This window comes from Endozoicomonas gorgoniicola (assembly GCF_025562715.2).
Lineage (GTDB): Bacteria > Pseudomonadota > Gammaproteobacteria > Pseudomonadales > Endozoicomonadaceae > Endozoicomonas_A > Endozoicomonas_A gorgoniicola.
In genome coordinates, this window is the sequence record NZ_JAPFCC010000001.1 from 3,011,690 (window position 1) to 3,127,032 (window position 115,343).

A 115,343-nucleotide genomic window follows, 5' to 3' on the forward strand; every position below is an offset into this window, starting at 1 on the left:
AATAAGATTTTCAAGAGCTTCCCGTTCGCAATAAACGGAGTTTAACTTCTGAACAAGTTGCTCTTTTTTCCCTTGTTCAATGCTCAGTTGGGCCTCTTTCATATTTGCCATTGCTCAATCCAAAGGTATGCTCGTATGAGCAAAGGCAATGTACAAATATCATGTAGAAAGCACAAATGTTTCTTTATACATTTTTAACATTGAACAGAAGTATATAAGTTAACTTTCGAATAAATCAGGTAGCCTGAGGCCTCTAACCTCCAGCCCCCACTTCATCACGGCTTGCGGATCCGCACCGGGCGAGTCACCGAGGATGATGAAACCTGATCCGCAAGCCTTTAACGGAAACAAGCCCGAGTTTATATGTAAGCGTCAGGCCAACTACATCTACTACCCCTCTGTAAAATCCTGAACACTAATGCTTCCAAACATTCAGGAAGTTGCCATGACAACCCATCGCCCCACCGATTTCTGGAAACACCATATCCGAGCCTGGAACAAAAGCGGGCTCTCCCAGTCCGAATATGCCCGCAGGCATGAACTCCCGGTTAAAACATTCGGCTACCATAAAAGACGCTTCGATAATCAAAGGATCACTCAGTCCGCTCTCGATTAAAAGAGCCAAAGCCTTTGATTTCTGCTTCTGTCGCACAAGAGCCGCAACACCAAAAAACACCGGAAACAGGCATCACCCTTGTCAGCACCGGCTGGCTTCGTGTTGAGCTGGCTACCGGATTTGACGCAACGGCTTTAAAGCAGGTTCTCAATATTTTGGAGGTCACTGACAGGGGTTCAGAGCAATACCCGAATTTGTTTGCACACTGGGGGATTGAAATGGTGGAGGGTTTGCCTGATGGAAGCTCAGTGAGCTGAGAGGTTCATGCTGAATTTTGCGAGAAGCTGGCGGAGAAGTTCCGCTGCCTTACTCTCCATGAATTAGCCTCCGTTTTTCGTTTAATAGATTTTATCTATTGAAGACATATCCAAAGCAAATTATAAACATTGTCGCTTTACTGTTGTAATGACCTTTCTATAAAAAAACAAAAAAAATACTGCCAGTGCTGGTGTGCTCACAATGGTTTGTATCAGCGCCGTTATCAGATGGCAGCATTTATTTGAAAGGGGGACCTTATGAAGGTTTTTAAATACAGCATTCTATTTTCGACTATCTTTGCAGCCAGCACTCAGGCTGAAACGCTCACTCGGGATAATGGTGCAGCGGTGGGTGATAACCAGAATTCCTATACAGCTGGGGAGCAAGGCGCAGTTTTCCTTCAGGATGTTCAACTGATTCAAAAACTGCAACGCTTTGCCAGAGAGCGTATTCCTGAGCGTGTAGTGCATGCTCGTGGTACCGGTGTTCATGGTGAGTTTGTTGCCAGCAAAAATATTTCTGACTTAACCTTTGCTTCTGTCTTTGAAAAAGGCAAAAAAACTCCTGTATTCGTTCGATTTTCAACGGTCATTCATGGAAAGGGGTCTCCCGAAACTCTCCGTGATCCAAGAGGCTTTGCCACCAAATTTTATACGGATGACGGGAACTGGGATCTGGTAGGTAACAATTTACCTGTATTCTTTATCAGGGATGCGATTAAGTTTCCGGATATGGTTCATTCCCTGAAGCCTTCACCTGTGACTAATCAGCAGGACCCTAACCGCTTCTTTGACTTCTTCAGCCACGTGCCAGAGTCTACTCATATGTTGACCTGGGTTTATTCTGACTACGGAACTCCGGCTAATCTCAGGCAGATGGATGGGTTTGGCGTACATGCCTATAAAATGATTAATGAGGAGAATAAAGTTTCCTACGTTAAATTCCAGTGGAAGAGCCAGCAGGGCATTAACAATCTGAATGCCAGTGAAGCCGCTGAGATACAAGGCAAAGACTTTAGTCATGCGACTCGTGATATGTATACTGCTATCGAAAAAGGAAACTACCCCAAATGGGACCTGTACGTTAAGGTACTATCCCCCTCTCAGTTAAATGACTTTGACTATAATCCTCTCGACGCAACCAAGAGATGGCTGGATGTTCCGGAAACCAAAGTGGGTACTATGACGCTGAACCGGGTACCGGATAATTTCTTTCAGGAAACTGAGCAGTCAGCATTTGCACCGGCCAATCTTGTACCGGGTATAGAACCATCGGAAGATCGCCTGTTACAAGGCCGGGTTTTTTCCTACGCCGATACCCAGATGTACCGCTTGGGAGCCAACCATCAGCAACTCCCCATAAACCGTGCCAGAGTTCCTGTTACTAACTGGAATCAGGATGGTCAGGGCAACCAGGGTAATCAGACATCCGATGTTAATTACCAGCCGAGCCGTCTTGACCCAAGAACAGAAAGTTTGGAAGGGCGCTATAGTGCAATGCCTTTGAGTGGAAACTACCAACAGAAAGCCATCAGCAAGCAGCAACCCTTTGCCCAGGCTGGTGTACTGTATCGAAGCTTCAGCAAGGAAGAGCAAGATAACCTGATCAGTAATCTGGCCGGTGATCTTGGAAAGGTCAGGGACGACGAAACCAGGCACATTATGCTGAGCCACTTTTATCAGGCAGACAAAAACTATGGGACCCGGTTGGCCAAAGCTGTTGGTGGTGACCTGAGAAAAGTTAAAAATCTGGTGGCCATGTGATACCCGTTATTTAAGGCGTATTGATTGAAATGAGGCTATTTGGAACGGCTTATGTTTCTATAGCCTCTATCATTCCGGATAGAATTATGAACCGTACACTGACTCTGGTTAGTATTCTTTTTGTGTCACTGAGTACATGGGGCAGCAATAGCCAAAAAGAGGCTAATGAATTATTAGATTACTTTTTTGCCGCAGCCCGCACCAATAACACCGAAGTATTAAGCACATTTGCGGAGGCTGGTTTTCCTGTGGATGCCAGTAATCAAAAAGGATATACGGCCCTGATGGTAGCCACTTACAATGGCCAGCGTAATGCATTTGACTACCTTTTGAAAATAGGTGCCAACCCTTGCTTGCAGGACAACAAGGGTAATACTGCCCTGATGGCCGCCATATTCCGTGGTGAACTCTCTATGACTTATCGCTTAATGCAAGAAGGTTGTGACACAGCCCAGACCAATAAGGCTGGAAACGATGCCAAAGCCTTTGCAGAGGTCTTTGGGCGTAATCAGATTCTACAAAAACTGAAAGCCGACAAGGCTCAGAAGTTTTCAAAATGACTCTTGGCATCACCATGCAAACCAACTTGTGGCCGTAGCCTCAGTCTTTCTGTTTTCTGTATGGCTCTTAAGGCTCCCTGTACAACTGTATCATTACCCGTTGATGGCTGCCTGGCTATACAGCTCCAACGTCTCTCATGCCAGTTAGCAAATGTTTCTGGTGACTGCCCCAAAGCCTCCGGCTTATATAATTTCCCTTTAATCTGTGACACCCTGTTCATCCCCTGTTTTGTGGCTTTGAGCTGAATATAATGCATCATGCGCTGATAAGACTTCAGCTCAAACCGGTAGTATCGCGCCCTCTGCCCGTTACCGATTCGTACTTGTCTTGACTCTGTTTTCAGACCCAACTGGTTCAACAAAAAGCTAATATAGCGATTGGGCTGTTTCGGGCGCACTACCTTTTGATACTGCCCTGTTCCCTGAATCATGGAAGCCGGAATTAACCCCAGCCGCTTTAACGCCCATGGAAACTCTTTCTCTATTTGCATCACCCTGTCTACTACCTGCCGAGCTTCTGTTTCTGTCCACTCGTTCAGCCAACCGTTGTTATCGCGCAGAGGTTCAGTCAGATAATGAAGGTATTTCTGCTCCAGCGACTCATATTTCCTATGGCAAAGCGGTGTATCTCTGTCGTCATCATGGGCTGCAAGGCTCAGATTATTGGCAAAGGGCGTCATGCAAGCCCGACTGAACTTTCTCGCGCCAATGTCCAACCAGAAATCACAATCGTCTTCAGTGAGTTGTGTCGCATCAATACCCAGCTCCAGACCAATTCGATAACGCTGGCAGCTTAATTGTTCGATTTCTGTCTTTAAGGACTGACTGGAAAGCTGCTGATACTCCGTTTCAGACAGCCGTTTTGCCTGAACTAATTTTCGGGGCAGTTCTTCCCTGTGTTTCTGTCGTATAGCTTTTAACTCGTCGGCAACACCGCTATTGTCATCCTCCGGATTCTGGCTTTCAGACAATGGCGTTACCGTAATCTTGCGTTGCTCCAGATAATTCCACAGAGCATTGGCACCCATCTTTAACAGCCTTGCTTTACTGGCTCTTTGTCGCTCGACAAATCCCACATAGTCACTGGCATAAGCAGGTTTTGAAGCATCAAATCCCGCCATACGCTCCAGACAGTGAATCCGCTGTAAGAAGTCCTCGCAATCTCTGGAGGGCGGCATTAAATCCCCTATCACGGTAAATTCCTCTGTTTTGCGGTAACGGAACATCTGCTGCATGATGGCCGGGGCATCCAGTTTGTTGTAGCTGAAGACATAGCAATGATCCGGTTTAACGCTGGTAACAGACAAACCGCCCACAATCGCAGGAGAATACAGCACCATAGAGTATTTCGGGGCTTCTGTTTCGGGCTGTTGTAAAAATAACTTACCTTCTTGGTGTGAGCTGTTATTGGCATGAATGGACAGGCAACTCAGATTTGGGTTGCTCTGCTCAACTTGCTCCCGCAAGTCATTGACCAGCTTTTTGCTGTCGGAAGCCACGGTAATAATCTGTCCCAGCTTGATCCGATCCTGCAAGTCGGCAATAGCGGCATTTCTGGCTTTGATTCCTGTGCCAAAGCCTACCTTGATATCAATGTCTTCAAAGGGCTTGTCATACACCTCCATTCTGTCGCATAGGTGTGGGAACCATTCACGGAACTGCCAAAGGCAGTCTGACGATAAATCCGCATCCATGCACAAAACCACACCACTGTTTTCGATGGTTTTTTCGATCAAGTCCAGCAGTGTGTAAAATACTGCCTCCGGGCGGTCGATTTTACCGCTGGTAAACGCCGACAGTATCTGGGTAATCTCATCGAGCAACAGTACATCTATTTTCTTGATGGAACCGTCAGAGTTTTTATAGACCGGAGTTACCTGTAACTTGTTCAGGCTATGAACCGTCGTTGCCAATCTGTTAACCGTCGCCGCATTTTCTGGATGCAGGCTTTGATAATGATCCAGTCCAAAGCTTTCGGCTACTTCTTGTGTCAGCGCACAGTTAGCACTGACCGATAAAATCCGGGCTTCCGGATTTTGGCTCAGACCATGAACCAGCGCTCTGGCGGTTTTGGTTTTCCCGGTGCCATGCCCTGCTTTGATAAAAATTAACTGCTCTGGACTCAGATCAATGGTTCTTGGGTTGATGCTGTCTGTGATCCGGTGATATTGAGTCCCCAGAGACTGGATCAACTTTGGTGAAAACGAATCATTCTGACGAACGACGTCCAGTTGTTGCTGACGATAGCCGTACAGTTTATGGGACAGGGCTTTCAGCGTGTCAGGATGCACACAGAACCGACAGGCCATGTTGATTGCATCCATCATTTGCTGCTCAGACAGCCGGGCTGGCACCAGATGGTGGAACCGCTGAATGATTTTCAGGGCAGCACTGACGGCCTGAACTGGGCATTCAGAACAAACCGATTGCAAAGTACCTATGGCCTGCTTGAAATTCTGCTCACTGATTCTGTCTGAAAGCAGTGAATTTGTTGTGACGGTTTGCAGGTCAACCGGAACCAGTGGTGGTCGTGCAGGTTGTAATAGTTGCTGTTTAAGAGCGGCTAATCCTTCACGCTGTCGTACATCACTCCAGTCATCGCCAAACTGCTCAGGTACAAGCCATTGGTAGCCCGTTCGCTGGCAGGCAAAGATTCCTGGCAGGTCGTGGTCCAGTGCGACCACCCACTGATTTTTCAGGTGCGGCCACTGCTCTGTTAGCTGCGACACTATGGACGCGGCATTGTTCTCTCCAACAATACTTATGACGGGTTCACCTGTTGCCAGATAAACGCTGACACTATCGGCTACCCCTCCCACGATTCTTACTGTACCTAAATAGTCAGGCAGCTCTGCAATACTCATCCCCACCAGAGCAAAACCCTTTGAAGTCTGGGTATGGCGGGTGACTTTTTTGTTGTCACTTGGACTGAAACGTTCCGGACATCGTTTATGTAATACGCTCCTTGGGTATATCCGTTCATAGCCGCATAACTGTCCCTGTGTATTCATCAGTGGGTATTCGAGGCATTCTCCGTACCACTGGTCCTGGGTAATTCTCAGTCCCACCAGTTGTTGCATCAATTCCAGGCTGAGCTGTTTTTCCTGTAGGTAGCCTGTGGGGTCAGTGCATAAAATGCTGTCTTGTGGAGTGGTGAGGAAACGGGCTTGCTGAAAAGTATTGTTGGATAGCTGGGAGGCTGCGGGCATGATGCACACAGAAAACTGAAGCTGAAAATGGTTATAGTGGTGTAAAATTTGATCTTAATTAATCAGTTGCTTTTGTGTTGAAAAGCAGCTGGCTAACTGAGCAGGACAATCTAGAATAGATCATGTTAAAAACTCCAAAATTTATGTCAGAGCCATAATTCAGCTATATTTAGCAGGAGCTGAAAAGTGGCTTTGACGGCAACGATGAGTCGAAATCAGCTTAACCGCAGACAAGTGGCTCCACCCACTTGTCTGCTCTTCCTCAAGTAAATGTTTAGCACAGGCATTTTATAGCTACCTGAATTTTGTACTAGAACTTTTGTTCTGATTTCATGAGCCCCTACAAAACCAGCAGCCTCATGCCCTTGCCCGTACTAATTTACAGTGAGGAACCATACATGGATATTAATAATACTGACCGGAAGAAGATGGATAACTCCGGTGATATGCATGCCATTCTCAATCTTGATCATCAATTCTGTTATGTAAACCCAGCTTGGTATAACTGGTATGACCTTAACGCAAAACAATTTGATGCTGTCAGCAGGCATTATTCTGCAATTCCTAACAAAATCTTTGAGTGCTGTTCGGATCGGTTTGAAGTTCAGGACAATCGAACTATTGTATCCAGGCAGGCTGTTTCTACTTTTGGCGTACATTATTGTAAATATCACAAGGGCTATCGTGCGAGCATTTGTACGATCTCACCGATAATAAAAAATGATTTGGTCATTGGTTTGAATGGTCATGCAAAACTGTTATCCCGCATTTTTATAGAAAAGCAGAAAAAGATACAAGCTGAGTATAAAATAACTCTGTCCGATATGGTTATGACTATTGGATCACCAGATGGTATTGGTGATGCAATGTTTACTAGCCTGTTTCTATACCTTATAGGGTTTAATGAAAAACAGATTGCATATATTCGCAACAAAAGCATTAGAACAATATACGCACAACTCGACACTTTGAAATTCAAGTTAAATGTTGACAATAAAGAACAGCTAAAAGAGTTCGCTATTCAAAAACAATGGTATCTTTATTTGCCTAAAGATCTGACAGGAAAAGAGCTATGCATGATTATCTAGATGATTACAAAACTATTTTAAATATAATTATGACCGTTCCGTATGCAGTAATAGCTACAACAGGAAAGAATGGTAACCCCTGGAACACACCCGTCCATGTTGCCATTGATGATCAATTTAATTTTTATTGGGCATCCACCAAAAATTCTGTACATTCTCTAAACATACAGGATAATACTAACGTTTTCATTGTAGTATTTGACTCATCAGATTCGTTATATGAAGGAAAAGGACTTTATATACAAGGCATAGCAAGAGAAATTACTGACAATGACGAGCTTGAATTCTCCAAAGAGTGCATGAGAAAAACTATAAGTCCTGAAAAGTTAGTTCGCAGTTCCAAACCTTTCATATCAAAGAGAAAAATGTTTATCGCAGAGCCAACTCAACTTTGGATTAATGATGCTGTATTCACTGAAGAAGGAAGACTTGTAGAAGACTTCCGTCGCCAAATAGATATAAAAAAACTCGTCGATTATAAAAAGCAAAATCCCTAAATACATGATAATTTAAAGTCCCACTTTGACAACCTTGAGAGAATTTCTTTTGCTTTGTTAACATTTTTATCTTGGATAGAACAACTCAAAATTTCAGTTAGCTTCTTCAATTCCTGCACTTCAGAATTTTCTAACTCATCAATCACATCATCTTTTTTTAACAATTTGGTGTACAGATTCAATGCATTATTAGAAATATAAAGATAATGATAAACTTTCTCCATGGATGCTACATCCCCTACAAAATCAACCTCAGTATCAACTGCTAACATGCTTGTCAGCTTAACCACTTTTAGTCCTTTTGGTGATAAAATAAATTCGGTATAGCCATTTGTATCAATTTTTATAACTAATTTACACTGATAGATGACACCATACTCCCCTCGCCATCTAATATTAATAGATGGCGTAATTCCTGCATTATCATTAATTGGCCATAAAAATACTTTGACCCCACTCTCCTGGTATAAAAATGAAAATGAATAACTAACCCTTATAGGCAATTTATCCCCTGGGCATGCCAGAACTTTCAGCAAACCAGAAAAATACTCAACAGCTATATATTCTTTTAATTTATTCATAAACCTCTCATCCATTACACATAATTTGTTTCTTATTTCTTATCAATCCGAACAACAGATATCCCAGAAAAACCACGAAGATATTTACAAAACCTGAATAAAAGCAAATGAAATTATATTTGTCAGAAAGATATGACAAAAAAGTAAAAGCTATTAGCAACAGACTCAACAAGCATTCTTGCCAGCAGTAGTCATTAACACTTTTAAATGATGTGCCATTTATTTTGTTCAGAACATAGTAATTTATAAGAAAAATAACAATAAGCCCATTAATCACGCTCGAATAAACCTTTAAGAAATCAGTAAACAGCGAAATTAACCCACCGTATGAAATCATCTCCAACCTGTATAAAAGTTGTGGAAGAGCAACAAGAGTGGCAAAAATTGAAACAATTAACATTGCCTGACGTCTTGTTATTTTTGTTACTAAACTTTCAAGATCCAATGAAGATGTTGCAAGGCATGCAGCTACAGTAGTAGTTAAAGTAGCCATAAGAACTATGACTAATCCTAGAACTCTTGCTACCGGACTGCCCACCTCATTAATCAGGGAGACAATATCAAAGTGATATAAACCAGTAATTTTCAAAGATGCCGCACCCAGTAGAACTCCAAATGCGCCAAACAATAATTTACCTAAATAGAACCCCACAAACTGCCCTATTATATAATCACTTTTTCTTCTGCTGAACTGGCTAAAGTCTGACATAAAAAAAGTAAAGCTAAACCAGCTACCACATACAATAACACCAGCTTGTATCAAATCACTTACCTGAGCAGGCTCTGTCTGGGCAGTTTTGAGGAAGTTAAAGTCAATCGTATGGTTAGCCCAAATGATCAGCAGCACTCCAATAACGAGCAATAGCGGAGCACAGAAGCACTGGAGCTTTATCAGGGATTTTATGCCATGTCTGAAGACTATAAGATTTATTAAAATAAAGGTGAAATAGCCTACAACCTCACCCGCTCCACCAAGCTGCATCCATGAAGGAAATACTGAACATAGAATAAGGTTTATTGCCATTCCACCAAACAGACTGTGTATTCCAAACCAGCCACAACAAACCATCATCCTGACAGTTACAGGCAATATGACCCCTTTATTGCCAAATACTCTGTATAAAAGAACCACTGTATTGGTTCTATGCTCATAACCTGGCGCTGCCGTTAGAAGACTGAGTAAAAAGGCTATAAAACCACATACTGCAAGCATGGTTAGGGCCTGCAGGATCGTCAGGCCAAATTTTATGACCAGTAAAGTGCCTATGCTGTAGCCAGACACGCAGATCACTATGCCAGACCAAAGACTTGCATAGTCAAACCACTGCCACCTGTCTTCTATTCCGTCACTTAACTTCTCAGGCACCCTGCGGATTTCGAGAGGCAGCAAAGACTCTGATTCTGCGGAACCTGCTTGATGATATTTCATAGCTCTGACTCTGTTATGCCAGAAATAAACGATAGTTCTAGTACTACACGCCGTGCTTCTGACTGATCACTGTGCTAAATAACTCTGAACACTATTCACAGGGAGTTTGTAGTGAGTACAGCTAACTGGGTGGAGCCAGTTAACCTGTTTAGTCTGGACATCAAACCATTACGATTGCCGTTAAAGCCAAAACCCAGCTAAATATAGCTGAGTTCATGACTTCGGCATGAGCACACAACTGAGGTGCATCATGGCGAACAACTCTATTCCCCTTGCATGGCAACTGCTCTGTTTGGTTTTACTGTCATTTTTGCTTCTATGCAGTATCTACCGATTGTCGTGTAAATATCTCTTGTTCTGGCATCGAACGCTATTTGATGCTTTCTCACTCTTTGCTTTTTAGTCCCTGATTTACTTCATCATCTGCGAAGGTGCCCTCTCGTTTTTCTGAAATCAAACTACAGGATTGTATTTGCCTAATGCGCCTACGGCCGGTGATGAGCGGTAGCGTGCCTAAACAGGCACTCCGGGAAGATGGGAGGCAACCCGGGGTGCAGGAGCTTTTAAATGAATTCTTCCCGTCCCGTGATCGAATTTGAACTTGAGCTGCAAACCCGTCAGGCACAGAGCATGAAAAACTGGCTGACCCATAACCTGGGAGGCATGTTTTATATGCTTGAAGTGGTGTTCAGGAATAAGCCGGAGCTTGATGAGCCCGTAAGGCAGACCATCAACGAGATTGTAGAAGCCTTTGATGACCTTGATGATGATTTACTGGTCTGTATCGAAGAGCAAGACCGAAAAAAACTGCCTCATAATAACATTAACCTGAAATATTCGAACCCGAAAAATGTGTCTGTTGAATGCTCTACACCGCAGTTACTTTGCTGCCAGCAGTTGTTGAATCACTTTGATCAAGTGGTACAGGCTTTTGATAAGCAGTGGCTGTTGAAACAGATTTCCCGTCAGGAACACCAGCAGAATATTATGACATGGATGCAAAAAGTGTCCAAAGTGCTGTTTGAGTGCAATAAAAAATATCGCTCTGTCCGACATCAGGTCATGGATCAGACAGATACTATTCCGGCAGAAACCGATGAAAGTCAGGCATTATTACCTTTGGCATGATATGAACCGATTTCTGGTTTTATGGCTGATCTTGATTTCCTGTAGTTCTGTCGCCAGTTCGCTTCAGCAGGAACTGAACAAAATGCTTAACACTCTCTCATCTTCCAGTTCTCCGGCGGTTTATCAGTCCCAGAGACGCGGTGTGATTACGGGTGGCTCATTTCATGCCAGAACCTCGATCAATGAAACCAACCTGACCGGCTTTGTCCCTCCCAACTTTAGTGCAGGCTGTGGGGGTATTGATTTATACGGCGGATCGTTCTCATTTATCAATAGTGAGCAGTTCAACAAGCTGATCCGGGATATTGCCGGTAACGCTTCCGGCTATCTGTTGGGTCTGGCCATCAGTGCCATGAACGAGAAAGCCTACCAGCATATTGAAGCCCTGCAGGAAAAGATTATGCACCTGAACAGTCTCTTCTCGAATTCCTGCCAGATGGGGCAAGGCATCGTAAACAGCCTGCCCATGCCTGCGGCTATGAAGAAGTTTCAGACCGACGCATCGTTGAATATCAGTCGTGCCAATGTGGCTGATACCTTTCAGGCTTTTACCGGAACGGGCTTGGCGAACCGTGATCCGGTAAAAGCCTGGAGCCAGTCCGCCAGTGAACAGAGTAAACAGCGGATGACGGGCAATCTTGTCTGGAATGTCCTGAAAAAGTCATCCGCTATCAGCAGTCCGGATTTTCGGGAAGCGGTCATGAGTCTGACCGGAACGGTTGTCGTATCCATGAATGGTGAAGGTAATCCAATCATTTTTCCCTACGTGGGGAATCATCTGAAAGTGGAAGATCTGATTTATGGGAGCCAGAAGACGAGACTGTATCGCTGTCAGGATCGTGATCAATGTTTATCCTTGTCGTTGCAAGACAGCCAGCAGATTACCGGCCTGTCAGAGCAGCTAATCCAGTTATTGAATGCGGTGGCTGACCACTGGGATCAGAATGCAGGCAGTGCTTTATCGAGAACCTCAAACTCCGTACGACCTTTGTCGGTTTTACAAAGCCTGCCCGTTGGCACTGGCGGAATGATTCGAAACCTGACTACAGCCGATGTACAACTCGCCAGACAGTTTATAGCTCAGGCTGCACCCCATATCGCTTTTTACATCGTGCATCAGTTTATTGAAGACTTGCATCAGGTGGCGCAGGCGCTGGTCAACATGGAAGGCGACCTGAATCCTTTTTCTGAGCAGCTTCAGACAACGCTGAGAAGTTCACGGCAGCAGCTACAGCAGGAACTGCACCGGCTGGGACAACGCTATGGTCGCTGGGGTGAACTTATTCAGGATTACCGCCATATGCTGGCCGTGGCACAACAGGGACGCTATCAGGGCAGCCAGTATGAAGCGCAGAAATACCACAAGTATCGTTCCAGTTCTCAGTCAACCCACCAGTGACAGATATGGTAATAACACCGAAATAGCTACTATTTCAACTTCAAGAATCCGATCAAATCAGCCTGATAGTAGGTGGATATAGTGTAAGCATTCGGTGAACCCATCTGAAGCATGACTATTTGACCATGTTCAACTATATTTCCTGAATGCTTTCTTCAGTTCTTTCCACTACCACTGAAGCTGATATCGTGAAAACACCTTTTGCTTATGCGCGAGCAACGTTAAGCAAAATGGAGTACATAGAGCTCAAAGCGCAATCGAATCAGTGGCACAGCCAATGGCTGCGCACCCGTCAACGGGAGCGGGAGGCGCTTGCCCACACTGCACAGATTAAGGTCAAACATCAAGAAGAAATCAGTTGCATCTTCCAAGCTTGGTTCAGCTAGCCTCCTGTTGCTACGATGAAAGCTCTGCGAAGCCTTAAAGCCTGAGTGGAAGCAGCGAGACCAGCGTAAGAATTCACATGGCTGCTCATTCGGTCAAAGAAAAACTTGAGAGTCGAATGGCACATTCTTGTGTTCGGATAAGAAAATGACTTTTGAAGAATGGCTTATTGATTTAGTAAATCGTCATCATGGGCATATCACCTGGAGGTTCTCTCAAGACGAGCCGTTATCCTCTATACAAGAGTTGAAACGTTATATGCCTGGTGTTTGTACGGCACTCAGCACTTTATGGATTGTTTACCATGCTCATGAGGGCAGCCTTTCCAATCATATAAAATCTGATGCAAACTTGGATGTAACCATTTGGCATAAGGCGGGCTATCTTCAACAGTGTTTATCGACGGTTGAAAGCGTCAAAAACTTCTTGATGGGTCAAGGAATTTCTCCTGTCCTTATTAATCATAACGTTTTACAAGCAAGCTCCTCTAAGACTGTAGGAGGATGGAGTTATAAATTCGTCCAACACATCCAAAAACAACCACCTTCTGGCGCTATTTATGAAGCATTAGTTGTGTTTACCCAGTGTTATGCCGTTATTTATTTCCGAGGGAGTTCGAGTCACGCAGTTTCTGCCTGGATTGGTGATGTTGACGCCATTTTTTTTGATCCAGATGTAGGAGAGGTGTGGTTCGATAAAAAGCATAATTTCATGAGTTTTTTAGCTGAATATTATGCACACCTTTACGTTTTCTGTAATAAAATTGATGACGGTTTTGAAATTTATCCATTTTCTCGGTAGTCGCTAATATTTTTAGTTCTTTATGGTGGATCCGGGGCGAAGAGCCAATGGATAATGATGTTGCTACTATTTCAATTTCAACAATCTGGTCAAATCAGCCTGATAGTAGGCGGATATAGTAGCACTACTATTTGCTATCCCTTTAACTGTAAGGCTTTTCGGTGAGTTAGTAGCTCAGTAGGGGTTACAAATCATGGAAACGGTATACAGCATTGGGGATGCAAATTTCCTCTACACCATTCTGAATGGCCTTGTGATGATGGTCGGTAATCCCGATTTTGTCATGACCATCAAGATTGGCTTTACCATCGGGGCGTTTTATCTGGCCTTGCAAGGGTTGATCGCGGGTAAGTTTCCGGCTTTTCAGCACTTGTTACTGAGCCTGCTGATTTATTCGGCACTCTTTGGCTTGCCTGCCGGTGGTAAAAGATACAAGGGTATCGACGTGGATATTTACGACGTTTATACCGATACCAACCGCAAGGTCGATGATGTGCCTTTTGGTATTGCGCTGACCGCTTCCATGCTGTCATCACTGACATGGAAGCTGACAGAGACATTTGAACAAACCTTCCATACGACGGATGCCACACGACTAACCCGCAGTGGTTATATGTCCAGCCTGGTTCGCATGATAGAAGCCAGAAGTTTTGCGATGGAACGGTTTCACACCAACAGGCATCTTGCCCAGTCATGGCTGAACTACATTAAGGAATGCACCTTGATCGGACTGGATCAGAACCGTAAAGCCATAGAGGACGTGTTTGATAACCCCAATATACTGTCCGGCTTGGAATACCCGTCAGAAGTCTTCGGAACCCTGATTTTTAAAACCGCACAATCACAGGGGGAGAATGTCACCTGCAACCAAGCATTTCTGTGGTTACGGCAACAAACCCAGCTTTTCTTTGACCAGCAGTTACAGACAGAGTTGAGCAGTCAACGGGGTATTTCACTGGGTGAATCCCTGAGAGCATTAAGTGAACAGGCTGAATCCTCCCGCAACTTCCTGATGGCTTCAGCTTTGCTCCCCATCTATCACGATGCCACTGTAGAACGACTCCAGCAGATGCAGCAACCACAGGCGGCCATTATGACCCAACAAGCTCTGCTGCAAAGGAACTCACAATGGGCAGGTGAACAGCACCTGTTCCTGAGCAGTATGCGGGCAATGATGGCCTATATCGAGGGATTTGTTTTTGCGGTAACACCACTGATGGGATTGCTGGTTTGTGTCGGATTATTCGGTGTGCGGCTGGCGTTTAAATACCTGATGCTGCTGTTATGGATTCAGCTCTGGATGCCTGTACTTGCCATCAACAACCTTTATATTTCCATGGTCGCCAAGGGTGCAATGGCAAATATGTCTGCGCCCCTCACCAGCTTTAGCGGGATTATGGAGGCGGGACCGATATTGGAATACTGGCTGGGTGTCGGAGGCATGATGGCAGCTTCAACGCCTGCACTGGTACTGATGCTGCTTTATGGCAGTGCCATCACCGCAACCCATCTGGCAGGACGTATGCAAAGTGGTGATTTTGTTAACGAGAAGATTCCTACACCGGATGTTCTGATGCCGGGTTCTGCGATCAGTCAGCAGGCTGGCTGGAGTATTGCTCCACAGCAGGGAGCTACCCGAGGGCAGATTGATCAGGTGGTTCCAGCGTTATCTGCCAGCAGTCAGCTGTCAAACCTTGTTCAGTCCAAAGATGCCGCCCGAAAGAGTGCGGGGTTGGCTTTCAGTCAGGCGACAACCAGTGCTTTCCATCAACGCTTCGGGGAAAGTATTGATGCCAAAGAAATGCGGCAATTCAGTGATAGTCTGTCGTCCAGTCAAGGACAAGTGGCTCAGCTGGTGAATGATATGGCGAGGGATATTAAAAAAGATTTTGGGCTAAGTTCACAGCAGTCCAGAGATGTTGCCGTATCAAAGGTTATGGAAACTGGCGGGGGGCTTGGCCGCAGTATTATTGGAAACATTACAGGCCTTAAAGCCGATTATTCCAGAAATCAACAAGGTTCTAATAAGGAAATACAGCAGACTAATTTCAAGGAAGCTATGGAACATGTAAGCAAGGAAAGCTTTTCACAAAACTGGGATTCTCGGATCAATAAAGCGATGGCAATGGATGCCAGTAATAGTCACTCGGAAAGCTGGATAAAGGAGCTGGGCGTCAGTGATAGCCAGCAATATCAACAGTCTGCACAAGAATCCCTCAGTTCCGAAAAAAGTTATGAAGAAGCCAGTCAGCTTCAGCACCAATTAGGTGAAGCATTGAATACTGCTCCGGCAGTTTGGGCAAATAAGCTGGCGTCATCTGATGCGGCCATGTCCACTTTGCAAAATGTACCTTATGACTCTGATTTCAATCAATCAGTAAACAACAACATACAGCGGTTTCAGGGGCAGTTTGCTAATTCAAAAGAAGCATTGGCAGCAGCACTGGTGGCTAGCCATATTAATACACCTACCCAGCAAAATTTTGAACGGTTGGGTAAAGCTCTGGGACAAGCAGGACTATCAGAAACCAGCAAACAAACCGCAACCCCATTAGCTAATCAAGAGTTGAAAGAGAATGAGTTACCGAAAGTATCAGAGAATGTATCTGGCAGGTTAACGACTCCCAAAGCCATTGATAAACATGATGTAGAACAGCATTTTTCTGGAAGCAGGTTTCAGACAGACAGAGCGAAGTCACTGACAGGTTCATACCTAAGTGGCAGTCAATCATTATCAGGCAGGTTCGAACGGTCAGATCAAAATAAGTCTCAGGTGACAGGTTTGTTAACGCAATCCAGTTTTGGCAGGAATCCTTCTACTGAAGGAAAAGGTTTGAGCATGACATCCAGTGAAGCATTCGATAAAGCTATTGAGTATGGATTGACACAGACTCAAGCAAGCCTGTTTTCATCACTGGTTAAAGACCGCGACCCAAGTTACGAGCGAAGTACAGAACCTGAAGACCGGAGCCATCGCTCAGGGCAGGCAATCGCTGAAATCAGTCGTGGCTGGGGAGAAAGTGGAGCAACACTGGGCTTGCACGCATTTAACCATTTGACCCATGCAGCAGACCACCCCGAGCACACTCATTCAGCTTTGTCCTTGATTGGCGAAATGAACCGTGTTTATCAGCCAGAACTGAAAGCATATGATCAGTCTGTTAGTTCTCTACTCAAAGGGCAGGAACTTTATGCTCAGGAAGGCAACTACCTGGATACTTCTATGCCTCCTGAACATATTGGCTCAGGCGTTAAAGAGCAGCTGCAGGCACGGGAAAAGGAAAACAGCCAAAGGTTGTTTGGTCATGATGTAGGTCGCTTCCAAGAAAGCTCCGGCAAATTTACAAGGGCTATGAGAGAAACGAAAAATGATATCTCTAAAATCATCCAGCCAGATTAAGCAAATTCTCCCATGACAAGTTCGCGGTGCTTACGTGAGTAGTTAGGACTCATGAAATTGGATTCATAGGGTAAATGATATTCTACAGTTTTATCAGCCTCTTCTTTAAAAATGTCAATACAGAAGTCAGGATCAAATCGCCACAGCAAATAAAAACACACGACAGAGAAAATCCCCCAAAATACAGGCGAAACCAGGACACCCAAGAAATAACCCTGAACTACAACTGAATACCAAACCTGTTCCAGCACCAGACAACTTAACGCCAGTATCATAAAGCTACGACTAAACCGCTTGATACGCTGCCAGAGACTCATAACTCACCTCCCTTCAGGGATGAAAACAGATTCTACGCCACCCGATTTACCGGACAGCATCTCTGTTTTCTACACAGTGAACATAGCACAACTGAGATTAAAATCATGTTTGCCAAGCGTCCGGTTCCGACACCGGAACCTCAGCAATTTTCCGACTCATTAATGACTGCCAGAGCTTATGACCCGAACAGTCATGTGTTTTTATGCGACGACAAACACCTGTTCTTTGGATTTCTCTGCATGACCATGAGTGGATTGGACAATGGTCTGGATGACCGCCTTAATGGACTGCTCAATCAGGACTGGCCGGACGATGCCCTGATGCAGTGTGGACTGGTATTAAGCCCCGACCTGATGCAGACCATAGAGCAGCTATTGGCTCTACAGGGGCATGTGGACTCTGCTTTTGCTGCCATGCTGGACCAGAATATCCGGCAGTTACGGGCTGGGGTTCACCAGCCCATGACCAATGACCAGAAGTTGCGGCGGGGTATTTTATGGATGACCGTGAAAGTTCCGCTGCGACAACGGTCTCCCAGTGATGAAGAAATGCTCAGGGTTAAGCGGCTACGACAGACGTTTGCCGGTGGTATTGAAACCGCAGGCCTGGCTTCGGCTCCCATGAGCCAGAATGACTGGCTGCGACTGAGTATGATTCTGGTCAACCATCCTGAACAGGGACGCTGGGCGCTCAGCCAGATTGCTGCTGAACCGGAACATGCCCTGAATGAACAGGTGTTTGATCCTGATACACCGCTGGAAGTTCACCCTGATCATTTGGTTCTGGGTACAGGGCAGAAGCAACGTTTTGTCAAAGTGCTGGTTGCGAAACAGCTACCGCCTTTTGCCGCTCTGGGGTTGGCTTTTAATTACATGGGTGACAGCCAGAACGGACACCGGGGCATCAAATGCTACGCCCAGATTCATGTGTTACTGCATTTCCCGCCGGTGCGCCAGCTTCAGACTTCACTGAATAACCGGCAACGGATTGCCATCCAACAGGCATCCAGCCCGATTACCCGTTTTGAACCGCGGCTGATGGAACGCAAAAAAGATTTTGATTTGTTGTTTGGCGCATTGAACCAGGGCGATGCACCTCTGAAACTGACTTTTACGCTGGTGCTGTACTGCGACAGTCAGAAAGAAGCCGACATGTTGTCGTCCAATGCCAGCAGCTATTACCGTGAGTTGGGATTCATGCTCTATGAAGATGTGTATTTCATGCTGCCCATGTTTCTGAACACCTTACCCGGCAATGCCCAGAAAGCCACCCAGACCCTTGCCCTGCACGAGAAGACAGTGGCGACCCGTCATGCGGTGTCACTGCTGCCACTGTTTGATGATTGGTCTGGTCATCAGGAAGTATTGCTGAATCTGGTGTCCCGGCGTGGGCAGTTAATGAACCTGTCCATGTTTGAGTCCAACAGCAACTATAACGCTATTATTGCTGCGACCTCCGGGGCAGGAAAAACCGTACTGGTCAATGAAATCATCAGCAATGTCCTGATTCGTGGCGGGCAATGCTGGACACTGGATATAGGCGAAGGCTACAAAAAACTCTGCCAGCACTTTGATGGCTTGTTTCTGGACTTTGATCAGGGCAGCACCATTGGCATGAATCCTTTTGCACTGGTGCATGACTACGAGGAAGAAGGCGATATTCTGCTGGCTCTGATTATTGCGATGGTTTCACCGAGGGAACCATTAACGCCTTATCAGGAAGCCAGTTTAAGAGAGCAGATCAGGGAGCTGTGGGAGCAGGAAACCACTGGCAGTACGATTGATGGGTTACAGGAACGCTTACGGCAACACCCTGATGAGCGTATTACCGATCTTGCGGTTCAGCTTAGTGCCTTTACCTCCAAGGGTGAATACGGACGTTTTTTCTGTGACGACAATACACTGGACATTAACCAATCGTTTACTGTGCTGGAACTGCGCCATCTGGACAGCCGGAAGCACCTTCAACGAGTCGTGATTCTGGAGCTGATTTATCTAATCCAGCAGATTATGTACTTTGGTGATGTGAACCGAAGAAAACTGGTGGTGATTGACGAAGCCTGGAACTTGATGCGGGACACTCAGGGAGCCGCACTGTTTATCGAACACGGCTTCCGTCGTTTTCGTCGCTTTAACGGCTCAAACCTTATGGCAGCCCAGCGTATTGAGGATTTTTATGAAACCCCGGCAGGCAAAGCCGCGCTGGACAACAGTGCCACTCAGTTCCTGCTGAAACAGGAAGTGGCAACCATTAACGAGCTGGAAAAACAGCAACGGCTACCACTGTCACCGGAAGGCTACAAGCTATTGCGAAGTGTCCATACGGTGGAAGGTAAATATTCCGAAGCCCTTGTTCTTACCGGGCAAGGTTCTGGCATAGGAAGGCTGATTCTCAATCCTTTCAAGAAGTTACTGTATTCAAGTCATCCAGAGGATGAAGGTGCAATCAGAGCTTACCGGGCACAAGGTCTGTCGTTGAGTGATGCGATCCTTCATGTGCTTAAAGACAGAAATCAACTTTCAGCTTTTTAGTCATGCCTCTCTTTTTCTGCCTGGTGATCATCGGGTTTTGCAGCTGTACTCTATCCGTTCAGGGCAGCGTTCATATCAAATTATTTGTCTCAGCGAGCATGAAACAACCATTGCTGAATGAGTTGCTGAGCCATTCTGAAAGCGAAGTGTTGGTGGTCAGGGGTATCGACTCACGGCAGCAAAGTTTGGCGGTTGCTTTCCAGCAGTGGCATCAGCTGTTGAAAGCCAATAATTCTTCCGCTTCGGTAGAGATTGATCCGGTCGCCTTCAGGCAAGATCAGGTTGATCAAGTTCCTGCCATGTCACTGATAGTCAATGGTAAAACAGAACTCACAGCATTTGGAGTCACATCGGTTAACTGGATGGTGCGCCAATACCATGCTGGCAAGCGAGGCAATATCGGCACTTATGGAATGACTTATCCAATCAGTGAACCGGATTTATTGGAGGTATTGCGACAGCGGTTACAACAGCAAGATTGGCAGACCATCAACGCACAGGCTCAACGACGGTTACAGAGTAAAGTCTTCTCTTTTGGAGTGACATTGCCAACCAGCCGACAGGTGTCCAGTAGAGTGTTGAAACTGTCCGGTAGCTGGCGCATCCCAATGGTTGTTCTGGATATCAATGACCGTCAACAACAGCAAGCCGTGGCGTCTTGGCTGCAACAATATCCCAATGCTCTGATCCTGATTTCAAATGGCTCATTGCAGCAGCTTAAACGGCTGCCTGCGATCTGGCACAAACACCCGATGTATGTTGCAACTCCGGAATTAATTCGGCGCTTCCAGTTAAGTTCTTTGCCCGTTTTACTGGCACCTGAAAACCATAATAACTGGCGAGTCACTACCGCAGCCGTTTCGGCGTTCTCGGTGCTGGATAGCTTGTCATGGATTAGAGCCTTGATTTCCAAAGCCTCACAGCCAGCCTATGCGCTTGGCACGACTGACAACCCATCTAAAGCCCTTTGCCAGAACGTGCCAGTTCTCTCTGAAAAGCTCATCACTTCCGTTCCCTGGAAAGAGCTGTTTCCCATCCGAATCGGGTTGGCAAAGCTGGGCTCAGGTAAAGAGCCGAATCACAGAGCCAAAACCAGCACAGGGCTGTGTCTGTGCGAAGACAGTGCAGGCATGTTTCATCCAGGCGTAACTACCGGATTCTGGCGGCCTCAACGACTAATAGAACTGACCCGCAGTCCGGGCTGCCTGATGGCTCTTGGTGGCCACAAGCTCCCGATGGTTGACCAGCGTCGCTGGGGAACGTTGGGTTCTGCCAATATTCCCAAAGGGCTGACTTATATGCACGCCCACGTTTACAGCCTGTCGCTGATTGAGATGTTGAATATGTTTACTGGCATTGGTGGCTGCACCAGCGATCTAGTGGATTTTGACCTGATGAACTTGTCTGAAGTCGATCCGTCATGGAATCATCCAGAACTGGCCGCCCTACTCTCTCCGGATCTGGCTGGCTATGCCAACCCTGCAGCGATGAATGCCTGTACTGCCGACGGTCTGGCTGCTTTGAATTCACAACCAATGGACAATCTGCACTGGTGCGCCGGAAGCTGGGGTAATATCTATCCTCTGTCAGGTTTCACCAGTACTTATGGTCACTTCGCCGACAACACCAGCCTGCTCGCAACAAGAGCTTTAGCCAAGATTCACCGCATCGGACTTGCCCGAAAAACCGTAGGTGAGGATGCACAGTGCCATAGTCGTATTACCCCCTGGCTACCCAAAAGCCAGTACAAGATGAGCATGTTCTGGCCAGAACCGGAAAAACAGAAAGCCCACTGGATCGGAGCCTCTGCGGCTACATGGGGAATGCACCGGCATCCATTGGGTAAAGACGACGCCATGTATTTGATCTGGCAGTACCGGGATTGTTGTCAGACGGCAGTGAGCCAGTGAAATACTGTCGACCCAACACAGTGTATTGCCTGCTTCTCTTTTGCATAAGCACTGCCTTTGCAGAAGAAGCCGCTAAAACCTTTGAGCAACACACTCGCTCTCAGTGGCTCAACGACATCAATCATAAGACTGAAGCCGTTACCCGCAATCCGGAACCGATTATTGGCTCTGATTCAAAGATCATCATGGAACAGTCCAAAGATCAGCAACATCGTCAAAAACTGGAAGGTTATTATCAAAACGAGGATTTTGACGGCTTGCAAACCTTTGGCGAACACAGGGCAACCCAGTTGAAGACCGAACAGTCACCGGAAGGCGAAGCCTGGCGTCTGCTGAACCAATCACCCGACCGCTACTATCCCGACGCCAATGAACACCGGATTCTCGGGGCTATGGATCTGAGTGTAAATGCGCTACAGCATCCCAACACATGGTCACAACAAAAACATTGGCCCACCGATGCTCAGGGCAACCCGATTTACGACTCTAATGCAGAGATGAGTACCACTATTGCCCGCCTGCGCCAGCATTTTAAAGGCTGTGATTACCAGAAAACGCTGGTACTGAAACAGGATCGGCAGGTGCATAGCCCGGATATCAGGGAGTGTACCCGAGCATTGGTCACAGACGACAACGTAACGCTTAGCCGTAAAATAAGAATCAGCCCATTCCTTGAATACGTCTCTGGTTCAGGCTTGGCAGGTATGAACAGCTGTGAAAGCAGTTCTGCCAATGAAGGCTGCATCCAAATTCGATTAGGCAAAGACCGGGGCGCAGATAACTACTACCGCTGCGGCTGCTGTATCAAAGAAGAAACATTCACTGTCACATTGCCAAGGCCAGAAGCCCTTACCCGCGCCGTCATTCAGGAAGCCCGCTGGGATGACCGGATGCAAATCTGGATTAACGATCATAAGGTATGGCAGAGCAATGGTGACTTTCCACCGGAGAGCGGCGGTGGTTGTGAGCTGGATGAGAACTTTCACCTGAACAGTCCTATAACCTTGGACAGCTCTGTATTCAAAAGCCCGGATCATCAACTCACGGTTAAAATACGCACCTCTGTTGGAGACAGAGGTGAAGGCTACGCCCTGATAAAACTGTACTTTGATATGAACCAACTGGTGGATGAAGACCGCTGGACACCGTCTTCCGAACTGGAGCGACTACAAGCCATGAAACAGTGGCAACAGGACGGTTTATGCAATCTTCAATTCCACTGTCTTGAACAGATGACAGAGACCGAACACTCTCTTCACGGCAAAGTGATTCCGTTGCATCCGACCTTGTCACGACAACTACCCTCTGAGTGTAAAACGGTCAGAGCAGAAGCTGACTGTTTTTATTACAAAACCACAGCCACACAACAGCCTCCCGATAGCTGCGCCCAGTTCGCCAATAATCCTGACTGTGAATTTCTCGGCAATCGATGTCTGGGAGAGAAGAGTGGCACCTGCTACACCTCGGAAGACCGCTACGACTGCGGCTACACCGGTTCACTAAATCGCATCGGTATTGAGGAAAGGATTCACTGTGAAGGCCAACCTATGAAGTGCATGTTAGGAGAATGCCAGGCGGATATAACCGACGCTGATAATACGGATTTTGCCAGTGCGGTCAGCGGACTCCACGCCGCAAAACATATGGCGCACGATATGGAGTGCGACCCTTATGGTGGCGGCTGCCAGATATTCAGCGGTAAAGCCTGCACCTGCAAAAAAGGTATTTTCAATATGGTGGACTGCTGCAACCTGCCCACCAATGTCAATTTTGGAAGCTACCTGAACCTGCTTTTGATGGGGTATCTATTCGATAAGTCTGCAATCCATCTTCAATCAAACTACCCCAACCAGTTAACCGGCCAGTACCAGAAAATGCGGGAACCTTTGATGCAGGGCATTAACAAGCTCAGTCAACCCGCAAAAAATCTATGGTCAGGCGTGGGAAAGAGTTGGGACAAGCTCTCCGAAAAACTCTGGCCAACACCGGCTGAAGTCCACACGCAAACCGCTACAGCCCAACCTATTGCCGGAGAGCTGTCGCAAGAAGCGCAGTCATCTCTGTTGGGCAATATGCAGCAACAACTCATGCGAAAGATGGCCGAAGTCGTCCAAAAAGTGCTGGGAGAAGACGCCACCAACCTGTTGTTCCGAACAGCAGGCAACAACCTGGCCTCACAGGGTGGACAACTCAGTCAGCAAGCTCTTGTTATGAATCCAGCCATCACTTCGGCGATCAGTGCCGTGACCATGCTCTACACCGCCTATACCATGACCAAACTCATCATCCAGATCACGAACAAATGTGAAGATGAAGAGTTTGAGCTGGCAGCAAAGCGGGAAATGAAGACCTGTCATAAGGTCGGCAGCTACAGAAAATCCAAATTACTGGGAATAAGCAGCATGAGCTTCAACAGCTACTGCTGCTTCAACTCACCACTGTCACGCATTCTGCAGGTACAAATCAGACAACAGTTAAACATGGGCTGGGGTTCCGCCAAACATCCGGATTGTTCTGGTATCACTCCCGAGGTTTTACAAATAGTAGACTGGAACCGAATCGACCTGAGCGAGTGGCTGGCACTGCTGAAGCTGCAAAACAAATTGCCGGAACTGAATGCAGATACCCTGAAGCAGCTCAACCTGGAAACACTCACCGGCAAAGGCTCACGGCTAGATTTTGATGAACAGCGGGAGGATAGCCGGAAACGGCTGGAGGCGAGATATGAGGGTATCAGTCCAGCGCAACTGGACCAATATCAAGGCGGAAAGACCGAACACCTCCGTAGTCAGATCAGAAAAAAACAATGATCTCGTACGAATAGGCGATCAATAGGATTTTGACTGGTAATCCATTGACTGGTGAAGCATGCGGGCAATGACAATGCCGGTTTCAGATTCTCGGAAAAACACAACGTGTGCATTAACAGGGTAAGACCGGAGACCAGACCTTACCTCATCACGCTTTCGTGCCATGCCCGGCGTATCGGCAAGTGCCTGAAACGTCTCAAACAACGCTCGAATGTACGAATCGGCCTGAGCCTCACCAAACTCCTGAAGGGTATATTGATCTGTGAATATTATACGTAACACTGCCTGCAAGCATAACGGGTGTCATGTAACCTGAAGAATCCTTTTATTGTTTCAGGACTTTTTTGCAAACTCCGCATCTTGCCCCGAATAAATTTTATAAATTCATCTTTTGTCTTCAGGGCAACCTTACCCAACTTTTCTTTAAGGTAGTTCCAGGCTTGCTCATCTGGATTCAGCTCTGGTGAATAGCTCGGCAGTAGATGAAGACCTAACAGCCTTGGTTCCTGTGCTACATATTCTTGTGTGTGTTTAGCTCTATGTGCAGGATGTCCATCTGTGATTACAATCACGGGCTTATCAACGCTTCGAACCAAAGATTTAAGAAAGTTTACGAAGGCAAAACGGTTCATGCTGCCTGTGAATGTTTTGTATCTCATTATCCCTTCGGAGCTTACTACTGAAATAAGGTTCGACCTGTGTCTTGAGCCTGTAGCCTTCACGACAGGAGTGAGTCCCTTGACGCCCCACGTTCGGCCACGGTGACTCTCTGATTTAGCCGTAGATTCATCCAGAAAGAAAATAATGGCATCTTGCTCATCTGCTTGGCTGAGTATCTGCGGATAACGAACATTCAGCCACTCATCAATTTTTTTTGATCCTGCTGCCATGCTCCCCAACGAGGCTTCTGTGGACTAAATCCCATTCGCTTCAGAAGTCTGGCAACAGAGGCCGGTACATATTTAACCTGAAATGTCTGATCAATCAGCTTTGCGACTATCTGGCAAGTCCACAGAGGAGTTTGATAACCATAGTCTACGGGAGTACTGCTTCTGAGAAGCAGATGGAGCTGTTCTTGCTGCTCTGGAGATAATTTTGGCTTTGGGCCGGTCTTGCCTGTGCGCGTTTTAAGGCCATCCCATCCACCAGTTTCATAACGGTCGATCCATTCATAGACGGTCTTTCTTGACGTTCTGTATTTGCGGGCGAGGCTGGAGGGGTTCATGCCTGCATGCCAGTCTTTAATGGCGTCAAATCGTATTTGTTCCCGAACCTCATCCGAGATTTTACGTCCGTCAATATTGTTCATTACTGCCTCATCTATGAAGCAGGAGATAATACCAGACGACAGATGTTACTTATAATACGCAAAAACCAATAGTCAAATATCCCTTCCATATCCTGCTCTGCCAACGGCCTGAACAGGTACTGCTTTTGTCTGGTCATAGGTTTACCGATGCTTTTTCATCCGGGAAAGAAATTGTTCTACTTCAAGATCCACAGGAGCACCGCTACTGTCGCCCTCATCAATCATGTTTCTCAGTTGCTCCAGACTTGAAGAAGCTTTTTGTTCCCGCAAATTTCTGAGTGCTTCACGCACAACTTCACTCACTGAAGAATATGCACCGGAGTCAACCAGCTTCTGAGCGTAGCTCTGAAGCTCATCTCCAAGGCTAATAGTTTGAGTTCGAGCCATCAAAAACACCTCGTGTAAGAATATGTCTTACACAGTATAGACCCGCCTTTTGGATAAAACATCATGGAAATCCCCCGCACCATCAATGACCCTATTCAATTTTTGTTCTGGTCACTGGATGAAATCTACCCCGTTGCCGTTGGGCTGATCTGGGGCATCTGGTTTGACCGCCTGTTGCTCGGTATGTTTCTCGGTATGATGGCGATTCGACTTTATCGACGCTTTCGTGACCGTAACCCCGATGGACACCTGAGCCACCGGATGTACTGGCTGGGCTTCTATTTTTCCGGCACGAAGACACTGCCAAATCCCTATGTCCGGGTATTTTACCCCTGCCGAAAATGACCGTTTCTGAATACCTGCGTCGCTTCAAACAGTGGCGGCAGCAACTCTGCGTGGATCGACTGATAGTGTTGATGCTGGCGCTGAGTAATTCGTTGCTGTTAATGCACTGTTTAAACAGTAAACCCACTGTTGAGCTATCACTGCCATTCATGGATGCTCAGGTGGGTATCCAGTCAGGCAAAGCATCACAAGCCTATTATGAATGGTGGGGGCTGGCACTGGCCGAACTGCTGGGCAACCTGAATACTCAAAACCTGTCGTTTGTGGAGTCCCGTCTGCAAAGTCTTTTCTCACCCAACCTGTATCAGCAGGTACAAACCACACTGAACCAGCAGTTCCAGCAGTTGCGAGATGATAAAGTCAGCATGAGCTTTGAGCCGTTAAGTCTTGATTTTAATGAACAATCACAGACGGTTACTGTGGCAGGCAACAGTGTTTTGTCATCCGGAAACCAACGTCTTTCAGGACGAAAAACGTATAGCTTTCGCTTTGACATGATTCTCTATCGCCCCGTATTAACTGCTTTGCAGATCGAGTCAGACCTGAAGTAATCCCTTTACTCAAAATCATTACGAGCATTTCTTATGAACAAAGTCATCGCTGTTGTAGCCGGTTTCTATTGCTCATGGATTATGGCCGGAAGTTCGCCGGTTAAATTGCAGGTATCTCCGGGACAGCAGCAACCCGTTACCCTCAGTCGCCTGCATTTAAACCGGATAGTGACGCCTTTTGCGGCTCCGCAGATACGCACGATTGACCAGGCTGATATCCGGATTGAAGGTTCTGTGATTTATTTGTCGTCTCAACAGGAAGAACCTTTTGTCGTTTACATCACGCCCCACGATAGCGAAGCCCATGCTTTGTCTTTGCTGGTGACACCGCTGGATGTTCCACCGAAAGAAATCCAGCTCTCCCTGCCTAAACAGTGGCAGCAAAAGCTGAACCGGAACCGGGAGACAGCCAAACGCTTTGAGGAAGCCGGGAATTACCAACAAACCATCACTGAAGTGCTGTCTACTCTGGTTAAAGGACAAATTCCCGAAGGCTATGAGTTAACGAAATTCAACAAAGCGAATTATCAGCCCTGCCAGCAAGACGGTTTAAGGTTTGATTTTTCCAAAGGCCAGCAAGTTCAGGGGCATCATTTCAATGTGCTGATTGGCACGGCAAAAAACCACACAGAAAAACCAGTTACCTTCCATGAGCGAAACTGTCAGGGCAGCAATACTTCAGCCGTTGCCATGTGGCCTAAAAACACCCTGTATCCGGGGCAACGACGAGAGTTGTTTATCCTTTCCAGTACCGCAGAACCGGAATCTGCGCCACTCATACGTCCGTCACTGATGAACTACTGATGCTATCAGTACCATGAACGACCTTAGCCAATATATAACACCAAGGTTCAAACGCTATGGCATTGTGTTTGGGAGTGCGCTGGTGCTCGTTATCCTGATCTTTGCCACCAGTAAACGCCATGAAAAACCAGACAATAAAGCACCCGAAAAAGAACCAAAGACGGTGGATTTTACCGGCGTGCCTCCCAAAGAGTTAACGCTGAACCGGATCAGTGCTGACCTTGAGCGAATGCATCAGCAACAACAGGCTCTCCATACACAGCACCAAAAGGAGATGGACTCTTTAAAGGAAAGAGTACAGCAGGAAATCCAGCAATTGAGCCAATCAGAACCTGTTCAACAGCCAGCCTCTGCCGCCGAAAGTCGTGAATCTGCACCCATGCCGGATGTATTGCAATGGAATCAATACAGCCCGCCGCCACCCAACGGTTACAACGAACCGGAGAACTATCAACCGCCCCCTCAGCCTCCCAGACCGATTCGAATGCTGGGAGCCACAAGACCAGCAGCATCCGAGCCGAATATTCAATCAGGAGACCAGCCAGGATTACTCCGGTTGATGGCCGGCAGCATTTTATCAGGCCAGCTGATTACCGGACTGGATGTTCCTACCGGGCAAGGTGCACGGCGTGAACCTTATCCCGTTCTTATTCGCATCAAAGCCTCAGCTATTTTGCCGAATCGCTATCGAACCAATGTCAGGGAGTGCTTTGTACTGGCTTCAGGCTACGGCGACCTGAGCTCTGAACGGGCTTACCTTCGCAGTGAAACCCTGTCGTGCATCTTTAAACACAACCATCAAGAACAAGTTATTGAACGACCACTGGAAGGTTATTTAACCGGAGAAGATGGCAAGGCTGGACTGCGTGGCAGACTGGTTAGCAAGCAGGGACAGGTCATGGCAAAAGCGGCAATGGCGGGATTTCTCAGCGGTGTCAGTCAGGCGTTTGATATCAAGCCTGTCCCTGTGTTTTCTGTGGTACCCAATAAAAATGGTGAAATTCAGTCACCTTTCCAGTCTGGTCTAAGGGGTAGCGAAGCCCTGCAAAGTTCACTGATTAAAGGCAGCAACAAGGCACTGGAAAAGCTGGCGGATTTTTACCTGAAACTGGCTGACCAGATGGTGCCGGTGATTGAGATCAGTGCTGAGCGAAAAGTAGACCTGATTCTTACCAGAGGACTAAAGCAATGAGATGTTTTCTTGAACCACAAAGGCACGAAGGCACAAAGAAAAGCGCCATCAAGCCCTTTGTGTCTTTGTGCCTTTGTGGTTCAGCGCTGTTGTTGTCAGGCTGCTCCCTGTTTGGTGTAGGGGAGGCGAAGTATGCCTGCCCCGAACCAGGCAAAGGCGTCTGTAAGTCGGCAAGACAGATTTACAAAGACACCGATCATTCTGTGCTGGAGGAAATGACAGCAACCTCTATGCCCTCCGTTACAAGCCATGTTTCACCTGATCTTTCCATCGTTACCCCTGAGACAGTTCCCAATCGCTTACCGGCTCAGGTATTGAGAATCTGGTTGGCTCCATGGGTCGACAAACAGGGTAACTGGCACAGCGGAGGTGTTGTCATGACGGATATTTATCCAAGGGAATGGCAGTCGGCGGTTCCTGTGTATTCCCCTTCTGACAACGAATAACTGGTTTTAAAAGGAGACAGTGTATGTGCAGTTTTCTCTTTTCCTGTCACAACAAAAAACAAATTCTACAGATCAAGCGAGTCCTCAAAACCGTTTTGCGATCCTGTGGTTTTGCCTTGATTGTATTTTCACCCTTGCTCTGGGCAGAAGGTGTGACCATCACTGGCGGTAATGACTTTGCGGATATCTATGGTCGGTTAGTGGGCTGGATCAAAGGCGACCTTGGGCGTACATTGTCCATCGCATTTGTACTGATCGGTCTTGCCTATGGCATGGCTCGCCAGTCATTGATTGGCTTTGCCACAGGCGTTGGCGCTGCCGTGGGTTTGCAGGTGACGCCCACCGTTATTAATTCCATTTTTGGCTTATGACGCCTCTTTTCTCTTCTTCCATCTCTCGTCAGGACAGCCGCTATGACTTCCCTTCAGGCTTTAAGCCTTATCCATCGCTGGCTTCATCATAATTCCCCTGAAACCAAATCCGTTGATTTACCAGAAAGACCGCCGCAACAGGTCACTGAACAACAGGGTTGCTCAGGGTATCAAACCGGAACCGGAGCCATACTGCATCAACAGCAAAAGTTGTTGGATCAGCTTAATGAGCAGCTGAACCTGCCCGATGAGTTGCAGCGCCTGTTCAACCAGACCCTGGATAATCTTGTGAGCTGGGTGCATCTGCTTCCGGCGCACCCGCAACACCATTGTGAACCGGCCGGAGCCATTCGCCATGCTCTGGAAACGGCATTCTGGTCAGTGGTGGCGACAGAGCAAATTCATTTTGACCATGAGCTATACCCTGATCAGCGCAGGGTGAGGCAACCGTTATGGCGACTAATAGCAGGCGTTGCCGGATTATTGTATGACAGTGGTCGAGTGGTCAGCAGTATCACCGTTCATGATTCCGGAGTCGGGCACTGGCCATCCCTGCAAGCCGGTCTGGAACAATGGCTACAAAAGTACCGCATTACGGGTTATCAGCCCCACTGGGTACAATCCGATAACCGTCCTGATAAACATTTGTCCTCTGAATACACCTGCATCAATCTACTGTTACTGGACAAACTGACCAGCAATGAGCTGGGTTATGTCCTGAAACCGGATCACGACAAAGGGTCTTTATGGCAGACTTTTATCGGTTGCTTAACCGGACAAAACAGTCCCCAGTCAGCGGCGCAGATGGTCAGCGCCATTGAGTTAGCCCGTCTGAACAGTGTGAAACTGCATTTTATCGGTGGTGCCGCATTGGCGGCATTAGACTCGCCGGAACCCGATATTCTAAAACAGGATACTGAAGAAAATGTTGACTCAACAGAGTCTGCTGAGCCACAAAATCCAACCGTTCAAAGCAATGGGTTAGCCCAGAACTGTCTGCAACAAGTCATAAAGCAACTGAAACCGGAAAACACACGCTGGAAAAAAGACAGCCTGGTTTTGCGCTGGCCGGATGACTGTCAGGTTCCAGATCAGGATCATTTCCCCACATCAACAGAGCTGCTGGATCAGTGGAGTCAGAAAGGCTGGCTACGACAAATCGGCGAAGAAAAGACCTTCCTGAGAGGCGGTCAGCGTTATGTGTTCCTACAACCTGACATTTCTCTGCTTTGCCGGCAGTGGCTGAATACCCAACCAGAAACGGAATCGTCGCCATGTTAAGTGATCAGCCTTACCTGCAAAGCTGGCGTCCGGTCTATGAATTGTCGTCGGCTGTTTTGTGGTTCACCAGCATGAACACGGCGTTGTACCTGTCGTTTTTCAGTCCTCTGCCATTATCAGGCTTTCTGGCAACAGCTTCGGTTTGTGCCGGTATGACCGTTTTGCGGTTAGGACAGGCACTCCCTCGCTGGCAGCAACATCGGCGGTTAAAAGGTCAGTCATTGTCGTTTCTGGCATTAAACCCGCAACAATGCCTGAAGCTGCAACAGGATAACGAGCAGAAAGGGCTCTGGCTCGGCTGGGGTTTTGAGTGGCAGCGGGAACACGGACAAAAAGCCTGGGACCTGATGAAAAGTGACAACATGCCCGCCAAGCTGCAAAACTCAATGGGCGCACACTGGGTTCACGGCATGGCGGATCATGAGCAGCCCCTGTTTCAACCACTGGAGCAGGTTCAGATGCACACCATGGTCATTGGCGTTCCGGGCAGTGGCAAGACCCGGCTGTTTGACCTGCTGGTGACACAAGCGGTCTTGCGTGGGGAGCCTGTCATCATTATTGACCCCAAGGGTGATCATGATCTTGCCAGCCATACCCAGAGAAGCTGTGAATTGTCAGGACAAAGACAACGCTTTATGAAATTTCATCCGGGGTTTCCAGCGGAGTCCGTGAGAATCAACCTGCTTCAGCATTTTAACCGTTCCAGTGAACTCGCCAGCCGCATTGCCGGACTCATGCCGTCCAGTGGCAATAATGCACCGTTTCAGGCATTTGCCCAGAAAGCAGTAGACGCTGTGGTTCAGGGCTACCTGCTATGTGGTCAGCGTCCGACGCTGGTGTTGATCCGGCAGGGACTGGAATCAGGTGTCACCAAACTACTGATTCGGGCATTAACGATGGTTTGCACTCAGCATCAAGCTCAGGCAGAGAAAGCCGTGGCTCAACAAGCAAAACAACCTCAGCCAAAGAATCAGCGACAGCCGTCTTCCAAGTCAGAACAACTGGCAAAAGCCTGGATCAATTATTACCGTGATGAAATCATGCCTGAGCATCCCTGTACGGATGTAGAAGGGCTGATCTCCCTGTTTGAGCATGACCGGGCGCACTACAGCAAAATGATTGCCACACTATTACCTATTCTGGGTATGCTGACCGGCGGCGCACTGGCTGACCTGTTATCCCCCGATCCCACCAATATCAACGACCACCGCCCCTGCACCCAGACTACGGCACTGGTTGAGCAGCAAAAAGTGATGTATTTCGGGCTGGATTCCCTGAGTGACCCGATGGTGGGTAAATCCATTGGGCAGCTGTTACTGGCTGATCTGGCTGCGGTGGCCGGAGACCGTTATAACTATTCAATGCAAGAGGGAGAAAAACAGGCTAAACCGATCAACCTGTTTGTAGATGAAGCGGCAGAAGTCCTTTGCCCACAACTGTTGTCTTTGCTGAATAAAGGCCGTGGCGCAAAATTCCGCTGTTATGTGGCCACACAGACACTGGCTGACTTTGAAGCTCAGTTAGGTTCTGAAGCTGCCGCCCAGCAATTTATCGATAATTGCAACCACCTGATCTGTTTGCGAACCCAGAACCCTGAAACCCAGAAGTTTATTACCGATAAACTGCCGCCTGTTCGCTACCGCTACTTTATTCGCAACCAGGGCGTCAGCACCGATGCCAACCGCCCGATGGAATTCACCGGCAACCTGAGCGAACAACAACTGGAAGAAACCGGCGACCTCTTTCCACCTCAGCTACTGGGTGAACTGCCCAACCTCGAATACATTGCCCGGTTGGGCGGTGGTCGTTTACTGAAAGCCCGGATTCCAATTCTTACTGAACCGCAGCACTGACTTCCACACAAAACAATTTCTTTGCCATGAATAAACAACAAAAAACCACCAGTCCTTTAATGATCTGGTTTTACGGCCTTGTGCTGATTCTGCTCTGGCTGGCGGTGTCTGGTCAAACCATGACTCAGCATCTTCACCGTGAACAGAAAGGCTACTCAACCACGCTGGGAAAAGAAACCGGCGAATGGATTGTCCGTTATGGCTCACAACTGTATCGCTCAATGATTATCGAATCCGGCTTTCAGGGGTTTCTGATGAAACACACCACTCCGGATGGTCAGATGGGTAATGGCTTTGTCAGAGTGATCCTTTTTTTCAAAGGGGTAGCTAAAAACCTGCTGATTTTGACGCTGCAACTGTTTGAACGGCTGGTGCTGCTATTGGTGTGCTTACCCTTCTGGGGGCTGATTTTGCTGGCGGCAGTAGCGGATGGTTGTTTAATCCGAAAAATTCGCTACCACGATTTTCATTACACCAGCCCACTGCAAAACGTCTGGAGCCGACGGTTATGCCAGTGGATACCGGGGCTGTTCCTGTATCTGGTTATTGTGCCGCTGCCGTTTCCTGCGTGGCTAATTCCCACAATGGCTCTGCTGACTTCAGTCTGTGTCGGATGGTGGACTGCTAACTGGCAGAAAAAAGTATAAATGCGCGCCCTTCATTTATTACTCCTGTTTTCAACTACGTTGGTTGATGCTGGTGCCGATGAGCGATGGTTTGACCGACACTCTGAAGGCTGGTTTTGGTATGAGCCACTTGATGATGAGTCCACCGGTGAAGATAGTCCTCAACCAATGAAAATAACACCCCAACAATCACTTTCAGCTGCGTGGATTCGACAGAACATCGGTCAGTATCTGGACAGAGCCATTGACGAGCCGAGCAAAGAAAATGTCAGTAATTACCTCTACCTGGACCGGATGGTAAAAGAGAAAGGTGAGCAATTTGCCCGAGTAGGTAAACAGGTGATCGAAAGTGACCCCATGCTGGATGAAAACGTCCGTCGTCCCATATCGCCAGCAGCGGCAAAAATCAAAGACGATATGGCACATCAGGCGAAAGAGGAAATACTGAGGAAGGTCGCTAAAATAGCCGGACTGGTTTTTTACTATCGGGGTAACTGTAAGCTGTGCCACCTGCAAGCCCAGTCGGTTCAATTGATGAAAGAACATTATGGTTTTGAGCTGCCGACATTCACCACCCAACATGACATTTTTCTAATACCTGCTATCTATCAGATAAGCAAATATCAAGAAGCCTTGTTATGCCTCCTATTCAATACCGCTCTCAGGTCATGGATCATCTCGGTCTAGTGGCTGGAATGTGCAAAGAGCTGGGCATTGCCGACCATATCGACAGGCGCGCGCCCAAAGTATCTGACGAATGGAACATCTCCCACGGTGAGGCCGTTGTCGCGATGATTATCAATGGCCTCGGCTTTACGGGGCAGTCTCTCCACATGTTCCCTCAGTTCTTCTCCAATAAACCCCTCGATAAACTGATCAGAGAGGGGATTGAGCCCGAGCACATAAACGACAAAGTTCTTGGAAGAGCACTGGATGAACTGTTTGAACTGGGTGTCAGTAAAGTCTATTTTGAGCTGGCTATCAAGGTGGCTACGCATCTCAAATTGCCATGTGATGCACTCAACCTTGATGGCACAGGATTTCACGTCGATGGCCGTTATAACAGCGAGGAGGAAGTCAGTGACGAAGACCTCAATTGCATCAGGCTTTGCAAGGGCTACAGCCGAGATCATCGTCCTGATCTGAACCAGGCCATATTGCTCCTGCTGACCGAAAACCGGGCAGGCATTCCGATGTTTATGAAAGCAGCCAGCGGTAATGTGACGGACAAGACCAGTTTCAAACAAGTGGTTTCTGAGCATATAAAGAGCTTCAAAGCGGCACTGAATGCCCGTTACTTCATCGGTGATGCCGCATTGTATGTGGCTGAAACCGTTCAGGAACTGAGTCAGCAGGATCAGTTGTTTATCTCCAGAGTTCCTCTCAACATTGGTGCAGCCAAAGAACTGGTTCAAAGTGCGCCATTGCGCTCAATGGTTGAGGTTGAAGGGTTTGAGCATTACGAATCTGTAGAGACTCTGTCTGACTATGCAGGTGTCGTACAACGTTGGGTACTGTTTCGAAATAATCAAAGCCAGAAAACAGAACAGAAGACACTGACAAGGCGTATGCAGAAAAAGTCCCTGAAGGAATTCAAGGAACTTGAGAAATTGGGCAAGAAGCCATTCTGTTGCGAATCGGATGCCATGGAAGCTTTCAAGCTATGGCAAAAACAGTCCGTATACTGCCAGGCTGAACCTGAGATCATCGAGAGTCCCTGCTATAAAACCAAAGGCCGTCCTGCTGATGGGACAGTTCCCGACCACTATGAATATTAGGGGCTTTTACAGGTTGGCTGATGGAAAATGAGGGGTTGCAACAGAAATAGCCTTTCAGGAAAGATTGATTTGAACAGATCAAAATTTCTGAAGGATCAGACATGTGTACAACACCCTCACTACGTCCTATGTTCGCATTTCCCGGCTGGGTAATCGAGCAGATTGATATTGATTGGGAAGTCAAACAAGCTTTTGTCTATCTCCGCAGGGATGGCCGAATTCAGCACGAGAAATGCAGTCAATGTGAAACCCCTATGGGACAAATGAAGACAAAAGATCGGTGTGTCCAGGATTTACCACTGGGAGTTCTACAGGTAAATCTTCTCTTCACAGCTTTTCAGGGCCGCTGCTCACACTGCAACAATATTGAAACCGTTACTATTCCTGGTTTAACTCCCAAGGCTCAGGCAACCGATCGCCTTAAACGACACGTCAGCCATTTATGTCGCTATATGCCCTGCGACAAGGTGCCTGAATTCATTGCTATATCCGGTGGTACTGCCCGTCGTTGGGATAAAGAGATGCTGCTGAGAATGCTTTCAGCTCCAAAGCGTGACGGTATTCGCGCTCTGCTCATTGACGAAAAATCCATTGGCAAAGGCCATCAGTATCTTACCGTTGTTCTTAACGCCGACTCAGGAGAAACCCTCTTCCTTGGTGAAGGCAAGCGAAAAGAGACTCTGGATGAGTTCTTGAGCAGCCTGACTGAAGAGCAAAAAGCGAGCATCGAGTGTGTTGGCATAGACCGTGGTGGCAGCTATCAGGCTTCGGTGAAAGAGCACTTGCCCAATGCGGATATTGTATACGACAAGTTTCACATTATTGCCAATTATAATGATGTGATAGATCAGATAAGGCGCAGGGAGTGGCGTCAGGCTGAAGAAGAGAACAAGCCCTTTATCAAGGGTCAGCGGTTCAACCTGTTCATGAACCCTGAGAACCTGACTCCAAAGCGAGAAAGCAGTCTGAAAGAGCTCTTGAGCATGAACGAGGATCTCAATCAGGCTTACATCCTGAAAGACATGCTCAAACAGCTATGGACGTACACGTACAAAGCGTGTGCCGGCAAGTTTCTGGATAGATGGATAGAGTTAGCAAAAGAAACCGGAATTGCAGAACTTAAGAGGTTTGCTAAGGGCTTGGACAGGGCAAGAGAGGGCTTGCTGTCGTACTGCCATCATCGTATAACCAGCGCGAAGATTGAAGCTTTCAATGGAGTCATCAAACGGATTATCTACAAAGCTTGTGGCTACAATGATCTTGATTACCTCTATCTTAAAATCAGGCAGGAGGCTGTAAAATGATCAGCCAACCTGTAAAAGAGCCGAAAAAAGCCCATCAACCTCTGCACTATCAGCCTGCCGCTTAAATTGCCATGACCTGCTTCAATGCAAACTACAGGGCGCCTGTCGGATAATAAACGACATGAATACGATCACTACGCCAGACAGCCCGACCTTTGAATCGCTTCAGTTGGAAATTATCCAGCTGAAGGTAGTGGGGTAAACCTGATATTTTGTAGTTGTTTGCTAAAATACGGCGTATGCCGTATTTGTCATGGTGCGATATGAAAATGTGCTCCACACCAGTTCACTGCCCGAAATGTGGCGGTAATGATGTTAAAAGCTTTGGTTACAGTGTTCATAATGTTCCTCGCTACTTTTGCTGTAATGCTGAATGTGAAACCAAGTCCTTTATGCTTGAGTACCGGTATAAAGCTTATGAGCCAGGCGTTAAAGAAAAAGTCGTCGATATGGCAATTAATGGTGGCGGCATCAGGGATACAAGCAGGGTTTTGGGAATCAATAAAAAAACAGTAATAAACACATTAAAAAAAAGAGAAAGGCTTAGTTCAAGTTAATCCAAATATTCAGAAAATGGATCTTGGAACGGGTGCTGTGATTCACGTAGGCCGTGCCTGCCAAGAGGCTGAGATAGATGAACAGTGGTCGTATGTGTTTGAAAAAAGTAACCAGCGTTGGCTTTGGCATGCAGTTGATCATGCGACCAATACTGTTTTGGCTTACGTTTTTGGGAAACGAAAGGATGAGGTTTTCAAAAAACTAAAAGAGCTTCTTGAACCATTTGGTATCAAGAAATTTTATACTGATGATTGGGGAGCCTATGAACGTAATCTCGACGAAAGCAGACACATCATTGGAAAAGAAAATACTCAGAAAATTGAACGTAAAAACCTGAATTTTAGAACTTGGATTAAGCGTCTGGCCAGAAAGACAATATGCTTTTCAAAGTTAGAACAAATGCACGATATTGTTATTGGCCTGTTGATCAACAAAATCGAATTTGGCATTGACATCCATGAAATATAACAGGTTTGCCCCACTACCCAGCTGAAGACGAAACTGGCGTGGTATGAAGAACAGTTCCGGTTATATCAGCATAAGAAATTTGGTTCCTCCAGCGAACGTTTTGAAGATCAGGGACTGCTCTTTAATGAAGCGGAAGAACTGGCTGAAGAAGCCACTGAAGAAGAGCAAGAGCCTGAAACCCAAACCATTGAGGCTCACCAGCGGAAAAAGCCTGTCAGAAAAACATTATCTGAAGACCTGCCCCGTGATGTTGTAACGCTGGATGTCTCCGAAGAAGAAAAACAATGCGACTGCTGTGGCAAAGAGCTTCAGGCGTTTGGTCACGAAAGCAGCTGCAAGCTGGATATTGTTCCGGCCCAGGTTAAAGTCATTGAATTTCAGCGGTTAAAGTATCGCTGTGAGTGCGAGTCTGGCGTCAAGACCGCGCCGATGCCGAAACTGCCTATCCCCAAGAGTATTGCCACCCCCGGCCTGCTGGCCTGGATTATCACCAGTAAATACTGTGACGCCCTGCCACTGTACCGTCAGGAGTTTATCCTCAAGCGCATGGGCGTAGAAATCCGTCGTGCGTCCATGGCTGAATGGATGATCAGGGTGTCGGTTTTACTTCAGCCACTGTACGACACTTTACAGAAGATGCTGGTTAAGCAGCCATGCATCCAGGCGGATGAAACACCACTACAGGTATTGAACGAACCTGATCGTACACCGCAAAACAAGTCCTACATGTGGCTGTATCGTACGACAGGGCAGCTGGGTTCTCCCGTTGTGTTGTACAACTACCAGTCAGGCAGGGATCACGGACGGCCACAAGCGTTTTTGTCCGGTTTTAGCGGCTATTTACAGTGTGACGGCTTGCCTGCCTATAAAACCCTGAGCAGCAAGCAGCCAGAGATTGAGCTGGTTGGCTGCCTTGCGCACACCCGCAGAAAATTCAAGGAAGCTCTGGACGCTATCCCCAAAAAGAAGGGTGGGCCGCAAACTAAAATCAGCAAACCGGCCCAGGTGCTGAACATGATCCAGACGCTCTACGCCATAGAGAGAAGGATCAAAGACAAATCTGTTGAAGAACGCTTCCAGATCCGGCAATCGGAAAGCCGACCGGTTATGGATAAGCTGAAAAAATGGCTGGACAGGCAGCAACCGAAAATAGCCCCGAAAAACAAGCTGGGCAAAGCCATTACTTATGCGCAAAATCAGTGGCCTTATCTGATGCGCTACCTCGATAGCGGGCTACTGGATATCGACAACAATGCCGCAGAGCGAGCGATAAAACCCTTTGTGATCGGTCGCAAAAACTGGCTCTTCGCCCAATGCGTAGATGGAGCCAAAGCCAGCGCAGTGTTGTACAGCCTGATCGAAACGGCCAAAGCCAACGGTCTGGAGCCTTATGCATGGTTCCGCTACGTACTGTCTAAATTACCTCAGCTATCCAAAGGCAGCAGTGTCGAACACCTGTTGCCTATGAAGCTCACACAGGATGATTTAAAAATAGCGGATTGGTGGAAATAGGGGTAGATGGAGTTCCCCAACCGCTTACAAAGAAACGGGTAACGCCAGTATTAACTTGGTACCTTCTCAGCAAATGCTGATAGTGGGCTCATGTTAACTTGATGGTTTTGGGATCGGTTCCACGGTTGAGCTTCAAAGTAAGCGCCAAATAAACCAGCGTACTGGCTAGCCTTGCTGAACTCTCTTATTCTTGATTGGCCTTAACTGCCCAGGGCAGCAGACACTCTAATTTCTCAAGAGTATCAGCATAAGGCAGCTCTTTTAAAATACGGTTCAGGTACGCATAAGGCTCCAAACCATTGGCTTTGGCGCTTTCGACCAGGCTGTAAAACAGGGCACTTGCTTTCGCACCGTTTGGCGTGTCTGCAAATAGCCAGTTTCGGCGGCCAACGGCGAATGGTCGTATAACATTTTCTGCTGCGGCATTACTGATGCTCAGCTCACCACTTTCACAGTATGTGACCAGTTTTGGCCACTGGTTCAGAGCGTAGCTCATCGCCAGATGGGTCAAACTCCGGCACCAGCCGGGTGATGTTTTTCTCCAGCCATTGGTGTAGGTCATCCAGAAGAGGTTTACTCTTCTCTTGTCGTATAGCCAGTTTCTTAACTGCAGACAGCTTTTCAATCTCCGCTTCAATGGCGTAGAGCTTACGGATTTTGCCCAGAGCAACATCCGCTTTGCTAACCCTGGCGTTTTTCACCTTCTTGCCCGGTTTGGCTTCACCTTTTTTGGCGTCGGTGAATTTGCTGCGAACGTGGTCGAAGCAGCCTGCCTGTGTGATGCCTTCCTGTTTGCATACTGCATTGTAGCTGGCATAGCCGTCCGTTTGCAGGTAAAGTCTTCTCCAATATGAAATGAGCCTAAAGGAGCCCCGTATTTCTAACATGAAATGAGCCTCACGCTTCTGGTTCTATCGTCCATTATTACAGGATGAAAATAATCATGAACACAAGGCTCATTAAGACCCTTCAACACGTACGCGAACTAATCGCTCAAGCGCCATTACTGGAACCCGAGTGGGAGTCAAAAGATGAGTGCTATCAATGGGTTGAAGGCGTTTTGAAGCACTTCCGATATCAATCGCTTACCCGGTCAGACAAAGGGCTCATCAAGCAGTATCTAACGCTCGCCACAGGCTACTCAAGAGCTCAAATCACCCGCCTTATCAGCGCCTGCCTCTCACAAGGCCGTTTGAAGCGAAAACAACGTACAAGCAACGGTTTTACCAGTCAGTACACCAAAGCCGATATAAGCCTCCTCGCTGCTACAGATCAGCTTCACAATGGCCTGAATGGTGCGGCTATCAAAAAGCTCTGTGAAAGGGCCTACGAGCAAGGAGATCAAAAGTTTGTACGGCTGAAGGACATATCTGTCTCGCATATATACAACCTGAGGCAGTCAAAAACATACCGTAACATCAGGACACCTAAAGACGTTACCAGACCGACAAACAGGGCGATCGGAATACGACGCAAGCCCAGACCGGAAGGTCAGCCAGGATTCATTCGCATTGATACCGTGCATCAGGGGGACAAGGACAAAGTGAAGGGCGTATACCATATCAATGCGGTCGATGAGGTTACTCAGTATCAAGTCGTTTGCTCTGTTGAGAAGATCAGTGAGACGTTTCTCATTCCGGTTCTGGAAGAGCTGCTGGCTACTTTTCCCTTCAAATTAAGGGGTTTTCACTCAGACAACGGTTCAGAATACATCAATGGTCGTGTAGCAAAATTACTTGACAAACTACGTATAAATTTTACGAAATCAAGATCAAGAAAAACAAACGACAATGCACTTATAGAAAGCAAGAACGGTGCAGTTATCAGAAAAATGCTCGGATATGCTCATATTCCTCAAAAATATGCGACAGAGATAAACTAATTCAATAGAAACTACCTTACTCCATATCTAAACTTTCATCGCCCATGCTTCTTTGCTGAAACAGAAGTGGATAAGAAGGGCAAAGAAAGGAAAAAATACCGCTACGAAAATATGATGACTCCCTATGAAAAATTCAGAAGCATTTCAAATTGCAAGGAGTACCTGAAAAAGGGAATCACCCTTGAAGAACTTGAGGCAAGAGCTACCAGCATGAGCGATAATGAAGCAGCAGAGCAGCTACAGGCTGCCAGAGAATCACTGTTTCAATCAATTTTTGAACGAAAGGCCTGAAAGCACTGGCTTGGCACCTCTTTCAGGCTCATTTTAGGATTGGAAAATACTGGTAACCACTGAACCCTTCAAACAGGCGCAGGGGGATCTCCTTGCTTCTTGAAGGATCGTACTCAAACAGTACCGATGGCTGACTGGGTGGCCCGCCCAGGCTGACCCACATGTATTTGTCCGAGTTAATGGACTTGCTGCTCTCCTTGATGACCTGGATCCGGGTCTCGTCAGCATTGATGACAGCCCCCTCTTTCTGGTGATCCCTCATCAGGTTGATCAGTGGCTGTAGCTTTGTAGACAGACGGATCAGTGAGTTAGCCATGGTCGTACGTGTCACGGAGCCACCGTATCGCTTGAGCATGTTCTCCTGACGGTACAGTGGCAAGGCATCGCAGTACTTGGAGACAATGACCCAGGCCAGAGTGCTGACAGACAGCGATGATTTGGGCAGTGGGTGCTTTGGCAGAGTGGCTGCCTTAATCACCCGTTTTTCTTGACCATACTCGTCTGTTTCCGGATAGACGGCTTTTTCCTGCAGGATTTCTTTGACCTGAACTTTCGCTGGAACAATGTCCAGCTCTTCCCGCACTTTGACAAAGAACGTGTCAATGGCCCCGGCTTTTTCCTCTTCACTGAGTTCAGACCGCTCCTGGACTCTGGGCAGTGAAGGCGAGAAGGGTTGGCGCCCTTTACGGTGTTTGCGGGAGTTCGAATCGGGCTCAGGTTGCTCCGGCTCATCCTCATCCGGCTGTATCGCACAATCGACTAATTCAGCCTCGTTGAAGATCTCCCCCTGACTGCCGGACTTTTCCGAACTACGCCCGTAAAGCCGTGCCCGCTCCAGGCGCAGGTACTCTTCCAGGAGCGTGATTCGCTTTTTCTGCTCTTCAATGACCTGGGATTTCTTCTGAATAATGTCGTCTTTTTCAAGAAGGGCGCTGTCCTTCGTATGGATGGCCTCAAGCAAGGCCTCCATATCACGGGCAATTTCAGCCTTGGAAAAAGGCGAATCCAAAGCGGATTCCGGCTGAGGAAAGACAGCATTGGTCATTGATTTCATGACCGGTATTTTACCATAACCGCCTGAAGAATAAGACTAAAAACAACTCTCATAATGCCTTTTTTTATGGGGTTTCATGGCCTTGAGATTGTAACCGTCGAGCAGCCAGTTAAGTTGCTGCCCGGTTAATGTCACCAGCTCATCATCAGGTTCAGGCCAGTGGAACTTGTCATCTGACAAACTCTTGTAATAAAGCACAAAGCCATTGTCTTCCCAGAACAGGCACTTGATTTTATTACGCTGACGATTGGTGAAGGCGTAAAGATAACCGTCGAAAGGGTTATGCCCGAGTTCCTGCTCAACTAACACGGCCAGACCGCGAAATGACTTTCGAAAATCGATGGGCTCCCGATAAAGAAACACTTTTGGCAGTGTGATGGCGGGGCGCATGACTGGCTGGTTCATAGCATTTCCCCGACCAACTGTTTAACAAGCGACAAATTGCCTTCATTAATACCGGACACAGTCACACCATTAGGAAGAACGACTGTCAGCTGGCTACTTGCACTGGGCTCAACGGGTTCCTGAGCTGGTGTCACTGGTACAAAGGCAGAGTGTTGTGCAGGCTTGGTAGCAGATACTGTTTCCAGTTTTCGTTTCCAGTACCCGAACTTTGAGACAGAAATATCATTTTGTTGGCACCAGGCGCTCTGGCTCAGACCCGATTGCTGCCAGGACTGGACTCGCACCAGCCATTCGGTGTCAGTTATGCCGGTTTTTGTCATCGTGACCTCCACTATCTTGGGAGGTTGATGATTTCAGGATTGGTCTTAAAGTGTAAGGACGTGGGTTTTATTGGCGTTTACGAATGAACTTGAGTATTTTTGCCCAACATTTTTTTCTCTGAACTGGCCAATGGCACAGAATCAAAAGGTTGAGAAGCAGAATAAACCAGAGATTTTATGCCCCAGAGACAGACTCTGGTGTTTGCGCTGGCGTTGCACGATGGAAAAAACACTGAACCCGCTTGCCGACCACAAGCTCAGGAGGTGATGCGAATGGAATGAGCCAAAAACTCTTGATTCGATGGTCGGCATTGCACGCTGGAAAGTGTACCGCCCTCTCTCGCCAGCTTGTACTGAACCTGACTTGCTGAGTTTTTCTGCTTTGCTGAAAGCAGCTCAGAACCAAAAAACTTGACGACAAGAACACAGTAACGGATGAAAACCATTCACTGAACTCTGGCTACAGCTAACGCCTGGTTCAGCCGCGTGCCGAAGGCACGTCGGGTGAGCGAAGCGAACGAACTGCAACCATTTGTTAGGTTGCGATGGGTAAAATTTAGAAGTTTTTCAGTTCAGAGCTGGATAGGACACTAGCTTTAAGTAAATCTGGGTGTGCACGAAAGTATTTGTCTTGACCTTGTTTTAAATCTTGATCAATGTCTGTTAAAACCTTGAATGTTTTTCTGTCAAAGTTATTTCCATTAAAAATTATTGCAACAAAGCGGTTACTAGCCAAGCCATTAAAAACCAAAAGATCAAATACGACAGAACCACTATAATTAAAAGACTTGAGTTTAGAACTCAAGTCTTTTAGGTGTTGCATAGGATGATAATCGACAAGAGCAGTGACTACTGCAACTTGTGAATTGTCAACCTTGCGCACCTGAATCATTATGTATTTTTCAACCTGTATATATTGTTAATTAAGTTATAGCAATCTTTGCTTAGTTTTATTGCTTTATCTAGTGTATCTATTTTTCTACTTGCTTCAGCAAAGTCTTCCATATGGAACAATGTATGGCGAAGTTTTCTAAAAAATTCATATGTTTTCTCTAACGCAAGTACCATATCGGCTGAATCAACAATTTCTTTGAAATTGCTTTTTAGCGTTACTGTATCGCAGTTAACAGAGAAGAATGCTCCAAAGCCAAATTTTTCTTCTCCAGGGTGCATCCCATAAACGCCCAATTCTGTCCTTAATACTCCCTCTAATGCTCTAAGATCAGGAAATAACAGCATAGAATACTCTGGAAGATCAGGGGATGCAAGTTTTACACAGCAACCTGATACAAGCAAATCTTTAATGATTTGAGGTAAATTTTCAAATGAATCAGGAAGTTGCCCCTTTAGATAATCTTTTGCTAATTCGGATCTTATGATCTGTGCTGTATTCTCTTCTGTACGGCTCAGAACTGTTTGCAATCCGGCTAAATCAAGAAGTTCAGATAGCAAGTAAATTAAACGTCTATAAGAAAATAATGGCTTACCTTGAATGGATAGTAGCTTTGTGGTCTTGAAGTGAGTGACTGTTAGCGTATCTTGGTGTTGAACACTTGTAATTTTGTAAATTTTCCTAATGTTATTATCTTGTTCAATGGCAATTTCAAACTCACTTTTACTACCATCAAGAGAGCAGCAACCAATTTCCTCGATAATAGGTTCAATGTTATCTGAATGAATACCTTTTAGCGTATAGTTGACACTAAGGAATTCATTTGGATCAATTGTGTCTAACAAAAACTGTGCTAGTTTTGCTCCAAGCTCTTGGTTCTTTCCCAGCTTATGATTTACAGTTGTTGTACCATCTTTATTTAAGTGTAAATCAACAATCGCGTCATAAACTCCTATGCGGCCAATCGTTATTCTTTTTTTCTTATTATTGTCTAATGATTCATTTGATCTCAAGTTTAAAGACTGAGAATTAACAAAATCTTCGACATAAACGTCAATGGATTCTCTTTTTAAATTTAAACTCTTGTAGTTGCTCATTGGCATTACTCCCCAAAAAAACCTATTAATTCTACCATATTTTGTAGAGTAATGTGCGGTAATGTGATAGCAACCTAACGCCTTTATCAGCCGCCGCTGGAAGCGGTCGGATGGATAAATTTGTTATGTTCACGATTGCACGGAGCTAGAATGTTAACTACACGACCACAGGCAATAAGTCTGGAACTGGAAGATTTGCCAGACACCCATACTCGGACAGAGAAATATATAGATCATCTGGAAAAGCAAAACGGCAATCTAACTAGTGCCTGTCAGAAAACCCCTGAAAAACCTCTTCTGATTCTGGCGGGCAGGAATTGATAGTGATCAGATTTCACTGCCAACACAGTGCAAGAGCAGTTTTTATACTATGCTGCTCAAAATTTAATCAAAATCACCTATTTCCGAGCATAGTAAACCCTCACGCATGGCATGATCAAAAGCAAAGGAGCGGGTATCTGGCTCGAAGGTTACTGACGATCTCTGGTCAGAAGAATTTTACCCAGCCGCTTCAAATTACCGGCAACAACCGCCAGTGCAACGTAGCGCTTAAAACCCTCAATGCCTTTATCCGGGCATTTGTCGAGACCGTTCGCCTCCAGTGCATTGATATCAGATTCAACGGCTGAGTGTTTTCTTTTTGCCCGAATAAATTCCGGGTGAGATTCCCGCTTTTTGTCAATGGCTGACAGCCTGCCTTTTTTGGGCAAAACTGCACGTTCCAGCAGCACTTCGAGCTTTTCAAGATTACCCGGACTCCAGAAACCTTTGTCGTAGCTCACCTGGCTTAATGCTGAAAACCGTTTTTTGGCACCCTCTGCCATAGGCACTGTAACCTGGTCGTCTGTCTGCTTTTGCATGACCTGGTGATGCAGGGTAAAACCAAACTGATCCTGCAACACGCAAACCCGTAATCCCAACTCCACCGGGGTTCCGGCTTTCCCCTTGCTGATCCACTCGGTGTGAGGTTCAAAAATTGAGAACACCTTCTCATTATGAGGAATCTGCTCGTACTCAATAACCCGCCGGTAAATCAGGTCTATCTGATGGTGGCTATGGGCAATGTGGTATTTAAGGTTCTCCAGCCTTGGCTCATCCGGTTGTTGTTTGGTCAGCAAAGACAAGGTCAATTCAGCTTTGCGGATAATTGAGGTGCTGTACTTGATGTACTCAAGATGAGCCATTTCAACTTCGTGCTGCCGCAAGCGCTGTTTCAATTCACAGGTAGCGCTGGAATGCTTCAGGTTTCGTGCTTTGTTATAACGCTTGCGGTGCTGATCCTTCAGGTATTCACGCTGACGCCAGCCCGGCAGTCGATACTGGTCAGATAGAGCTGACGCAAACTCGATACTCTTACGACAAGCGTCGCTCAATAAGCCGATATCCGTAGGAAAGTGGACATCGGTTTTAACTACGAACGAATCGGCACGGCCATGTAGCGGTTCATCTTTTTTTTTACGAGCTGATGACCTGCTGCCACTATAATCTGGTTTACCTGATCCAGTATTTCCGGCGTGAAGCAGCTGATATTATCCTGCAGTGTCTGAGTATGGTAAGAGTGCGTGCAGTAAGGGCCGTGACCCAGCATTTTCCTGAGAGTGCCATGCTCATTAGCCAGTTCTTTCAGGCGGTCGTAGTCGCAGTTAGTGACCAGGCGAAGTGTGCCAAACACCAGTATTTTCCAGAACTCCATACCAGGACGGCCATTGTTTTTGTCTGTGGAAGTCATGGTGTCGAGTACTTGAAAAACCTGATTACGCAGCTCAAGGTTTGTCCATATGTGCTGCAAAGCTTTCAGCAGACGGGGGATGTCGTCTCTTGACTTAGCGTCAAAGGTGATGGCAGAGATATCAACCTCGCCCAACTGCATTTGTGGGTTGATGGTTTGGCGCATAAATGTGAAAACAGCCTGTTTTGTAAAATCTTCGAGAACTATATGGGGCTGCAGGCTGCTGTTTTCAAGTGTTTGAGGGTTTTCGGACAGGCACTAACTATGTTGGTTAAAGTGCTTGCAAGAGCATTAAAGAAGGCTGATCTAGAGTCTAAAAAATGGCAAGAAGCTATGGAATTTCTGAGTAAAAATGGACTTGATAACCCACTACGCTGAGTGAACATAACGCCTGGTTCAGCCGCGTGCCGAAGGCACGTCGGGTGAGCAAAGCGAACGAACTGCAACCATTTGTTAGGCTTCTGGGCTCAATTGAAGCCACATACTTGACCATTGATATCTATGATAACTGTTTTATGACCAGAGTCAGTGTTTAGCATTAATATATATTCAACATCATCATCTTTATAAAAGCAGATTATAGAATAAATCTGTCGAACATTTATATCAGAAGGTCTGACATGTGCTGTATCCCAATAATTAGCAAGGTTTGGGTTTCGAACAAATAGCCCAGGTAAATAATGAATTACAACTCTTCCAATGCCTTGATAGAACCAAGCTCTAACACCATCAACAGTTATGAAGTCATTAGATCCATAGCTTGATATAGAAAAAGCAGTAAAAAATATGAACACACGCATTAAGAAATTCACAATAATAGCTTCACGTAAGTACTTCGGTAATCTTCATTACCACCAAGTGTAAGCACTTCTACAGCATATTTTTTGGAATTTTAGTTTTCATGGAGTACGGTCATACGATCGTACGGTTAAGTGCTAAAAAATCTACCTTGACTGAAATCTCCATGGTCATCAAATTACATTACGATAGTTCAGTGTTTCTGTAGATGCCTTATACCAAGCTCTGCAGAAATCGCTACTCACGCAAAGTTAGCTTACGAATAATGGTAATGCAATCGGTAATTGAAAACATCGGTTGGACTACTTAGTTGAGGTCTGAAGTAGAAGCCTAACGCCTTTATCAACGGTGTGCCGTAGGCGCATCCGTTGGATGAAATTGTTATGCGCCGGTAGGCACAGAGGTTAAGAGTATGAAAACAAAACGACAGGAAATTTCTTTTGATGATCACTACAAGGGTGATGATTATTCATACTGGGGCAGAGCCTTATTAAAGATCGCTGAATATTTTGGCGAGTATGTAAATCTAAAAATGGGTTGGCATGAACCCTTTGAAGAAGGTAAAACTCCGTTTGAAGCGTTTCTGGAAGAATACCCTGAACATTCTGAAGGCGCATAACGCCTGGTTCAGCCGCGTGCCGAAGGCACGTCGGGTGAGCGAAGCGAACGAACTGCAACCATTTGTTAGGTGTAACTGCTCAAAATTGACTGGCAAATCAACCTCTACAGGTCAAAGAAAGTTATCCTGATCTTTCGTATATTTCACCGTATGCACCTGCCTGACTCACTATTCTCCAGTACAGACAATGAACAGTTGCGTTCATTCGTCAAAAACCTTCTCGACACGGTCGAGAAGCAATCTGTGCAAATTGAAAGGCAGCGCGTTCAGATCGAACAGCTGGTCGAAGAGAACGAACAGCTTCGAGCAGAAATTCGCCACCTGAAGAAGCACAAGGGCAAGCCTAAAATCAGGCCTAATGTCTCGGACAAGGGCGATGATCAGGAAGACAGCTCTTCTGCGGAAGACACTGATCAGGCTGCCGGGAAAAGTGACACTGATCGTCCGCCGAAAAGTAAACGACCACGATCACAAGAAGCCGGTGAAACCGCTGCACCACCAATGACTGTTGACCGAGAGGAAATCTGTTCAATCGCTGCTCCCGGTGAGAACTGGCGCTTCAAGTGCTATATCGACTTTTTCCATACTGAGCTGGACTTGCGTTTTGTCACTACTCGCTACAGGCGTGAGTATTACACAACTCCGGAAGGCGGGGTGTCAGCCCCGCTACCTGATCATGTGAAAGACCGTTTTGGCGACAACCTGAAAGCCCATCTGCTGGATTTTTATCATTCATGCAGTACGACACAGCCACTACTGCTATCTTGGCTGCACGACCATGGATGCTCAATATCAGAAGGTTCCCTGAGCAACATCCTGACGAAAGGCCATGATATTTTCCACCAGGAAAAAGAAGAATTGCTGGAAGCAGGGCTGACTTGCTCTGATTATCTCCAGGCCGACGACACAGGTGCTCGCCACCAAGGAAAAAACGGCTACTGCCTGTTTATCGGCAACCCTTATTTTTCCTACTTCCATAGCAGCGACAGTAAGAGCAGGATTAATTTCCTGGGCTGTCTGCAAGGGCAGCAGCGGCTTTATCTTCTCAACGACGTTGCCATTGACTACATGGAGAATCAGGTTGATGTGTCGAAGAAGTGGATCACTGCGCTATCCGAATGCGGCGAGAAGCGTTTCTCAACAGAAGAAGAGTGGGAGAGCTTCCTTAACAGCATTGGTTGTGCTGCCCCGCAACAAAGGCGCTGGGCGACAGAGGGTGTTTTAAAGGCCGCATTGATGCTCAATCATCGCCTTGAGAACCTGATTATCCATAGCGATGGAGCCCGGCAGTTTGATACAGCCTTTCAGCATTCGCTGTGTTGGTACCATGCGGGAAGAAACATGGACAAGCTGATACCGGCCAATGACCTGGAACGAGCCGCCCGTGACACCGTGCAGGATCAGTACTGGTGCCTCTACGACGACATTGAGGCCTACCAGAAAAAACCAACGGACAAGGAGAAACAGAAGCTCTACCAGGAGTTTGATCGTTGGGTAACACAGCGGGTTGACTACCCTGCCTTGCAGGCTGAGTTGGGCAAACTGATGGTTGTCAGGGAAGAGCTGTTATTGGTTCTTGAGTATCCGTGGCTGCCACTGCACAACAACCTGAGCGAGAGGCAGATCAGAGAGTATGTGAAACGGCGAAAGGTTAGCGGTGGTACCCGGAGTAAACTTGGGAGGAAATGCCGCGACACCTTTGCCAGTTTGAAAAAGACCTGTAAACAACACGGGGTGTCCTTTGCCAACTATCTCAGGGACAGGCTGACTGGAACCAATCTGATTCCGCAGCTGGGGCATCTCATCCTGAAGGCATCAGGCTATCAGGAAACGGTTCTTGCCAATGGAATATGAGCAGTTACTGTTAGGTGCCCTCGCAACTCCATTGTTGTTTATTGGCACCCAACTTGAAACAACTCCTCTTGCCGTTTGCTGCGGACTCACCGCTATAAACTGCTGAGTAAGGCAGAGGAGTTGAATTTAAACTCTGAGACAAAAAAGTATAGAGCTTTTTGAAGCTCAACCGTGGAACCGATCCCAAAACCATCAAGTTAACATGAGCCCACTATCAGCATTTGCTGAGAAGGTACCAAGTTAATACTGGCGTTACCCGTTTCTTTAAATGAGAACCAAAACTTACTCGCCAGAAACGCTGAAGTTTCACCAAGCCTGAGGGAAATTCATTCGTCCCAAGCTGCCCCGAAACCAAAAGGCTGAAAGTTTGAAATAACTCAACCGTGGAACGGAACCAAAGCTGAAGGTTGATCTGAAATTTCTGCCAGAAAGACCAAGCCAAAAAACTCTCAACACAAACAGAAGTTGCATATTGGCTCTGTGTAAAACTCGCAGCGCAGACAGAACCTTAAGATATAAACCTTTGTTTGACCTCAGGCACCTAACGCCTGCTTCAGCCGCGCGCCAACGGCGCGTCGGGTGGAGGGGCAACGCCCCGGAACGAACTGGAAGCATTTGTTATAACACGTCCAGATTTTTGTGATGATTTATTTATTCAGACCTCTCAATTCATGATGAGCTGGCTCTATTATGCACATTCTTTTTCTCCAAGGTATTGAGTGAATCGCAACAAATAGCCATCAGGGTCTTGAATTAAAAACTCTTTCTGACCAGATAAAATGGAACCTACTTCATACCAAGACTCTTCAAGATCACGATAAAAGTTAAATTCTTGTTTAATTAGATGATCATATACAGGCTGAATATCTGTTAGCCCGAATATTTCATAAATGAGCAACAAGTTCCGGAAAAAACATCCCATTCTGATTTTTTCGGAGGTCTGTTGCTCTACTGTCCATGAAAAAGGTATTACAACCCGAACTCACCATTAATTCGGATGTTTTTTGATCAGCACCTGCTTTTTCAGGACAACAGAATTCCCCAACACTCTTTCTGTTGGTCGCTATTTTATTCTGATTGAGTTTATGAAGCTGACTATCCCGGTCGAGGCAGCGGCATTGAATAAAAGACTTCGGTTATATGCTGCAAAAGCCCTTTTATTGGACAGCTGCGGGGCAAGTGAAGTTTGATTCGGTCTTTATACTCAACCACTTTAACCGCGACCTTACAAAGTTTTGTGATCACGGTTGATGGCTGTGCCTTTTCCAGCTCCGTACCTTTCAGTGCCTTGGTTCTCAGCTCATAGTGAAGAACATAAGCAGCGCAGGCGTAAAACATTCTCAGGTGATTTGCCAGAAAGCCCTGATCTGACAAGCGATCACCGGACAAATCACTTTTCAGATGCTTAATGAAGTTCTCATCCTGCCCTCTGGGACAATAAAGGTCTTCATATATTTCCTCGGGGGAAGCCTCCATCATCGAAGTCACAATAAAGCGGGGATTGTCGCCTTTCTGGTTGACCTCTGCCTTATAGATTATCCGGGTGTCCAGCCCTTTCCAGCTTTTTGCCTGATAGTCCGTTTCTCCGTAGAGCCTGAGTCGCTCAGGCTCTGGCATGTTGTTCAGTTTTGCCAGCCCGGTTTTAACGTCGAGAGCTTTCCGCGCTTCATCCAGTAACTCTTTGGCTTTAGGTCGCAAGGCCGTCTTGTGTCCTGCGCCTTTTCCCAGCACGTAGTCGGAGTGAGGGTCATCCTGAACAACCTGCATTAACTCTGGTTGGGCAAAGTGGCTATCCCCACGAACCAGTAAATGGGTTTTCGGCCATCTTGTACGGATCAGCTTAATGAGGCGCTGGAGAATAGCTGCATTCTCTCGGCCTGTGGGTGTTTTTCCAGGACGCAGGATCGAAGTGATCAGCTTGCCGCTGAGCCCCTCAAAGATCATTAAGGGCAAGTAACAGTAGTCTTGATATTTGGCGTTGAACAGGTTCATCTGCTGGCCGCCATGGGTGATAGCAGGCGTATGATCCAGGTCGATAATGATGGCTAATGGCGGGTATTCATAACTGCTGATGAAGTGATCAGCCAGTGCTTTGGTCATATTATAAATATCCCGTTTGGTCATGGACTGACCAAGCCTTGTATACGTTGGAGCGGAAGCCAGATGGTTATCATCGTCCAGTGGGTTTCTTCCATTGGCAAGCTCAAAGATTGGGTCTTTACGCAGATGGTTGCTGTCGTTTGCATCTTCATAACCACAGGCCATTTGCAGAACTCTTTGGGCAATGAGTTCTTGCAGGGTGTGGTCGATGTAGGATTGATGACGTTTATCGTCAATGCCGTCAGTCAGCCTGGATATGATACCGCTGTGAAGCATTGTTTCACGTAGCATCAGGGCGCCAAAATCAGAGGATAATTCTCCGCCATTGGAGTCTGCCCGGATAGTTTTTCCGTTGGAGGGGTGAAAACGAAGCTGTTCTTGTGTAAATTTGTTCATGGCAAGTTCCGGTTTGCTTCTTCCGAAGCATTTTTTTGGTCGACCCAATTATATCAAGTGATTGGGCGGAACTTGCCTCTTTTTATGAAATATCCGGGTTAGTTCTATTTGGAAATTTATTCCACGGCCTAGCGGATATACAAGCTCACCTGTATTCCAACCATTTTGATGAATTTCCTCAATCATTATTTGAACTTTCTCTATCTCAAGGTAAGCAAATTTAGGTTTATCTCTTTTATTCCTAACAGAAAAACCAAGAAGTTGAGTATAGAACTCGAAAGAAGTTTCAAAGGTAAGCGGTTGGGGAACTCCATCTACCCCTATTTCCACCAATCCGCTATTTTTAAATCATCCTGTGTGAGCTTCATAGGCAACAGGTGTTCGACACTGCTGCCTTTGGATAGCTGAGGTAATTTAGACAGTACGTAGCGGAACCATGCATAAGGCTCCAGACCGTTGGCTTTGGCCGTTTCGATCAGGCTGTACAACACTGCGCTGGCTTTGGCTCCATCTACGCATTGGGCGAAGAGCCAGTTTTTGCGACCGATCACAAAGGGTTTTATCGCTCGCTCTGCGGCATTGTTGTCAATGTCCAGCAGTCCGCTATCGAGGTAGCGCATCAGATAAGGCCACTGATTTTGCGCATAAGTAATGGCTTTGCCCAGCTTGTTTTTCGGGGCTATTTTCGGTTGCTGCCTGTCCAGCCATTTTTTCAGCTTATCCATAACCGGTCGGCTTTCCGATTGCCGGATCTGGAAGCGTTCTTCAACAGATTTGTCTTTGATCCTTCGCTCTATGGCGTAGAGCGTCTGGATCATGTTCAGCACCTGGGCCGGTTTGCTGATTTTAGTTTGCGGCCCACCCTTCTTTTTGGGGATGGCGTCCAGAGCTTCCTTGAATTTTCTGCGGGCGTGCGCCAGGCAGCCAACCAGTTTAATCTCCGGCTGCTTGCTGCTCAGGGTTTTATAGGCAGGTAAGCCGTCACACTGTAAATAGCCGCTAAAACCTGACAAAAACGCTTGTGGCCGTCCGTGATCCCGACCTGACTGGTAGTTGTACAACACAACGGGAGAGCCCAGCTGTCCTGTCGTACGATACAGCCACATGTAGGACTTGTTTTGCGGTGTACGATCAGGTTCGTTCAATACCTGTAGTGGTGTTTCATCCGCCTGGATGCATGGCTGCTTAACCAGCATCTTCTGTAAAGTGTCGTACAGTGGCTGAAGTAAAACCGACACCCTGATCATCCATTCAGCCATGGACGCACGACGGATTTCTACGCCCATGCGCTTGAGGATAAACTCCTGACGGTACAGTGGCAGGGCGTCACAGTATTTACTGGTGATAATCCAGGCCAGCAGGCCGGGGGTGGCAATACTCTTGGGGATAGGCAGTTTCGGCATCGGCGCGGTCTTGACGCCAGACTCGCACTCACAGCGATACTTTAACCGCTGAAATTCAATGACTTTAACCTGGGCCGGAACAATATCCAGCTTGCAGCTGCTTTCGTGACCAAACGCCTGAAGCTCTTTGCCACAGCAGTCGCATTGTTTTTCTTCTTCGGAGACATCCAGCGTTACAACATCACGGGGCAGGTCTTCAGATAATGTTTTTCTGACAGGCTTTTTCCGCTGGTGAGCCTCAATGGTTTGGGTTTCAGGCTCTTGCTCTTCTTCAGTGGCTTCTTCAGCCAGTTCTTCCGCTTCATTAAAGAGCAGTCCCTGATCTTCAAAACGTTCGCTGGAGGAACCAAATTTCTTATGCTGATATAACCGGAACTGTTCTTCATACCACGCCAGTTTCGTCTTCAGCTGGATAATTTCCAACTGAAGCGATTCAAAGGTCGGGCTGTCTGGCGTAGTGATCGTATTCATGTCGTTTATTATCCGACAGGCGCCCTGTAGTTTGCATTGAAGCAGGTCATGGCAATTTAAGCGGCAGGCTGATAGTGCAGAGGTTGATGGGCTTTTTTCTGCTCTACCGGCAACCCGTCCAGAAGCCAGTTCAGTTCTCGGCGTGTTAATGCGATGGCCTGATCCGGAGCACCCTGGCGAGGCCAGTTAAAACAGCCCTTTTCCAGGCGGCGATAGTAGAGCCAGAAGCCGTTGGTTTGCCAGTGCAGAATCTTGAGCTTATTGCGTCCCCGGTTGCAAAAGACAAACAGGCTTTCAGAAAACGGGTCCAGTTCCAGTACTTCACTGACGATGAGGGACAGGCCGTCAATGGACTTGCGCATATCCGTCACCCCGGGCACCAGATAAACGCTGAGAGATGAGGATGCACCAATCATGCGACCTCCAGAAGGTTGAGAACCTGCTTTAATGCACTTGGGTCAAACCCGGCGACCAGCTCAATCCGAAAGCCTCCGGGGCTGATAAGGGAGATACCTGTTTCAGTTGTTTCTGCGGGTGTCTGTTTTTTGCTGACTGGTTCTTCTGCAATAGAAACAGGAATCAGGGGTTGTGAATCCTGAACTGGCTCAATGACAGCCTGGTTGAAGTGACGTCGCTTGTGATAGCCGAACGTTTTGACCGAAAGCTGATGCTTCCGGGCGTATTCCGTCTGGGACAGGCCGCTTTTATTCCAGGCGTGGATGTGGTTTTTCCAGAAATCGTTGGTGCGATAGGTTGTCATGACTGCTTCCTACAGTTTGGAAGCATTAGTGTTCAGGATTTTAAAGCAGTCTGGTAGATGGAGTTAGCCTGACGCTTACTTTCAAAGCAAGTTACTGAAAGCTCAGGAACCATTACATTCCAATACTCACTCATGCAAATTCCATATTAGTTTTGGTTGATGTAGAAGTGTTATAACGCCTGGTTCAGCCGCGTGCCGAAGGCACGTCGGGTGAGCGAAGCGAACGAACTGCAACCATTTTTTAGCTGTAGCATTTAAAGAATGAACTTGAGCATTTTTGCCCAACATTTTTTTCTCTGAACTGGCCAACCCCCTGTGTCAGCATAGTTGTCGCCTCTTCTGATTTATCTTCAAAAGACAGGGGGCGGTCAGTGAGCATTCAATGACTCGTTATTCAGAAGAGTTCAGGGCATCCGTCGTGCAAAAGATGATGCCTCCCAATAATGTACCTGTTGCCCAGTTAGCCCGTGAGACTGGCATCACTGAGGCAACCCTGTACACTTGGCGGAAAAAGACAAGAGCGCAAGGAGTGCCTGTGCCTGGTGATGGTTTGAACCCTGAACAGTGGCGTTCAGAAGATAAGTTCGCTGTCGTGCTTGAGACAGCGGTGTTGAATGAAGCAGAACTATCTGAGTACTGTCGTAAAAAAGGCCTGTTTCCAGAGCAGGTTGCCCAGTGGAAGCAAGTCTGCCTAACAGCCAATGCTGAGGCAGCTGAGCAGCGCAAACAATTGGCAGAAGAGCGCAAGCAGGATAAGAAAAAAATCAATGTTCTGGAACGTGAGCTGAACCGCAAAGACAAGGCCCTGGCTGAAACGGCTGCTTTGCTGGTACTGGCAAAAAAGGCCCGCGCGATCTGGGGGGAACGCGAGGACGACTGATTAGCCACCCAGATCGCAAGGAAGCTGTAAAACTCATTGATCAGGCCAGAGCCGCAGGGGCAAGGCAATCTGCGGCCTGCAAAATACTTGGACTTTCTGAGCGCACTTACCAACGCTGGAAGCAGGAGAAGACCGTGAAGGTTGACCAGAGAAAAAATGCTGACAGACCCGCACCGGCTAACAAGCTGACTGAGGCTGAATGCCAGGCCATTCTGAAGGTCTGTAATGAGCCTCGATTCCAGAGTCTGCCACCCAGCCAGATCGTGACGACATTACTGGATGAGGGGTATTATATCGCCTCTGTATCCTCCTATTACCGTGTATTAAAGGCTGCAAACCAGCAGCATCGGCGTGGCAGGGCAAGCGCTTCCGGAGGCCGTAAACCATCGTCGTATGTGGCTACAAAGCCAAATCAGGTGTGGACCTGGGACATAACTTATCTGCGCTCAAATATCAGAGGTGAATACTACTACCTGTACATGGTCGAAGATATTTTCAGTCGTATGATTGTGGCCTGGGAGATTCATGAGGCTGAATCTGCCGACTACGCTGCCGGGATGATCAGCAAGGCCTGCCTCAGGCATGGCATTAGCCTGCAGGATCAACCTCTGGTTCTGCACTCGGACAATGGCAGTCCGATGAAAGGGGCTAATATGCTGTCTACCGTGCAGCGTCTGGGGGTCGTGCCCTCATTCAGCAGGCCAAGGGTTAGCAATGACAATCCGTTCTCAGAGTCAACATTCAGAACGATGAAGTACCGCCCTGATTACCCGTCAAAGCCTTTTGCAAGCTTGGTCGAAGCAAGGAAGTGGACTTCGGGTTTTGTTGCCTGGTACAACACAGAACACAAGCACAGCAGCCTGAAATTTGTTACACCAGCCCAAAGGCATCATGGGCAAGCTGAAGAGCTTCTGGAGCAACGTAAAAAGCTGATGGAGCAAGCAAAAATGAAGACCCCTGAAAGATGGGGGCAAAGAGCAATCCGAGACTGGTCACTGCCAAATGAGGTCTGGTTGAATCCTGATCGACCTGAGGCGGGTAATGAGACCAGTATCAAGGAAGTGGCGTGAGGTGGAGGCGACATCTTTGTTGACAAACACCGCCAATGGCACAGAATCAAAAGGTTGAGAAGCAGCATAAACCAGAGATTTTATGCCCCAGAGACAGACTCTGGTGTTTGCGCTGGCGTTGCACGAGGGAAAAAAACACTGAACCCGCTTGCCGACCACAAGCTCAGGAGGTGATGCGAATGGAATGAGCCAAAAACTCTTGATTCGATGGTCGGCATTGCACGCTGGAAAGTGCACCGCCCTCTCTCGCCAGCTTGTACTGAACCTGACTTGCTGAGTTTTTCTGCTTTGCTGAAAGCAGCTCAGAACCAAAAACTTGACGACAAGAACACAGTAACGGATGAAAACCATTCACTGAACTCTGGCTACAGCTAACGCCTGGTTCAGCCGCGTGCCGAAGGCACGTCGGGTGAGCGAAGCGAACGAACTGCAACCATTTGTATGGATAATGATTAACGAAACAGGGTAATGTGAGACCCAAGCTTTAGCAGCAACTAAAGCCTTCTTATACAGCAGTTCGATGGAACTTTGGCTCCTCAGTTGAGAGACCGGTAACAAGTAAGAACGCTGCATAAGACTCCAAGCATCAAGTTCGGATAGTCAGAGGGGCCTCGAGCCCGAATTAGCAAGGCAGAACCAGCTTATGATGAATAACAAAAATAATCAAAATCCAGTTACCGTGGGAGTCGATACAGGCAAGTCTCAACTGGACATATACATACGTCCTCTGGACATCTATTTCTCCGTCAGCAATGATGAAAAAGGTGTTCAGGAAGCCATCAAACAAATCAAAAAACATAAACCTGAACGGATTGCAATCGAAGCAACAGGTAGGCTTGAACACCTTTTCATTATGAGCTGTTCAAAAGCGAAGCTCCCCTTCGTTGTTGCCAACCCTGCCCACATTAAAAAATTTGCGGGTGCCATTGGACGGTTGGCAAAAACAGACAAACTGGATGCACAGCTCATCGCTCATTATGGTGAAGCGATAAAGCCAGCACTATCTGAACTGAAGCCCGAGGCTCTGCAGCAGATGAGCGATTTGCTAGCTCGTAGAAGGCAGCTAATCGAGATGCAGACGATGGAGAAGAATCGTCGGCAGATCATGCCCAAAAAAGTCAGCCGCCTCATAACTCCAGTGTTAACGGTACTGGGAAAGCAGATTGAGAAAGTAGATCAAATGCTGCTGAAACTGATTGCAGTCTGTCCTGAATACCAGTCGAAATTCGACATCATCCACAGTGTTCCTGGCATTGGGAAAGTAGTTACATTCAGCCTACTCAGTGACATGCCAGAACTAGGTTATTTGACGAACAAACAAGCTGCAGCACTGATCGGAGTAGCACCGATAAACAGAGAGAGTGGAGCCTATCAGGGGCAACGCAAAATCAAAGGTGGCCGCCACAAAATTCGTACCGTTATGTTCATGGCTATGATGTCTGCAATCCAGTGTAACCCTGTTTTTAAGTCGACCTATGAACGACTACTGAGTACAGGAAAAGCAAAGAAAACAGCTCTCATCGCCTGTGTGAGAAAGATGATTGTTATCGTGAATTCTATGGTCAGGGATGGGGCTCAGTGGAACCCCAATATTGCTGGATAAAATGTAGTTGACACCATAGTCACTTGTTATGCGTTCTCTCTCGTTTTAGATTCGCCTTTTATATGTTCGATAACTTCTTTTCTAAATTCTGCATGCCCATGCTGGGCTCGTGGATGAGCTATTCGGAAGCACTTTTTGTTTGCAGCGTTAAACTCCCAGATTTTTTTAGGATTGACCCTGATTGTTTCATAGCCATTGAAATGACGATTAAACAGCTCTTTGATTATAGGATCAATTCCTCTATAACCAGTAGCGAATATAATGTAATCTGGTTCAAAAAAACGAATTTGAGATGCTAATAACTCTAATGAAATACCTGTTATTATCTTAAGCTCTTCTTCTGGTCTTTCTAAGGGAGATTTTTTGTTATAATCCCATGCGAATAAATTGGCATAGATCATTCCTTCTGGTGATAAATCTAGCTCTTTAGAAACTTTATTATAGTAATGTTGAAACTTACTACTATGCCTTTTTTTGATTGTGCCATCAGGGCTATTTTTCAAATGCCAACTATACCTAAAGAAAGACTCTTCAATAATTTCATCAATTAATCCGTCATTGTTCTTATCAATTATTCTTCTTAATTTATTTTTATTATTATTTGTATTCCAACCTGCTGTTTCTCTACCAATAATCATTACTTTTGGGCTAGATTTCTCATATGCTTTGAAATGAAATGGTAAGAATACACCTGAATATTTAGTGCCTGTCCGAAAACCCTCAAGCCCTTGAAAAACACAGCCTGAGGCCAAATATAATACTCGAAGATTTTCCCAGACAGGCTGTTTTCGAGTTTATGCGTCAAACCATTAATCCACAAATGCAGTTGGGCGAGGTTGATATCTCCGCCATCACATTCAACCCCAAGTCCAGAGATGATATTCCCCGGCTTTTGCGGGGCTTGCAGCACATATGGGTTACACCTGATCTGAGAGAGCAGGTCTTTCAAGTTCTTGAAAGTATGATTCCTGCCAGCAGTAATAATGGTCGTCCCGGTATGGATCTCTGGAACATACTGGTGTTTGGCACCCTGCGGCTGGTCACTAACTGTGATTATGACCGTCTTCAGGAGCTGGCCAATGAACACGGCACGCTACGGAAAATGCTTGGGCACGGTCCTTACTGCACGCACTCTTATCATATCCAGACATTGCAGGATAATATCAGCCTGTTCACGCCCGAAATACTGGACCAGGTAAACCAGATTGTCGTGGCAGCAGGCCATCAACTGGTTAAAAAAAAGATGAGCCGCTATATGGCCGTGCCGATTCGTTTGTAGTCAAGACCGATGTTCATTTTCCCACAGACATCAGCCTGTTAAACGATGCCTGTCGTAAGGCTATTGAGTTTGCGTCCACCCTGGCTGGCCAGTACCAGTTACCAGCGTGGCGTCAGCGGGAATACCTGAAAAAACAGCATCGAAAGCGCTATCACAAGGTGCGGAATCTGAAACATTCCGTTGCTGCCTGCGAGTTTAAACAGCGGTCACGTCAGCACGATATTGAAACGGCACACCTTGAATACATTAAGTACAGTCTCGACATTATCCGCAAGGCAGAAAGCACAGCTGCCCTGGTAGAAAAAAGCGCCCCCGATGAGTCTGCGCTGGAGAATCTCAAATACTACATTGCCCACAGTCGTCACCAGATTAATCTGATTTATCGTCGGGTGATCGAGCATCAGCAGATTCCTCACAGCGACAAGGTGTTCTCGATTTTTGAACCCCACACAGAATGGATCAGCAAGGGTAAAGCCGGAGTTCCTGTAGAGTTGGGGTTGCGGGTATGCGTACTGCAAGACCAGTTTGGCTTCACGCTGAATCACCATGTGATGCAAAAGCAGACAGACGATCAGGTTGCAGTGCCTATCGCAAAAGGAGCAAAACAACGCTTTCCCATGCTGAGCCAGGTCAGTTATGACAAAGGGTTCTGGAGCCCCGCCAACCTTGAGGAACTTGATGGCTTTCTGGAACGAACCATTCTGCCGAAGAAAGGCAGGCTTTCCGCAGAAGACAAAAAACGAGAGCACCACCTTGAGTTTACCCGGGCAAAAAGAAAGCATTCCGCCGTAGAGTCTGACATTAATGCTCTGGAAGCCAATGGCCTCGATAAATGTCCGGACAAGGGCATTGATGCCTTCAAGCGCTATGTTGCCCTTGCGGTTGTGGGTGGCAACCTGAAGCGCTTGGGCAGGATTTTACAAGAACGGGATTTTTAGCCCTACTGACAGCAGTCTTTTGCCGTCCGAAATTTGATCATGGGTGCATGAGGGTTCTGCACGTTCGTAAAATGGCAGTTTTGGCTATTTTGCAAGCACTTTGATCAAGAAGTGCCCTATAAGCGAGACTCTGATAATGCTTGCGGAGCAGTTCTACTGTTTGATGAATGTCAGTGACTCAATTTTCATAGGTTTTCTGACAGGCACTATTTATCACCAATAAATCCATACTTATCATTGTCAATCTTGCTCAAAATTCTACGATAGCTTTCTTTTAGTTCTTCAATATCCATATCAGTTTCACTTTTTAGATTGTTTTTTGGTATGAACGCATAACGCCTGCTTCAGCCGCGCCGCCGACGGCGGCGTCGGGTGGAGGGGCACAGCCCCGGAACGAACTGGAAGCATTTGTTATGCCCCGTGTAGGGATTAGCGCAGTTCTTGGAAAACTTCTGGGCATTGTTCGGCAATGCGTAATAAAGCTTTCGCAGGCCCTTGCGGTGTTCTTCGACCTTGCTCCCAATCCTGTATGGTTCGGATACTAACACCCATGAAACCAGCAAAAGCTGACTGTGATAATTGCAACTTTTGCCTTATCTCTTTGGTGGGTGAAGGGTCTGAAAGAATCGAGGTTTTCAGTTTACCTTCACCGGATTTAAATGCCTTAATTTCTTCGATGCCATCAAGAATTTCTTGACCGATATCACGTTCACTCATTTTCGATAGCCTCCGCAATTTTTTTGAGAATATGCCCAGGAATGGAGGCTCGTTCAGATTTACTGTACATTGTGAGCATCCATATTTCATGGTCACTCTTTTTCCAGTAATAAATTACTCGAACTCCACCACTTTTTCCTTTGCCTTCTGGTGCCCAACGCACCTTTCTAACGCCACCGCTACCACGGACAATATCACCAGAATCAGGTTTTTCCTGAAGGTGCCATTGCAACATTCTGTATTCATCGTCAGACAAATACTCTGAGAGTAGCTTGGTGAATTTGGTTGTTTCGATGAAAATCATAGATTGAAAATATACGGCAATGCCGTATTTGTCAAATCCTGATTTTCCTCATTTTTCTGTGAGTTGAGATTAGGGGCATAACGCCGTTTTCAGGGGTGCGACCATCGGGAGCATCCCTTGGAAAACATTGTTATACGGCGATAGGTTTCAACTGGAGAATAATGATGGAAATGGGACAGATATTTGAAAATGGTTTGCGTTACTTACTTCTTTTTAATCCAGTCAGGGTTCACGAACTGGATAAAAAGAAGATTGAAATTAATGTATATGACTACGATGGAAGGATTGAGGCAAAAGCATTCCATAAAACAGTGATGGCACTGAAATCGCGTGAACCGTTAAGCGTATTGGTAGCCAAGTCATACGGAACAGATTGGGGAAGGATTATCCAAAAAATCACAACAGAAAACTCAAAAAATTTCGACCCTGAAACCCTGAGTTATCATTATCACGTAGCTGCTTATGATCTTTATCTGACTGGGAAATAGCCGTATAACGCCTGGTTCAGCCGCGTGCCGAAGGCACGTCGGGTGAGCGAAGCGAAGGAACTGCAACCATTTGTTAGCTGTTCCTTCCAAACTGTGAACTTGCGTATTTTTGCCCAATATTATCGACTCTGAACTCAACCAGCGACTCTGAACCAAAATGCTACAAATTTCACAGACCTTGAGCTTATTTGCCCCAGAGACAAACCCTGTTGCCTATTCTGGCGTTGCACGAAGTAAAGAAACTCTGAACCTGCTTGCCGACCACTAACTCAGGAGGTGGTGCGAATGGAATGAGCCAAAAACTCTTGATTCGATGGTCGGCATTGCACGCTGGAAAAAGCAATAAGCCTGATCGCCAGATTGCACAGAACCAAAGAAGTCTTTTGCTGATGAACGCTACCACCTACCAGCAAAGATAAAACTTACAGTACATTCCTTTGCGCCTTTAGGGCTGACATGGATGAAAAATATACGACAGTTCCCAATCGCTAACTTTGTACGCAGAGAATACTGGTTTCAGGTGTTGATTTCGAGGGTTATATGAAATAAAAACAGCCTCTTGCTGTTGAGTAAGGAAAGCCACTGAAGTTTAGGAACAGCTAACGCCTTTATCAACGGTGTGCCGAAGGCACATCCGTTGGATAAAATTGGTACGCCCGGCATGGGCATGAACTTATGGGGTGAAAGTCCCCTGTGGGTAAACCAGCATCGGATCTGGAGCCGAATAAGCCCACCGATGATAACCACTAGCTTAAGGCAAGTGCAATCTCACGAGGGGTTGTGCGGAGGCAGTCTGACTGCAAAAGTGCGAGCCGACGGACAGAAATCGTATACAAGGCCGAGTCTCGTGGGCGAGTGAGCCAAGGATCACAAAGCCCTCTGGTTTGAGAGATACGGTAAATGCGGCGGTTGTGTACTGAAAGTTCATGCTCTTATCCGGGGAGGTCTGTTCAACATGCGATTGGTCAATCCCAGTTCTCAGCCACTGGTTACAACAGGCTCGGCGGACAGGGTTCATCACCCTGTTCGAGCAAACCCGATGACCACCAATAGCGCCTGCAGAAGTAATTCTGTGTGGTGATTGAACAGAAGTCAGCAGACGTCATAGTAGTTGTTCGACAGAAGTCGTTAATCCGATTGGAAGTCGTCAACGAAGGACTGAACACCGACGAAAAGAGGAGACTGATTCCCTCAACACAGTGCAGCCGTCCGGCGACTCACTGGAGTTGGCGAAAGAATCTTTAACCAGCTTTGAACCACGATCTACTGAGTTGCGCACTGGAACCTGCCAATTTGCTGAAAGCATGGAAACAAGTCAGAAGTAACAAAGGGGCTCCCGGAATAGATGGGATCACCATTAAAGCCTATCCTGACTTTGCCCGTCAGCACTGGCCTTCAGCGCGCCAAGCCTTACTCAATGGGACTTACAGACCATCTCCCGTCCTTCGGGCTGTTATAGAAAAGCCCGATGGTGGAGAACGGTTGCTGGGCATCCCGACAGTCATGGATCGAGTGATACAACAGGCCATTGTGCAGGTATTATCACCCATCTTTGATCCTGACTTCTCTCCCAGCAGCTTCGGTTACAGACCGGGAAGGTCTGCACAAGACGCTGTACAACAGGTTAATCGATACATTAAGCAGGGGCTGCATCAGGCGGTTGATGTTGATCTGAGTAAATTCTTTGATACGGTCAGCCATGATGTTCTTATGTCGAGAGTCTCTCGAAAGATTCACGACAAGCGTCTGTTGAAGCTGATTGGCCGCTACCTTCGTGCTGGCGTCATGGTTGATGGGCAATGCTACCCAACCCGGGTAGGTATGCCACAAGGCGGTCCACTTTCACCGCTGCTGTCGAATGTCCTTCTCGATGACCTGGACAAGGAACTGGAGTACCGGGGGCATTGCTTCGCACGCTACTGCGATGACTTTGTGATCCTCGTTGGCAGCCAGCGAGCCGGGGAGCGAGTGATGGAAAGCATCACACGTTACCTTGAGCGCAAGCTGAAACTGAGGATAAACCCGACAAAGAGCAAGGTGGTGAAAGCTACCGAAGCTGAGTTCCTGAGTTTTACCTTCACAGGGAAGCGAATCCGCTGGTCGGAGAAGAGTCTGAACCGCTTCAGGCGAAAAATCCTGAAACTCACCAGCCGAAGCTGGGGAGTATCGATGGAATATCGCTTGAAGAAGCTGGCCGAATATATCCGGGGCTGGATGGGTTATTTCAGGATAACCGAATATTACAGTCCTATACCGCGACTGGATCAATGGATACGTCGGCGGATTCGCTGTTGTTTTATCAAACAATGGCGAAAGCCGAAAACCCGTTACAGAAATTTGATCAGGTTAGGTGTTGATCACATCAAGGCCGCCTCGATTGCAGCCAGTAGCAAAGGGTATTACCGGCTAAGCAAAACCTATGCGGCACAGTTAGCATTAAACGACAGTTTTCTCAGTAAACTCGGGCTTGTTTCCCTGAAAGACTTGTGGATCAGGTTTCACCACCCTCGGTGAATCGCCCGGTGCGGACCCGCACGCCGGTGTGATGTGGGGGCTGGAGGTTAGAGACCTCCGGCTACCCGATTTATGCGACGACCGACATAAGGAATGAATTTATGGGCGACATGGCAGAAGATTTCAAGCTCCTAAAGAAACTTAACAAAGAGCGCAAACAACGAAACCTTGAGAATGCCAGCAAAGAAGGTTGGCATTTGCACACTGAGTATCACTGGTCAAGAACACTGAATGGAAAACGCCTGGACTACTGGCCTTCCAGAAATAAATTTATGTATGAAGGCAAAGTAATGGTCGGTGACGTGGAAGGGTTTATCAGAAACCGAGAAGGCGCATAACGCCTGGTTCAGCCGCGTGCCGAAGGCACGTCGGGTGAGCGAAGCGAACGAACTACAACCATTTGTTATGCGGATTTGCTTTACTCGGATTCTGTTGCTGGGCAAGAACTTTGCCACCGTTGCGAAACCTGTTGAGATTTTCTCGGAACCTGCCAACAGCACTGAAACAGAAAATTCATTACTGGCGTTGCACGAACACAGATCTTGCTTGCCAGCCGGGCACAGACTAACGCCAACAAGGCGCACAGAAACCATGTGCTGCCATGCCAAGCGGTAAGCACTCGGAAGCTGCGGCCAGCTTGTTTGAGCTTTGCCAAACATTCTGAACTCCGGGCTGGCGTGCCTCCCTGCCGCTACCGGGCACGAAACCATCTTGGCAGCGGGGAAGAGAACTGAACTTTCTGCTGGCATTGCACGACACTGATTATTGGTTGGCACAGAGTCAATTCGCCAGCTTGGGAAAGGCTCGCAAACCCAAATTCTCAACAAATCTGAAGTTTACGACAGAAATCATATGTTGAGTTTATCCGCATAACGCCTGGTTCAGCCGCGTGCCGAAGGCACGTCGGGTGAGCGAAGCGAACGAACTGCAACTGCAACCATTTGTTAGGTGCTTTGCACGCCTCTGATTAGAAGAATTGCTATTGATAGCATTACTATCCCAATAATAAATTCTAGGATTTTCCATGCAAATGGATTACTGAAAATTGGAGCAAGAACTTTTGCTCCATAACCTAAAATAAAAAAGAAAATGAATGATGCTGTAATAGCACCTAGGCCAAAAACAAACTCATATGGCTGATACTGACTTGATATAGAACCTAAAAGAATAACTGTGTCAAGATATACATGAGGGTTTAACCATGTAAATGCTAGACATATAATTACTGTTTTAGATAGTGATTTATTTGATGAACCTTCTGGTTTTAAATAGTGATTTTCACTCAATGCTGATTTAAAACTGATGAGAGAATAAATAAACAAAAAGGATGCCCCGCCATAGCGAGCAATAATTTCTATTGATGGAATCTCTTTAACAATCACTCCAAACCCGGTAACACCTAATGCAATTAAAATGGCATCAGAAATAGAACAGATTAAACACACGAAAAATAAATAATGATTTTTTATACCTTGTTTAAGGACAAAAGCATTTTGAGAGCCTATTGCGAGAATTAAAGATAATCCAAGTGAAAAACCAGAAAAGAAAGTAAGCATTAATTTTTCTTCTTGTTATTAAAATGACGATTTCGTTTAAGCACCTAACGCCTGGTTAAGCCGCGTGCCGAAGGCACGTCGGGTGGAGGGCGAAGCCCGGAACGAACTTGAACCATTTGTATGGATAATGATTAACGAAACAGGGTAATGTGAGACCCAAGCTTTAGCAGCAACTAAAGCCTTCTTATACAGCAGTTCGATGGAACTTTGGCTCCTCAGTTGAGAGACCGGTAACAAGTAAGAACGCTGCATAAGACTCCAAGCATCAAGTTCGGATAGTCAGAGGGGCCTCGAGCCCGAATTAGCAAGGCAGAACCAGCTTATGATGAATAACAAAAATAATCAAAATCCAGTTACTGTGGGAGTCGATACAGGCAAGTCTCAACTGGACATATACATACGCCCTCTGGACATCTATTTCTCCGTCAGCAATGATGAAAAAGGTGTTCAGGAAGCCATCAAACAAATCAAAAAACATAAACCTGAACGGATTGTAATCGAAGCAACAGGTAGGCTTGAACACCTTTTCATTATGAGCTGTTCAAAAGCGAAGCTCCCTCTTCGTTGTTGCCAACCCTGCCCACATTAAAAAATTTGCGGGTGCCATTGGACGGTTGGCAAAAACAGACAAACTGGATGCACAGCTCATCGCTCATTATGGTGAAGCGATAAAGCCAGCACTATCTGAACTGAAGCCCGAGGCTCTGCAGCAGATGAGCGATTTGCTAGCTCGTAGAAGGCAGCTGATCGAGATGCAGACGATGGAGAAGAATCGTCGGCAGATCATGCCCAAAAAAGTCAGCCGCCTCATAACTCCAGTGTTAACGGTACTGGGAAAGCAGATTGAAAAAGTAGATCAAATGCTGCTGAAACTGATTGCAGACTGTCCTGAATACCAGTCGAAATTCGACATCATCCACAGTGTTCCTGGCATTGGGAAAGTAGTTACATTCAGCCTACTCAGTGACATGCCAGAGCTAGGTTATTTGACGAACAAACAAGCTGCAGCACTGATCGGAGTAGCACCGATAAACAGAGAGAGTGGAGCCTATCAGGGGCAACGCAAAATCAAAGGTGGCCGCCACAAAATTCGTACCGTTATGTTTATGGCTATGATGTCTGCAATCCAGTGTAACCCTGTTTTTAAGTCGACCTATGAACGACTACTGAGTACAGGAAAAGCAAAGAAAACAGCTCTCATCGCCTGTGTGAGAAAGATGATTGTTATCGTGAATTCTATGGTCAGGGATGGGGCTCAATGGAACCCCAATATTGCTGGATAAAATGTAGTTGACACCATAGTCACTTGTTATGTTGCAGCTTGTGGCACAAAGCTGATTTTTACCTTGTAACCAATCGCCTTTGCATAATCTTCGATTGTGGAAAGCTTGGGAGATGTTCTTGAATTAACATTCTCTAAGCGAGAAATATTACTTTTCTGAGTATGCAAAATCTCCGCTAACTCTTCTTGGGTTAAACCTGCTTCCTTGCGGAGAGCTATAAGCTGCTTACGCAACTCGTAGGCGAGTTCCAGTTCCTCATATTCAGCTCTTACTTCTGGGTCTTTAAGAGCTTTTTTCTTGAAATCAGAAAATGTTGGTCTTGTCATTTTTTGACCTCCTTCATTCGCTTTCTGGCAAGCTCCAGCTCTTTTTTGGGCGTTTTCTGAGTCTTTTTGATGAAGGAGTTAAGAACAATAACTTCTTGTCCCTTAACATGACAGAACAGAGAACGACCAATACCTTCTTTGCCTTTTGCTCTAATCTCGAAGAGACCATCACCCATTGGAGCTGTATATGGCTTGCCGAGAGCAGGACCAAATTCTTCAATCATTTCAGCTATATGGATGAAGTTAGCCAAGATTCCCGTAGGAAACCCCAGAGTCTCTTCCTCTACTTTCTTGCTGTAAAACGTGATACGCCACTTCATACAGAAAGGTTATCATATTTGATAACTCTTGCAAGAAATAGTTCCCTGAGATTTATGAGGGATTGGCTGCTGCAACATAACGCCTGGTTAAGCCGCGTGCCGAAGGCACGTCGGGCGGAGGGGCGAAGCCCCGGAGCAAACTTGAACCATTGTATGGATAATGATTAACGAAACAGGGTAATGTGAGACCCAAGCTTTAGCAGCAACTAAAGCCTTCTTATACAGCAGTTCGATGGAACTTTGGCTCCTCAGTTGAGAGGCCGGTAACAAGTAAGAACGCTGCATAAGACTCCAAGCATCAAGTTCGGATAGTCAGAGGAGCCTCGAGCCCGAATTAGCAAGGCAGAACCAGCTTATGATGAATAACAAAAATAATCAAAATCCAGTTACCGTGGGAGTCGATACAGGCAAGTCTCAACTGGACATATACATACGTCCTCTGGACATCTATTTCTCCGTCAGCAATGATGAAAAAGGTGTTCAGGAAGCCATCAAACAAATCAAAAAACATAAACCTGAACGGATTGTAATCGAAGCAACAGGTAGGCTTGAACACCTTTTCATTATGAGCTGTTCAAAAGCGAAGCTCCCCTTCGTTGTTGCCAACCCTGCCCACATTAAAAAATTTGCGGGTGCCATTGGACGGTTGGCAAAAACAGACAAACTGGATGCACAGCTCATCGCTCATTATGGTGAAGCGATAAAGCCAGCACTATCTGAACTGAAGCCTGAGGCTCTGCAGCAGATGAGTGATTTGCTTGCTCGTAGAAGGCAGCTAATCGAGATGCAGACGATGGAGAAGAATCGTCGGCAGGTCATGCCCAAAAAAGTCAGCCGCCTCATAACTCCAGTGTTAACGGTACTGGGAAAGCAGATTGAGAAAGTAGATCAAATGCTGCTGAAACTGATTGCAGTCTGTCCTGAATACCAGTCGAAATTCGACATCATCCACAGTGTTCCTGGCATTGGGAAAGTAGTTACATTCAGCCTACTCAGTGACATGCCAGAACTAGGTTATTTGACGAACAAACAAGCTGCAGCACTGATCGGAGTAGCACCGATAAACAGAGAGAGTGGAGCCTATCAGGGGCAACGCAAAATCAAAGGTGGCCGCCACAAAATTCGTACCGTTATGTTCATGGCTATGATGTCTGCAATCCAGTGTAACCCTGTTTTTAAGTCGACCTATGAACGACTACTGAGTACAGGAAAAGCAAAGAAAACAGCTCTCATCGCCTGTGTGAGAAAGATGATTGTTATCGTGAATTCTATGGTCAGGGATGGGGCTCAGTGGAACCCCAATATTGCTGGATAAAATGTAGTTGACACCATAGTCACTTGTTAGGTGCCCTTGCAACTCCATTGTTGTTTATTGGCACCCAACTTGAAACAACTCCTCTTGCCGTTTGCTGCGGACTCACCGCTATAAACTGCTGAGTAAGGCAGAGGAGTTGAATTTAAACTCTGAGACAAAAAAGTATAGAGCTTTTTGAAGCTCAACCGTGGAACCGATCCCAAAACCATCAAGTTAACATGAGCCCACTATCAGCATTTGCTGAGAAGGTACCAAGTTAATACTGCCGTAACCCGTTTCTTTAAATGAGAACCAAAACTTACTCGCCAGAAACACTGAAGTTTCACCAAGCCTGAGGGAGATTCATTCGTCCCAAGGTGCCCCGAAACCAAAAGGCTGAAAGTTTGAAATAACTGTAAGCGGTTGGGGAACTCCATCTACCCCTATTTCCACCAATCCGCTATTTTTAAATCATCCTGTGTGAGCTTCATAGGCAACAGGTGTTCGACACTGCTGCCTTTGGATAGCTGAGGTAATTTAGACAGTACGTAGCGGAACCATGCATAAGGCTCCAGACCGTTGGCTTTGGCCGTTTCGATCAGGCTGTACAACACTGCGCTGGCTTTGGCTCCATCTACGCATTGGGCGAAGAGCCAGTTTTTGCGACCGATCACAAAGGGTTTTATCGCTCGCTCTGCGGCATTGTTGTCAATGTCCAGCAGTCCGCTATCAAGATAGCGCATCAGATAAGGCCACTGATTTTGCGCATAAGTAATGGCTTTGCCCAGCTTGTTTTTCGGGGCTATTTTCGGTTGCTGCCTGTCCAGCCATTTTTTCAGCTTATCCATAACCGGTCGGCTTTCCGATTGCCGGATCTGGAACCGTTCTTCAACGGATTTGTCTTTGATCCTTCGCTCTATGGCGTAGAGCGTCTGGATCATGTTCAGCACCTGGGCCGGTTTGCTGATTTTAGTTTGTGGCCCACCCTTCTTTTTGGGGATGGCGTCCAGGGCTTCCTTGAATTTTCTGCGGGCGTGCGCCAGGCAGCCAACCAACTCAATCTCTGGCTGCTTGCTACTCAGGGTTTTATAGGCAGGCAAGCCGTCACACTGTAAATAGCCGCTAAAACCCGACAAAAATGCCTGTGGTCGTCCGTGATCCCGACCTGACTGGTAGTTGTACAACACAACGGGAGAGCCCAGCTGTCCTGTCGTACGATACAGCCACATGTAGGACTTGTTTTGCGGTGTACGATCAGGTTCGTTCAATACCTGTAGTGGTGTTTCATCCGTCTGGATGCATGGCTGCTTAACCAGCATCTTCTGTAAAGTGTCGTACAGTGGCTGAAGTAAAACCGACACCCTGATCATCCATTCAGCCATTGACGCACGACGGATCTCTACGCCCATGCGCTTGAGGATAAATTCCTGACGGTACAGTGGCAGGGCGTCGCAGTATTTGCTGGTGATAATCCAGGCCAGCAAGCCGGGGGTGGCAATACTCTTGGGAATAGGCAGCTTCGGCATCGGCGCTGTCTTAACGCCAGACTCGCACTCGCAGCGATACTTTAACCGCTGAAATTCAATGACTTTAACCTGGGCCGGAACAATATCCAGTTTGCAGCTGCTTTCGTGACCAAACGCCTGAAGCTCTTTGCCGCAGCAGTCGCATTGTTTTTCTTCTTCGGAGACATCCAGTGTTACAACATCACGGGGCAGGTCTTCAGATAATGTTTTTCTGACAGGCTTTTTCCGCTGGTGAGCTTCAATGGTCTGGGTTTCAGGCTCTTGCTCTTCTTCAGTGGCCTCTTCAGCCAGTTCTTCCGCTTCATTAAAGAGCTGTCCCTGATCTTCAAAACGCTCACTGGAAGAGCCAAATTTCTTATGCTGATATAACCGGAACTGTTCTTCATACCACGCCAGTTTCGTCTTCAGCTGGATAATTTCCAACTGAAGCGATTCAAAGGTCGGGCTGTCTGGCGTAGTGATCGTATTCATGCCGTTTATTATCCGACAAGCGCCCTGTAGTTTGCATTGAAGCAGGTCATGGTAATTTAAGCGGCAGGCTGGTAGTGCAGAGGTTGATGGGCTTTTTTCTGCTCTACCGGCAACCCGTCCAGAAGCCAGTTTAATTCACGGCGGGTTAATGCGATGGCCTGATCCGGAGCACCCTGACGAGGCCAGTTAAAACAGCCCTTTTCCAGGCGGCGATAGTAGAGCCAGAAGCCGTTGGTTTGCCAGTGCAGAATCTTGAGCTTATTGCGCCCCCGGTTGCAGAAGACAAACAGGCTTTCGGAAAATGGATCCAGTTCCAGCACTTCACTGACGATGAGGGACAGGCCGTCAATGGACTTGCGCATATCCGTCACGCCGGGTACCAGGTAAACGCTGAGAGATGAGGATGCACCAATCATGCGACCTCCAGAAGGTTGAGAACCTGCTTTAAAGCACCCGGGTCAAACCCGGCGGCCAGCTCAACCCGGAAGCCCCCGGGGCTGATAAGGGAGATACCTGTTTCGGTTGTTTCTGCGGGTGTCTGTTTTTTGCTGACTGGTTCTTCTGCAATAGAAACAGGAATCAGGGGTTGTGAATCCTGAACTGGCTCAATGACAGCCTGGTTGAAGTGACGTCGCTTGTGATAGCCGAACGTTTTGACCGAAAGCTGATGCTTCCGGGCGTATTCCGTCTGGGACAGGCCGCTTTTATTCCAGGCGTGGATGTGGTTTTTCCAGAAATCGTTGGTGCGATAGGTTGTCATGACTGCTTCCTACAGTTTGGAAGCATTAGTGTTCAGGATTTTAAAGCAGTCTGGTAGATGGAGTTAGCCTGACGCTTACGTGATTATGATCCAGTCCAAGAAAGACAGTCGAAACAGTTATTTCATCATTAATTTTCGTGACTTTTACTGTTCGGTCATGCGTCCCAAGCCATTCAGCCCACTGAACTACGGCCTCAGTGTCGTCTTCTTTGATCATTACGGGTTCTTTGTTGACCAGTATGTATTTCATCTTTATTCCTTAGTTTTGTGCCTTGCACATAAATCGGGTAGCCGGAGGTCTCTAACCTCCAGCCCCCACATCACACCGGCGTGCGGGTCCGCACCGGGCGATTCACCGAGGGTGGTGAAACCTGATCCACAAGTCTTTCAGGGAAACAAGCCCGAGTTTACTGAGAAAACTGTCGTTTAATGCTAACTGTGCCGCATAGGTTTTGCTTAGCCGGTAATACCCTTTGCTACTGGCTGCAATCGAGGCGGCCTTGATGTGATCAACACCTAACCTGATCAAATTTCTGTAACGGGTTTTCGGCTTTCGCCATTGTTTGATAAAACAACAGCGAATCCGCCGACGTATCCATTGATCCAGTCGCGGTATAGGACTGTAATATTCGGTTATCCTGAAATAACCCATCCAGCCCCGGATATATTCGGCCAGCTTCTTCAAGCGATATTCCATCGATACTCCCCAGCTTCGGCTGGTGAGTTTCAGGATTTTTCGCCTGAAGCGGTTCAGACTCTTCTCCGACCAGCGGATTCGCTTCCCTGTGAAGGTAAAACTCAGGAACTCAGCTTCGGTAGCTTTCACCACCTTGCTCTTTGTCGGGTTTATCCTCAGTTTCAGCTTGCGCTCAAGGTAACGTGTGATGCTTTCCATCACTCGCTCCCCGGCTCGCTGGCTGCCAACGAGGATCACAAAGTCATCGCAGTAGCGTGCGAAGCAATGCCCCCGGTACTCCAGTTCCTTGTCCAGGTCATCGAGAAGGACATTCGACAGCAGCGGTGAAAGTGGACCGCCTTGTGGCATACCTACCCGGGTTGGGTAGCATTGCCCATCAACCATGACGCCAGCACGAAGGTAGCGGCCAATCAGCTTCAACAGACGCTTGTCGTGAATCTTTCGAGAGACTCTCGACATAAGAACATCATGGCTGACCGTATCAAAGAATTTACTCAGATCAACATCAACCGCCTGATGCAGCCCCTGCTTAATGTATCGATTAACCTGTTGTACAGCGTCTTGTGCAGACCTTCCCGGTCTGTAACCGAAGCTGCTGGGAGAGAAGTCAGGATCAAAGATGGGTGATAATACCTGCACAATGGCCTGTTGTATCACTCGATCCATGACTGTCGGGATGCCCAGCAACCGTTCTCCACCATCGGGCTTTTCTATAACAGCCCGAAGGACGGGAGATGGTCTGTAAGTCCCATTGAGTAAGGCTTGGCGCGCTGAAGGCCAGTGCTGACGGGCAAAGTCAGGATAGGCTTTAATGGTGATCCCATCTATTCCGGGAGCCCCTTTGTTACTTCTGACTTGTTTCCATGCTTTCAGCAAATTGGCAGGTTCCAGTGCGCAACTCAGTAGATCGTGGTTCAAAGCTGGTTAAAGATTCTTTCGCCAACTCCAGTGAGTCGCCGGACGGCTGCACTGTGTTGAGGGAATCAGTCTCCTCTTTTCGTCGGTGTTCAGTCCTTCGTTGACGACTTCCAATCGGATTAACGACTTCTGTCGAACAACTACTATGACGTCTGCTGACTTCTGTTCAATCACCACACAGAATTACTTCTGCAGGCGCTATTGGTGGTCATCGGGTTTGCTCGAACAGGGTGATGAACCCTGTCCGCCGAGCCTGTTGTAACCAGTGGCTGAGAACTGGGATTGACCAATCGCATGTTGAACAGACCTCCCCGGATAAGAGCATGAACTTTCAGTACACAACCGCCGCATTTACCGTATCTCTCAAACCAGAGGGCTTTGTGATCCTTGGCTCACTCGCCCACGAGACTCGGCCTTGTATACGATTTCTGTCCGTCGGCTCGCACTTTTGCAGTCAGACTGCCTCCGCACAACCCCTCGTGAGATTGCACTTGCCTTAAGCTAGGAGCCTGTCGGACTTAGAGCAAAAATCTGGCATAATTGCCAATAATCACTTTTCAAGCAAGCAACCTCTGACAAATGAAGAGATGGACTTTCAGACCCGTTGACCGCAGTATTCCAGACATGTTTCCCGCCAGTGTCGATGATTATTTGCCGGAACGTCATCTCGCCCGTTTTGTTGTAGAGGTCGTCGAGCAGCTCGATCTTGATCCGTTCATCAAGTCCTACAGCGGTAGAGGTTCCAAAGCCTGGCATCCATCGCTCATGCTCTCGCTGTTATTTTATGGCTATGCGACAGGTGTCTTTTCCAGCCGAAAGCTGGAGAAGGCTACTCACGACTCTATTGCTTTCCGCTATATCTGTGCCAATGAACACCCAGATCATGACAGTATTAATGCTTTCCGGAAGCGGTTTCGCAAGGAAATCAGCAACCTGTTTACCCAGATTCTAATGATCGCTAAAGAAGCCCAGTGGTTAAAAATGGGAACCATCAGTCTGGATGGCACCAAAATGAAAGCGAATGCCAGCAAACACAAAGCCCTCAGCTACGAGTATGCCTGCAAGCTGGAAAAACAGCTCAAGTCTGAGGTGGATGAGCTCCTGAAAATGGCAGAGAAAGCCGATGCAGAAGAGCAGCCTGAAGAGCTTTCTATTCCAGAGGAGCTCAAGCGTAGGGAAGATCGCCTTGCTGTTATTGCCGAAGCAAAAGCAGAAATAGAGCGTCGCGCTGAGGAGCGATACCAATACGAGCTGGAAGAATATGAGGAAAAAGTGGCTCGCAGGGAAGCGATCAGGGAGTCTGGAAAAAAGCCGAGGGGTAGAGAACCCAAAGCCCCAGAGGCAGACCCAAGAGACAAAGACCAGGTCAATCTGACAGATCGTGATTCCCGCATCATGCCAACATCAGGCGGCAGTTATGAACAAGCTTATAATGCGCAGGCTGCAGTTGATGTTGAAAGCGGACTGATCGTAGAAAAACACATTACTCAGGCAACAAACGACAAACAGCAGGTAGAGCCAGCCCTTGAAGAACTGGCAACTCGTGAAGACGAACTTGGCAAGCCCGAAGCGATCCTGGCAGACACAGGCTACTTCAGTGAGAGTAATGTGTCAGCTGTGGATAACTATGGCGCAACTGCGTATATCGCAGAGAAGCGTGATGCCCACAATAAACCTTTGATGGAGCGCTTTAAACCTGATGATCCTATGCCGGAAGGCGACGATGTAACAGCATTAGACCTGATGCGTTGGCGGCTGCAGACAAAAGAAGGTCGGGCTGTTTATGCCTTGCGGAAAAGTACGATTGAACCAACCTTTGGAATACAGAAAGAAGTGATGGGGTATCGCCAATTTCTGGTTCGAGGCTTTGCAGAGGTGTCTGCTGAATGGGATCTGCTCTGCACAGGCTTCAATCTGAAGAAAATGTTTGCCATGGCGATGGCGGACATTGAAAATTGGTTATTTATGATTCAACTTCTGGCTGCATACAGAGCTTTTTGGGCGATGTTTTACTATTTACGGGTAAGAGTGGCGGTTGTGAGAACAGCTTGCACAGTAGCTTAAACAGGCAGCAGGGTTATGATGCCGCCTTCTTTTCTGGACTTGTTACAAGTCCGACAGGCTCCTAGGAGCCTGACCGAGAATAGCTTAGGCAGTCCTCCTAAAGGTTTCGCAAAATTCAAAATGAGCAAAAAACAACCACTTTTTGAGGTTGATTTGCTCATTTTTGCCAATTTACAGCTTTTCTTTACCTTTATGCCGCTTTTTCAACCTTTTTTAAATCCTCAAGACGGAGTGACCCCGTTAAAGCTTTCTTCACAATTTTTTTGAAATTATGCACTGTGCATACCAGTGAAAACTCTGCTTCCACTTTCTCTTTCCCGCGCAGACTGAAACTCCTGAATCCAGAGTTTTTTATCTGACCAAACGGCGGTTCCGCTATTACTTTGCGACGTTCGTATACCGCTTTCGCTTCGCTTGTTTCCATTTTTTTATTCATGGCTTGTCGTGCAGTTTCAAACTTGTCTGTGCGAATTACCTTGCCTGCACTTTTCTTGGAGCCACTGCATCTGGAGCGGTAAGCGCACTCTCGGCATACTTCCTTGTTTGCCCGGTAGCCTTTCCTCTTAGCTTTACTGGCTGGATTGGTAACCAATTTTTCCCCAGCCGGACAGATGAAGACGTCAGCTTCAATATTGTATGTAAAATCCGCTTTGACAAATTTTCGATCAGTATTTTCAAGGTTCGTGACAGCCGGTTTTTCTTCCTTATCAGTAGCGATATAACCGTCTATTCCGTGTTTATCCAAGGTGTGCAGATTTGGCCCTGAAAAATAGCCGTTGTCCATACTCCATTTATCCACAGCTGCGCCATCGGTAGATTCTGACAAAGCCTGAAGAGCAGGTTCTACTTCCTGTACGTCGTTGGCGCGCTGGCTGATGTGTTGGCCAACAATGATCTGGTGATCCGCATCTACATTAATTTGGGCATTGTAGCTGTATTCGCAGTACCCTTTCTTGCTCATCACCCGGGCATCATGGTCTGCAAAGCTAATCTGTTTCTTGTCGTCTATTGGCTCGTCCGGATTGAGGGCTTTCTCACGCTCTTCCAGTGCTTTTTTGGCAGCCTTAATTTTCTTCAGCCGTTCTTCTTTAAACTGGAGGTCTTCAGGAATACTGTAGCCATTGGTTTCTTTGTAGGCGTCGTCTTCTTCCTGATCGCACTGGCTGGCTTTTTTGATCAGTTCATCAACCTCAGCGCTGAGTTCTGCCTCTTTGGCTTTAAGCCGGCCGTAGCTCATGGCCTTATGCTTTGAACTGTTGGCTTTGAATTTCGAACCATCCAGGCTGATATGCCCAAGCGATGCCAGTTTCAGCTCCATCGCCAGCTTGACGGACTGTTTGAAACAGTCATGAAAAAACGACAGGTTGTTTTTGCGGAAGTCCCCCAGGACCCGAAAGTTTGGGCAATTCATCTGAGAGATGTACATGAATGCCAAGTCCTGCCGACACCGTTTTTCTATTTCACGGGAGCTGAATACACCATGACTGTAGGCGTAGATCAGGATACCTACGATCAGCTTGGGTGGGTAGGCATGCTGTCCAAGGTGATGGTACTGCTTTTCAACTTCCGAGGTATCAATGTTCTGGAAGATGGTCTCATAGATGTAGCAGTCATGATCTTTGGGAAGAAGATCAAAGATGTTGGTTGGAAACAGCAGGTGCTGGTCGAACTCAACAGGGCTATCCTTGAATTTTGGTGGTGGCGACATCAGGCTTCATCAGGGCTGCGTTTTGAACGCTATTATATCAGATAAATCCTATTCTCGGTCAGGCTCCTAGTGGTTATCATCGGTGGGCTTATTCGGCTCCAGATCCGATGCTGGTTTACCCACAGGGGACTTTCACCCCATAAGTTCATGCCCATGCCGGGCGTACCAATGTTTTCCAAAGGACGTGCCTACGGCACGCCTCTGAAAACGGCGTTATGTGCTCAACAAATTAATGAGCAAAAACATCTATGTACGGGACAAAAAATTATAAACTCTTGATTTATCGGGTCTGGAGGGTATGAGCTGACCTTTCCATCAGGTAACCTATCCGGTCTCTCAACTCCGTAAAGTTTACCGTTGTCGTACATGGAAGAAGTCAGCTCATTAGCCGAGAAGCTTAAGGCTCATTTACCCCTGCATCAAGCCCGAATCAACTTCATCTCACAATTTGTTCTATCTTTGATACGCGCCCGTTCTACTAATCTCTACCGAGTAGCCGAAGAGTTCCAGTCTGAAGCCGATGCCGAATCCAGTTATCGACGCATCAAACGGTTCTTTGCTGGTTACGAATACAGCTATGAGCAGTTGGGGGAATTTATCCTGAGCTGCCTCGATATGGATCGCTATACGCTATGCATGGACAGAACCAATTGGAAGCATGGCTCTAAGGATGTGAACTATCTGGTGGTCTCTATTTCCTGGCAAGGAAACTCTATACCCATTGTCTGGGAGTGTCTGGACAAACGTGGTGGCAACTCCAATACAGATGAACGCATTGCCTTGATAGAGCGGGTTTTGAAGATTATTCCGGCGGAAAAAATTGACAACCTTCTGGCTGATCGTGAGTTCATAGGTCATGACTGGTTTGAGTGGTTGCGACAGAAGAAAATATTGTGTCGCCTCCGTATAAAAGGTGATGTCGCAGTAGAGCATGACAATCGCAAAACCACAGCGGGGAAGCTTTGCCGTAGTGTGAAGTTTAATCAAACCGTCACTTGGCATACCAGAAAAAAAGTGGCGGGAGTACCGCTTTACATTGCTGCGCACCGCACCTTGAAAGGGTTGCTCATAGTTGTGGCTACTGAAAAGCCGGACGGCATGATCGAGGACTATTACAAACGCTGGGATATAGAAACGCTGTTTGGTTGTTTGAAAAGTCGTGGGTTCGATATGGAGTCTACACATATGACGAAGCACGACCGCATGGACAAACTTATGGGACTCCTCGCCATTGCGTTCGCGTGGTGTCTGCTTGTGGGGCACTGGCATTACGGTGAGGCTAATCAGCTCCCACTGAATAAACATAACAGACCAGCAAAAAGTCTGTTCAGACTGGGGCTTGACATGCTCAGACGAGTACTTAAAAACAAATGCGCAAAAAATGATCAGATTGCATTTCAGGAGCTGTTAAATGTTTTGTCCCGTACATAGCAAAAACATATCGCAGAAACTTAAAAAAGACATTGTCCATGGAATTGATTTTCATACTTTTCATCTTGTCTCCATTCGGCTACTGGTTCTATATACATTTCAAGTTCTGGAAGGTATTTAAGGAAAGTGAGCCAGATGCTTACAAGCAACACAATGCCATTTCCTTGCTAAAATATTCGAACCTCTTTCAGTGGATCGATTACGCTTTAAATAAGAAATATGTTGAGTCAAATAATCAAGATCTAATAAAGGCAGGAGATGAACTTTGCCAGGCGTACGAATATAAAGCTAAGTTCATTGGTTATGGCCTCCTTGTTTTTTCTTTGCTAGCTTTAGCTTCTTTGATATTTAAATATAACTAAATGCAAATACACATAACAAGCTTTGTTATCCGAGGCTGCCATAAAAAATCGGAGAAATTCTTCACAAAACTGGTCTACAAACAATAAGCAACCGCACATAAATCGGGTAGCCGGAGGTCTCTAACCTCCAGCCCCCACATCACACCGGCGTGCGGGTCCGCACCGGGCGATTCACCGAGGGTGGTGAAACCTGATCCACAAGTCTTTCAGGGAAACAAGCCCGAGTTTACTGAGAAAACTGTCGTTTAATGCTAACTGTGCCGCATAGGTTTTGCTTAGCCGGTAATACCCTTTGCTACTGGCTGCAATCGAGGCGGCCTTGATGTGATCAACACCTAACCTGATCAAATTTCTGTAACGGGTTTTCGGCTTTCGCCATTGTTTGATAAAACAACAGCGAATCCGCCGACGTATCCATTGATCCAGTCGCGGTATAGGACTGTAATATTCGGTTATCCTGAAATAACCCATCCAGCCCCGGATATATTCGGCCAGCTTCTTCAAGCGATATTCCATCGATACTCCCCAGCTTCGGCTGGTGAGTTTCAGGATTTTTCGCCTGAAGCGGTTCAGACTCTTCTCCGACCAGCGGATTCGCTTCCCTGTGAAGGTAAAACTCAGGAACTCAGCTTCGGTAGCTTTCACCACCTTGCTCTTTGTCGGGTTTATCCTCAGTTTCAGCTTGCGCTCAAGGTAACGTGTGATGCTTTCCATCACTCGCTCCCCGGCTCGCTGGCTGCCAACGAGGATCACAAAGTCATCGCAGTAGCGTGCGAAGCAATGCCCCCGGTACTCCAGTTCCTTGTCCAGGTCATCGAGAAGGACATTCGACAGCAGCGGTGAAAGTGGACCGCCTTGTGGCATACCTACCCGGGTTGGGTAGCATTGCCCATCAACCATGACGCCAGCACGAAGGTAGCGGCCAATCAGCTTCAACAGACGCTTGTCGTGAATCTTTCGAGAGACTCTCGACATAAGAACATCATGGCTGACCGTATCAAAGAATTTACTCAGATCAACATCAACCGCCTGATGCAGCCCCTGCTTAATGTATCGATTAACCTGTTGTACAGCGTCTTGTGCAGACCTTCCCGGTCTGTAACCGAAGCTGCTGGGAGAGAAGTCAGGATCAAAGATGGGTGATAATACCTGCACAATGGCCTGTTGTATCACTCGATCCATGACTGTCGGGATGCCCAGCAACCGTTCTCCACCATCGGGCTTTTCTATAACAGCCCGAAGGACGGGAGATGGTCTGTAAGTCCCATTGAGTAAGGCTTGGCGCGCTGAAGGCCAGTGCTGACGGGCAAAGTCAGGATAGGCTTTAATGGTGATCCCATCTATTCCGGGAGCCCCTTTGTTACTTCTGACTTGTTTCCATGCTTTCAGCAAATTGGCAGGTTCCAGTGCGCAACTCAGTAGATCGTGGTTCAAAGCTGGTTAAAGATTCTTTCGCCAACTCCAGTGAGTCGCCGGACGGCTGCACTGTGTTGAGGGAATCAGTCTCCTCTTTTCGTCGGTGTTCAGTCCTTCGTTGACGACTTCCAATCGGATTAACGACTTCTGTCGAACAACTACTATGACGTCTGCTGACTTCTGTTCAATCACCACACAGAATTACTTCTGCAGGCGCTATTGGTGGTCATCGGGTTTGCTCGAACAGGGTGATGAACCCTGTCCGCCGAGCCTGTTGTAACCAGTGGCTGAGAACTGGGATTGACCAATCGCATGTTGAACAGACCTCCCCGGATAAGAGCATGAACTTTCAGTACACAACCGCCGCATTTACCGTATCTCTCAAACCAGAGGGCTTTGTGATCCTTGGCTCACTCGCCCACGAGACTCGGCCTTGTATACGATTTCTGTCCGTCGGCTCGCACTTTTGCAGTCAGACTGCCTCCGCACAACCCCTCGTGAGATTGCACTTGCCTTAAGCTAGTGGTTATCATCGGTGGGCTTATTCGGCTCCAGATCCGATGCTGGTTTACCCACAGGGGACTTTCACCCCATAAGTTCATGCCCATGCCGGGCGTACCAAATGGTTGCAGTTCGTTCGCTTCGCTCACCCGACGTGCCTTCGGCACGCGGCTGAACCAGGCGTTAGCTGAACCGTCTCAACCGAGAGTTCTCAGCTCTGCAAATGCAAGCCAAACTTCAATGTATGTGATGTAGGCTATTGCTGAACCGTAAATAAGCGTCATTTGAGTTATAAAGTTAGCTGTATACTTATGACTCGGAAATAAATATGTTATTGCATTTCCTGCTGCGCTAAATGACATTGCCAAAATGCTTTGCCGTAAAGAGTTTTCTGAAAGGATCTGTATAAAGTTATTTTTTTGATCTTTAGTTCCAAACATCTGAATACTAATTGATCCTGTTACTAAAGTATCAGCTGCTGCATATATTGATGAATATATTATCGGGTTCATTTTAAACCCATAATAGTTTAAATAAGAAAATAGCAACCCTGACACCATAGCTCTTGAAATACTGGAAGTAGTTGTTAGCATCACATCCGCATAGCCTTGGGTTGGGCATTGGAGGAAATTGCTTGTAACTCTTCTTGCTATTGCATCTATAGCTCCTACGATTGCTCCCATTTTAAGAGAAGCTATTACAGAAGATTGGATGTTCACAAATTTTAAATTCTGAGCTGCAACTTGACCTGCCATTGCTGAAGCTATTCTGTTATTGACCATGTTTGGAATATTGGTGTAGGCCGCTAAGCAAGCTCCATATTTAATGAGCAATACCAAACAAATACTCGATAATTTCATAGAGGGTCCTATTTTTTGACTCACTTCGATATCCTCAGAAAAATTCTGCTCAGAGAATAGACTATCTGTGTAAAAAAAAGAGGATGAGTGATCTCGAATGACAGCTCGGTAGTCGTGCTCCAATAATTAGTTCAGCTAAATCGGGTAGCCGGAGGTCTCTAACCTCCAGCCCCCACATCACACCGGCGTGCGGGTCCGCACCGGGCGATTCACCGAGGATGGTGAAACCTGATCCACAAATCTTTCAGGGAAACAAGCCCGAGTTTACTGAGAGAACTGTCGTTTAATGCTAACTGTGCCGCATAGGTTTTGCTTAGCCGGTAATACCCTTTGCTACTGGCTGCAATCGAGGCGGCCTTGATGTGATCAACACCTAACCTGATTAAATTTCTGTAACGGGTTTTCGGCTTTCGCCACTGCTTGATAAAACAACAGCGAATCCGCCGACGTATCCATTGATCCAGTCGCGGTATGGGACTGTAATATTCGGTTATCCTGAAATAACCCATCCAGCCCCGGATATATTCGGTCAGCTTCTTCAAGCGATATTCCATCGATACTCCCCAGCTTCGGCCAGTGAGTTTCAGGATTTTCCGCCTGAAACGGTTCAGACTCTTCTCCGACCAGCGGATTCGCTTCCCTGTGAAGGTAAAACTCAGGAACTCAGCTTCGGTAGCTTTCACCACCTTGCTCTTTGTCGGGTTTATCCTCAGTTTCAGCTTGCGCTCAAGGTAACTTGTGATGCTTTCCATCACTCGCTCCCCAGCTCGCTGGCTGCCAACAAGGATCACAAAGTCATCGCAGTAGCGTGCGAAGCAATGCCCCCGGTACTCCAGCTCCTTGTCCAGGTCATCGAGAAGGACATTCGACAGCAGCGGTGAAAGTGGACCGCCTTGTGGCATACCTACCCGGGTTGGGTAGCATTGCCCATCAATCATGACGCCAGCACGAAGGTAGCGGCCAATCAGCTTCAACAGACGCTTGTCGTGAATCTTTCGAGAGACTCTCGACATAAGAACATCGTGGCTGACTGTGTCAAAGAATTTACTCAGATCAACATCAACCGCCTGATGCAGCCCCTGCTTAATGTATCGATTAACCTGCTGTACAGCATCTTGTGCAGACCTTCCCGGTCTGTAACCAAAGCTGCTGGGAGAGAAGTCAGGGTCAAAGATGGGTGATAATACCTGCACAATGGCCTGTTGTATCACTCGATCCATGACTGTCGGGATGCCCAGCAACCGTTCTCCACCATCGGGCTTTTCTATAACAGCCCGGAGGACGGGAGATGGTCTGTAAGTCCCATTGAGTAAGGCTTGGCGCGCTGAAGGCCAGCGCTGACGGGCAAAGTCAGGATAGGCTTCAATGGTGATCCCATCTATTCCGGGAGTTCCTTTGTTACTTCTGACTTGTTTCCATGCTTTCAGCAAATTGGCAGGTTCCAGTGCGCAACTCAGTAGATCGTGGTTCAAAGCTGGTTAAAGATTCTTTCGCCAACTCCAGTGAGTCGCCGGACGGCTGCACTGTGTTGAGGGAATCAGTCTCCTCTTTTCGTCGGTGTTCAGTCCTTCGTTGACGACTTCCAATCGGATTAACGACTTCTGTCGAACAACTACTATGACGTCTGCTGACTTCTGTTCAATCACCACACAGAATTACTTCTGCAGGCGCTATTGGTGGTCATCGGGTTTGCTCGAACAGGGTGATGAACCCTGTCCGCCGAGCCTGTTGTAACCAGTGGCTGAGAACTGGGATTGACCAATCGCATGTTGAACAGACCTCCCCGGATAAGAGCATGAACTTTCAGTACACAACCGCCGCATTTACCGTATCTCTCAAACCAGAGGGCTTTGTGATCCTTGGCTCACTCGCCCACGAGACTCGGCCTTGTATACGATTTCTGTCCGTCGGCTCGCACTTTTGCAGTCAGACTGCCTCCGCACAACCCCTCGTGAGATTGCACTTGCCTTAAGCTAGTGGTTATCATCGGTGGGCTTATTCGGCTCCAGATCCGATGCTGGTTTACCCACAGGGGACTTTCACCCCATAAGTTCATGCCCATGCCGGGCGTACCAATTTTATCCAACGGATGCGCCTCCGGCACACCGTTGATAAAGGCGTTATGTGGCTGTACAAATCACATGCAAGGAGTCGTACATTGCATAAATATCACGAATGCAAATTTCTGCCCAAAAAAGGCATTACAATTGTCTATAGTGATGAATTTCTTGGCGATGATAAGCATGTCTGGAATATGATAATAGAGCGGTCAGCAGAAGAGGCAGACCTTGAAGAAAATCATTATCTTGAAGAGGTAGGTGACACAATTTGGCAAACAGTGCTAGAAATATACTGTTGCCCCTATTGTGGTGAGCCCTTATCAAGTTCTAAGAAGCAAGTTGAAGCAGCTGATATAGTCCACTATGACAACTGGCATAGCTGGTATGGCAGCAAATTATGAAAGCACCTAAAAAACCTCTTTCTAAGAAGCTGAAAAAAATACGCCGAGATAGAAAAATCGAGCAAAGGAAAAAATACAAATTTATTTTCATAAATGGAAAGCAAGTAAAGGTTAAAAGAGACCCTGAAATCGATGGGATGCCAGTAGATGACTTCATTAGAGAAAATGCTGACCTTATATGGTTGCATCAAAATGGGTTGTGGCACTTTATTGAAACAGAAGATGAAATCAAAGTAGATTGCGAAAAATATGATAAAGACAACCCAGAAATACCATTTTAGATACTCTCCATACATTGAGAACGCCACATAAATCGGGTAGCCGGAGGTCTCTAACCTCCAGCCCCCACATCACACCGGCGTGCGGGTCCGCACCGGGCGATTCACCGAGGGTGGTGAAACCTGATCCACAAGTCTTTCAGGGAAACAAGCCCGAGTTTACTGAGAAAACTGTCGTTTAATGCTAACTGTGCCGCATAGGTTTTGCTTAGCCGGTAATACCCTTTGCTACTGGCTGCAATCGAGGCGGCCTTGATGTGATCAACACCTAACCTGATCAAATTTCTGTAACGGGTTTTCGGCTTTCGCCATTGTTTGATAAAACAACAGCGAATCCGCCGACGTATCCATTGATCCAGTCGCGGTATAGGACTGTAATATTCGGTTATCCTGAAATAACCCATCCAGCCCCGGATATATTCGGCCAGCTTCTTCAAGCGATATTCCATCGATACTCCCCAGCTTCGGCTGGTGAGTTTCAGGATTTTTTCGCCTGAAGCGGTTCAGACTCTTCTCCGACCAGCGGATTCGCTTCCCTGTGAAGGTAAAACTCAGGAACTCAGCTTCGGTAGCTTTCACCACCTTGCTCTTTGTCGGGTTTATCCTCAGTTTCAGCTTGCGCTCAAGGTAACGTGTGATGCTTTCCATCACTCGCTCCCCGGCTCGCTGGCTGCCAACGAGGATCACAAAGTCATCGCAGTAGCGTGCGAAGCAATGCCCCCGGTACTCCAGTTCCTTGTCCAGGTCATCGAGAAGGACATTCGACAGCAGCGGTGAAAGTGGACCGCCTTGTGGCATACCTACCCGGGTTGGGTAGCATTGCCCATCAACCATGACGCCAGCACGAAGGTAGCGGCCAATCAGCTTCAACAGACGCTTGTCGTGAATCTTTCGAGAGACTCTCGACATAAGAACATCATGGCTGACCGTATCAAAGAATTTACTCAGATCAACATCAACCGCCTGATGCAGCCCCTGCTTAATGTATCGATTAACCTGTTGTACAGCGTCTTGTGCAGACCTTCCCGGTCTGTAACCGAAGCTGCTGGGAGAGAAGTCAGGATCAAAGATGGGTGATAATACCTGCACAATGGCCTGTTGTATCACTCGATCCATGACTGTCGGGATGCCCAGCAACCGTTCTCCACCATCGGGCTTTTCTATAACAGCCCGAAGGACGGGAGATGGTCTGTAAGTCCCATTGAGTAAGGCTTGGCGCGCTGAAGGCCAGTGCTGACGGGCAAAGTCAGGATAGGCTTTAATGGTGATCCCATCTATTCCGGGAGCCCCTTTGTTACTTCTGACTTGTTTCCATGCTTTCAGCAAATTGGCAGGTTCCAGTGCGCAACTCAGTAGATCGTGGTTCAAAGCTGGTTAAAGATTCTTTCGCCAACTCCAGTGAGTCGCCGGACGGCTGCACTGTGTTGAGGGAATCAGTCTCCTCTTTTCGTCGGTGTTCAGTCCTTCGTTGACGACTTCCAATCGGATTAACGACTTCTGTCGAACAACTACTATGACGTCTGCTGACTTCTGTTCAATCACCACACAGAATTACTTCTGCAGGCGCTATTGGTGGTCATCGGGTTTGCTCGAACAGGGTGATGAACCCTGTCCGCCGAGCCTGTTGTAACCAGTGGCTGAGAACTGGGATTGACCAATCGCATGTTGAACAGACCTCCCCGGATAAGAGCATGAACTTTCAGTACACAACCGCCGCATTTACCGTATCTCTCAAACCAGAGGGCTTTGTGATCCTTGGCTCACTCGCCCACGAGACTCGGCCTTGTATACGATTTCTGTCCGTCGGCTCGCACTTTTGCAGTCAGACTGCCTCCGCACAACCCCTCGTGAGATTGCACTTGCCTTAAGCTAGTGGTTATCATCGGTGGGCTTATTCGGCTCCAGATCCGATGCTGGTTTACCCACAGGGGACTTTCACCCCATAAGTTCATGCCCATGCCGGGCGTACCAAATGGTTGCAGTTCGTTCGCTTCGCTCACCCGACGTGCCTTCGGCACGCGGCTGAACCAGGCGTTAGGTGCCTAAGTTCAAACAAAGATTCATATCTTAAGGTTCTGTCTGCGCTGAGAGTTTTACTCAGAGCCAATATGCAACTTCTGTTTGTGTTGAGAGTTTTTTGGCTTGGTCTTTCTGGCAGAAATTTCAGATCAACCTTCAGCTTTGGTTCCGTTCCACGGTTGAGTTATTTCAAACTTTCAGCCTTTTGGTTTCGGGGCACCTTGGGACGAATGAATCTCCCTCAGGGTTGGTGAAACTTCAGTGTTTCTGACGAGTAAGTTTTGGTTCTTATTTAAAGAAACGGGTAACGCCAGTATTAACTTGGTACCTTCTCAGCAAATGCTGATAGTGGGCTCATGTTAACTTGATGGTTTTGGGATCGGTTCCACGGTGAGCTTCAAAAATCTCTATACTTTTTTGTCTCAGAGTTTAAATTCAACTCCTCTGCCTTACTCAGCAGTTTATAGCGGTGAGTCCGCAGCAAACGGCAAGAGGAGTTGTTTCAAGTTGGGTGCCAATAAACAACAATGGAGTTGCGAGGGCATCTAAATCGGGTAGCCGGAGGTCTCTAACCTCCAGCCCCCACATCACACCGGCGTGCGGGTCCGCACCGGGCGATTCACCGAGGGTGGTGAAACCTGATCCACAAGTCTTTCAGGGAAACAAGCCCGAGTTTACTGAGAAAACTGTCGTTTAATGCTAACTGTGCCGCATAGGTTTTGCTTAGCCGGTAATACCCTTTGCTACTGGCTGCAATCGAGGCGGCCTTGATGTGATCAACACCTAACCTGATCAAATTTCTGTAACGGGTTTTCGGCTTTCGCCATTGTTTGATAAAACAACAGCGAATCCGCCGACGTATCCATTGATCCAGTCGCGGTATAGGACTGTAATATTCGGTTATCCTGAAATAACCCATCCAGCCCCGGATATATTCGGCCAGCTTCTTCAAGCGATATTCCATCGATACTCCCCAGCTTCGGCTGGTGAGTTTCAGGATTTTTCGCCTGAAGCGGTTCAGACTCTTCTCCGACCAGCGGATTCGCTTCCCTGTGAAGGTAAAACTCAGGAACTCAGCTTCGGTAGCTTTCACCACCTTGCTCTTTGTCGGGTTTATCCTCAGTTTCAGCTTGCGCTCAAGGTAACGTGTGATGCTTTCCATCACTCGCTCCCCGGCTCGCTGGCTGCCAACGAGGATCACAAAGTCATCGCAGTAGCGTGCGAAGCAATGCCCCCGGTACTCCAGTTCCTTGTCCAGGTCATCGAGAAGGACATTCGACAGCAGCGGTGAAAGTGGACCGCCTTGTGGCATACCTACCCGGGTTGGGTAGCATTGCCCATCAACCATGACGCCAGCACGAAGGTAGCGGCCAATCAGCTTCAACAGACGCTTGTCGTGAATCTTTCGAGAGACTCTCGACATAAGAACATCATGGCTGACCGTATCAAAGAATTTACTCAGATCAACATCAACCGCCTGATGCAGCCCCTGCTTAATGTATCGATTAACCTGTTGTACAGCGTCTTGTGCAGACCTTCCCGGTCTGTAACCGAAGCTGCTGGGAGAGAAGTCAGGATCAAAGATGGGTGATAATACCTGCACAATGGCCTGTTGTATCACTCGATCCATGACTGTCGGGATGCCCAGCAACCGTTCTCCACCATCGGGCTTTTCTATAACAGCCCGAAGGACGGGAGATGGTCTGTAAGTCCCATTGAGTAAGGCTTGGCGCGCTGAAGGCCAGTGCTGACGGGCAAAGTCAGGATAGGCTTTAATGGTGATCCCATCTATTCCGGGAGCCCCTTTGTTACTTCTGACTTGTTTCCATGCTTTCAGCAAATTGGCAGGTTCCAGTGCGCAACTCAGTAGATCGTGGTTCAAAGCTGGTTAAAGATTCTTTCGCCAACTCCAGTGAGTCGCCGGACGGCTGCACTGTGTTGAGGGAATCAGTCTCCTCTTTTCGTCGGTGTTCAGTCCTTCGTTGACGACTTCCAATCGGATTAACGACTTCTGTCGAACAACTACTATGACGTCTGCTGACTTCTGTTCAATCACCACACAGAATTACTTCTGCAGGCGCTATTGGTGGTCATCGGGTTTGCTCGAACAGGGTGATGAACCCTGTCCGCCGAGCCTGTTGTAACCAGTGGCTGAGAACTGGGATTGACCAATCGCATGTTGAACAGACCTCCCCGGATAAGAGCATGAACTTTCAGTACACAACCGCCGCATTTACCGTATCTCTCAAACCAGAGGGCTTTGTGATCCTTGGCTCACTCGCCCACGAGACTCGGCCTTGTATACGATTTCTGTCCGTCGGCTCGCACTTTTGCAGTCAGACTGCCTCCGCACAACCCCTCGTGAGATTGCACTTGCCTTAAGCTAGTGGTTATCATCGGTGGGCTTATTCGGCTCCAGATCCGATGCTGGTTTACCCACAGGGGACTTTCACCCCATAAGTTCATGCCCATGCCGGGCGTACCAAATGGTTGCAGTTCGTTCGCTTCGCTCACCCGACGTGCCTTCGGCACGCGGCTGAACCAGGCGTTACATTTGCTCAAATGTAACGCCAATAAAACCCACGTCCTTACACTTTAAGACCAATCCTGAAATCATCAACCTCCCAAGATAGTGGAGGTCACGATGACAAAAACCGGCATAACTGACACCGAATGGCTGGTGCGAGTCCAGTCCTGGCAGCAATCGGGTCTGAGCCAGAGCGCCTGGTGCCAACAAAATGATATTTCTGTCTCAAAGTTCGGGTACTGGAAACGAAAACTGGAAACAGTATCTGCTACCAAGCCTGCACAACACTCTGCCTTTGTACCAGTGACACCAGCTCAGGAACCCGTTGAGCCCAGTGCAAGTAGCCAGCTGACAGTCGTTCTTCCTAATGGTGTGACTGTGTCCGGTATTAATGAAGGCAATTTGTCGCTTGTTAAACAGTTGGTCGGGGAAATGCTATGAACCAGCCAGTCATGCGCCCCGCCATCACACTTCCAAAAGTGTTTCTTTATCGGGAGCCCATCGATTTTCGAAAGTCATTTCGCGGTCTGGCCGTGTTAGTTGAGCAGGAACTCGGGCATAACCCTTTCGACGGTTATCTTTACGCCTTCACCAATCGTCAGCGTAATAAAATCAAGTGCCTGTTCTGGGAAGACAATGGCTTTGTGCTTTATTACAAGAGTTTGTCAGATGACAAGTTCCACTGGCCTGAACCTGATGATGAGCTGGTGACATTAACCGGGCAGCAACTTAACTGGCTGCTCGACGGTTACAATCTCAAGGCCATGAAACCCCATAAAAAAAGGCATTATGAGAGTTGTTTTTAGTCTTATTCTTCAGGCGGTTATGGTAAAATACCGGTCATGAAATCAATGACCAATGCTGTCTTTCCTCAGCCGGAATCCGCTTTGGATTCGCCTTTTTCCAAGGCTGAAATTGCCCGTGATATGGAGGCCTTGCTTGAGGCCATCCATACGAAGGACAGCGCCCTTCTTGAAAAAGACGACATTATTCAGAAGAAATCCCAGGTCATTGAAGAGCAGAAAAAGCGAATCACGCTCCTGGAAGAGTACCTGCGCCTGGAGCGGGCACGGCTTTACGGGCGTAGTTCGGAAAAGTCCGGCAGTCAGGGGGAGATCTTCAACGAGGCTGAATTAGTCGATTGTGCGACACAGCCGGATGAGGATGAGCCGGAGCAACCTGAGCCCGATTCGAACTCCCGCAAACACCGTAAAGGGCGCCAACCCTTCTCGCCTTCACTGCCCAGAGTCCAGGAGCGGTCTGAACTCAGTGAAGAGGAAAAAGCCGGGGCCATTGACACGTTCTTTGTCAAAGTGCGGGAAGAGCTGGACATTGTTCCAGCGAAAGTTCAGGTCAAAGAAATCCTGCAGGAAAAAGCCGTCTAACCGGAAACAGACGAGCATGGTCAAGAAAAACGGGTGATTAAGGCAGCCACTCTGCCAAAGCACCCACTGCCCAAATCATCGCTGTCTGTCAGCACTCTGGCCTGGGTCATTGTCTCCAAGTACTGCGATGCCTTGCCACTGTACCGTCAGGAGAACATGCTCAAGCGATACGGTGGCTCCGTGACACGTACGACCATGGCTAACTCACTGATCCGTCTGTCTACAAAGCTACAGCCACTGATCAACCTGATGAGGGATCACCAGAAAGAGGGGTCTGTCATCAATGCTGACGAGACCCGGATCCAGGTCATCAAGGAGAGCAGCAAGTCCATTAACTCGGACAAATACATGTGGGTCAGCCTGGGCGGGCCACCCGGTCAGCCATCGGTACTGTTTGAGTACGATCCTTCAAGAAGCAAGGAGATCCCCCTGCGCCTGTTTGAAGGGTTCAGTGGTTACCTGCAAACGGACGGCTATGCCAGCTACAATGCAGTATGCAAACAGGAAGGCATCACACAGGCAGGCTGCTTCGACCACGTTCGCCGCAAATTCACCGACGCCAAAAAAGGTGAAGCCAAACCGGGCAAGAAGGTGAAAAACGCCAGGGTTAGCAAAGCGGATGTTGCTCTGGGCAAAATCCGTAAGCTCTACGCCATTGAAGCGGAGATTGAAAAGCTGTCTGCAGTTAAGAAACTGGCTATACGACAAGAGAAGAGTAAACCTCTTCTGGATGACCTACACCAATGGCTGGAGAAAAACATCACCCGGCTGGTACCGGACAGTTTGACCCATCTGGCGATGAGCTACGCTCTGAACCAGTGGCCAAAACTGGTCACATACTGTGAAAGTGGTGAGCTGAGCATCAGTAATGCCGCAGCAGAAAATGTTATACGACCATTCGCCGTTGGCCGCCGAAACTGGCTATTTGCAGACACGCCAAACGGTGCGAAAGCAAGTGCCCTGTTTTACAGCCTGGTCGAAAGCGCCAAAGCCAATGGTTTGGAGCCTTATGCGTACCTGAACCGTATTTTAAAAGAGCTGCCTTATGCTGATACTCTTGAGAAATTAGAGTGTCTGCTGCCCTGGGCAGTTAAGGCCAATCAAGAATAAGAGAGTTCAGCAAGGCTAGCCAGTACGCTGGTTTATTTGGCGCTTACGCTCAAATAATCATCCGTCATTTATCCGTACAGCTTGCGTATGGGAACTCTCAGGTCTAAACTCTGTCTATACGGAAGATATCCGTACAAATGGAGGGTGAAATATGGCTACTGCACGCTTAGACCTGAGACTTGATGAGGAAATCAAGGCTAAAGCAGAAAAGGCTTCAGCCCTGCTGGGACTGAAGAGTTTGACCGAATATGTTGTAAGGCTCATGGATGAAAACTCTACACAGGTCATTTCTGAGTATGAAAGCATTACAGTAGAAAATGATGTCTTTGATCGCTTTACAGAAGCCTGCGAAAAGGCAAAAGTTCCAAACAAGGCTTTGTTAGATGCCCTAGCATTTACCGAGGAGAAAGGTGTCAAGTGAGCTGGTCAAAGGAGTTTGTGGAACTCGATAAAGGTATCCACGATAGAGCATCATTTGACTGTGGTGAAGCTGAACTTAATTTGTTCATCCAGACACAAGCAGCAAAACATATGCAGGCAGGTATCAGTCGTACAATGGTTCTGCCTGCATCAAGCCCTTTACCAAATCAAAAAATACCAGTTTGTGCATTTTATAGCATTGTGCCAAGTTCCATCTGCCGAGACACTTTGCCCAAAGCTTTAGCCAAGAAATTACCCCGTTATCCTATCCCTGTATTTCTGATCGCTCAGCTTGCTGTACATCGAGAATTCCACGGAGAGGGGCTTGGGAAAATTTGCTTAATAAATGCCTTGAAGTATTTGTGGGAAATCAACTCCCATATGCGTGCATACGCGATAATCGTTGACTGCCTAACGGACTCAGCAGAACGATTCTATGCAAAATATGGTTTTGAAGTATTGTGTGAACATAATGGTAGAGTTCGCATGTTTCTTCCTATGAAAACAGTAGCCCAGCTGTTTGGTCCGTAGCCAACCGCAAATGTAAATCGGGTAGCCGGAGGTCTCTAACCTCCAGCCCCCACATCACACCGGCGTGCGGGTCCGCACCGGGCGATTCACCGAGGGTGGTGAAACCTGATCCACAAGTCTTTCAGGGAAACAAGCCCGAGTTTACTGAGAAAACTGTCGTTTAATGCTAACCCGGATATTTCATAAAAAGAGGCAAGTTCCGCCCAATCACTTGATATAATTGGGTCGACCAAAAAAATGCTTCGGAAGAAGCAAACCGGAACTTGCCATGAACAAATTTACACAAGAACAGCTTCGTTTTCACCCCTCCAACGGAAAAACTATCCGGGCAGACTTCAATGGCGGAGAATTATCCTCTGATTTTGGCGCCCTGATGCTACGTGAAACAATGCTTCACAGCGGTATCATATCCAGGCTGACTGACGGCATTGACGATAAACGTCATCAATCCTACATCGACCACACCCTGCAAGAACTCATTGCCCAAAGAGTTTTGCAAATGGCCTGTGGTTATGAAGATGCAAACGACAGCAACCATCTGCGTAAAGACCCAATCTTTAAGCTTGCCAATGGAAGAAACCCACTGGACGATGATAACCATCTGGCTTCCGCTCCAACGTATACAAGGCTTGGTCGGTCCATGACCAAACGGGATATTTATAATATGACCAAAGCACTGGCTGATCACTTCATCAGCAGTTATGAATACCCGCCATTAGCCATCATTATCGACCTGGATCATACGCCTGCTATCACCCATGGCGGCCAGCAGATGAACCTGTTCAACGCCAAATATCAAGACTACTGTTACTTGCCCTTAATGATCTTTGAGGGGCTCAGCGGCAAGCTGATCACTTCGATCCTGCGTCCTGGAAAAACACCCACAGGCCGAGAGAATGCAGCTATTCTCCAGCGCCTCATTAAGCTGATCCGTACAAGATGGCCGAAAACCCATTTACTGGTTCGTGGGGATAGCCACTTTGCCCAACCAGAGTTAATGCAGGTTGTTCAGGATGACCCTCACTCCGACTACGTGCTGGGAAAAGGCGCAGGACACAAGACGGCCTTGCGACCTAAAGCCAAAGAGTTGCTGGATGAAGCGCGGAAAGCTCTCGACGTTAAAACCGGGCTGGCAAAACTGAACAACATGCCAGAGCCTGAGCGACTCAGGCTCTACGGAGAAACGGACTATCAGGCAAAAAGCTGGAAAGGGCTGGACACCCGGATAATCTATAAGGCAGAGGTCAACCAGAAAGGCGACAATCCCCGCTTTATTGTGACTTCGATGATGGAGGCTTCCCCCGAGGAAATATATGAAGACCTTTATTGTCCCAGAGGGCAGGATGAGAACTTCATTAAGCATCTGAAAAGTGATTTGTCCGGTGATCGCTTGTCAGATCAAGGCTTTCTGGCAAATCACCTGAGAATGTTTTACGCCTGCGCTGCTTATGTTCTTCACTATGAGCTGAGAACCAAGGCACTGAAAGGTACGGAGCTGGAAAAGGCACAGCCATCAACCGTGATCACAAAACTTTGTAAGGTCGCGGTTAAAGTGGTTGAGTATAAAGACCGAATCAAACTTCACTTGCCCCGCAGCTGTCCAATAAAAGGGCTTTTGCAGCATATAACCGAAGTCTTTTATTCAATGCCGCTGCCTCGACCGGGATAGTCAGCTTCATAAACTCAATCAGAATAAAATAGCGACCAACAGAAAGAGTGTTGGGGAATTCTGTTGTCCTGAAAAAGCAGGTGCTGATCAAAAAACATCCGAATTAATGGTGAGTTCGGGTTGTAATACCTTTTTCATGGACAGTAGAGCAACAGACCTCCGAAAAAATCAGAATGGGATGTTTTTTCCGGAACTTGTTGCTCATTTATGAAATATTCGGGCTAACTGTGCCGCATAGGTTTTGCTTAGCCGGTAATACCCTTTGCTACTGGCTGCAATCGAGGCGGCCTTGATGTGATCAACACCTAACCTGATCAAATTTCTGTAACGGGTTTTCGGCTTTCGCCATTGTTTGATAAAACAACAGCGAATCCGCCGACGTATCCATTGATCCAGTCGCGGTATAGGACTGTAATATTCGGTTATCCTGAAATAACCCATCCAGCCCCGGATATATTCGGCCAGCTTCTTCAAGCGATATTCCATCGATACTCCCCAGCTTCGGCTGGTGAGTTTCAGGATTTTTCGCCTGAAGCGGTTCAGACTCTTCTCCGACCAGCGGATTCGCTTCCCTGTGAAGGTAAAACTCAGGAACTCAGCTTCGGTAGCTTTCACCACCTTGCTCTTTGTCGGGTTTATCCTCAGTTTCAGCTTGCGCTCAAGGTAACGTGTGATGCTTTCCATCACTCGCTCCCCGGCTCGCTGGCTGCCAACGAGGATCACAAAGTCATCGCAGTAGCGTGCGAAGCAATGCCCCCGGTACTCCAGTTCCTTGTCCAGGTCATCGAGAAGGACATTCGACAGCAGCGGTGAAAGTGGACCGCCTTGTGGCATACCTACCCGGGTTGGGTAGCATTGCCCATCAACCATGACGCCAGCACGAAGGTAGCGGCCAATCAGCTTCAACAGACGCTTGTCGTGAATCTTTCGAGAGACTCTCGACATAAGAACATCATGGCTGACCGTATCAAAGAATTTACTCAGATCAACATCAACCGCCTGATGCAGCCCCTGCTTAATGTATCGATTAACCTGTTGTACAGCGTCTTGTGCAGACCTTCCCGGTCTGTAACCGAAGCTGCTGGGAGAGAAGTCAGGATCAAAGATGGGTGATAATACCTGCACAATGGCCTGTTGTATCACTCGATCCATGACTGTCGGGATGCCCAGCAACCGTTCTCCACCATCGGGCTTTTCTATAACAGCCCGAAGGACGGGAGATGGTCTGTAAGTCCCATTGAGTAAGGCTTGGCGCGCTGAAGGCCAGTGCTGACGGGCAAAGTCAGGATAGGCTTTAATGGTGATCCCATCTATTCCGGGAGCCCCTTTGTTACTTCTGACTTGTTTCCATGCTTTCAGCAAATTGGCAGGTTCCAGTGCGCAACTCAGTAGATCGTGGTTCAAAGCTGGTTAAAGATTCTTTCGCCAACTCCAGTGAGTCGCCGGACGGCTGCACTGTGTTGAGGGAATCAGTCTCCTCTTTTCGTCGGTGTTCAGTCCTTCGTTGACGACTTCCAATCGGATTAACGACTTCTGTCGAACAACTACTATGACGTCTGCTGACTTCTGTTCAATCACCACACAGAATTACTTCTGCAGGCGCTATTGGTGGTCATCGGGTTTGCTCGAACAGGGTGATGAACCCTGTCCGCCGAGCCTGTTGTAACCAGTGGCTGAGAACTGGGATTGACCAATCGCATGTTGAACAGACCTCCCCGGATAAGAGCATGAACTTTCAGTACACAACCGCCGCATTTACCGTATCTCTCAAACCAGAGGGCTTTGTGATCCTTGGCTCACTCGCCCACGAGACTCGGCCTTGTATACGATTTCTGTCCGTCGGCTCGCACTTTTGCAGTCAGACTGCCTCCGCACAACCCCTCGTGAGATTGCACTTGCCTTAAGCTAGTGGTTATCATCGGTGGGCTTATTCGGCTCCAGATCCGATGCTGGTTTACCCACAGGGGACTTTCACCCCATAAGTTCATGCCCATGCCGGGCGTACCAAATGGTTCCAGTTCGTTCGCTACGCTCACCCGACCGCCTTCGGCGGCGGCTGAACCAGGCGTTAGGCTTCTATGAAACAAATCACTTAAAAAGTAAAATAATGAAACCAGTGGAAATTGGAAAAGCATATGATCAAATTACTCACTTATGGGAAAGTGAAAAGTTCAATAGGTCTAATGGGATAGAACAGCATAAAAAAGCAATTTCTTTTGCTCCAAATACTGGAAAAGCATTGGATATAGCTTGTGGATGTACAGGTAGATTTATTGATCTGCTAATTGATAGTGGTTTTACTCCTGAAGGTGTAGATATATCAAGCAAAAAGGTCTTGCTTGCTAAAAAAACACATCCTGACATTCAGTTTTATAATAAAGATATCTGCTCTTGGTCTATACCGAAAAAGTATAGTTTCATTACAGCATGGGATAGTATTTGGCATATACCATTGGAAGAACAGAAAAATGTTCTTACAAAAATTGTCAACAGTTTAAATAAAGGGGGGATTTTCATTTTCTCTTTTGGTGGTACAGATGAGCCTGGAGATCACACAGACAGTTTTATGGGGCCAGAGGTTTACTATTCTTCTTTAGGTACTAATGGTTTCTTATCATTGCTCATTGAACTCGGTTGTATTTGCAAACATCTTGAGTTTGATCAGCACCCAGAATTCCACACATATATGATCGTGCAAAAAGCCTAAATCGGGTAGCCGGAGGTCTCTAACCTCCAGCCCCCACATCACACCGGCGTGCGGGTCCGCACCGGGCGATTCACCGAGGGTGGTGAAACCTGATCCACAAGTCTTTCAGGGAAACAAGCCCGAGTTTACTGAGAAAACTGTCGTTTAATGCTAACTGTGCCGCATAGGTTTTGCTTAGCCGGTAATACCCTTTGCTACTGGCTGCAATCGAGGCGGCCTTGATGTGATCAACACCTAACCTGATCAAATTTCTGTAACGGGTTTTCGGCTTTCGCCATTGTTTGATAAAACAACAGCGAATCCGCCGACGTATCCATTGATCCAGTCGCGGTATAGGACTGTAATATTCGGTTATCCTGAAATAACCCATCCAGCCCCGGATATATTCGGCCAGCTTCTTCAAGCGATATTCCATCGATACTCCCCAGCTTCGGCTGGTGAGTTTCAGGATTTTTTCGCCTGAAGCGGTTCAGACTCTTCTCCGACCAGCGGATTCGCTTCCCTGTGAAGGTAAAACTCAGGAACTCAGCTTCGGTAGCTTTCACCACCTTGCTCTTTGTCGGGTTTATCCTCAGTTTCAGCTTGCGCTCAAGGTAACGTGTGATGCTTTCCATCACTCGCTCCCCGGCTCGCTGGCTGCCAACGAGGATCACAAAGTCATCGCAGTAGCGTGCGAAGCAATGCCCCCGGTACTCCAGTTCCTTGTCCAGGTCATCGAGAAGGACATTCGACAGCAGCGGTGAAAGTGGACCGCCTTGTGGCATACCTACCCGGGTTGGGTAGCATTGCCCATCAACCATGACGCCAGCACGAAGGTAGCGGCCAATCAGCTTCAACAGACGCTTGTCGTGAATCTTTCGAGAGACTCTCGACATAAGAACATCATGGCTGACCGTATCAAAGAATTTACTCAGATCAACATCAACCGCCTGATGCAGCCCCTGCTTAATGTATCGATTAACCTGTTGTACAGCGTCTTGTGCAGACCTTCCCGGTCTGTAACCGAAGCTGCTGGGAGAGAAGTCAGGATCAAAGATGGGTGATAATACCTGCACAATGGCCTGTTGTATCACTCGATCCATGACTGTCGGGATGCCCAGCAACCGTTCTCCACCATCGGGCTTTTCTATAACAGCCCGAAGGACGGGAGATGGTCTGTAAGTCCCATTGAGTAAGGCTTGGCGCGCTGAAGGCCAGTGCTGACGGGCAAAGTCAGGATAGGCTTTAATGGTGATCCCATCTATTCCGGGAGCCCCTTTGTTACTTCTGACTTGTTTCCATGCTTTCAGCAAATTGGCAGGTTCCAGTGCGCAACTCAGTAGATCGTGGTTCAAAGCTGGTTAAAGATTCTTTCGCCAACTCCAGTGAGTCGCCGGACGGCTGCACTGTGTTGAGGGAATCAGTCTCCTCTTTTCGTCGGTGTTCAGTCCTTCGTTGACGACTTCCAATCGGATTAACGACTTCTGTCGAACAACTACTATGACGTCTGCTGACTTCTGTTCAATCACCACACAGAATTACTTCTGCAGGCGCTATTGGTGGTCATCGGGTTTGCTCGAACAGGGTGATGAACCCTGTCCGCCGAGCCTGTTGTAACCAGTGGCTGAGAACTGGGATTGACCAATCGCATGTTGAACAGACCTCCCCGGATAAGAGCATGAACTTTCAGTACACAACCGCCGCATTTACCGTATCTCTCAAACCAGAGGGCTTTGTGATCCTTGGCTCACTCGCCCACGAGACTCGGCCTTGTATACGATTTCTGTCCGTCGGCTCGCACTTTTGCAGTCAGACTGCCTCCGCACAACCCCTCGTGAGATTGCACTTGCCTTAAGCTAGTGGTTATCATCGGTGGGCTTATTCGGCTCCAGATCCGATGCTGGTTTACCCACAGGGGACTTTCACCCCATAAGTTCATGCCCATGCCGGGCGTACCAAATGGTTGCAGTTCGTTCGCTTCGCTCACCCGACGTGCCTTCGGCACGCGGCTGAACCAGGCGTTAGCTGTTCCTAAACTTCAGTGTCTTTTCTTCCTTTACAGCAAAAGGCTGTTGTCATTTCACATATCCCTCGAAATCAAAGCCTGAAACCAGTATTCTCTGGGTGCAAATCTAGCGATTGGAAACTGTCGTATATTTTTCATCCATACCAGCTCTACCTATGTACGGGACAAAACATTTAACAGCTCCTGAAATGCAATCTGATCATTTTTTGCGCATTTGTTTTTAAGTACTCGTCTGAGCATGTCAAGCCCCAGTCTGAACAGACTTTTTGCTGGTCTGTTATGTTTATTCAGTGGGAGCTGATTAGCCTCACCGTAATGCCAGTGCCCCACAAGCAGACACCACGCGAACGCAATGGCGAGGAGTCCCATAAGTTTGTCCATGCGGTCGTGCTTCGTCATATGTGTAGACTCCATATCGAACCCACGACTTTTCAAACAACCAAACAGCGTTTCTATATCCCAGCGTTTGTAATAGTCCTCGATCATGCCGTCCGGCTTTTCAGTAGCCACAACTATGAGCAACCCTTTCAAGGTGCGGTGCGCAGCAATGTAAAGCGGTACTCCCGCCACTTTTTTTCTGGTATGCCAAGTGACGGTTTGATTAAACTTCACACTACGGCAAAGCTTCCCCGCTGTGGTTTTGCGATTGTCATGCTCTACTGCGACATCACCTTTTATACGGAGGCGACACAATATTTTCTTCTGTCGCAACCACTCAAACCAGTCATGACCTATGAACTCACGATCAGCCAGAAGGTTGTCAATTTTTTCCGCCGGAATAATCTTCAAAACCCGCTCTATCAAGGCAATGCGTTCATCTGTATTGGAGTTGCCACCACGTTTGTCCAGACACTCCCAGACAATGGGTATAGAGTTTCCTTGCCAGGAAATAGAGACCACCAGATAGTTCACATCCTTAGAGCCATGCTTCCAATTGGTTCTGTCCATGCATAGCGTATAGCGATCCATATCGAGGCAGCTCAGGATAAATTCCCCCAACTGCTCATAGCTGTATTCGTAACCAGCAAAGAACCGTTTGATGCGTCGATAACTGGATTCGGCATCGGCTTCAGACTGGAACTCTTCGGCTACTCGGTAGAGATTAGTAGAACGGGCGCGTATCAAAGATAGAACAAATTGTGAGATGAAGTTGATTCGGGCTTGATGCAGGGGTAAATGAGCCTTAAGCTTCTCGGCTAATGAGCTGACTTCTTCCATGTACGACAACGGTAAACTTTACGGAGTTGAGAGACCGGATAGGTTACCTGATGGAAAGGTCAGCTCATACCCTCCAGACCCGATAAATCAAGAGTTTATAATTTTTTGTCCCGTACATAGCCAGGCGTTATAACCCTTAAGCTAACTTTTAAATATAATGTTAATTATTGTTTATACTTTTTAGATAAGTTGAATTTGCGGGTAAAAGTATGAATAATAAAAAATTAATCGAATGGTTTGATAAAGCTTTACATGTTTATGATGGAAGGTGGATTAGTCTAGCTAAGACGAAAGTAAATGCATGGAAATATTTAGGTAACAAGGATCAACAAGAAAAAGATTTCAATAACATACTAAATTTAGTAACTGCTCATATTCCATTGGCAAGAACCGTTTCCTGATAGCCTGATGCCTTCAGGATGAGATGCCCCAGCTGCGGAATCAGATTGGTTCCAGTCAGCCTGTCCCTGAGATAGTTGGCAAAGGACACCCCGTGTTGTTTACAGGTCTTTTTCAAACTGGCAAAGGTGTCGCGGCATTTCCTCCCAAGTTTACTCCGGGTACCACCGCTAACCTTTCGCCGTTTCACATACTCTCTGATCTGCCTCTCGCTCAGGTTGTTGTGCAGTGGCAGCCACGGATACTCAAGAACCAATAACAGCTCTTCCCTGACAACCATCAGTTTGCCCAACTCAGCCTGCAAGGCAGGGTAGTCAACCCGCTGTGTTACCCAACGATCAAACTCCTGGTAGAGCTTCTGTTTCTCCTTGTCCGTTGGTTTTTTCTGGTAGGCCTCAATGTCGTCGTAGAGGCACCAGTACTGATCCTGCACGGTGTCACGGGCGGCTCGTTCCAGGTCATTGGCCGGTATCAGCTTGTCCATGTTTCTTCCCGCATGGTACCAACACAGCGAATGCTGAAAGGCTGTATCAAACTGCCGGGCTCCATCGCTATGGATAATCAGGTTCTCAAGGCGATGATTGAGCATCAATGCGGCCTTTAAAACACCCTCTGTCGCCCAGCGCCTTTGTTGCGGGGCAGCACAACCAATGCTGTTAAGGAAGCTCTCCCACTCTTCTTCTGTTGAGAAACGCTTCTCGCCGCATTCGGATAGCGCAGTGATCCACTTCTTCGACACATCAACCTGATTCTCCATGTAGTCAATGGCAACGTCGTTGAGAAGATAAAGCCGCTGCTGCCCTTGCAGACAGCCCAGGAAATTAATCCTGCTCTTACTGTCGCTGCTATGGAAGTAGGAAAAATAAGGGTTGCCGATAAACAGGCAGTAGCCGTTTTTTCCTTGGTGGCGAGCACCTGTGTCGTCGGCCTGGAGATAATCAGAGCAAGTCAGCCCTGCTTCCAGCAATTCTTCTTTTTCCTGGTGGAAAATATCATGGCCTTTCGTCAGGATGTTGCTCAGGGAACCTTCTGATATTGAGCATCCATGGTCGTGCAGCCAAGATAGCAGTAGTGGCTGTGTCGTACTGCATGAATGATAAAAATCCAGCAGATGGGCTTTCAGGTTGTCGCCAAAACGGTCTTTCACATGATCAGGTAGCGGGGCTGACACCCCGCCTTCCGGAGTTGTGTAATACTCACGCCTGTAGCGAGTAGTGACAAAACGCAAGTCCAGCTCAGTATGGAAAAAGTCGATATAGCACTTGAAGCGCCAGTTCTCACCGGGAGCAGCGATTGAACAGATTTCCTCTCGGTCAACAGTCATTGGTGGTGCAGCGGTTTCACCGGCTTCTTGTGATCGTGGTCGTTTACTTTTCGGCGGACGATCAGTGTCACTTTTCCCGGCAGCCTGATCAGTGTCTTCCGCAGAAGAGCTGTCTTCCTGATCATCGCCCTTGTCCGAGACATTAGGCCTGATTTTAGGCTTGCCCTTGTGCTTCTTCAGGTGGCGAATTTCTGCTCGAAGCTGTTCGTTCTCTTCGACCAGCTGTTCGATCTGAACGCGCTGCCTTTCAATTTGCACAGATTGCTTCTCGACCGTGTCGAGAAGGTTTTTGACGAATGAACGCAACTGTTCATTGTCTGTACTGGAGAATAGTGAGTCAGGCAGGTGCATACGGTGAAATATACGAAAGATCAGGATAACTTTCTTTGACCTGTAGAGGTTGATTTGCCAGTCAATTTTGAGCAGTTACTAAATTTATGCGATCAAATAATTTCAAATTTTGAAGATTCTTCTTTCCTGAATTCAAGTCATAAGTGCATAACCCATGACTTTTCTTGCATCTATTCCAGTTGACTCTTTAAATGCCTCATAAGGAGTCTTGTAGCCCAGGCACTTTCTTGGCCTGTTGTTCAGCTTATCCACTGCAATGATGACATCTTTTTCTGTCACGCCATTAAGCTCCATCGACTTGGGGAAATACTGCCTTAGCAAACCATTAGCATTCTCATTCTGGCCTCTTTCCCAAGAATGGTAGGGGGCAGCAAAGTAGCTGTCACATTTTAAAGCTTTGGCAATTGATTCATGCTGAACAAACTCCTTTCCATTGTCGTATGTTATTGTCTTTACAAACCTTTTCAGAGGCTTGAGTACGTCAATTATTCCCTGTTTAACCGCTTTTGCCTTCTTGCCTGGTAGAGGGACAGCAAGGCGAAGCTTGGTTTTTCGTTCATCTAATGTAGCGATGGCTCCTTTATGATTTTTACCTATTACAGTATCAGCTTCCCAGTCACCAACTCGCTCTCTGTTGTTGACCACTTCGGGGCGTTCTTCAATGCCAACCCGATTTGGTATACCGGTTCGGTTATGAGCTGAACCGTATCGCTTTCGATAAGTTTTTTTCTGGTGCCTCAAGTGCTTATAGAGCGAGCCTCCGCGCCGTTTATCATCCGCTACAAATTGATAAATCGTCTCATGATGCAGCTTGATTACACCGTCCTTTTCAAGCCTTCCAGCCACTTGTTCAGGACTCCAATCTGAACGGATATCGTTTGAAATACGTTGTTTAATGTCGTCTGTCAGCTTAATAGCTTTTGGCTTATCTTTGTGCCGCTGCCGAGCTGTGCGATTAGCCTGTTGGTGCCTGTACCCTCTTTGCCCTTTATTGCGGTTTACTTCTCGCGACACGGTAGGCTGTGAACGGCCAAGCTTTTTAGCAATTTTGTTTTGTGAAGTCCCATTTTTGAGTTCAGTTTCGATATAATATCTCTCTTCAGAGCTCAGGTGTGTATAGGCCATCCTTGGCTTCCTCTGTATGGTTTGGTTGCTTTACAGAATACCCCTGAGTTCTGATTCACTTCAAAGGTTCTGAAACAATCCTCTGGTTACAGAGGTTATGCACTTATGATACGAATTCAGGTTTTATAATCTGTTCTATTTTTTATAAATCTGACATACACACCGAATCGGTGCTTGAATATCTTTCTGATCATGATGAACTATTAGAGGAAATCGTTTCTTATGATTGGGAAAGCCAAGAAAAAAGAATTGATAAAATAATTAAAGATGCATATTTCTATGTCAAATATAAAAGATCTCTAGCATTCTCAAAAAAAATGGTTGAAGTGGCGTATTGTTCATTGTCTGTACTGGAGAATAGTGAGTCAGGCAGGTGCATACGGTGAAATATACGAAAGATCAGGATAACTTTCTTTGACCTGTAGAGGTTGATTTGCCAGTCAATTTTGAGCAGTTACCCTGAAAGATAATCTGCATCTCTTCCCGCAACAGCCGCATCTGCTTTTTGTCCAGACTACGGATATCTTTCCCTTCAAACAGAATATCCCCTTCGGTGGCCTCAAGCAGGCGCAGGATTACCCGGCCGGTAGTGGACTTGCCACAGCCGGACTCACCAACAATCCCCAGGGTTTTGCCTTTTTCAATGGAAAATGACACGCCATCAACGGCATGCAGTTTGCCTTTTGGCGTATTAAAGTGCTTTTTCAGTCCTCTGACTTCAAGCATGACTTCAGACTTATTTTCAGACACTTTCTCAGACACTTTCTCAGAAACCTTCTCAGACACTTTCTCAGACACTTTCTCAGACATGATGCTTCCCTTACCCCGCCTGTTCCAACACTGGCTGACACAGATGACAACTGACAAAGTGTTCACCCCCGGTACTCGCAATAACCGGCTTCGGTGGAACTTTGCCACAAAGTGCTGTCGCATCCGGACAGCGCGGATGGAACTTGCAGCCTTCTGGCAGATGGGTTGGGTCAGGCATCAGCCCTTTAATGGGTATAAGGCGGTCGGTGTTTTTATTCAGGTCGGGTATAGAGCCGAACAACCCTTTGGTATAAGGGTGTTGCGTGTTCTTATAGACATCACGAATGGGGCCGCTCTCAACAATCTCACCGGCGTACATAATAGCCACTTTATCGCATACCTGGGCAACCACACCAAGGTCATGGGTAATCATTACCATGGCTGTGTTGTATTTCTGCTTCAGTGCTTTCATAAGATCCAGAACCTGCGCCTGAATCGTTACGTCCAGTGCCGTTGTCGGCTCATCAGCAATCAACAGGTCGGGATTACACGCCAGAGCAATGGCAATAACCACTCGCTGTTTCATACCACCGGAAAACTGATGGGGAAATTCACTGTAACGTCCGGCAGGGATACCCACCATTTCCAGCATCTCTTTTGCCTTGTCAACGGACCGGGCTTTATCAACATCCTGATGAATCAACACCACTTCCGCAATCTGATCCCCCACACTCATAACAGGGTTCAGGGAGGTCATGGGGTCCTGAAAAATCATGGAAATATTATTACCACGGATCGTTCGCATCTGTTCTTCAGGCACGTCCAGCAGGTTCTGCCCATCGTAAACGACTTTGCCACTGGTTATGCGCCCTGGCGGGTTAGGCACCAGTCTCATCAACCCAAGTGCCGTTGTGGTTTTTCCCGCGCCGGTTTCACCGATAAGACCCAGAGTTTCACCTTTGCGCAGGGTCAGGTTCAGGCCACTGACCGCATGAGTGACTTCACCATCCACTTCATAGACGATGCTCAGGTTTTCAACTGACAGCAAAGGCTGTTCATTATTTATTGCAGACATACTTCATTCTTGTCCTTGTCACTCTTGACAGAATTAATGCTTCAACCGGGGGTCCAGCGCATCACGCAGACCATCACCCAACAGGTTCAATGCCAGAATCGTAATCATAATGGCCAGCCCCGGGAACGTCGTCACATGCCAGGCATGACGCAGATACTGACGACCACCGGCCAGCATTGACCCCCACTCAGGATCGGGTGGCTGAATACCCAGCCCGATAAAACTCAGGCCTGCGGTTGACAGAATGGCGATAGCAACACCCAGCGCCCCCTGCACAATGACCGGAGCCAGAGAGTTAGGAATGATATGACGGAAAATAATGCGCATATCACTGGCACCAATGGCGTGAGCCGCCTCAATAAACTCCTGATCACGGATCGACAATACCGAGGCCCGGACCACACGGGCAAAGGTCGGAATATTGGAAACAGCTATCGCCAGCATCAGGTTCATCAGGTTAGCACCAAGGGCAGAGACAATCGCAATAGCCAGCAGGATGCTTGGCACCGCCAGAAAAACATCCATGACGCGCATGATAATGTCGTCCAGCCTGCCACCGTAATAGCCGGCGACAGCGCCCAGCGCACCGCCAGCAATGATGGAGATACCGGTAGTGGGGCAAACCTGTTATATTTCATGGATGTCAATGCCAAATTCGATTTTGTTGATCAACAGGCCAATAACAATATCGTGCATTTGTTCTAACTTTGAAAAGCATATTGTCTTTCTGGCCAGACGCTTAATCCAAGTTCTAAAATTCAGGTTTTTACGTTCAACTTTCTGAGTATTTTCTTTTCCGATGATGTGTCTGCTTTCGTCGAGATTACGTTCATAGGCTCCCCAATCATCAGTATAAAATTTCTTGATACCAAATGGTTCAAGAAGCTCTTTTAGTTTTTTGAAAACCTCATCCTTTCGTTTCCCAAAAACGTAAGCCAAAACAGTATTGGTCGCATGATCAACTGCATGCCAAAGCCAACGCTGGTTACTTTTTTCAAACACATACGACCACTGTTCATCTATCTCGGCCTCTTGGCAGGCGCGGCCTACGTGAATCACAGCACCCGTTCCAAGATCCATTTTCTGAATATTTGGATTAACTTGAACTAAGCCTTTCTCTTTTTTTTAATGTGTTTATTACTGTTTTTTTATTGATTCCCAAAACCCTGCTTGTATCCCTGATGCCGCCACCATTAATTGCCATATCGACGACTTTTTCTTTAACGCCTGGCTCATAAGCTTTGTACCGGTACTCAAGCATAAAGGACTTGGTTTCACATTCAGCATTACAGCAAAAGTAGCGAGGAACATTATGAGCACTGTAGCCAAAGCTTTTAACGTCATTACCGCCACATTTAGGGCAGTGAACTGGTGTGGAGCACATTTTCATATCGCTCTATGATAAATACGGCATACGCCGTATTTTAGCAAACAACTACAAAATATCAGGTTTGCCCCACTACCGAGATACCTACTGACAAAACACCCACCAGCAGGGAAACCCTTGCCCCATGAATTAAACGGGCAAAAATATCCCGGCCAAATTCATCGGTTCCTAACCAGTACTGAAAACTGGGACCTTGCAGCCGGTCACCCAGATTCTGGGCAACCACCATGGTTTCATAGTCAGCGATAAATCCGGCAAACACCGCCGCAAAAACGACAATGGTCAGGATATACAATCCAAGCATCGCCATTTTGTTACGCTTCAGACGTTGCCAGACTTCAAGCCATGGACTCCGCTTTTTCGGAGCAGCTCTCGGTTCCACCTTCGCTGACTCTGCACAGTCTTCCAAAGTCATCTCCTTAGACATAATCAGTTCTCCCTGTTACCTCATGCGTATTGAGACTTGATGCGTGGATCAACGTATCCATACAGAACATCAACGAACAGATTGACCAGCGTAAAGGCCACCGCCAGGAACATCACAGCGCCCATTACCATTGGCGTGTCTTTCTGTCGAATCGCATCCACCATCATCCGGCCAACACCCGGCCAGGAGAAAACGGTTTCGGTCAGTACCGCACCACCGATCAGATAACCAAACTGCAGGCCAATAACGGTAATCACCGGAATCAACGCATTTTTCAGTGCATGTTTATTAATCACTACATTTTCTGCCACGCCTTTTGCCCGGGCGGTGCGAATATAGTCCTGACGAATCACTTCCAGCATGGACGAACGGGTCATACGGGTAATGATGGCGGCAGAGCCGGTTCCCAGAGTCAAAGCCGGCAGGATCAATGAACTCCAGTCGGAGTAACCTCCGGACGGCAGCCAGCCCAGATTGACAGAGAACACCAGTATCAACATCAGACCGAGCCAGAAGTTGGGCATCGACACGCCCAGTAGTGCCATCAGCATAGAGCTGCTATCAATAAACGAGTACTGTCGTGTCGCCGAGAGAATCCCGACAGGAATGCCGATCAACACAGCGATCAACGTGCCAAGAACGGCCAGCACCAGGGTATTGGGAAAGCGCAGGAATATTTCATTAAATACGTCACGACCTGATGCGTAGGAGCGTCCAAGGTCGCCGATAATAGCGTTGCCCACATAACGGGCATAACGCAAAACAAAGGGGTCATCCAGCCCCATCTCCTCCCGGAGAGATTCCACAGCGTGCTTTGGCGCATTTTCGCCCAGAATAAGCTGTGCCGGATCGCCCGGAGTAAACGACATGATGGCATAGACCAACAGGGAAACACCGAGCAGTACCGGTATCAGCTGAAACAATCTTTTTAGAATAAAATTATGCATGAGTCACCAAACAGCCACGGTTTAAACGTCATTGGTTACTTAAATGATACGGGTATTGAGTTATTGCCAGCTCTGGGGCAATGGTTCCGACAGGCGTTATGCCTGCCGGAGGTCAGGACAGATCAGCCTTCAAAATGAACGCCGCGGAGTTTGTGATGGCCAGCAGGTGCCAGTTCAAAACCCTTCACGTTTTTCTGTATTCCGGCATTCTGGAATTTACTGAAAAGGGAGATGGTTGGCAGTTCTTCCTGCAGGATAACCTGAATGTCGCTATACAGCTTTTTGCGCTCATCCATATCACTTGAAACTCTTGCCGCCTCAAGCAGGGCGTCGACTTCAGGGTTGCTGTAGAAAGAACGGTTGCCCGCACTGCCGTGGGTATGGGAATCAAACAGGGCATACAGGCCATAATCCGCATCACCGGTCACGGTGCCCCAGCCCAGAATAAAGCTGTCATGCTCGCCCCGGGCGGTGCCGTCCAGAAACGCACCCCACTCCAGAACTTCGATGGACATACGGATGCCTATCTCACGTAACTGCGCCTGAATCACCTGGGCGATCTGCACCCGAACCGGGTTATCACTGACCCAGATGGAGGTACTGAAACCGTCTTCGTAGCCTGCTTCTTTCAGCAGCTGGCGAGCCTTTGCATAGTCCTGCTCATAATGCCTGGCCTTCTTACTGTGACCAAAAACACGATCACTGATCGGCGAGTTTGTCGGCACAGCAGAACCCATCATTACCGCGTCAATGATGTCCGCAGTATTAATGGCATAGGCGACAGCCTGACGTACCTTAACATTGTCGTACGGAGCCTTGTTAACGTTTAAGCCGAGATAGGTCATTGACAGATCTCTGTCCTCAACCAGAGACAGTTTTTTATGTTCGCTGACAGTGGCTTTATCAATGGGCTCAATATCGTAAGAAATATCGACCTCGCCGGTTTCCAGTGCAATGGCGCGGTTTGTACCCTCAGCGATGTTGCGGAAGACAGCGTTAGCAATGTCCTGCTTGCCACCGTAGTAATCATCAAAGGCTTTCAGAGTCACACTGTCGCCTACAGCCCAGCTGACAAACTCATAAGGACCGGTGCCTACCGGATGCTGTCCGTAGCTATCACCCGCTTCAGTGACGGCCTTTTCATTGACAATGGACGCAGCGCTGTGGCTCAGGTGATACAACAGTGGGCCGAATGGCGCTTTGGTTTTTACTGTAACGCTGTAGTCATCCACTACCGCTACGGAATCAATCGCATCAACGATGTGCGCCACCATTGGCGATGCCAGCATGCGATCAAAAGTAAATTTCACATCCGAAGCTTTCAGCTCCTCGCCGTTGTGAAATTTTACGCCTTTTCGCAGATGAAACAGTACAGTCCTGTCGTCAACCTGTTCCCAGGTTTCCGCCAGTCCCGGCACGATATTCATGTCAGCGTCGGTTTCAACCAGCTGGCTGTAAATTTGAATCATCACCCTTGAGGAAGGCTGATCGTTGGTGGTGTGTGGGTCCAGCGTTTTGGCGTCGGCTCCCTGAGCCACGACAACCGTATCCTTCACTCCTGCGGTATCCTGGGGGCTACTGCAGGCAGCCAACAGCATTGCCGCGCACGAGGCAATAGCTACCCTGAGCTTTCTCTTCATTGTTATTCCTTTTGTTCCACTTCCTGAATTCAGGCTTTTTGATTCTCCTGAATTCGTATCATAAGTGCATAACCTCTGTAACCAGAGGATTGTTTCAGAACCTTTGAAGTGAATCAGAACTCAGGGGTATTCTGTAAAGCAACCAAACCATACAGAGGAAGCCAAGGATGGCCTATACACACCTGAGCTCTGAAGAGAGATATTATATCGAAACTGAACTCAAAAATGGGACTTCACAAAACAAAATTGCTAAAAAGCTTGGCCGTTCACAGCCTACCGTGTCGCGAGAAGTAAACCGCAATAAAGGGCAAAGAGGGTACAGGCACCAACAGGCTAATCGCACAGCTCGGCAGCGGCACAAAGATAAGCCAAAAGCTATTAAGCTGACAGACGACATTAAACAACGTATTTCAAACGATATCCGTTCAGATTGGAGTCCTGAACAAGTGGCTGGAAGGCTTGAAAAGGACGGTGTAATCAAGCTGCATCATGAGACGATTTATCAATTTGTAGCGGATGATAAACGGCGCGGAGGCTCGCTCTATAAGCACTTGAGGCACCAGAAAAAAACTTATCGAAAGCGATACGGTTCAGCTCATAACCGAACCGGTATACCAAATCGGGTTGGCATTGAAGAACGCCCCGAAGTGGTCAACAACAGAGAGCGAGTTGGTGACTGGGAAGCTGATACTGTAATAGGTAAAAATCATAAAGGAGCCATCGCTACATTAGATGAACGAAAAACCAAGCTTCGCCTTGCTGTCCCTCTACCAGGCAAGAAGGCAAAAGCGGTTAAACAGGGAATAATTGACGTACTCAAGCCTCTGAAAAGGTTTGTAAAGACAATAACATACGACAATGGAAAGGAGTTTGTTCAGCATGAATCAATTGCCAAAGCTTTAAAATGTGACAGCTACTTTGCTGCCCCCTACCATTCTTGGGAAAGAGGCCAGAATGAGAATGCTAATGGTTTGCTAAGGCAGTATTTCCCCAAGTCGATGGAGCTTAATGGCGTGACAGAAAAAGATGTCATCATTGCAGTGGATAAGCTGAACAACAGGCCAAGAAAGTGCCTGGGCTACAAGACTCCTTATGAGGCATTTAAAGAGTCAACTGGAATAGATGCAAGAAAAGTCATGGGTTATGCACTTATGACTTGAATTCAGGTCTTTAAATGGTCGGGATTTTCGGCGCAACAGGCAAAGCGATATGCGCTTTTATAAATTACCTTGCGGCAAAACGAAAAGACAATACGGAACCTACTGTCTTTTATGGTTTTTTTGACCTGAATCAAGCTTGAACGAAAAGTTTTGCGGTAGTGAATGGGTTAATCAGGTTTAGTGCTTTTAGGGATGTACAAGACCGGGTAGTCATTAGCAAATGGCGGGGACTGATAAAAGTCCCTTAAACTGATGGCATCAAAATTGTCTGCCAGATATTCCCTCAACAAATTCCTTGCTGTCATGCTGCATCTTTCGTTCCAGGGTTCTCCGATGAACAGGATGGGACCTCGGTTATTCCATGCAATGACAGCCGCCCAAAAAGAGAAAGAAAAGCGTTCACAATCCCGATAAAGCCTGGATTCATCGGATGGGCTGTTGATTTGATTTAGCAAGCCCTCCCCTATCCTGTCGGTATCAACCCCCAGGTTCAAACTGACAAAGTCCCAGCTGCACTGCGTTTCGACGTAGTCAGGAGCAGGCCAGCTTAAAACCAGAAAGTTAGCCTGACTATCATCAGTCCTGACTGCCTGTGAGGCCGTTGCCCTGGTAACAGTGTGGTACCGCAGAGGCTCCCCGGTTCTCTCTGTAACTTCCCGATAGCTGCTGAAAGCATCCGTTGCAGTCATTGGAATCTGGTAATGCTGATTTAAAAAGTGAGACAGGGAACCACTTCCTGCACCGACTTCAAGACCCACGGGATTGCCACCGGTAAGCTCCCTGAGGTGATGGACCGCCGGATCAAGCCATCGGCTTGATGGCGTGTAAAATAACCCATGTTCATCTCTCAGCGGATGACTGAAGCCCAGCACCCCTATAAAAATTGACTGCAAATTAACAATTAGCTCCTCATAAGATCCCATGCTTGAGTTTATGATAAAAGATAAATATCCCTGATAATAACCTTCAGGGGTTCCAGATAGTTTTGACTGTTCGGAGCGCGCCATTCGCAGAGTTCTGCCTAGCGATCGCTTTTTGCTTATCCGGGTGAAATTTGCACTATCCCGGAAGTCCGACAGACTCAGGATAACTGACCTCTGTGGGGGCTGCGTGTCGGGTAGCTGACCTGAACTCAGTATTGAGAAATAATCACTGCCTTGTGTCGCAGCATCTCCCTCACTCCATTGAATAAGGGCTAAAACCATTCTCAAGCGGATTCGGGCAGATTCGTTAAGATCGGATAGTTGAGCATTTACCTCTTCTGGCAGGGCAGGTAGGCAATTATCAGTAAAATCCGGAGAATAAATCAGTGCTTTAAAAAAACGATCATATGATTCGGGCGATAATTGTAAAAAGCTCTTAAGCCGCTCCATTCGCTCCTCGTTTGAGGAGAGGTTTATCAGATAAATAATCAGAATGTCTTCCAGATAGTTTGCTTCCAGACCTTGAAGGTGAAGCTGTAGCCCGTCTTCAGAATTTTCAAGCTTTAATAGAAGGGCACTGAAGTGCTGTCTGAAAAATTCAATCTCAATCGACCTTGTCTGCTCAAGCAGAAATGCTCTATAGCTATCTGAGCCGTCGGCTGTTGCGCCAGCCCCTTCAGACACCTCCCCGGATGTGCTGGGTTGGTCATTAGTCCACACAGGATATACGGCAAAGCTATCCACCCTTTGAGGCAGCGGGTACGAAAGCAGGTTTTGTTTTTTATCCTTGCTTTCGGGGAGTGTGACTAAATCGATAAGGTCTTCATAGTCGCCCGGCAATATATCAGATCGAAAGAATAAATTATGAAGGTCAGGTGTTGCGCTAACCGGCTGCGGCAGAAAGATTGCCGTACAGGTGCAGATAAAGCAGCAGACAGTGGTCAGTATTCGCTTTTGCCTGAACGTGTTTTTCATTATCAATTCTTCTGTAATTACCAAAAAAACTGCATTGAACACACGGAAACCACCAAAATATGTAACTACGTATTCAGACCGAAAGGGTGAAGTCCTAAGGTGACAAAGTAACCATGCCGCTGAAGGTTAGATGAAAAATTCAGGTTTTGCCTCATGTACCGTTTTTTTTATTATTTACCTGACGGGTAAGCAAATGTTGTCGTTCATGTACTGAAATGAACGACAACATTCGTATTCTTGTATACAGTCTTCAAAGAAACAGTTCTTCAATACTGTCCTGAATAACGGTGATTTCCTTCACATCAGCAGGCGCAACAAAAATGGTGTCATCACCGGCCACACACCCCAGAATACCTTCGGCACGGCTGATGGAGTCCAACAACCGGGCCACCATTTGCGCCGCCCCCGGACTGGTTTTGATAACAATCAGAGTACCATTACTGACCACTTCCTCGACCAGGTCGCGAACAGAAATATTGGCATCCAGCTTGCCCATTTCCGGTGGCAGACAGTACACGAGATCGTTACGGGCATTGCGAGCCCTGACAGCTCCGTGACGGCTCAGCATCCTTGATACTTTTGACTGGCTGATATTATCAAAGCCCTGTTCCTGAAGTACACTGACAATCTGGCTCTGGGAACCACAGCTCTCGTCTTTCAGTAACTGTCGAAAAGCTTTTACAAGGTCTTCCTGTTTTTTACTGGGCATATTATTCCTGAATAACTATTCCTAAAAACTATTTCTAAAAACTATTTCTAAAAACTATTCCACAATCTTTTCCAAAAACTGCTTCTATATAAAAAACCGAAGCAATTGAATAATTATTCAAATGAGGCTTGATTTCAAGCACCGTAGTATAAGAGAATCTACCAACACTCATAATCAAAGAAACCTAAAGGCAATGGGCATTGAAGTACAAAGCCTCAGTAAATCATTCGGTTCTTCTGAAGTTCTGAAAGAGATCAGCTTTTCCATTCCCAAAGGAGAGACAACGATTCTCCTGGGTGCCAGTGGAGCAGGGAAAAGCACTTTGCTACGAATGCTGAATCTGCTGGAAACCCCGGACACCGGTTCTATGGAAATTGCCGGTATGTCGTTTCAGTTCCACGGCAGGGCCGATCAACAACTGAAGTTACAGGCGTGCAGCCTGAGAAAAAAAGTCGGCATGGTATTCCAGCAATATAACCTCTGGCCACACATGACTGTACTGCAGAACCTGATAGAAGCCCCTGTTGTCCAGGGTGTTCCAAAAGAGCAGGCAGTTAAACAGGCTCATGAACTGCTGCAGCGTATGGGGCTGCGGGACAAGGCTGAAGCCTGGCCTTCATCTCTGTCCGGAGGTCAGCAGCAGCGGGTTGCTATCGCCCGGGCTTTGATGCTGTCACCGGAGATCCTGCTGTTTGATGAACCCACAGCAGCCCTTGACCCGGCCATCACTAACCAGGTGGTGGATATCATAAAAGAATTAAGCGACTCCGGCATAACAATTGTTGTTGTAACCCACGAGGTTGAATTTGCCAAAAAAGTCGCCAGCCGTGTGATCTATCTGGAAGACGGACACATTGTTGAAGACGGTCCTGCCAGTCACTTCTCCCAACCGGAAACTGCTGCATTCAAGGCATTTCTGGAACATTAAGTCAGAAGCCTGACCGGCTTCAGGATGAGTTATACCGATAACACGAGTTATACCAAAAACAGGGGTATC

110 protein-coding genes and 9 pseudogenes (1 of these 119 cut by a window edge) are annotated in these 115,343 nt (G+C 47.3%); 60 read left to right on the top strand and 59 right to left on the bottom strand.

The annotated features are described in order from the left end of the window. Positions 1–111: the start of a ferritin family protein gene (locus NX722_RS13870; RefSeq protein WP_262568507.1), read on the bottom strand. 408 nt of this gene lie to the left of the window's left edge; the window shows 111 of its 519 coding nt (coding positions 1–111); the start codon lies at positions 109–111; the stop codon falls past the left edge of the window. A 334-nt stretch (positions 112–445) separates the two neighbouring features. Between NX722_RS13870 and tnpA (NX722_RS13875) the strand changes: the two genes are divergently transcribed. The 4 genes from tnpA (NX722_RS13875) to NX722_RS13890 all read left to right on the top strand — a co-directional run bounded on the left by tnpA (NX722_RS13875) (position 446) and on the right by NX722_RS13890 (position 3,197). Further along, positions 446–616: an IS66 family insertion sequence element accessory protein TnpA gene (gene tnpA / locus NX722_RS13875; RefSeq protein WP_262567727.1), complete on the top strand. Its 171-nt coding sequence runs from the start codon at positions 446–448 to the stop codon at positions 614–616. A gap of 14 nt (positions 617–630) precedes the next feature. Continuing rightward, positions 631–873 (top strand): hypothetical protein, encoded by a 243-nt coding sequence (locus tag NX722_RS13880; protein WP_262567728.1) that lies wholly within the window; start codon positions 631–633, stop codon positions 871–873. A 258-nt stretch (positions 874–1,131) separates the two neighbouring features. Then, positions 1,132–2,637: a catalase gene (locus tag NX722_RS13885; RefSeq protein ID WP_262567729.1), complete on the top strand. Its 1,506-nt coding sequence runs from the start codon at positions 1,132–1,134 to the stop codon at positions 2,635–2,637. An 86-nt stretch (positions 2,638–2,723) separates the two neighbouring features. After that, the gene (locus NX722_RS13890) at positions 2,724–3,197 is read left to right on the top strand and encodes an ankyrin repeat domain-containing protein (protein WP_262567730.1); all 474 of its coding nucleotides are present in this window, start codon (positions 2,724–2,726) and stop codon (positions 3,195–3,197) included. Here NX722_RS13890 and NX722_RS13895 read toward each other — a convergent pair. Continuing rightward, complete coding sequence (locus tag NX722_RS13895; protein WP_262568508.1) at positions 3,179–6,406, bottom strand: AAA family ATPase; 3,228 nt, start codon at positions 6,404–6,406, stop codon at positions 3,179–3,181. The genes NX722_RS13890 and NX722_RS13895 overlap by 19 nt on opposite strands. Before the next feature lie 398 nt (positions 6,407–6,804). Here NX722_RS13895 and NX722_RS13900 point away from each other — a divergent pair, with 398 nt between their 5' ends. Next, positions 6,805–7,494, top strand: coding sequence for a helix-turn-helix transcriptional regulator (locus tag NX722_RS13900; protein ID WP_262568509.1), 690 nt, complete (start codon positions 6,805–6,807; stop codon positions 7,492–7,494). After that, positions 7,479–7,991: a pyridoxamine 5'-phosphate oxidase family protein gene (locus NX722_RS13905; protein ID WP_262568510.1), complete on the top strand. Its 513-nt coding sequence runs from the start codon at positions 7,479–7,481 to the stop codon at positions 7,989–7,991. Before NX722_RS13900 ends, NX722_RS13905 begins: the two co-directional genes overlap by 16 nt. Here NX722_RS13905 and NX722_RS13910 read toward each other — a convergent pair. Continuing rightward, on the bottom strand, positions 7,988–8,572 hold the full coding sequence (locus NX722_RS13910; RefSeq protein WP_262568511.1) for a hypothetical protein: 585 nt from the start codon (positions 8,570–8,572) through the stop codon (positions 7,988–7,990). The genes NX722_RS13905 and NX722_RS13910 overlap by 4 nt on opposite strands. A gap of 7 nt (positions 8,573–8,579) precedes the next feature. Further along, the gene (locus NX722_RS13915; protein ID WP_262568512.1) at positions 8,580–10,001 is read right to left on the bottom strand and encodes a cytosine permease; all 1,422 of its coding nucleotides are present in this window, start codon (positions 9,999–10,001) and stop codon (positions 8,580–8,582) included. 567 nt (positions 10,002–10,568) lie between these two features. Here NX722_RS13915 and NX722_RS13920 point away from each other — a divergent pair. The 5 genes from NX722_RS13920 to NX722_RS13940 all read left to right on the top strand — a co-directional run bounded on the left by NX722_RS13920 (position 10,569) and on the right by NX722_RS13940 (position 17,113). Further along, positions 10,569–11,129: a hypothetical protein gene (locus tag NX722_RS13920; protein WP_262568513.1), complete on the top strand. Its 561-nt coding sequence runs from the start codon at positions 10,569–10,571 to the stop codon at positions 11,127–11,129. A gap of 82 nt (positions 11,130–11,211) precedes the next feature. Next, positions 11,212–12,528 carry a conjugal transfer protein TraH gene (locus NX722_RS13925; protein WP_262568514.1) on the top strand — a complete coding sequence of 439 codons (1,317 nt, stop codon included), beginning with the start codon at positions 11,212–11,214 and terminating at the stop codon, positions 12,526–12,528. Positions 12,529–12,716: 188 nt separating this feature from the next. Continuing rightward, positions 12,717–12,914: a hypothetical protein gene (locus NX722_RS13930; protein ID WP_262568515.1), complete on the top strand. Its 198-nt coding sequence runs from the start codon at positions 12,717–12,719 to the stop codon at positions 12,912–12,914. A gap of 145 nt (positions 12,915–13,059) precedes the next feature. After that, positions 13,060–13,713 (top strand): YopT-type cysteine protease domain-containing protein, encoded by a 654-nt coding sequence (locus NX722_RS13935; protein WP_262568516.1) that lies wholly within the window; start codon positions 13,060–13,062, stop codon positions 13,711–13,713. A gap of 193 nt (positions 13,714–13,906) precedes the next feature. Next, positions 13,907–17,113: a conjugal transfer protein TraG N-terminal domain-containing protein gene (locus NX722_RS13940; protein WP_262568517.1), complete on the top strand. Its 3,207-nt coding sequence runs from the start codon at positions 13,907–13,909 to the stop codon at positions 17,111–17,113. On the opposite strand, the gene NX722_RS13945 is transcribed toward NX722_RS13940, so the two are convergent. Beyond that, positions 17,110–17,430, bottom strand: coding sequence for a hypothetical protein (locus tag NX722_RS13945; RefSeq protein WP_262568518.1), 321 nt, complete (start codon positions 17,428–17,430; stop codon positions 17,110–17,112). The two genes, NX722_RS13940 and NX722_RS13945, sit on opposite strands and share 4 nt — an antisense overlap. A 105-nt stretch (positions 17,431–17,535) precedes the next feature. Between NX722_RS13945 and traC the strand changes: the two genes are divergently transcribed. The 3 genes from traC to traN are packed head-to-tail and all read left to right on the top strand — an operon-like array spanning position 17,536 to position 24,682. Further along, a complete protein-coding gene (gene traC, locus NX722_RS13950; protein ID WP_262568519.1) occupies positions 17,536–19,962 on the top strand; it encodes a type IV secretion system protein TraC in 2,427 nt (808 codons plus the stop codon). A 2-nt stretch (positions 19,963–19,964) separates the two neighbouring features. Next, a complete protein-coding gene (locus NX722_RS13955; protein WP_262568520.1) occupies positions 19,965–21,872 on the top strand; it encodes a TrbC family F-type conjugative pilus assembly protein in 1,908 nt (635 codons plus the stop codon). After that, positions 21,869–24,682, top strand: a complete 2,814-nt coding sequence (gene traN / locus NX722_RS13960; RefSeq protein ID WP_262568521.1) for a conjugal transfer protein TraN — start codon at positions 21,869–21,871, stop codon at positions 24,680–24,682. The genes NX722_RS13955 and traN overlap by 4 nt, the downstream gene beginning before the upstream one ends. An 18-nt stretch (positions 24,683–24,700) precedes the next feature. On the opposite strand, the gene NX722_RS13965 is transcribed toward traN, so the two are convergent. The 4 genes from NX722_RS13965 to NX722_RS13980 all read right to left on the bottom strand — a co-directional run bounded on the left by NX722_RS13965 (position 24,701) and on the right by NX722_RS13980 (position 26,378). Next, positions 24,701–24,964 carry a type II toxin-antitoxin system RelE/ParE family toxin gene (locus NX722_RS13965; protein WP_262568522.1) on the bottom strand — a complete coding sequence of 88 codons (264 nt, stop codon included), beginning with the start codon at positions 24,962–24,964 and terminating at the stop codon, positions 24,701–24,703. Further along, positions 24,952–25,572 carry an IS630 family transposase gene (locus NX722_RS13970; RefSeq protein WP_262568523.1) on the bottom strand — a complete coding sequence of 207 codons (621 nt, stop codon included), beginning with the start codon at positions 25,570–25,572 and terminating at the stop codon, positions 24,952–24,954. Before NX722_RS13970 ends, NX722_RS13965 begins: the two co-directional genes overlap by 13 nt. Beyond that, entirely contained in the window at positions 25,536–25,991 is a 456-nt protein-coding gene (locus tag NX722_RS13975; RefSeq protein ID WP_262568524.1) for a winged helix-turn-helix domain-containing protein, read from the bottom strand. Before NX722_RS13975 ends, NX722_RS13970 begins: the two co-directional genes overlap by 37 nt. 141 nt (positions 25,992–26,132) lie before the next feature. Next, entirely contained in the window at positions 26,133–26,378 is a 246-nt protein-coding gene (locus tag NX722_RS13980; protein ID WP_262567744.1) for a type II toxin-antitoxin system ParD family antitoxin, read from the bottom strand. 63 nt (positions 26,379–26,441) lie between these two features. Between NX722_RS13980 and traL the strand changes: the two genes are divergently transcribed. From traL to NX722_RS29095, 17 genes and pseudogenes are all read left to right on the top strand, one after another. Next, positions 26,442–26,723, top strand: a complete 282-nt coding sequence (traL, locus tag NX722_RS13985; protein ID WP_262567745.1) for a type IV conjugative transfer system protein TraL — start codon at positions 26,442–26,444, stop codon at positions 26,721–26,723. Then, a complete protein-coding gene (locus tag NX722_RS13990) occupies positions 26,720–27,274 on the top strand; it encodes a type IV conjugative transfer system protein TraE (RefSeq protein WP_262567746.1) in 555 nt (184 codons plus the stop codon). The genes traL and NX722_RS13990 overlap by 4 nt, the downstream gene beginning before the upstream one ends. 33 nt (positions 27,275–27,307) lie before the next feature. Further along, positions 27,308–28,078 (top strand): type-F conjugative transfer system secretin TraK, encoded by a 771-nt coding sequence (locus tag NX722_RS13995; protein ID WP_262567747.1) that lies wholly within the window; start codon positions 27,308–27,310, stop codon positions 28,076–28,078. Positions 28,079–28,091: 13 nt separating this feature from the next. Then, positions 28,092–29,270: a TrbI/VirB10 family protein gene (locus tag NX722_RS14000; RefSeq protein ID WP_262568525.1), complete on the top strand. Its 1,179-nt coding sequence runs from the start codon at positions 28,092–28,094 to the stop codon at positions 29,268–29,270. Then, positions 29,267–29,716 carry a TraV family lipoprotein gene (locus NX722_RS14005; RefSeq protein WP_262568526.1) on the top strand — a complete coding sequence of 150 codons (450 nt, stop codon included), beginning with the start codon at positions 29,267–29,269 and terminating at the stop codon, positions 29,714–29,716. The genes NX722_RS14000 and NX722_RS14005 overlap by 4 nt, the downstream gene beginning before the upstream one ends. A 23-nt stretch (positions 29,717–29,739) precedes the next feature. After that, a complete protein-coding gene (gene traA, locus NX722_RS14010) occupies positions 29,740–30,087 on the top strand; it encodes a TraA family conjugative transfer protein (RefSeq protein ID WP_262568527.1) in 348 nt (115 codons plus the stop codon). Positions 30,088–30,129: 42 nt separating this feature from the next. Next, entirely contained in the window at positions 30,130–31,368 is a 1,239-nt protein-coding gene (locus tag NX722_RS14015) for a TraI domain-containing protein (RefSeq protein WP_262568528.1), read from the top strand. Then, on the top strand, positions 31,362–33,221 hold the full coding sequence (traD, locus tag NX722_RS14020; RefSeq protein WP_262568529.1) for a conjugative transfer system coupling protein TraD: 1,860 nt from the start codon (positions 31,362–31,364) through the stop codon (positions 33,219–33,221). Before NX722_RS14015 ends, traD begins: the two co-directional genes overlap by 7 nt. Before the next feature lie 26 nt (positions 33,222–33,247). Beyond that, entirely contained in the window at positions 33,248–33,868 is a 621-nt protein-coding gene (locus NX722_RS14025; RefSeq protein WP_262567753.1) for a DUF4400 domain-containing protein, read from the top strand. Beyond that, positions 33,869–34,534 (top strand): conjugal transfer protein TraF, encoded by a 666-nt coding sequence (gene traF / locus NX722_RS14030; protein ID WP_262568530.1) that lies wholly within the window; start codon positions 33,869–33,871, stop codon positions 34,532–34,534. It abuts the gene before it with no gap. After that, positions 34,486–35,622, top strand: a pseudogene (locus NX722_RS14035) (IS1634 family transposase); the annotation flags it as partial. The gene traF and the pseudogene NX722_RS14035, both read left to right, overlap by 49 nt. Before the next feature lie 104 nt (positions 35,623–35,726). Then, positions 35,727–36,929 (top strand): ISL3 family transposase, encoded by a 1,203-nt coding sequence (locus NX722_RS14040; protein WP_262563783.1) that lies wholly within the window; start codon positions 35,727–35,729, stop codon positions 36,927–36,929. 263 nt (positions 36,930–37,192) lie between these two features. Beyond that, positions 37,193–37,486: an IS1-like element transposase gene (locus NX722_RS14045; protein ID WP_262566541.1), complete on the top strand. Its 294-nt coding sequence runs from the start codon at positions 37,193–37,195 to the stop codon at positions 37,484–37,486. 16 nt (positions 37,487–37,502) lie between these two features. Continuing rightward, entirely contained in the window at positions 37,503–37,955 is a 453-nt protein-coding gene (locus NX722_RS14050; RefSeq protein ID WP_262566540.1) for an IS1 family transposase, read from the top strand. A gap of 33 nt (positions 37,956–37,988) precedes the next feature. After that, positions 37,989–38,198 (top strand): annotated as a pseudogene (locus NX722_RS29090) (transposase domain-containing protein); the annotation flags it as partial. Positions 38,199–38,213: 15 nt separating this feature from the next. Continuing rightward, positions 38,214–39,351 (top strand): annotated as a pseudogene (gene tnpC, locus NX722_RS14055) (IS66 family transposase); the annotation flags it as partial. Beyond that, complete coding sequence (locus NX722_RS29095; RefSeq protein ID WP_456077478.1) at positions 39,336–39,467, top strand: hypothetical protein; 132 nt, start codon at positions 39,336–39,338, stop codon at positions 39,465–39,467. The pseudogene tnpC (NX722_RS14055) and the gene NX722_RS29095, both read left to right, overlap by 16 nt. A 184-nt stretch (positions 39,468–39,651) precedes the next feature. Here NX722_RS29095 and NX722_RS14060 read toward each other — a convergent pair whose 3' ends face one another. Together NX722_RS14060 and NX722_RS14065 are read right to left on the bottom strand one after the other, a co-directional pair. Further along, positions 39,652–39,963: an IS66 family transposase gene (locus NX722_RS14060; RefSeq protein ID WP_262568531.1), complete on the bottom strand. Its 312-nt coding sequence runs from the start codon at positions 39,961–39,963 to the stop codon at positions 39,652–39,654. Beyond that, positions 39,917–40,354 carry an IS66 family transposase gene (locus NX722_RS14065; protein WP_262568532.1) on the bottom strand — a complete coding sequence of 146 codons (438 nt, stop codon included), beginning with the start codon at positions 40,352–40,354 and terminating at the stop codon, positions 39,917–39,919. The genes NX722_RS14060 and NX722_RS14065 overlap by 47 nt, the downstream gene beginning before the upstream one ends. Before the next feature lie 56 nt (positions 40,355–40,410). On the opposite strand from NX722_RS14065, the gene NX722_RS14070 reads away from it, so the two are divergent. After that, positions 40,411–41,349 (top strand): integrase catalytic domain-containing protein, encoded by a 939-nt coding sequence (locus NX722_RS14070; RefSeq protein ID WP_262568533.1) that lies wholly within the window; start codon positions 40,411–40,413, stop codon positions 41,347–41,349. A 66-nt stretch (positions 41,350–41,415) separates the two neighbouring features. Further along, complete coding sequence (locus NX722_RS14075; protein WP_262568534.1) at positions 41,416–41,640, top strand: hypothetical protein; 225 nt, start codon at positions 41,416–41,418, stop codon at positions 41,638–41,640. Between the two features lie 28 nt (positions 41,641–41,668). Here the strand turns inward: NX722_RS14075 and NX722_RS14080 are convergent, their stop codons facing one another. The 5 genes from NX722_RS14080 to NX722_RS14100 all read right to left on the bottom strand — a co-directional run bounded on the left by NX722_RS14080 (position 41,669) and on the right by NX722_RS14100 (position 45,408). Then, entirely contained in the window at positions 41,669–42,694 is a 1,026-nt protein-coding gene (locus NX722_RS14080) for an IS66 family transposase (RefSeq protein ID WP_262568535.1), read from the bottom strand. 36 nt (positions 42,695–42,730) lie between these two features. After that, on the bottom strand, positions 42,731–43,099 hold the full coding sequence (gene tnpB / locus NX722_RS14085; protein ID WP_262568536.1) for an IS66 family insertion sequence element accessory protein TnpB: 369 nt from the start codon (positions 43,097–43,099) through the stop codon (positions 42,731–42,733). Then, on the bottom strand, positions 43,096–43,419 hold the full coding sequence (tnpA, locus tag NX722_RS14090; RefSeq protein ID WP_262568537.1) for an IS66 family insertion sequence element accessory protein TnpA: 324 nt from the start codon (positions 43,417–43,419) through the stop codon (positions 43,096–43,098). Before tnpA (NX722_RS14090) ends, tnpB (NX722_RS14085) begins: the two co-directional genes overlap by 4 nt. Before the next feature lie 556 nt (positions 43,420–43,975). Further along, entirely contained in the window at positions 43,976–44,311 is a 336-nt protein-coding gene (locus NX722_RS14095; protein ID WP_262568538.1) for a type II toxin-antitoxin system RnlB family antitoxin, read from the bottom strand. After that, complete coding sequence (locus NX722_RS14100) at positions 44,311–45,408, bottom strand: type II toxin-antitoxin system RnlA family toxin (RefSeq protein ID WP_262568539.1); 1,098 nt, start codon at positions 45,406–45,408, stop codon at positions 44,311–44,313. The genes NX722_RS14095 and NX722_RS14100 overlap by 1 nt, the downstream gene beginning before the upstream one ends. Positions 45,409–45,558: 150 nt before the next feature. On the opposite strand from NX722_RS14100, the gene NX722_RS14105 reads away from it, so the two are divergent. After that, positions 45,559–45,729, top strand: coding sequence for a hypothetical protein (locus tag NX722_RS14105; RefSeq protein WP_262568540.1), 171 nt, complete (start codon positions 45,559–45,561; stop codon positions 45,727–45,729). Between the two features lie 149 nt (positions 45,730–45,878). On the opposite strand, the gene NX722_RS14110 is transcribed toward NX722_RS14105, so the two are convergent. Further along, positions 45,879–47,302, bottom strand: a protein-coding gene (locus tag NX722_RS14110; protein ID WP_262567467.1) for an ISNCY family transposase whose coding sequence is annotated in 2 segments (ribosomal slippage) — positions 45,879–46,858 and positions 46,858–47,302 — 1,425 coding nt in all. Because the reading frame shifts where the segments join, the coding sequence is not laid out codon by codon here. Positions 47,303–47,604: 302 nt separating this feature from the next. Further along, a complete protein-coding gene (locus tag NX722_RS14115) occupies positions 47,605–47,937 on the bottom strand; it encodes a hypothetical protein (protein WP_262568541.1) in 333 nt (110 codons plus the stop codon). A gap of 410 nt (positions 47,938–48,347) precedes the next feature. Between NX722_RS14115 and NX722_RS14120 the strand changes: the two genes are divergently transcribed. Together NX722_RS14120 and NX722_RS14125 are read left to right on the top strand one after the other, a co-directional pair. Continuing rightward, positions 48,348–48,554: a hypothetical protein gene (locus tag NX722_RS14120; protein ID WP_262568542.1), complete on the top strand. Its 207-nt coding sequence runs from the start codon at positions 48,348–48,350 to the stop codon at positions 48,552–48,554. Between the two features lie 150 nt (positions 48,555–48,704). Further along, the gene (locus NX722_RS14125) at positions 48,705–50,408 is read left to right on the top strand and encodes an IS66 family transposase (protein WP_262563696.1); all 1,704 of its coding nucleotides are present in this window, start codon (positions 48,705–48,707) and stop codon (positions 50,406–50,408) included. Positions 50,409–51,096: 688 nt separating this feature from the next. Here NX722_RS14125 and NX722_RS14130 read toward each other — a convergent pair. The 5 genes from NX722_RS14130 to tnpA (NX722_RS14150) form a co-directional block, all read right to left on the bottom strand. Continuing rightward, positions 51,097–51,306 carry a VOC family protein gene (locus tag NX722_RS14130; RefSeq protein ID WP_262568543.1) on the bottom strand — a complete coding sequence of 70 codons (210 nt, stop codon included), beginning with the start codon at positions 51,304–51,306 and terminating at the stop codon, positions 51,097–51,099. A gap of 197 nt (positions 51,307–51,503) precedes the next feature. After that, positions 51,504–52,904: an IS1380 family transposase gene (locus NX722_RS14135; protein ID WP_262568544.1), complete on the bottom strand. Its 1,401-nt coding sequence runs from the start codon at positions 52,902–52,904 to the stop codon at positions 51,504–51,506. Between the two features lie 320 nt (positions 52,905–53,224). Further along, the gene (gene tnpC, locus NX722_RS14140; protein ID WP_262566696.1) at positions 53,225–54,778 is read right to left on the bottom strand and encodes an IS66 family transposase; all 1,554 of its coding nucleotides are present in this window, start codon (positions 54,776–54,778) and stop codon (positions 53,225–53,227) included. A gap of 56 nt (positions 54,779–54,834) precedes the next feature. Then, positions 54,835–55,194 (bottom strand): IS66 family insertion sequence element accessory protein TnpB, encoded by a 360-nt coding sequence (gene tnpB / locus NX722_RS14145; protein ID WP_262568545.1) that lies wholly within the window; start codon positions 55,192–55,194, stop codon positions 54,835–54,837. After that, positions 55,191–55,538: an IS66 family insertion sequence element accessory protein TnpA gene (gene tnpA, locus NX722_RS14150; RefSeq protein WP_262568546.1), complete on the bottom strand. Its 348-nt coding sequence runs from the start codon at positions 55,536–55,538 to the stop codon at positions 55,191–55,193. Before tnpA (NX722_RS14150) ends, tnpB (NX722_RS14145) begins: the two co-directional genes overlap by 4 nt. A 382-nt stretch (positions 55,539–55,920) precedes the next feature. Here tnpA (NX722_RS14150) and NX722_RS14155 point away from each other — a divergent pair. After that, positions 55,921–57,488, top strand: a protein-coding gene (locus NX722_RS14155; RefSeq protein ID WP_262568548.1) for an IS3 family transposase whose coding sequence is annotated in 2 segments (ribosomal slippage) — positions 55,921–56,383 and positions 56,383–57,488 — 1,569 coding nt in all. Because the reading frame shifts where the segments join, the coding sequence is not laid out codon by codon here. Positions 57,489–58,134: 646 nt separating this feature from the next. Beyond that, positions 58,135–59,091 carry an IS110 family RNA-guided transposase gene (locus NX722_RS14160; RefSeq protein ID WP_262568671.1) on the top strand — a complete coding sequence of 319 codons (957 nt, stop codon included), beginning with the start codon at positions 58,135–58,137 and terminating at the stop codon, positions 59,089–59,091. A gap of 26 nt (positions 59,092–59,117) precedes the next feature. Here the strand turns inward: NX722_RS14160 and NX722_RS14165 are convergent, their stop codons facing one another. Then, a complete protein-coding gene (locus NX722_RS14165; RefSeq protein ID WP_262568549.1) occupies positions 59,118–59,843 on the bottom strand; it encodes a hypothetical protein in 726 nt (241 codons plus the stop codon). 44 nt (positions 59,844–59,887) lie between these two features. On the opposite strand from NX722_RS14165, the gene NX722_RS14170 reads away from it, so the two are divergent. Next, a protein-coding gene (locus tag NX722_RS14170) for an ISNCY family transposase (RefSeq protein WP_262563791.1) occupies positions 59,888–61,308 on the top strand; the annotation gives its coding sequence in 2 pieces (ribosomal slippage) (positions 59,888–60,332 and positions 60,332–61,308; 1,422 coding nt in all). A gap of 429 nt (positions 61,309–61,737) precedes the next feature. On the opposite strand, the gene NX722_RS14175 is transcribed toward NX722_RS14170, so the two are convergent. Together NX722_RS14175 and NX722_RS14180 are read right to left on the bottom strand one after the other, a co-directional pair. Continuing rightward, complete coding sequence (locus tag NX722_RS14175; RefSeq protein ID WP_262568551.1) at positions 61,738–62,025, bottom strand: helix-turn-helix domain-containing protein; 288 nt, start codon at positions 62,023–62,025, stop codon at positions 61,738–61,740. Then, positions 62,018–62,329, bottom strand: coding sequence for a type II toxin-antitoxin system RelE/ParE family toxin (locus NX722_RS14180; RefSeq protein ID WP_262568552.1), 312 nt, complete (start codon positions 62,327–62,329; stop codon positions 62,018–62,020). Before NX722_RS14180 ends, NX722_RS14175 begins: the two co-directional genes overlap by 8 nt. Positions 62,330–62,490: 161 nt before the next feature. Between NX722_RS14180 and NX722_RS14185 the strand changes: the two genes are divergently transcribed. The 4 genes from NX722_RS14185 to NX722_RS14200 all read left to right on the top strand — a co-directional run bounded on the left by NX722_RS14185 (position 62,491) and on the right by NX722_RS14200 (position 65,669). After that, the gene (locus tag NX722_RS14185; RefSeq protein WP_262568553.1) at positions 62,491–62,817 is read left to right on the top strand and encodes a hypothetical protein; all 327 of its coding nucleotides are present in this window, start codon (positions 62,491–62,493) and stop codon (positions 62,815–62,817) included. A 290-nt stretch (positions 62,818–63,107) separates the two neighbouring features. Then, on the top strand, positions 63,108–63,236 hold the full coding sequence (locus NX722_RS14190) for a hypothetical protein (protein ID WP_262568554.1): 129 nt from the start codon (positions 63,108–63,110) through the stop codon (positions 63,234–63,236). Positions 63,237–64,068: 832 nt separating this feature from the next. Beyond that, positions 64,069–65,331: a group II intron reverse transcriptase/maturase gene (ltrA, locus tag NX722_RS14195; protein WP_262565434.1), complete on the top strand. Its 1,263-nt coding sequence runs from the start codon at positions 64,069–64,071 to the stop codon at positions 65,329–65,331. A 101-nt stretch (positions 65,332–65,432) separates the two neighbouring features. Then, positions 65,433–65,669 carry a hypothetical protein gene (locus tag NX722_RS14200; RefSeq protein ID WP_262568555.1) on the top strand — a complete coding sequence of 79 codons (237 nt, stop codon included), beginning with the start codon at positions 65,433–65,435 and terminating at the stop codon, positions 65,667–65,669. Positions 65,670–66,275: 606 nt separating this feature from the next. Here NX722_RS14200 and NX722_RS14205 read toward each other — a convergent pair. Beyond that, positions 66,276–66,887 carry a LysE/ArgO family amino acid transporter gene (locus tag NX722_RS14205; RefSeq protein ID WP_262568556.1) on the bottom strand — a complete coding sequence of 204 codons (612 nt, stop codon included), beginning with the start codon at positions 66,885–66,887 and terminating at the stop codon, positions 66,276–66,278. A 325-nt stretch (positions 66,888–67,212) separates the two neighbouring features. On the opposite strand from NX722_RS14205, the pseudogene NX722_RS14210 reads away from it, so the two are divergent. Next, a pseudogene (locus tag NX722_RS14210) lies at positions 67,213–68,170 on the top strand (IS110 family RNA-guided transposase). Positions 68,171–68,196: 26 nt separating this feature from the next. Here NX722_RS14210 and NX722_RS14215 read toward each other — a convergent pair. Together NX722_RS14215 and NX722_RS14220 are read right to left on the bottom strand one after the other, a co-directional pair. Beyond that, positions 68,197–68,496, bottom strand: a complete 300-nt coding sequence (locus tag NX722_RS14215; protein ID WP_262568557.1) for a helix-turn-helix domain-containing protein — start codon at positions 68,494–68,496, stop codon at positions 68,197–68,199. Beyond that, positions 68,493–68,816 carry a type II toxin-antitoxin system RelE/ParE family toxin gene (locus tag NX722_RS14220; protein ID WP_262568558.1) on the bottom strand — a complete coding sequence of 108 codons (324 nt, stop codon included), beginning with the start codon at positions 68,814–68,816 and terminating at the stop codon, positions 68,493–68,495. Before NX722_RS14220 ends, NX722_RS14215 begins: the two co-directional genes overlap by 4 nt. 358 nt (positions 68,817–69,174) lie before the next feature. Here NX722_RS14220 and NX722_RS14225 point away from each other — a divergent pair, with 358 nt between their 5' ends. Beyond that, complete coding sequence (locus NX722_RS14225; RefSeq protein WP_262568672.1) at positions 69,175–70,131, top strand: IS110 family RNA-guided transposase; 957 nt, start codon at positions 69,175–69,177, stop codon at positions 70,129–70,131. Positions 70,132–70,553: 422 nt separating this feature from the next. Here NX722_RS14225 and tnpC (NX722_RS14230) read toward each other — a convergent pair whose 3' ends face one another. From tnpC (NX722_RS14230) to ltrA (NX722_RS14250), 5 genes are all read right to left on the bottom strand, one after another. After that, the gene (tnpC, locus tag NX722_RS14230; protein WP_262568559.1) at positions 70,554–72,107 is read right to left on the bottom strand and encodes an IS66 family transposase; all 1,554 of its coding nucleotides are present in this window, start codon (positions 72,105–72,107) and stop codon (positions 70,554–70,556) included. A gap of 56 nt (positions 72,108–72,163) precedes the next feature. Next, positions 72,164–72,523, bottom strand: a complete 360-nt coding sequence (tnpB, locus tag NX722_RS14235; protein WP_262568545.1) for an IS66 family insertion sequence element accessory protein TnpB — start codon at positions 72,521–72,523, stop codon at positions 72,164–72,166. Next, positions 72,520–72,867, bottom strand: a complete 348-nt coding sequence (gene tnpA, locus NX722_RS14240) for an IS66 family insertion sequence element accessory protein TnpA (RefSeq protein ID WP_262566697.1) — start codon at positions 72,865–72,867, stop codon at positions 72,520–72,522. The genes tnpB (NX722_RS14235) and tnpA (NX722_RS14240) overlap by 4 nt, the downstream gene beginning before the upstream one ends. Before the next feature lie 40 nt (positions 72,868–72,907). Then, positions 72,908–73,117, bottom strand: coding sequence for a hypothetical protein (locus tag NX722_RS14245; RefSeq protein WP_262568560.1), 210 nt, complete (start codon positions 73,115–73,117; stop codon positions 72,908–72,910). Between the two features lie 102 nt (positions 73,118–73,219). Continuing rightward, positions 73,220–74,482 (bottom strand): group II intron reverse transcriptase/maturase, encoded by a 1,263-nt coding sequence (gene ltrA, locus NX722_RS14250; protein ID WP_262565434.1) that lies wholly within the window; start codon positions 74,480–74,482, stop codon positions 73,220–73,222. 579 nt (positions 74,483–75,061) lie between these two features. On the opposite strand from ltrA (NX722_RS14250), the pseudogene NX722_RS14255 reads away from it, so the two are divergent. Beyond that, positions 75,062–76,408: pseudogene (locus NX722_RS14255) on the top strand (IS1182 family transposase); the annotation flags it as partial. 328 nt (positions 76,409–76,736) lie between these two features. On the opposite strand, the gene NX722_RS14260 reads toward NX722_RS14255, so the two are convergent. Further along, positions 76,737–78,254, bottom strand: coding sequence for an IS1182 family transposase (locus NX722_RS14260; RefSeq protein WP_262563606.1), 1,518 nt, complete (start codon positions 78,252–78,254; stop codon positions 76,737–76,739). Between the two features lie 366 nt (positions 78,255–78,620). Between NX722_RS14260 and NX722_RS14265 the strand changes: the two genes are divergently transcribed. Then, positions 78,621–79,685, top strand: a complete 1,065-nt coding sequence (locus tag NX722_RS14265; protein WP_262566701.1) for an IS4 family transposase — start codon at positions 78,621–78,623, stop codon at positions 79,683–79,685. A gap of 533 nt (positions 79,686–80,218) precedes the next feature. Here the strand turns inward: NX722_RS14265 and ltrA (NX722_RS14270) are convergent. From ltrA (NX722_RS14270) to ltrA (NX722_RS14280), 3 genes are all read right to left on the bottom strand, one after another. Then, positions 80,219–81,481, bottom strand: coding sequence for a group II intron reverse transcriptase/maturase (gene ltrA / locus NX722_RS14270; protein ID WP_262565434.1), 1,263 nt, complete (start codon positions 81,479–81,481; stop codon positions 80,219–80,221). Positions 81,482–82,161: 680 nt separating this feature from the next. Continuing rightward, a complete protein-coding gene (locus NX722_RS14275) occupies positions 82,162–82,848 on the bottom strand; it encodes a hypothetical protein (RefSeq protein ID WP_262568562.1) in 687 nt (228 codons plus the stop codon). Between the two features lie 185 nt (positions 82,849–83,033). After that, a complete protein-coding gene (gene ltrA, locus NX722_RS14280; protein WP_262564722.1) occupies positions 83,034–84,296 on the bottom strand; it encodes a group II intron reverse transcriptase/maturase in 1,263 nt (420 codons plus the stop codon). 686 nt (positions 84,297–84,982) lie between these two features. Between ltrA (NX722_RS14280) and NX722_RS14285 the strand changes: the two genes are divergently transcribed. Beyond that, a complete protein-coding gene (locus tag NX722_RS14285; protein WP_262568563.1) occupies positions 84,983–85,285 on the top strand; it encodes a hypothetical protein in 303 nt (100 codons plus the stop codon). Beyond that, positions 85,282–85,566 (top strand): hypothetical protein, encoded by a 285-nt coding sequence (locus NX722_RS14290; protein ID WP_262568564.1) that lies wholly within the window; start codon positions 85,282–85,284, stop codon positions 85,564–85,566. Before NX722_RS14285 ends, NX722_RS14290 begins: the two co-directional genes overlap by 4 nt. Before the next feature lie 101 nt (positions 85,567–85,667). On the opposite strand, the gene NX722_RS14295 is transcribed toward NX722_RS14290, so the two are convergent. The 4 genes and pseudogenes from NX722_RS14295 to ltrA (NX722_RS14310) form a co-directional block, all read right to left on the bottom strand. Next, positions 85,668–85,844 (bottom strand): hypothetical protein, encoded by a 177-nt coding sequence (locus tag NX722_RS14295; RefSeq protein ID WP_262568759.1) that lies wholly within the window; start codon positions 85,842–85,844, stop codon positions 85,668–85,670. Between the two features lie 51 nt (positions 85,845–85,895). Then, positions 85,896–86,012: pseudogene (locus tag NX722_RS14300) on the bottom strand (group II intron maturase-specific domain-containing protein); the annotation flags it as partial. Between the two features lie 61 nt (positions 86,013–86,073). Beyond that, positions 86,074–86,931: pseudogene (ltrA, locus tag NX722_RS14305) on the bottom strand (group II intron reverse transcriptase/maturase); the annotation flags it as partial. Positions 86,932–88,201: 1,270 nt separating this feature from the next. After that, a complete protein-coding gene (gene ltrA, locus NX722_RS14310; protein WP_262565434.1) occupies positions 88,202–89,464 on the bottom strand; it encodes a group II intron reverse transcriptase/maturase in 1,263 nt (420 codons plus the stop codon). A gap of 762 nt (positions 89,465–90,226) precedes the next feature. On the opposite strand from ltrA (NX722_RS14310), the gene tnpA (NX722_RS14315) reads away from it, so the two are divergent. From tnpA (NX722_RS14315) to NX722_RS14345, 7 genes are all read left to right on the top strand, one after another. Beyond that, positions 90,227–90,550, top strand: a complete 324-nt coding sequence (tnpA, locus tag NX722_RS14315; RefSeq protein WP_262568537.1) for an IS66 family insertion sequence element accessory protein TnpA — start codon at positions 90,227–90,229, stop codon at positions 90,548–90,550. After that, complete coding sequence (tnpB, locus tag NX722_RS14320) at positions 90,547–90,915, top strand: IS66 family insertion sequence element accessory protein TnpB (RefSeq protein WP_262568536.1); 369 nt, start codon at positions 90,547–90,549, stop codon at positions 90,913–90,915. The genes tnpA (NX722_RS14315) and tnpB (NX722_RS14320) overlap by 4 nt, the downstream gene beginning before the upstream one ends. A 36-nt stretch (positions 90,916–90,951) precedes the next feature. After that, the gene (locus NX722_RS14325; protein ID WP_262568565.1) at positions 90,952–91,494 is read left to right on the top strand and encodes an IS66 family transposase; all 543 of its coding nucleotides are present in this window, start codon (positions 90,952–90,954) and stop codon (positions 91,492–91,494) included. A gap of 33 nt (positions 91,495–91,527) precedes the next feature. Continuing rightward, positions 91,528–92,604: an IS66 family transposase gene (tnpC, locus tag NX722_RS14330; protein WP_262568566.1), complete on the top strand. Its 1,077-nt coding sequence runs from the start codon at positions 91,528–91,530 to the stop codon at positions 92,602–92,604. 151 nt (positions 92,605–92,755) lie between these two features. Continuing rightward, positions 92,756–93,025: a type II toxin-antitoxin system TacA family antitoxin gene (locus NX722_RS14335; protein ID WP_262568567.1), complete on the top strand. Its 270-nt coding sequence runs from the start codon at positions 92,756–92,758 to the stop codon at positions 93,023–93,025. Continuing rightward, positions 93,022–93,555 carry a GNAT family N-acetyltransferase gene (locus NX722_RS14340; RefSeq protein ID WP_262568568.1) on the top strand — a complete coding sequence of 178 codons (534 nt, stop codon included), beginning with the start codon at positions 93,022–93,024 and terminating at the stop codon, positions 93,553–93,555. Before NX722_RS14335 ends, NX722_RS14340 begins: the two co-directional genes overlap by 4 nt. A gap of 268 nt (positions 93,556–93,823) precedes the next feature. After that, a complete protein-coding gene (locus NX722_RS14345) occupies positions 93,824–95,224 on the top strand; it encodes an IS1380 family transposase (RefSeq protein WP_262568569.1) in 1,401 nt (466 codons plus the stop codon). A gap of 201 nt (positions 95,225–95,425) precedes the next feature. Here NX722_RS14345 and ltrA (NX722_RS14350) read toward each other — a convergent pair whose 3' ends face one another. Then, positions 95,426–96,628: a group II intron reverse transcriptase/maturase gene (gene ltrA / locus NX722_RS14350; RefSeq protein WP_262568570.1), complete on the bottom strand. Its 1,203-nt coding sequence runs from the start codon at positions 96,626–96,628 to the stop codon at positions 95,426–95,428. Between the two features lie 604 nt (positions 96,629–97,232). Between ltrA (NX722_RS14350) and NX722_RS14355 the strand changes: the two genes are divergently transcribed. Beyond that, positions 97,233–97,931 (top strand): class I SAM-dependent DNA methyltransferase, encoded by a 699-nt coding sequence (locus tag NX722_RS14355; protein WP_322740930.1) that lies wholly within the window; start codon positions 97,233–97,235, stop codon positions 97,929–97,931. Between the two features lie 70 nt (positions 97,932–98,001). On the opposite strand, the gene NX722_RS14360 is transcribed toward NX722_RS14355, so the two are convergent. The 4 genes and pseudogenes from NX722_RS14360 to NX722_RS14375 form a co-directional block, all read right to left on the bottom strand. Continuing rightward, complete coding sequence (locus tag NX722_RS14360) at positions 98,002–98,178, bottom strand: hypothetical protein (RefSeq protein ID WP_262568759.1); 177 nt, start codon at positions 98,176–98,178, stop codon at positions 98,002–98,004. 51 nt (positions 98,179–98,229) lie between these two features. After that, positions 98,230–98,346: pseudogene (locus tag NX722_RS14365) on the bottom strand (group II intron maturase-specific domain-containing protein); the annotation flags it as partial. A gap of 61 nt (positions 98,347–98,407) precedes the next feature. After that, positions 98,408–99,265: pseudogene (ltrA, locus tag NX722_RS14370) on the bottom strand (group II intron reverse transcriptase/maturase); the annotation flags it as partial. A gap of 824 nt (positions 99,266–100,089) precedes the next feature. Then, positions 100,090–101,154, bottom strand: a complete 1,065-nt coding sequence (locus NX722_RS14375; protein ID WP_262566701.1) for an IS4 family transposase — start codon at positions 101,152–101,154, stop codon at positions 100,090–100,092. A 209-nt stretch (positions 101,155–101,363) separates the two neighbouring features. Here NX722_RS14375 and NX722_RS14380 point away from each other — a divergent pair, with 209 nt between their 5' ends. Beyond that, positions 101,364–101,555 (top strand): hypothetical protein, encoded by a 192-nt coding sequence (locus NX722_RS14380; RefSeq protein ID WP_262568571.1) that lies wholly within the window; start codon positions 101,364–101,366, stop codon positions 101,553–101,555. Here NX722_RS14380 and NX722_RS14385 read toward each other — a convergent pair. From NX722_RS14385 to NX722_RS14430, 10 genes are all read right to left on the bottom strand, one after another. Beyond that, positions 101,525–103,228 (bottom strand): IS66 family transposase, encoded by a 1,704-nt coding sequence (locus tag NX722_RS14385; protein ID WP_262563696.1) that lies wholly within the window; start codon positions 103,226–103,228, stop codon positions 101,525–101,527. The genes NX722_RS14380 and NX722_RS14385 overlap by 31 nt on opposite strands. A 132-nt stretch (positions 103,229–103,360) precedes the next feature. Next, positions 103,361–104,353, bottom strand: a complete 993-nt coding sequence (locus NX722_RS14390) for an IS30 family transposase (protein ID WP_262563592.1) — start codon at positions 104,351–104,353, stop codon at positions 103,361–103,363. 399 nt (positions 104,354–104,752) lie between these two features. Continuing rightward, on the bottom strand, positions 104,753–105,163 hold the full coding sequence (locus NX722_RS28695) for an ATP-binding cassette domain-containing protein (protein ID WP_322740931.1): 411 nt from the start codon (positions 105,161–105,163) through the stop codon (positions 104,753–104,755). 10 nt (positions 105,164–105,173) lie between these two features. Next, positions 105,174–106,178, bottom strand: coding sequence for an ABC transporter ATP-binding protein (locus tag NX722_RS14400; protein ID WP_262568572.1), 1,005 nt, complete (start codon positions 106,176–106,178; stop codon positions 105,174–105,176). Between the two features lie 33 nt (positions 106,179–106,211). Beyond that, complete coding sequence (locus NX722_RS14405; RefSeq protein WP_407647995.1) at positions 106,212–106,712, bottom strand: ABC transporter permease; 501 nt, start codon at positions 106,710–106,712, stop codon at positions 106,212–106,214. 93 nt (positions 106,713–106,805) lie between these two features. Next, positions 106,806–107,258 carry an IS1 family transposase gene (locus tag NX722_RS14410; protein WP_262568573.1) on the bottom strand — a complete coding sequence of 151 codons (453 nt, stop codon included), beginning with the start codon at positions 107,256–107,258 and terminating at the stop codon, positions 106,806–106,808. 16 nt (positions 107,259–107,274) lie between these two features. Beyond that, positions 107,275–107,562 (bottom strand): IS1-like element transposase, encoded by a 288-nt coding sequence (locus NX722_RS14415; RefSeq protein WP_265442340.1) that lies wholly within the window; start codon positions 107,560–107,562, stop codon positions 107,275–107,277. 61 nt (positions 107,563–107,623) lie between these two features. Continuing rightward, positions 107,624–107,992 carry an ABC transporter permease gene (locus NX722_RS14420; protein ID WP_262568574.1) on the bottom strand — a complete coding sequence of 123 codons (369 nt, stop codon included), beginning with the start codon at positions 107,990–107,992 and terminating at the stop codon, positions 107,624–107,626. Positions 107,993–108,012: 20 nt separating this feature from the next. Then, the gene (gene nikB, locus NX722_RS14425) at positions 108,013–108,939 is read right to left on the bottom strand and encodes a nickel ABC transporter permease (RefSeq protein ID WP_262568575.1); all 927 of its coding nucleotides are present in this window, start codon (positions 108,937–108,939) and stop codon (positions 108,013–108,015) included. A 122-nt stretch (positions 108,940–109,061) separates the two neighbouring features. Beyond that, a complete protein-coding gene (locus NX722_RS14430; protein ID WP_262568576.1) occupies positions 109,062–110,579 on the bottom strand; it encodes a glutathione ABC transporter substrate-binding protein in 1,518 nt (505 codons plus the stop codon). A gap of 167 nt (positions 110,580–110,746) precedes the next feature. Between NX722_RS14430 and NX722_RS14435 the strand changes: the two genes are divergently transcribed. Then, positions 110,747–111,739, top strand: coding sequence for an IS30 family transposase (locus NX722_RS14435; protein WP_262563592.1), 993 nt, complete (start codon positions 110,747–110,749; stop codon positions 111,737–111,739). 167 nt (positions 111,740–111,906) lie between these two features. Here NX722_RS14435 and NX722_RS14440 read toward each other — a convergent pair whose 3' ends face one another. Next, positions 111,907–113,637 carry a hypothetical protein gene (locus tag NX722_RS14440; protein ID WP_262568577.1) on the bottom strand — a complete coding sequence of 577 codons (1,731 nt, stop codon included), beginning with the start codon at positions 113,635–113,637 and terminating at the stop codon, positions 111,907–111,909. A gap of 250 nt (positions 113,638–113,887) precedes the next feature. Beyond that, positions 113,888–114,346: a transcriptional regulator ArgR gene (argR, locus tag NX722_RS14445; RefSeq protein WP_262568578.1), complete on the bottom strand. Its 459-nt coding sequence runs from the start codon at positions 114,344–114,346 to the stop codon at positions 113,888–113,890. Between the two features lie 193 nt (positions 114,347–114,539). On the opposite strand from argR, the gene NX722_RS14450 reads away from it, so the two are divergent. Then, positions 114,540–115,274: an ATP-binding cassette domain-containing protein gene (locus NX722_RS14450; RefSeq protein WP_262568579.1), complete on the top strand. Its 735-nt coding sequence runs from the start codon at positions 114,540–114,542 to the stop codon at positions 115,272–115,274. Positions 115,275–115,343 lie beyond the last annotated feature (69 nt).

What these genes read in the sequence shown, in the direction of transcription:
- NX722_RS14260 (WP_262563606.1), bottom strand. Translation starts at nt 78,254, where the DNA reads ATGTCGCCACCACCAAAATTCAAGGATAGCCCTGTTGAGTTCGACCAG.
- NX722_RS14005 (WP_262568526.1), top strand. Translation starts at nt 29,267, where the DNA reads ATGAGATGTTTTCTTGAACCACAAAGGCACGAAGGCACAAAGAAAAGC.
- NX722_RS13895 (WP_262568508.1), bottom strand. Translation starts at nt 6,406, where the DNA reads ATGCCCGCAGCCTCCCAGCTATCCAACAATACTTTTCAGCAAGCCCGT.
- tnpA (WP_262568537.1), top strand. Translation starts at nt 90,227, where the DNA reads ATGACAAAAACCGGCATAACTGACACCGAATGGCTGGTGCGAGTCCAG.
- NX722_RS14070 (WP_262568533.1), top strand. Translation starts at nt 40,411, where the DNA reads ATGAACACAAGGCTCATTAAGACCCTTCAACACGTACGCGAACTAATC.
- NX722_RS14125 (WP_262563696.1), top strand. Translation starts at nt 48,705, where the DNA reads ATGCACCTGCCTGACTCACTATTCTCCAGTACAGACAATGAACAGTTG.
- NX722_RS14430 (WP_262568576.1), bottom strand. Translation starts at nt 110,579, where the DNA reads ATGAAGAGAAAGCTCAGGGTAGCTATTGCCTCGTGCGCGGCAATGCTG.
- NX722_RS14335 (WP_262568567.1), top strand. Translation starts at nt 92,756, where the DNA reads ATGGCTACTGCACGCTTAGACCTGAGACTTGATGAGGAAATCAAGGCT.
- nikB (WP_262568575.1), bottom strand. Translation starts at nt 108,939, where the DNA reads ATGCATAATTTTATTCTAAAAAGATTGTTTCAGCTGATACCGGTACTG.
- traF (WP_262568530.1), top strand. Translation starts at nt 33,869, where the DNA reads ATGCGCGCCCTTCATTTATTACTCCTGTTTTCAACTACGTTGGTTGAT.
- NX722_RS14095 (WP_262568538.1), bottom strand. Translation starts at nt 44,311, where the DNA reads ATGATTCAGGTGCGCAAGGTTGACAATTCACAAGTTGCAGTAGTCACT.
- NX722_RS14420 (WP_262568574.1), bottom strand. Translation starts at nt 107,992, where the DNA reads ATGTCTAAGGAGATGACTTTGGAAGACTGTGCAGAGTCAGCGAAGGTG.
- traL (WP_262567745.1), top strand. Translation starts at nt 26,442, where the DNA reads ATGGAAATCCCCCGCACCATCAATGACCCTATTCAATTTTTGTTCTGG.
- NX722_RS13915 (WP_262568512.1), bottom strand. Translation starts at nt 10,001, where the DNA reads ATGAAATATCATCAAGCAGGTTCCGCAGAATCAGAGTCTTTGCTGCCT.
- NX722_RS14040 (WP_262563783.1), top strand. Translation starts at nt 35,727, where the DNA reads ATGTGTACAACACCCTCACTACGTCCTATGTTCGCATTTCCCGGCTGG.
- NX722_RS14440 (WP_262568577.1), bottom strand. Translation starts at nt 113,637, where the DNA reads ATGAAAAACACGTTCAGGCAAAAGCGAATACTGACCACTGTCTGCTGC.
- NX722_RS13885 (WP_262567729.1), top strand. Translation starts at nt 1,132, where the DNA reads ATGAAGGTTTTTAAATACAGCATTCTATTTTCGACTATCTTTGCAGCC.
- NX722_RS13910 (WP_262568511.1), bottom strand. Translation starts at nt 8,572, where the DNA reads ATGAATAAATTAAAAGAATATATAGCTGTTGAGTATTTTTCTGGTTTG.
- tnpA (WP_262567727.1), top strand. Translation starts at nt 446, where the DNA reads ATGACAACCCATCGCCCCACCGATTTCTGGAAACACCATATCCGAGCC.
- NX722_RS14290 (WP_262568564.1), top strand. Translation starts at nt 85,282, where the DNA reads ATGAAAGCACCTAAAAAACCTCTTTCTAAGAAGCTGAAAAAAATACGC.
- NX722_RS14355 (WP_322740930.1), top strand. Translation starts at nt 97,233, where the DNA reads ATGGTTCCAGTTCGTTCGCTACGCTCACCCGACCGCCTTCGGCGGCGG.
- NX722_RS14120 (WP_262568542.1), top strand. Translation starts at nt 48,348, where the DNA reads ATGAAAACAAAACGACAGGAAATTTCTTTTGATGATCACTACAAGGGT.
- NX722_RS14175 (WP_262568551.1), bottom strand. Translation starts at nt 62,025, where the DNA reads ATGAGTGAACGTGATATCGGTCAAGAAATTCTTGATGGCATCGAAGAA.
- tnpC (WP_262568559.1), bottom strand. Translation starts at nt 72,107, where the DNA reads ATGAATACGATCACTACGCCAGACAGCCCGACCTTTGAATCGCTTCAG.
- traC (WP_262568519.1), top strand. Translation starts at nt 17,536, where the DNA reads ATGTTTGCCAAGCGTCCGGTTCCGACACCGGAACCTCAGCAATTTTCC.
- NX722_RS14215 (WP_262568557.1), bottom strand. Translation starts at nt 68,496, where the DNA reads ATGACAAGACCAACATTTTCTGATTTCAAGAAAAAAGCTCTTAAAGAC.
- NX722_RS14410 (WP_262568573.1), bottom strand. Translation starts at nt 107,258, where the DNA reads ATGGATCTTGGAACGGGTGCTGTGATTCACGTAGGCCGCGCCTGCCAA.
- NX722_RS14060 (WP_262568531.1), bottom strand. Translation starts at nt 39,963, where the DNA reads ATGAGCTACGCTCTGAACCAGTGGCCAAAACTGGTCACATACTGTGAA.
- NX722_RS14080 (WP_262568535.1), bottom strand. Translation starts at nt 42,694, where the DNA reads ATGAAATCAATGACCAATGCTGTCTTTCCTCAGCCGGAATCCGCTTTG.
- NX722_RS14015 (WP_262568528.1), top strand. Translation starts at nt 30,130, where the DNA reads ATGACTTCCCTTCAGGCTTTAAGCCTTATCCATCGCTGGCTTCATCAT.
- NX722_RS14190 (WP_262568554.1), top strand. Translation starts at nt 63,108, where the DNA reads ATGAGCCAAAAACTCTTGATTCGATGGTCGGCATTGCACGCTGGAAAA.
- NX722_RS13935 (WP_262568516.1), top strand. Translation starts at nt 13,060, where the DNA reads ATGACTTTTGAAGAATGGCTTATTGATTTAGTAAATCGTCATCATGGG.
- tnpA (WP_262568546.1), bottom strand. Translation starts at nt 55,538, where the DNA reads ATGACAACCTATCGCACCAACGATTTCTGGAAAAACCACATCCACGCC.
- NX722_RS13945 (WP_262568518.1), bottom strand. Translation starts at nt 17,430, where the DNA reads ATGAGTCTCTGGCAGCGTATCAAGCGGTTTAGTCGTAGCTTTATGATA.
- NX722_RS13905 (WP_262568510.1), top strand. Translation starts at nt 7,479, where the DNA reads ATGCATGATTATCTAGATGATTACAAAACTATTTTAAATATAATTATG.
- NX722_RS14385 (WP_262563696.1), bottom strand. Translation starts at nt 103,228, where the DNA reads ATGCACCTGCCTGACTCACTATTCTCCAGTACAGACAATGAACAGTTG.
- tnpB (WP_262568545.1), bottom strand. Translation starts at nt 55,194, where the DNA reads ATGATTGGTGCATCCTCATCTCTCAGCGTTTATCTGGTGCCCGGGGTG.
- tnpA (WP_262566697.1), bottom strand. Translation starts at nt 72,867, where the DNA reads ATGACAACCTATCGCACCAACGATTTCTGGAAAAACCACATCCACGCC.
- NX722_RS13970 (WP_262568523.1), bottom strand. Translation starts at nt 25,572, where the DNA reads ATGGCAGCAGGATCAAAAAAAATTGATGAGTGGCTGAATGTTCGTTAT.
- NX722_RS14375 (WP_262566701.1), bottom strand. Translation starts at nt 101,154, where the DNA reads ATGGAAGAAGTCAGCTCATTAGCCGAGAAGCTTAAGGCTCATTTACCC.
- NX722_RS13975 (WP_262568524.1), bottom strand. Translation starts at nt 25,991, where the DNA reads ATGAACAATATTGACGGACGTAAAATCTCGGATGAGGTTCGGGAACAA.
- NX722_RS14180 (WP_262568552.1), bottom strand. Translation starts at nt 62,329, where the DNA reads ATGATTTTCATCGAAACAACCAAATTCACCAAGCTACTCTCAGAGTAT.
- NX722_RS13920 (WP_262568513.1), top strand. Translation starts at nt 10,569, where the DNA reads ATGAATTCTTCCCGTCCCGTGATCGAATTTGAACTTGAGCTGCAAACC.
- tnpA (WP_262568537.1), bottom strand. Translation starts at nt 43,419, where the DNA reads ATGACAAAAACCGGCATAACTGACACCGAATGGCTGGTGCGAGTCCAG.
- NX722_RS14265 (WP_262566701.1), top strand. Translation starts at nt 78,621, where the DNA reads ATGGAAGAAGTCAGCTCATTAGCCGAGAAGCTTAAGGCTCATTTACCC.
- tnpB (WP_262568536.1), top strand. Translation starts at nt 90,547, where the DNA reads ATGAACCAGCCAGTCATGCGCCCCGCCATCACACTTCCAAAAGTGTTT.
- NX722_RS14400 (WP_262568572.1), bottom strand. Translation starts at nt 106,178, where the DNA reads ATGTCTGCAATAAATAATGAACAGCCTTTGCTGTCAGTTGAAAACCTG.
- NX722_RS28695 (WP_322740931.1), bottom strand. Translation starts at nt 105,163, where the DNA reads ATGTCTGAGAAAGTGTCTGAGAAAGTGTCTGAGAAGGTTTCTGAGAAA.
- NX722_RS14065 (WP_262568532.1), bottom strand. Translation starts at nt 40,354, where the DNA reads ATGTTAGAAATACGGGGCTCCTTTAGGCTCATTTCATATTGGAGAAGA.
- NX722_RS14115 (WP_262568541.1), bottom strand. Translation starts at nt 47,937, where the DNA reads ATGCGTGTGTTCATATTTTTTACTGCTTTTTCTATATCAAGCTATGGA.
- tnpB (WP_262568545.1), bottom strand. Translation starts at nt 72,523, where the DNA reads ATGATTGGTGCATCCTCATCTCTCAGCGTTTACCTGGTACCCGGCGTG.
- NX722_RS14100 (WP_262568539.1), bottom strand. Translation starts at nt 45,408, where the DNA reads ATGAGCAACTACAAGAGTTTAAATTTAAAAAGAGAATCCATTGACGTT.
- NX722_RS13900 (WP_262568509.1), top strand. Translation starts at nt 6,805, where the DNA reads ATGGATATTAATAATACTGACCGGAAGAAGATGGATAACTCCGGTGAT.
- NX722_RS14435 (WP_262563592.1), top strand. Translation starts at nt 110,747, where the DNA reads ATGGCCTATACACACCTGAGCTCTGAAGAGAGATATTATATCGAAACT.
- tnpC (WP_262566696.1), bottom strand. Translation starts at nt 54,778, where the DNA reads ATGAATACGATCACTACGCCAGACAGCCCGACCTTTGAATCGCTTCAG.
- NX722_RS14185 (WP_262568553.1), top strand. Translation starts at nt 62,491, where the DNA reads ATGATGGAAATGGGACAGATATTTGAAAATGGTTTGCGTTACTTACTT.
- NX722_RS14380 (WP_262568571.1), top strand. Translation starts at nt 101,364, where the DNA reads ATGAATAATAAAAAATTAATCGAATGGTTTGATAAAGCTTTACATGTT.
- NX722_RS14135 (WP_262568544.1), bottom strand. Translation starts at nt 52,904, where the DNA reads ATGAACAAATTTACACAAGAACAGCTTCGTTTTCACCCCTCCAACGGA.
- NX722_RS14200 (WP_262568555.1), top strand. Translation starts at nt 65,433, where the DNA reads ATGGGCGACATGGCAGAAGATTTCAAGCTCCTAAAGAAACTTAACAAA.
- traD (WP_262568529.1), top strand. Translation starts at nt 31,362, where the DNA reads ATGTTAAGTGATCAGCCTTACCTGCAAAGCTGGCGTCCGGTCTATGAA.
- NX722_RS14325 (WP_262568565.1), top strand. Translation starts at nt 90,952, where the DNA reads ATGAAATCAATGACCAATGCTGTCTTTCCTCAGCCGGAATCCGCTTTG.
- NX722_RS13925 (WP_262568514.1), top strand. Translation starts at nt 11,212, where the DNA reads ATGCTTAACACTCTCTCATCTTCCAGTTCTCCGGCGGTTTATCAGTCC.
- NX722_RS13990 (WP_262567746.1), top strand. Translation starts at nt 26,720, where the DNA reads ATGACCGTTTCTGAATACCTGCGTCGCTTCAAACAGTGGCGGCAGCAA.
- NX722_RS14205 (WP_262568556.1), bottom strand. Translation starts at nt 66,887, where the DNA reads ATGCTTACTTTCTTTTCTGGTTTTTCACTTGGATTATCTTTAATTCTC.
- NX722_RS13955 (WP_262568520.1), top strand. Translation starts at nt 19,965, where the DNA reads ATGCCTCTCTTTTTCTGCCTGGTGATCATCGGGTTTTGCAGCTGTACT.
- NX722_RS14245 (WP_262568560.1), bottom strand. Translation starts at nt 73,117, where the DNA reads ATGAAATACATACTGGTCAACAAAGAACCCGTAATGATCAAAGAAGAC.
- tnpB (WP_262568536.1), bottom strand. Translation starts at nt 43,099, where the DNA reads ATGAACCAGCCAGTCATGCGCCCCGCCATCACACTGCCAAAAGTGTTT.
- traA (WP_262568527.1), top strand. Translation starts at nt 29,740, where the DNA reads ATGTGCAGTTTTCTCTTTTCCTGTCACAACAAAAAACAAATTCTACAG.
- NX722_RS13980 (WP_262567744.1), bottom strand. Translation starts at nt 26,378, where the DNA reads ATGGCTCGAACTCAAACTATTAGCCTTGGAGATGAGCTTCAGAGCTAC.
- NX722_RS13995 (WP_262567747.1), top strand. Translation starts at nt 27,308, where the DNA reads ATGAACAAAGTCATCGCTGTTGTAGCCGGTTTCTATTGCTCATGGATT.
- NX722_RS14050 (WP_262566540.1), top strand. Translation starts at nt 37,503, where the DNA reads ATGGATCTTGGAACGGGTGCTGTGATTCACGTAGGCCGTGCCTGCCAA.
- NX722_RS14225 (WP_262568672.1), top strand. Translation starts at nt 69,175, where the DNA reads ATGAATAACAAAAATAATCAAAATCCAGTTACCGTGGGAGTCGATACA.
- NX722_RS14390 (WP_262563592.1), bottom strand. Translation starts at nt 104,353, where the DNA reads ATGGCCTATACACACCTGAGCTCTGAAGAGAGATATTATATCGAAACT.
- NX722_RS14220 (WP_262568558.1), bottom strand. Translation starts at nt 68,816, where the DNA reads ATGAAGTGGCGTATCACGTTTTACAGCAAGAAAGTAGAGGAAGAGACT.
- NX722_RS13890 (WP_262567730.1), top strand. Translation starts at nt 2,724, where the DNA reads ATGAACCGTACACTGACTCTGGTTAGTATTCTTTTTGTGTCACTGAGT.
- NX722_RS14105 (WP_262568540.1), top strand. Translation starts at nt 45,559, where the DNA reads ATGTTAACTACACGACCACAGGCAATAAGTCTGGAACTGGAAGATTTG.
- NX722_RS14345 (WP_262568569.1), top strand. Translation starts at nt 93,824, where the DNA reads ATGAACAAATTTACACAAGAACAGCTTCGTTTTCACCCCTCCAACGGA.
- NX722_RS14025 (WP_262567753.1), top strand. Translation starts at nt 33,248, where the DNA reads ATGAATAAACAACAAAAAACCACCAGTCCTTTAATGATCTGGTTTTAC.
- NX722_RS14405 (WP_407647995.1), bottom strand. Translation starts at nt 106,712, where the DNA reads ATGCGCGTCATGGATGTTTTTCTGGCGGTGCCAAGCATCCTGCTGGCT.
- NX722_RS14415 (WP_265442340.1), bottom strand. Translation starts at nt 107,562, where the DNA reads ATGTGCTCCACACCAGTTCACTGCCCTAAATGTGGCGGTAATGACGTT.
- NX722_RS14450 (WP_262568579.1), top strand. Translation starts at nt 114,540, where the DNA reads ATGGGCATTGAAGTACAAAGCCTCAGTAAATCATTCGGTTCTTCTGAA.
- NX722_RS14045 (WP_262566541.1), top strand. Translation starts at nt 37,193, where the DNA reads ATGAAAATGTGCTCCACACCAGTTCACTGCCCGAAATGTGGCGGTAAT.
- NX722_RS14000 (WP_262568525.1), top strand. Translation starts at nt 28,092, where the DNA reads ATGAACGACCTTAGCCAATATATAACACCAAGGTTCAAACGCTATGGC.
- NX722_RS13940 (WP_262568517.1), top strand. Translation starts at nt 13,907, where the DNA reads ATGGAAACGGTATACAGCATTGGGGATGCAAATTTCCTCTACACCATT.
- NX722_RS14160 (WP_262568671.1), top strand. Translation starts at nt 58,135, where the DNA reads ATGAATAACAAAAATAATCAAAATCCAGTTACCGTGGGAGTCGATACA.
- argR (WP_262568578.1), bottom strand. Translation starts at nt 114,346, where the DNA reads ATGCCCAGTAAAAAACAGGAAGACCTTGTAAAAGCTTTTCGACAGTTA.